Genomic DNA, 115,343 nt, shown 5'->3' on the forward strand with positions numbered 1-115,343 from the left:
GCCAGCACGGGCCCGCACGGTGCTGGATCCGCTCGGCGTGGTGCTGGTCATTGCGCCGTGGAACTACCCCATCCAACTACTTTTGGCCCCCATGGTCGGAGCCCTCGCGGCCGGGAACACCGTTGTGGGCAAGCCCAGCGAGATGGCACCTGCCAGCTCGGCGGCGCTGGCCCGCTGGGTCCCGGAGTATCTTGACGGCGCCGTGAGCATTGTGGAGGGCGGTGTGGCCGAAACCACCGAACTGTTGGAGGAGCGCTTCGACCACATTTTTTACACCGGTAATTCTCGTGTTGGACGGATCGTCATGGCCGCCGCAGCCAAGCACCTGACACCGGTGACGCTGGAACTGGGCGGAAAATCGCCGGTCTACATTGACGAGTCAGTGGACATGATTGCCGCGGCACGCCGCATTGCCTGGGGCAAGTTCATGAACGCCGGGCAGACCTGCGTGGCGCCCGATTATGTTTTGGGCACTGACGCCGCACTGGCCAAACTTGCCAAGGAACTTCCGCTGGCCATCGAGGACCTCTACGGTACCGAGCCTGCACATAGCCTGGCCTACGGGCGGATAATCAATGACCAGGCCTTTGCCCGTATTGCCGGGTTGCTGGCAGAAGACTTAGCGGAGCACTCCGGCTCCGCCCTTGTCAGTGGCGGGCGTACGGATGCGCCCACCCGCTACATCGCCCCCACAGTGCTCCATGTGGATGCTGATGCCAAGCTTATGGAGGCGGAGATCTTCGGCCCGGTGCTGCCGCTGCTCACCGTCAATTCGGCCGCAGAGGCCATCGCCTACATCAATGCGGGGGACAAGCCGCTGGCCCTGTACGTCTTTAGTGAGGACGACGGCGTACGGGCGCAGTTCCTGGGCCAAACCTCCTCGGGCGCACTGAACTTTGGTGTCCCCGTGGCGCACCTCTCGGTGCCCGGCCTGCCCTTTGGCGGTGTGGGGGAGAGCGGCATGGGGGGCTACCACGGGCAGCACTCGGTGGCGACGTTCTCACATCACAAGGCGGTGTTGGAAAAGACATTGTTCCCGGACACGCTCGCGCTGATCTACCCGCCGTTTGGTGCGGTGAAAAAGCAGCTCATCAAACGCTTTGTGGCACCGGCCAAGAAGTTCCGGAAGCAGTAACGGCGCCTACAATGCCGAGCCAGCGCCGGATGGGCTCGCCATCACGGCGTGAGGACTCACGGTGTCCGGTCCACATGGCTGATATCCGTGACCTCTGCCAGGATGCTGGCCAGTTTGTCCACAAACACCTCGACGCGGGCCGTGCGATTCTCATTGATGAGCAGGGCAAAGATATTGCGGGCCAACCGGATTTCAGGCACGTCCAGGACTACCACGTTCTCGGGCCGGGCGGCCAGAGCCAGTTCCGGGACCAGTGCTGCGCCCAGCCCCACTCCCACCAGTTGCAGGCTGGCATTGAAATCGTCGCTGTAGGCGGCCACGCGCGGATGCAGGTTGCAGCTGGCGAAGAGCCGCTCTATCACGGCGGCGTCACTGGTCCCGGGATGGTGCATGATCCAGGGCATGTCTGAGAGGTGGGCAGCGTCCATGGTGGAGCCCGGGCGAATGCCCCAGGACGCGGGAAGGACAACACGAAAATTATCGTCGCCAATCCACTGCCGGTTCAGGCTGTGCGGCCACGCCAGCCCTGACTGACCTACCTGATACACCAGGGCCACATCCAGCTCTCCGCCCGTGCGCAAGCCGCCAATGGTCTGCTGCGGTTCCCCCACGGAGACGTGGAGATTAATTCCCAGCTCCGGCCACTGTGAGGAGCCAAATAAGCGCGGCAGGACATAGGTGGCCAGCGAGGGAAAGATGCCCAGCCGCAATTCCTGGCTTGTCCCCTCAGCCGTGCGTGCGCTCGCAGCCAACAAGGCATCTATATCGGTCAGCACCTTGGTGGCATGGCGGCACATGACCAAGGCGGCTTCCGTAGGCAGGATGCTGCGTGCTGAGCGGTGAAATAAATCGACTCCGGAATCACGCTCCAGAGCTGACATCTGCTGTGAAACAGCCGACGCCGTGTACCCCAGCGCGGTGGCTGCGGCGGCAAAGGATCCGCGGCGAACAACTTCTAAAAGGGTGCGCAGGTGCAGGGGATTGATCACAGGATGGCTCTTTCTGCCGGAGCGGCTGATTCCTAAGCAAGCATAAGCAAGCATAGACGGGCTGTGGTGGTGCACATGGGCCAGCCGCCCCGGCACGACACGCCGAAATTATGAGACACGCCGCACGTTTAGTGTGCACCCAGGCTGTCCACAGCCTGTGGACAGCTCGGTTTAAACGTTGAGTTCACGGGCTTTTAATTCTCCTAGGCTGTGGACGAGCGGTGCATAATAATGACATACTTGTAATACATCATGTAGGGGTCGGTGCTGGAGACTCGCACTACATGTAGTATCTATTACAGAATTCAAGCGGTTCTGAAAAGGGCCGCTGAAACAGCTCTAAAAAGCTGGCGAGGCCGTTGCGTGACCCGTAGCCCCCACCGACAGCGAGCATGCCGACAGAGGCAGCCACAGGCAGAAACAGACAAAGGGGAACTTCGATCATGACCGTCACGGTTTACACCAAACCATCTTGCGTCCAGTGCAACGCAACATACCGGGCGTTGGATAAAAAGGGCATCACGTACCAGAGCGTAGACATCTCCACTGATCCGGCTGCTCTGGAACACGTACTCAGCCTTGGTTACCAGCAGGCGCCCGTGGTGATCACTGATGGCGACCACTGGTCAGGGTTCCGTCCGGATAAGATTTCCGAACTTGCCGCAGCCGTCCAGGCAAACGCCGCGAGCGTAGCGTAAGTCAGGAAGTGGGCCTTTTGGGCCCGCACGAAACACATAATTTCATGTGCGGATAACGCACACATGTGGGGCTGGCCCGTCAAACGGCTGGCCCTACAACCGCAAGTAAGCAGTTGGAAAGCGAAAGCCATGTCAGCCGTTGCAGCAGAAGCCGCAGTAACAGCGATACCTTCTCGAAACACCAGCAGCCGGCTGATATATTTTTCCTCCTCCTCCGATAACACCCACCGATTCATGGTGAAGCTGGGGATGGACGCGGCACGGCTGCCGATCTACACCAAAGAAGAAACGCTTCTGGCACAAGTTCCCTTTGTCCTGATCTTGCCCACTTATGGCGGGGAAAATCGGAGCGGGGCAGTGCCGAAGCAGGTCATCAAGTTCCTTAACGTGGAACAAAACCGGAAGTTGATTCGCGGTGTCGTAGGCGCCGGGAACACCAACTTCGGGGAAACCTATTGCCTGGCCGGTGACATTGTCGCCGAGAAGTGCAAAGTACAGCATTTATACCGTTTTGAACTGATGGGTACGTCTGAGGACGTTGCCCGCGTTCGCGAAGGATTGGAAGAATTTTGGACACGATTGTCTCAGACCAAGGCACTGGCGTGAAGGCCTCCAAGGAGATGCCCGCAGCATGGGAGGGCTTGGGTTACCACGAGCTCAACGCCATGCTCAACCTGTACAACTCCAAGGGTGAAATCCAGTTCGACGCCGACCGTGCGGCCGCCCGTCAGTATTTCCTCCAGCATGTAAACAACAACACCGTTTTCTTCCATGACCTGGAAGAAAAGCTGGAATACCTCGTGAAGAATGAGTACTACGAGCGCGAGACGCTGGACCAGTACTCCATGAACTTCACCCGCGAGCTCTTCCAGCGGGCGTACAAGAAGAAGTTCCGCTTTGAGACCTTCCTGGGCGCGTTCAAGTTTTACACCTCCTACACGCTGAAGACTTTTGACGGTAACCGCTTCCTGGAGCGCTACGAAGACCGTGTGTGCATGGTTGCCCTGCACCTGGCCCGCGGCAATGAGGAACTCGCCAACAGCATTGTCGATGAAATCATGGACGGCCGCTTCCAGCCCGCTACCCCCACCTTCCTCAATGCCGGCAAGGCACAGCGCGGCGAGCTTGTCTCCTGCTTCCTGCTCCGCATCGAAGACAACATGGAGTCCATCGGCCGCTCCATTAACTCCGCTCTGCAGCTCTCCAAGCGCGGCGGCGGCGTGGCATTTGCCCTGACTAACATCCGTGAAGTTGGTGCCCCGATCAAGCAGATCGAGAACCAGTCCTCCGGCGTCATCCCCGTCATGAAGCTCCTCGAAGACAGCTTCTCCTACGCCAACCAGCTTGGCGCACGCCAGGGCGCAGGCGCCGTGTACCTGCACGCCCACCACCCGGACATCAACCGCTTCCTTGACACCAAGCGTGAGAACGCTGATGAGAAGGTCCGCATCAAGACCTTGTCTTTGGGTGTTGTCATCCCCGACATCACCTTTGAGCTGGCCAAGCGCGACGAGGACATGTACCTGTTCTCCCCGTACGATGTTGAAAAGGTGTACGGCATGCCGTTCTCCGACATCTCTGTTACTGAGAAGTACTACGAGATGGTTGACGACGCCCGGATCAAGAAGACCAAGATCAAGGCCCGCGAGTTCTTCCAAACTCTCGCCGAGATCCAGTTCGAATCCGGCTACCCGTACATCATGTTTGAGGACACGGTGAACCGCGAAAACCCCATCGAGGGCAAGATCATCATGAGCAACCTCTGCTCTGAGATCCTTCAGGTTTCCGCACCCACCACGTACAACGATGACCTCTCCTACGCCGAGACTGGCAAGGACATCTCCTGCAACCTGGGTTCACTAAACATTGCCAAGGCCATGGATTCCCCCGATTTCGGTGCCACGATTGAGACGGCCATCCGTACCTTGACCGCTGTCTCTGACATGTCAAACATCACCAGTGTCCCCTCCATTGCCAAGGGCAACCGCCAGTCGCGCGCCATTGGCTTGGGCCAGATGAACCTGCACGGCTACCTTGCCCGTGAGCGCGTCCATTACGGATCCGTTGAGGGCCTGGACTTCACCAACATTTACTTCTACACGGTGGTGTACCACTGCATCCGTGCTTCAAACCTGTTGGCCATTGAGAATAACTCCACGTTCATCAACTTCGAGAACTCCAAGTACGCCTCGGGTGAGTTCTTCGACAAGTACACGGACCAGGAATGGCTGCCGCAGACCGCCCGCGTTGCGGAGCTTTTTGAAGGCATGCACATCCCCACACAGGAAGACTGGCGTGCGCTGAAGGCTTCCGTTATGGAGCACGGGATCTACAACCAGAACCTGCAGGCTGTCCCGCCCACAGGCTCCATCAGCTACATCAATAACTCCACTTCCTCGATCCACCCGATCGCCTCCATGATCGAGATTCGCAAGGAAGGCAAGCTGGGCCGCGTGTACTACCCGGCTCCCTACCTGACCAACGACAACGTTGAGTTCTACAAGGACGCGTACGAGATCGGCTTCGAGAAGATCATCGACACCTACGCCGCTGCCACGCAGCACGTGGACCAGGGCCTGTCCCTGACGTTGTTCTTCAAGGACACCGCCACCACGCGTGACATCAACAAGGCCCAGATTTACGCCTGGCGTAAGGGCATCAAGACCATCTACTACATCCGTCTGCGCCAGCTCGCGCTGGAAGGAACGGAAGTGGAAGGTTGCGTCTCGTGCCAGCTTTAGCACTACGGAACTAAAGTGCACGACGGCGGGGGCGGCCCCGCCGTCGTGCCTTTGGCTTAAGATTGATTTGGCTCATGGAGCCACCAGAATTTAGTGAAGAGGAAAAGCTATGACACCGGAGAAGCTGAAGTTGGCGAGCCACGTAACGGCCATCAACTGGAACCGCATCGAGGACGATAAGGACGTGGAAGTCTGGAACCGCCTGTGCAACAACTTCTGGCTGCCGGAGAAGGTGCCGCTGTCCAATGACATTCAGTCGTGGGCCACACTGACCCCGGAAGAGCAGCTGCTAACCATGCGCGTCTTCACCGGTTTGACCTTGCTGGACACCCTGCAGGGCACTGTGGGCGCCGTGTCATTGATCCCGGATGCCATCACCCCGCACGAGGAAGCCGTCTACACGAACATTGCGTTCATGGAATCGGTCCATGCCAAGAGCTACTCCTCGATTTTCTCCACCCTGTGCTCCACGAAGGAGATTGACGAGGCGTTCCGCTGGTCGGTGGAGAACGTGAACCTGCAGAAGAAGGCTCAAATCATTGAGTCTTACTACTACGGCGACGATCCTCTCAAGCGCAAGATTGCCTCCACCTTGCTTGAGTCCTTCCTGTTTTACTCGGGCTTCTACCTGCCCATGTACTGGTCCTCACGGGCCAAGCTGACAAACACGGCAGACATGATCCGCCTGATCATTCGTGATGAGGCCGTGCATGGCTACTACATCGGCTACAAGTACCAGAAGGGCTTGGAAGGGGTTCCCGAGGAGCGCAAGGAAGAGTTGAAGGCCTGGACCTTTGAGCTTCTCTTTGAGCTGTACGAGAATGAGGTCCAGTACACGCATGACCTTTACGATTCCGTTGGCCTGGCCGAGGACGTCAAGAAGTTCCTTCATTACAACGCCAACAAGGCGCTGATGAACCTAGGTTACGAGGCCATGTTCCCGGCCGCGGTCACTGACGTGAACCCGGCCATCCTCTCGGCGCTCTCGCCCAACGCGGATGAGAACCATGACTTCTTCTCCGGTTCCGGTTCCTCCTACGTCATAGGCAAGGCTGTCAACACCGAAGACGACGACTGGGACTTCTAGTACCCTTCTAAAATCACTGCGCGCAAGCGGGCCCCTCCTGGGGCCCACTTGCGCGCATTCTTTTTATCCACTCAATAGCGTAATATTCTTCGGGCTCGTTTATGCTGGTGATTCACTGATAGGCCAATGCTGGAACGTATAAGGGAAAAAGACGCTATGAGCCAGGTAAATCAGCTGGGCAAACCAACTGGAGCTTTCATTGGGGCGTCCTGGATCGCTTTGGGGCTGGGCATGGCCGTGTACTTTATTGGCCTTTGGAACGCCAAGATGGAGCTTAACGAGAAGGGTTTCTACTTGACGGTGTTCTTGTTTGGGCTCTTCGCTGCCGTCTCGCTCCAAAAAGCTGTGCGGGACAAGGCCGAGGAAATCCCCGTCACCTCCATCTATTTGGGCATCGCCTGGTTTGCGTTGCTGGCCTCATTGCTCTTGTTGGCGATTGGCTTGTGGAACGCTGAGCTGCTGCTCTCGGAGAAGGGCTTCTACGGCATTGGCTTCGCCATGAGTTTGTTCGCTGTGGTGGCAGTGCAGAAGAACATCAGAGATCTTGCTGCACACAAGGCTGTCTACCCCGATCAGCACCAAGCGGCCAAGCCCGGGTATCTTGGCGGCCCAGAGCTGTAGAAAAGCTCCAAGGCCACGCTCCGGGCGCTTTGCCTGCGCACTTGATGGCCCGCACACTTGATACCGTGGAAGTCATGGATGATCAAAAGGCCAACGGCCTCCAGGACACCGCGGCGGCCCGATTCATCCGGGAGGCCGCGGCAGTTGCTCCTCCGGGTCACCTGGGGCGCAACCGTGACCCCGGCGATGCTTGGGTTGAAGGAGAAGCTGGCAAATTCTGGGGCCGCTTCGGTTCTGCCGGTCTTTTGGTGTTCGACGCCGGACGTGGAGTCCTGCTCCAACACCGGGCCCTCTGGTCTCACCATGGCGGCACGTGGGGGCTTCCCGGAGGAGCTCTTCACCAGGGTGAAGCTGCCGTGGATGGTGCCCTACGTGAGGCGTGGGAAGAAGCAGGCGTCCCCTCATCCAAGGTGGAGTTGATATTCACCTCGGTCTACGACGTTGGGTACTGGAGTTACACCACCGTTGCGGTCAACGCCGTGGAACCTTTCGAAGCCGTCATTAGTGACCCCGAAAGCCTGGCTCTGGAATGGGTGCCGCTCCATGAGGTCGCAGCCCGCCAGCTGCACCCGGGGTTCGGGGCGGCGTGGCCGGCGCTGCGGCGTCGTCTAGAGAATTGAGACCGATCAAGAATCGCCCCGACCCAAGCGAGGCGTGAACTGTGTTAAGTCCAGAGCACGGTGGCTGGTAAGCGGAGCACTGACGGGGCGTCTTGGCTGCCAGCTATCCGGCGTTCAAGCAGCCCGAAGGCTGTTTCTCCGATGAGAAGGCCGTCAACCTGAACCATGGGCTGGGTGGGGTAGCCGACGACCTCGAGTTCATCGCCAGAGGTGCAGGAGTCCTTCCCCGCGCGCTGTTCCGAATCTCGAAGCGTAATGTGCATGCCGAGGGCCAGATCCCGAGCATAGGGAATCACGACGCTGACGCCCGTCTCGCGCACCGACTCAGCGATGGCGAAGCCGTCCTCCAGTGACGGGGGATAGGGGCCCAGTATCTCAAGCTTTGCCGCGCAACTGGCTGCGGTTGCGGACATTTTCGCGATCCGCTGGGCGTTTTGCCAAGAATTCTCGGGGCCACCAACATAGGCAATATGTTGATGCCCGTTCTCTACCAGGCCCACCACAAGCTCAGCGAACGCGCTGGCCGAATCAACACTGACGGATTCGAACCCGGCCAATTCACGGTCAATCATTACCATGGGGACTCGGCTGCTGAGGGACGCCAGAACCTCATCGGCGGTATGCGGGGCAACGAGCAGGATCCCGTCAACCTCTTGTGAGAGACGTTGGTAACGGGCGATGTCCTCGGGGTTGGTGAGGGGATTGATGTTGATGGTGACTTGAAGCCCGGCCGTTTGTGCCGCTTCCTGGGCGCCGGCAACAATGGGCACGAAGAACACGTTGGAGATGGTTGGCAGCACGAGTGCAATGATTCCGGTACGGCCACGGGCTAGGCCCTGGGCCGTACGGTTGGGTACAAAGCCCAGTTGCTGTGCCGCTGCCACAACCCGTTGAAGGGTTGCTGGGGCCACGAGCTCGGGACGTGCCAGGGCGCGGGAAGCGGTTGATTTAGAGACGCCGGCCAGCACAGCAACGTCGTTGAGCGTTTTCATAATAGGACCCTCGTGGCAGGACTTTCATAATGTGGCATTCCCCTGACAGTAGTCGAAGAAAATGATTTGCTTCAATTTGTAATGAAACCGGTTGTGGGACCGGTTGCGGGTACTATGTCCTGAGGTGCTTTTACAGAACCACCGCTTCCAACCTTCCCCTGAGACAAGGACTCCCATGCGCGGAAACAGGATTGTGTTCCTGATCGTGCCCGGACTGATTGTGCTTCTTGGCGGTTTCCTCATACCTGCCGTGGTGATGCTTGTTTCACCGCCACGGACGGAATTCGGCGACATCCTGGCACGTCTGGGCACCATGCTTACCAACAGCTATGACCTGGCGATCATTGGACGTACCGTTGTCCTGGGTCTGATTGTCATGATCATTTCCGTTGTGATTGGATTTCCGATTGCCTACTTGCTGGCGCGCTCCACATCGCGCTGGGTCGGCATGCTGCTGGCGTTGGCCATCTTCCCGCTCCTGCTTTCGAACGTTGTTCGTACCTTTGGCTGGCTTGTGGTGCTGGGCAAGGAAGGCGCCATCGGTCAGCTACTGACCTCCTTGCACATTGTGGATGAGGCGCCGCAGTTGCTCTACACACCTCTTGCCATAGTTTTGGGTCTGCTCCAGCTCTTCCTGCCGTTGGCCATCATTTCCTGCTACTCAGCTGTGGCCCAGGTGAACCCCGCCCTGGATGAAGCTGCCCGTGGTCTTGGCGCCAACCGGACCCAAACATTCTGGACAGTAGTAGTGCCACTGTCCTGGCCCGGCATTGTTGTAGCCTGCACCTTGGTCTTCGCCGGGTCCGTCACCGCCTACACCACCCCCTATTTGCTGGGTGGATCACGGCAGCGGATGCTCTCAACCCAGCTCTACAACTATGCGAACGGAACCATTGATTGGGCGGCCGCCAGCGCCACCGCCATCATCATGACAGTGCTGGTTTTCGGTGTTTCGGCCATCTCCACCCTCATGGGACGGAAGGCACGGACCTCATGAACAATCGTCACCCCATAGCCGCGTCACTGGCCGTCCTTGGCTACATCGTCATGATCGTGCCGTTGTTCTTCGTTGTTATCACAGCATTCACCGACGGCTCTACGCTGAAGTTCCCACCTAGCGGATTCTCTTTGCGCTGGTTCGAAGCAGCGTTCAAGTACCAGCCATTCATGACATCGCTGGTATCCAGCCTTGAATTGGCGGTCCTTGCGGCGCTCTTCTCGCTTCTGCTGGGTGTGCCCGTTGCCTTGGCCATCAGCCGTGGAAAGATTCCCGGAAAAGGATTGCTGGAGGGATTGTTCCTCTCGCCGCTGATTGTGCCCGAGTTGGTGGTTGGTCTTGCCCTCTACCAGCAGTTGATGATTGGCCTTGGCCTGAACAACTTCACCACTTTGCTGATTGGTCACACCGTTTTGCTCTTCCCTTATGCGGTTCGAGTCACTGGCGCGTCGCTGGCACTCATGGACCCGCATCTTGAAGAAGCCGCACGTGGCCTGGGAGCCTCACCCCTGCGCACATTCTTCACCGTGACATTTCCGCTCCTGCGTCCCGGGCTGTTTTCCGCGGGGCTGCTGAGTTTTGTCACCTCATTCAACAATGTTCCGCTCTCACTACTTTTGCAGAATCGTGACTTCCGTACCCTGCCTGTGACGATGCTGGACTACGTCCAGCAAAACTATGACCCGATCGTGGCCGCAATGAGCGTGCTGATACTACTTGGAACCATCTTGATTGCCGTAGTGGCTGAGCGAACCGTTGGATTCGCCAAGATTTTTGGAGGCATCAACTAATGAGTAATGCAGCAGAATTTCAAAACGTCCGGGTCAGCTTCGACGACTTCGTGGCCGTGGACGGCATTGACCTGAGTATTCCAGCGGGTAAGTTCACCACACTTCTAGGCCCCAGTGGTTGCGGAAAGACCACGTCCTTGCGGATGCTGGCCGGCTACCAGTGCCTGGACAGCGGAAAGATCCTGATCGACGGCGAAGACAGCACAAACACGCCGCCGGAAAAGCGCAATCTTGGCATGGTGTTCCAGTCCTATGCGCTGTTCCCGCACATGAGTATTTCCGAGAATGTTGAGTACGGCCTGAAGCTGCGCCGCGTGGAGAAATCCGAGCGCCGCCGTCGTGCTGCTGAGGCTTTGGAGATGGTGGGACTGGCGTCTCAGGCCGCCAAGCGTCCCAAGCAGCTCTCAGGAGGTCAGCAGCAGCGGGTGGCGATTGCCCGTGCTGTGGCTATCCGGCCCAAGCTCCTGCTTCTGGATGAACCTCTGTCCAACCTTGATGCCCGGCTGCGTATTCAGATGCGCAGCGAACTGCGCAGAATCCAGCGCGAAACCGGTCTCAGTGTTGTTCTGGTGACACATGATCAGGACGAAGCACTGGAAATGAGCGACCAGATGGTTGTCATGAGCCAGGGCAGGGTCCAGCAACAAGGCGCCCCAACGGAAGTTTTCCCGCGTCCGGCGAACCGATTCGTCGCCGAATTCATGGGCTATGAAAACTTCATCAGCACTTCCGACGGTAAGCAGCTGACGATCCGCCCCGAACATCTGGCGTTGGTGGAGGAGGCCGGGGCGGCAGGCGAGGGCATGCTGCTGGATGCCTCACTGACCGGCATTGCCTACCGCGGCGTGGACTGCCTGCTCACGGTGCAGACTTCATCGCTCTCCGGCGAGCCCACCACCCTGATTGCCAACGTGCGCGCCGAGCAAGCCTCAGGCCTGAGCGCCGGCGATCAGATTAAATTCTTTGCCCCGTCACACAACTTGGTAACGCTCGCCAACTAGGCGCTGCGTTTGCTACTTCATCCCTCTGAAAGGAAACTTCATGACCATCACGTTCACCAGGCGCGCACTGGCTGTCGGCAGTGTGCTCGCAGCCACGGCGCTTGCCGTCTCAGCCTGCAGTTCCACTGAAACGCCCCAGAATTCCAGCGACACAATAGTTGTCAGCACCTTCCCCTTCGGCGTCGATCAGATGACCGAGGCAATCTTCGATCCATTTACCAAGGCCACCGGCATCAAGGTCAAGGTTGATACGGGCTCGAATGCGGACCGCCTGTCCCGCTTGCAGCTCGAGGGTGACAAGTCCGGAATCGACGTCATGATGATCTCCGATACTTTCGCTGCCTTGGGAGACAAGGACGGCCTCTTCCAGAAGGTTGATGCGGCCAAGATTCCAGAATTGGCCAACATTGCAGAGTTTGCCAAGGATGATTCCTACACCGGGCCGGCATACTCTTACCAGCTCAACGGGGTGCTTTTCAACAAAGACAAGGTTTCTGCCAAGGAAGCTGCCTCGTGGGATCTTTTCAGCGACGCCTCCTTGAAGGGACGCCTTGCGCTTCCCAACTATGCCGTCACCTCCGGTCCGCTGACAGTTGCCGGTGTTGCGCAGACCTTCGGCAAGGGTGCCACAGACGTTGATACGGCGTTCACGAAGATGCATGCATGGTCACCGAACATCCTGCAGTTCTACAGCTCCACCACTGAATTTACGAACCTGCTCACGCAGGGTGAAATTTATGCCGGTGTGGCGTTGAACGGATTTGCCACTCCGCTGGTCAAGAGCGATGACCAGTTCGCCTGGACCGCACCGGAGAAGGGCCGCTTCATGGCGACCAACCGTGCCATGATTCCCACAGGCGCCACAAACGTTGATGGCGCCAACAAGTTCATCAACTTCCTGCTCTCACAGGCAACGCAGCAATCAAGCGCCGAAATTGTGGGCGATCTGCCGGTGAACTTGAGCGCCAAACTGCCCCAGGACTTGAGCGCCGTTGTTGGGGATATTGCCAAAGACCCCAGTGCCCACGGGTACAAGACCATCAGCCCGGCTGACTTCCTGCCCAATCGCAACGAATGGACAGAGCGCTTCAACCGCGAGGTTATTGGCCAGTGAGCCGGGGCGAAGCTGCCGTAACGGCAACCACACTAGATCTGGATAGTTACCTATTGCAGTTGCCCAAGGTGGATCTTCACTGTCACCTCTTGGGCACCGTGCAAGCTAAAACCTTTGGTGAGCTGGCGCGCCGCGCCGGCCTGGAACTTCCTGAGTCACCCGAGACCATCTTTGCATCAATCAATTCTTTTCCTCCGGACCCGGAGCTTTATCGCAACACTCGTATCCCGATGCCTACCGGTTTGAGCGATATCGAGCCGGAAAACTCATACTCCTTGTTCAAGGTTTCCGAATGGGTTCGTGAAGTGGTGCGCACCGAAGAAGACCTCACACGTATTACGTATGAGGCATTCGAGGAAGCCCACAAATACGGGACCTGGCACCTGGAAATGTCCTTTGATGAGCTTCCGGAACACTTTGTTGAAATTGGTTACGACCGCTACGTCGACGCCATGGCGCAGGGAATCCGCAAGGCCGAGAAGGACTTCGGAATGACGGGCTGCTTACTGGCCGCGATCGACCGCAGCCGCTCGGGCGAGGAAGCCTTGGCGTGGGTTCAGACCGTAACCGGGTATCCGCATGAGTACGTGGCGGGCATTGGCCTGGATAACTTGGAAAACTCCGGCGCACCCGAGAAGTTCGTGGCTGCTTATGCCTTGGCGGGACAATTTGGGTTGAAGAAGACTGCTCACACATCAGAGCATGTACCTTCAGCCCAGAACGCCATCACGTGCATCGAGGATCTGCAGTGCGATCGACTGGATCACGGCTACTTCATCCTAGAAGATGACGATGTCATTGCCCAGGTAAAGGAATCCGGGATCGCGTTGTCCTGTGCCTCCACTACGAGCCGCCGTTCATGGCGTCCCTGGCGAACAGATTCCATCCTTGCCATGCTCGACGCCGGACTGAACGTGCTGGTGGCCTCCGACGATCCGGGCATGTTCCCCACAACGTTGGTCAACGAGTACAGGATTCTTGCCGAGCGCGGAGTGAGCAAGCAAAAGCTCACCGAGATGGCCCGGGCAGGTTTCGAAGCCAGCTGGCTCAGCGAGCCCGAAAAGGCTGCTGTGCTTGTCCGTTTTGACGAGCACGTTGCCGGTCTCAACGCCTAAAGGAAAATCTGGAAGGGCCGCCGCTGGTTTAACGACTGGTGGCGGTCCTTTTCTTTAATGTGCCGGAGCCGCTGCGGGCTTGAACTCTAGGGGTGCTCCAGCAGTGCCACGAGAAAGTCCGCGTCCGGTGTCAAGGTGTGCAGTTGCCAGGTGGCGAAACGGCCCGCCACAGACAGCCCCGAATCCTGCACATCGAGGAAGAAATTATCAAAGTCATAGCCCCGTCCCGCCCCGAAGCCCACCAGGGCGCGGCCACCCGGCGCCAGGTGTTCGCGGAAGCGGGTGAGTACGGATCGGGCAGTGCCGGGGGCCAGGAACGGCATGACATTGCCGGCGCATACGATCACATCGAATTTTTCCCCGGGCACGGAGAGGGCGGCGAGATCGCCCAGCCTCCAATCAACGTCAGGGTAGTCAGTGCGTGCGGCCTCGATGAGTTCACCGTCAATATCCACGCCGAGCACCTGGTGCCCGAGCCGGGCTAGCTCCCCACCCACGCGGCCCGTGCCGCATCCTGCATCCAGGATCCGGGCTGAGCGGCCCGCAAGTGCGTCAACCAGTCTGCTCTCGCCATCCAGGTCAACCCCGTCTGCGCGCATTCCCGCGAAACGGGCAATAAACCAGGCCGAATGGCCGGGATTTTCCCGCTTCTTTGCTTCCCATAAATTCTCGCTGTCCATGAACCAAGGCTACAACCGTCTGGGTCATGCCTCTGCCTATGCCTCTGCGTCTCTACGTTGGCTCGTTGAGGCGGCCGGGCGGCTCCCGCCAGCCTGCCTACTCCAGCCCCAGGATCGCCACGGTCCGCTCGCGCATGTCCATCTTGCGCACCTTTCCGGTGACCGTCATGGGGAACTCATCCACCACCAGCACATAGCGGGGCACCTTGTGCCGGGACAGATTCCCCTTGCAGTAGGCGGCCACGGCGGCCGCATCCAAGGGCACAGTACCGGGCTTCATGAGCAGCCACGCGCACAGTTCCTCGCCGTACTCCGGATCCGGCACCCCAATGACCTGCACGTCGGCAATGTCCGGGTGGTGGTACAGGAACTCCTCAATCTCGCGCGGGTAGAGGTTTTCGCCGCCGCGGATCACCATATCCTTGATGCGGCCCACTATGTTGACGTAGCCGTCGGGGTACATCACGGCAAGGTCCCCGGTGTGCATCCACTGCTCGGCGTCAACGGCGGACGCAGTCTTCTCCGAATCGTTCCAGTAGCCGAGCATGACCGAATAGCCGCGGGTGCAGAACTCACCTGGCGTTCCGCGCGGGACGCTCTCCCCGGTGGCGGGGTCCACGATCTTGACCTCAAGGTGAGGGTGCACCCGGCCCACTGTCTCGGTTCGGTGGGCCACGTCGTCGTCCATGAGGGTCTGCATGGATACGGGGGAGGTCTCCGTCATGCCGTACGCAATGGAGACTGCTGACATGTTCATCTGCGTCATGGTGGACTTCATGACCTCCACGGGGCAGGGCGAGCCGGCCATGATCCCGGTGCGCAGTGAGGAAAGGTCGTAACTGGCAAAGTTGGGTAGGTTCAGTTCGGCGATGAACATGGTGGGCACCCCGTAGAGTGCGGTGCAGCGCTCCTGCTGCACTGCGGCCAAGGTTGCTGCGGCGTCAAAGGCCGGGGCCGGAATGACGATCGCGGCCCCGTGCGTGGTGGAGCCCAGATTACCCATGACCATGCCGAAGCAGTGGTAGAAGGGCACAGGCACACACAATCTATCCGCCTCCGTGAAGCCGATGGTCTCCGTCACGAAATAGCCGTTGTTGAGGATATTACGGTGGCTGAGCGTGGCGCCCTTAGGGTAGCCGGTGGTGCCGGAGGTGTACTGGATGTTGATGGGGTCGGTGGGCTCAAGTTCAGCCATGGCACGTTCGACAGCGTTACTTGGCTGGGATTGACCGCCCGCCACCAGCGTGTTCCAGGACGGCGTGCCAATGTAGACGGCGGCCTTCAAACCGGGACACTCCGGGGTGATCTGCTCGATCATGGCCTGATATTCAGAACCCTTGAAGTGTGGCAGGGCAACAATCATGGACATGCCGGACTGCAAGATGGCATACCGCAGCTCGTGGACCCGGTAGGACGGGTTGACGTTAACTAAGATGGCGCCGATCTTCGCCGTGGCATATTGCAAGATCACCCATTCGGGGACGTTGGGGGCCCAGATACCCACCCTGTGGCCCTTGGCTACTCCTGCGGTGAGCAATCCGCGGGCCAGGGCATCGACGTCGTCGTTCAGCTGCCCATAAGTCCACCGCCGCCCCGAGGGTTTATCGATCAAGGCATCGCGCTGAGCGAAGCGTGCGGCCGTAGCCTGGAAGTTAGCGCCGATGGTGCCTTCCAGAAGCGGAATGTTGGTGCTGCCGGTGGTGTGCGAGAGCTGAACATCGTAGGTCATGTGATGATGCTAATACTCCACCGGGTTAATGTGCACTAACTCACACTTTATGATGTGTGGCGTTTCATGCCCTCGTGAGCCGTGTTTGAGCGGGCAGATCCCTGCTTGAGCGGACTTAGCGAAGCGCTTGGCTATGAGATAAGCTAGGGGTAATAGCGCAGGATTCTGTAGCTATATTATTTGCACTTAGAGGGGTAGCCCACGCTCATGATGGACAGCATCATTTCACTTCCGTTCGTCTGGGCTTTCCTGATTCTCTTTTGCATCGTTATGTTGCGTTCCAATGCCACCTACTGGGCTGGCCGGGGTCTTGCCGCCGGGGGCCGCAAGACGAAAATGCAAAAATACATGGATTCTTCGGCCGTACTGCGGGCAGAGAAACTTATTGCCCGCTGGGGTGCACCTGCTGTGAGTGTCAGCTTCTTGACCATCGGTGTTCAAACCGCTGTGAACATGTCTGCTGGATTGGGCCGGATGCCCCTGCGCCGCTACATTCCAGCCACAATAGTGGGGTCCATTGCCTGGGCATGTATTTACGCCACTATTGGCATCGCAGCCTTCGAGGCAGCTTTGGCAGCGGCCGCCGGTTCGCCCTGGGCACTGGTTTTGCTGGTCCTCACCGTGGGTGTCCTGATTCTGGGAGTGCACCTGTTCCGGGTTTCACGGAACCGCAAACTGGATCAGAGCGCCCTGGATGACTGTCCCGTCATGGGTGCGGAAATTTCCGGCACAGCCGGCGCTCAAGCCTAATCATCGTGATGCTCTCACCGCGTCCGTGACGCGCTTGATGCCCGCCGTCATTTTCTGAAGCTACCCGCCCGAACGGTAGAATCGTTGCCATGGTGGACCTCATAACACTCACAGCGCTCGAAGCTAGCTCGTACTACAACCATCTCGGTGGGGACCGCTACGAGTCCACTGTTCACGCGCAAGGCGCTTGGAACCCTCACGAGCAGCACATGGCTCCGGTTGCTGGCCTCATGGTTCAGGCACTCGAGCAGTTTCAGCACCGAGATGACATGCGCTTGGCGCGGATTAACTTTGACATCCTCGGGTTGATTCCTGCTGGCGAATTTAGCCTCAAAACCACCTTGCTGCGTCCGGGAAAGACCATTGAACTTCTCCAGACGGAGTTGTTGGCCCAAGGCCGGCCAGCTGTACGCGCAACAGCGTGGCGGCTGCAAAAAAATGACACCACCGCTATTGAATTTTATGAGGATGAACCGTTGGGCAGCCTCGAGGACTCCGTGCCCTGGGACGGCATGGGCCGCTGGCCGGGCGGTTTCATTCAGACCCTTGAGGGCAGGTCCTTGCCGGAGCACCGCGCCGGTCATGGACGGGCGTGGCTGCACAGCCCCTACACCATGCTCGACGGCGGAGAGCACGCCTCCGCGCTGGTGCGTCTTATAGGTTTGGTTGACAGTGCCAACGGTGTGGCAGCACGCATGGAGCCGGAACCCGGCGGTTGGATGTACCCCAACGTTGACCTTTCCATCCACCTGTACCGGGATCCGGTGGGCGAATGGTTGGGTCTGGCCACCCACGTCACCATTGGATCTGACGGTATTGGTCTAACCTCCTCGGTGCTCCATGATGTCAACGGACCTTTTGGGCGCTCCGAACAGATCTTGACCGTGCGACCCATCCCGCACGCGCAGTGAGTGATCTCCTAGCACCAGCACTGGAAATCCACCGGCAGTTGACCAGCGGTGGCGCCGAGGCCGACCTCAACCGTGCCTTGGATCTGCTGGGGGAGGTTAAACGTGGAAGTAGGGAAGCAATGGTGCGCTTCTACCGCCCCGAACCCACAGTGGCTTTTGGGCAGCGTGACACCAAACTGCCAGGATTTCTCGCCGCCGAAGAAGCATCCCGCGTTAACGGCTTTGTGCCTGCCGTACGCCGTGCAGGAGGCAGAGCCGCCGCCTATCACCAAGGAACATTGATTGTTGATCATATCCAGCGCGAGAAAGACTCCATTGCCGGTGCCAAAGGCCGGTTTGCTTTCTTTGGCGAACTCTTCACCGAGGCATTGCGGGCATTAGGTGTGGACGCGGCTGTTGGTGAGATTCCCGGAGAATACTGCCCCGGGGAGTTCAGCGTTTACGGCCGTGGGGCCCAGCACAACATCAAGCTGGTGGGTACGGCGCAACGCGTTGTCGCAGGAGCCTGGTTATTCAGCTCCGTCATTGTGGTGGAAAACTCCCCACCCATCCGTGCAGTGCTAACAGACACCTATGCGGCTTTGGAGCTCGATTGGGAGCCAGCCACGGCCGGCGCCGCCGAAGATCTGATCCCCACAATCACTGTTGAGGACGTAGAAGCGTCCGTGCTGGCCGCCTACGCTCAGCACACGGAGCTCATTCAGGCCTGAATCGCTCGGTGCTGAGCCCAGACGCACATCGATCCGTGAGATATGGTCGCTATGAATGACTCATAGGGACCATATCTCACGGATCGATGATTTGGTGCTCTGTTCTACTCCTTGATGGCCAGAATTCCCGGCGCCTCGGCATCAACAGTGGTGGAGTCGCCGTGTCCGGTGTTGACCACAGTCTCGCCCGGCAGGGTCATGAGACGTTCAGTAATTGATTTCACTATTGTGGGGAAATCGCTGTACGAGCGTCCTGTTGCCCCAGGGCCGCCATTGAACAAGGTATCGCCGGAGAACACTGTGCCTAGTTCCGCGGCGTAAAAGCAGGTGGAGCCGGGGGAGTGGCCGGGTGTGTGAATCGCCGTCAGTGCAGTGCCTGCAATCTCAAAGCCGTCGCCATCAGCGATGGTTCCGTCCGGCGTCGTCCCTGGATAAATGTCTTCCCACAGCATTTGGTCTGCGGGGTTCATGAGCACCGGTGCCGCCACCAAAGTGGCGAACTCGCGAGCGTGGCGGATGTGATCATCGTGGCCGTGCGTGAGCAGAACGGCCTTGACGGCTCTGCCCCCCACCGCGGTGGCAATGGCGGCGGCGTTGTGGGCTGGATCGATCACATAAACCTCTGCGTCATCACCCACTATCCACACGTTGTTATCAACATCCCAGGTGCCGCCGTCGAGTGAAAAAGTTCCCGAGGTTACCAGGTGTTCGATCCGTGCACTCATCAGAATACCACCACAGAGCGCAGCACTGAGCCTTCGCCCATCTTGGCAAACGCTGCCTCGATGTCCGCAATGCCAATGCGTTCGGTGACAAAGGCATCCAGATCCAGCTTGCCCTGCTTGTACAGTTCAACGAGCATGGGGAAATCACGCGAGGGCAGGCAATCCCCGTACCAGGAGGACTTCAGGGAACCACCGCGACCAAACACGTCCAGCAGAGGCAGTTCCACGGTCATCTCGGGCGTGGGTACACCCACCAGCACCACGGTTCCAGCCAAATCGCGGGCGTAGAAAGCCTGCTTGTAGGTTTCGGGACGCCCCACGGCGTCAATGACCACATCTGCCCCGAACCCGCCGGTGTGATTCTGGATGGCGGTTACGGCGTCTTCCACCGAGGAGTCCACCGTATGAGTGGCGCCGAAGGCCAAGGCTGCCGCCAACTTCTTAGGATCGCGGTCCACGGCGATCACGGTGGTGGCACCTGCCAGAGCGGCTCCTGCAATCGCGGCGGAACCAACCCCGCCACAACCAATTACGGCCACGGTGTCGCCACGCTTGACACCACCGGTGTTAATGGCTGCGCCAATACCTGCCATGACGCCGCAGCCCAGCAAGCCCACGGCGGCGGGATCCACATCGGGATCTACCTTGGTGCACTGGCCCGCGGCCACGAGAGTCTTTTCAATGAACGCACCAATCCCCAGAGCGGGGGAGAGCTCAGTGCCATCCTCGAGTGTCATTTTCTGGGTGGCATTGGCCGTGTTGAAGCAGTATTGGGCTTGGCCCTTGGCGCAGGCGCGGCAGTTCCCGCACACAGCACGCCAGTTCAGGATCACCCTGTCACCCGGAACAACATTAGTGACACCTTCACCTACGGCACTGACAACGCCGGTGGCTTCATGGCCCAGCAAGAACGGGAAATCGTCGCTGATGCCGCCCTGTTTGTAGTGCAGATCCGTGTGGCAGACACCGCTTGTCAAGATGTCAACGAGAGCCTCTCCCGGGCCGGGATCCGGTACCAGAATGGTTTCCAAGGTGACGGGGGCGTCCTTGTGAAGGACCACTGCGCCCTTGACTTTGTGAACGGTTTTGTTAATCAAAAGAACTCCTTAAATAGCCGTGTCCCTGCCGGGAACACCCAATGGGGTTCCTGACAGGTTACACGCTTTGATACTGCGGAAGAGGCTGGGGAGGGCTGTGCCCCAGCCGCCAGGTCTTAGACGCCCAATTTTTCCTTGACATCCTTGAGGGAGGGGTTGGTGGCAGCTGTGCCATCGGGGTACAAAACCGTAGGGACGGTCTGGTTTCCACCGTTGAGGCTCTCCACCAGTTCGGCAGTGCCGGGAACATCCTCAATGTTGATTTCCGTGTAACCGATCCCTGAAGCGTCCAGCATCTTCTTCAGGCGTTTGCAGTATCCGCACCAAGTGGTGGAAAACATGGTGATGGTGCCAGCGTCGGGGGTGAAGTCCACGGTGGGTGCTCCTTGGTGGTTGGGAGAAAGCGTGCGGTTGCTACTGGTGATAACGCTACCGGGCATGGGAGATATTCCACGATTGATGTGCCACCATGGATGACATGTGTGGACGTTATGTGATGGCCAGGGCCGTTGGTGATCTGGTGGCAGAGTTGGAAGCAGAAGCTGAGGCGTCGCTGGAAGTGCGAGCCTCGTGGAATGTTGCCCCCACCACCGATGTGCCGATCGTATTGGAACGGCTCATAGACGGCACGCTTCACCGGCAGGTGCACATAGCGAAGTGGGGGCTGGTGCCGGGGTGGGCCAAAGATCCCAGCGTCGGGGTGCGAGCCTTCAACGCCCGCAGTGAAACTGTTTTGGACAAGCCCACCTTCCGGGCGGCCATGAAGTCAAAGCGGTGCGGTGTCCCCGTGCAGGGCTATTTCGAATGGAAAAAGTCCCCGGATGGGAAAACCAAGCAGCCCTATTTTGTGCACACCCCCGACGGCGCGCTCATCACCTTTGCCGGGCTGTATGAGTGGTGGAAGGATCCGGACAAGGAAAATGGTGCGCCAGATCAGTGGCTGCTCTCTTGCACCATCTTGACCATGGCATCCCCTCCCAGCGGCGAATTGGCCACCTTACATGACCGTCTCCCCGTCCCGTTGGGGCGGGAAGCCCTGGCCGAATGGCTGGACCCGGAAAGCCCTGCGGTGGCTCCGCTACTGGAAAGTGCCCTTGCACAAGCGTGGGAGCTGGCCGGAACGTGGGTGCTTGATCCGGTCAGTGCCGCCGTGGGCAATGTGCGCAACAACGGACCCGAACTGATTGCACCCATCACGGCCTAATCTCACATCCCGCCCACTGCCCGTTACGCCATTGCCCCCGGCCCCTTACTTAACGCAGGGAATGGTGCCGCCCTGCAGCGCGCCCGTCCAATCGGAGTAAGTGGCGGTAGTGTTGGCTGCAGCTTTTGCGGCTGCTGCCTTGTCCGCAGCGGAGGTCCCGGAGGTGGCAGCTGCTTTGGGAGCCGGTGGCAGCAGTTCCTGCACCGTGGTCTGGACCTGGCCAACGTTGACAGTATTAATGGATTCCCCGTTGGGTGCAGTGCCAAAGCCCGTGATGGGTAGCGTGGTGAAGGAGATATGGCCCGCCGTGATGGCAGTGGCCTGCTGTGCCAGTTCAATGAGGTTCAGGCCCTTGTCCACCACGATGTTGGTGCTGACGGCCGTCAGCACTGCCTCCATTTTTCCGATGTTGGTGAAGGTACCGGCCTGCTTGAGCTGGTGGATCACCGAAACAATGAACGCCTGCTGCCGGCGTTCACGGTCAAGATCGAAAAAAGGCGTAGTTGGGATTGCTGGTATCCCGGCGCTGGCGCACGAACGCCATGGCCTGGCTGGCATCGATCTGTTGCACTCCGGCCTTGAAGTTCGCGCCGGAATACGTGCCCGCCGTGGCTTGGCGCACGCACACGGTGATGGGGGCGATTGCCTGGGCCACTTCGTAAAACCCTGCCATTGTCACTTCCACAAAGTGGTCAATGTGCACGCTGCCCAGGAATTGGCTCACCGTATCGATTTCGGCGGTGCGCCCTGCATCCCGCGCCTGCTGGTAGGTGGCGTTGTCATTGGATTGCCCTGCGTTCCGCAACGTGGTCTGTTCGGCGGCGAGGCCATCCCCGTAGGCTTCTTTGATCTTGCCGTAGGTGCCGGACTCTGCCGGAATGCCGGCAAGCTCAACGTAGTCGTCACGGGGGATGGAGATGGCAGTGGCCTTGGCGCCGTCGGCCGGGATGTGAATGAGCATCAGGACATTGGCGTTGTAGCCGCCAACGCTCTGGCCGCCGGCGTCGAGAGCGTTGTAGAGGGCGGGCGAGAGCGGTTTGCCCTGCTCGTCAAGTCTTGAGTCGAGGCCCATGACGAGTATGTTCGTATCTTTGCTGAGTTTGGGAACCAGATGCGCGGCGGTGAGTGCGTCCGAGCGCGCAATATGGTTGTTGGCGTTGATGACATTGAAGGCCACAAAGCCGACGGCCACCACCCCCGTCACCACGGAAATCACCAACCGGCGCCGGCGCTTGTGCTTGGCACCGGGCCTGGCCAAGTGCCTCTCCGGGCTCTGTATCTCCGGGCTCATGGTCACGCTCCTTGCTGCACCCCCACCGCAAAATCGCCGACCCGTCATGATGATCGGGCACTGAAACCATCTTCACATTGCCCACGGACAAATAGGGGTGAAAAGGCTCAATTGCCGGGGAAGTCCCACCATGTTCCCAGCGTGAGAAAGGAGCCTTGGCCACTCCAGAGGGTAAACCGGCTCGCTGCAGCGCAGGCAACTCAGCTGGCACAATCAGTGGTGCTGGCGGGTCAGACCGTGACGTGACCGGTGCTGTCAACCGCCCAGGTGGGGTTGAAAGCGACCTCCCAATGGAAGCCATCCGGGTCAGAGAAGTATCCGCTGTACCCACCCCAAGGCTGGTGGGCGGCTGGATGTTCGATGCCGGCACCGGCCTCCCGTGCCTGCGCCAAGACCGCATCCACCTTAGCCACGCTGGCAACGTTGTGGCTCAGACTGATGGGAGGGACGCCGTGGGATGGGGTAACGCCCAGCTCGGTGGCCATGGCTGCGCGGTCCCATAGGGGCTTTAGTCGTCGTCTTCTTCCGGTGACCAGCGGTGGAAGTCCAAGGAGAGGTACAAGGCTAAGGCGGCCGAGTTGGTGGATTCCACGCGCAAAGCGACGTCACGCTTGCCGTTGTTGAACAAGGTGTCCAAGGTGGCCAGCACCAGGTCCTCAGCCAAACCCCGGCGGCGGTGCTCGCGGTCCGTAATCAGTTCAATGATGAAGGGGGCATCAGGCATGGCGTCGCCAAGAGCGCGCTCAACAACCAGGACGGCGGCAACGATCTTGCCGTTCTCGTCCAAGGCAACGTGGGAGGCGTCAGGGAGGAGGGTGCCGTACTTTCCAACAAACGCATTCTTCATATCAGCTATGGCGGCATCCAGAGTCTCCCCGGCAATGCCTGCGTCGTAGGCGGTGAAGTACAGTTCGCCGAGACGGGGCAGGTCAGAATCGACAATGGTGCGGGAGGCAGTTTTGAGTTCCCGTTCCAGCGGCGTGGTTCTAGCGATGAGGGTGACCATGTCAGTCATGGAACGCTCCTTTAAGTTGTTGTGACACCTGTGATAAGACCCAGCCTGCAGCTATAAGGCCATGCTAGACGCATGAGGTGTCCCCAGTCATCCAGATAATGGTTTGCGCTCCTGGTAGGTGCCCGTTCGGGTGCTTCTTCCCAATTGGCGGATGTATGCCGCGTGAAATTGAGCGTACACTTAAATCTAGTCGAATATATGTACTAATAATTTATTTCCCCCTGAACAGCTCTCATGATTATCCGTTCTGGTGGAGATTGGAGCGCGCACATGGGCACCTTTACGGACGCCGTCACAATGGAATGCTCCCCGGAGGGGGAGCCGCTGCGGTTGTGGTGGCGCGGGCTCCTTCATGAGGTCATTGCCCCGCCCATGAACTGGTATCAGCGCCGGCCCTGGTGGACGGACCAGAGAAGCCTAAGGCCTGGGGAAGGTGTGGGGTATGTGGACGTCCAGATATGGCGTTTGCAGGTACTGCGGGAAGACGAAGCAGAAAGCCTGACAATGGATGTGGTGCTGTACCGGCCCAGTCTGCGATGGCGTGTCATGAAAGTTCACGCCCGGGTTCCCCTCGCGGCCAAGGAGGCGCAGGAGCTGGTATCCCCGGAGTGCGCGAACGCGGAAGTGCTGCCCGTGGAAGTAGCTGGCACGGAGGAGTGGTTTGGTGCGTAACTTTATCCACTTGCACGCAGCCACGGCCTTTAGCGCACACTTTGGGGTCTCGTGGCCGGAGGAGATGGCCCAAGCCGCAGCAGCTGACGGTGCTGATGCGCTCGCCATCACTGACCGGGACGGCCTCTATGGGGCTGTTAAGCATGTTAAGGCGTGCATGGCCGCCGGGATCGACCCGATTATTGGGGTTGATGTGGCTGTCCGTGAAGAGGTTGGAGATGTTATTGAGGTCACCGGCAGGGTGGTGGTGCTGGCCCATGGCGGGGCCTCCGCACGCCCCGGGGCCGGTTATGGCGCACTGTGCCGGCTGATTTCAACAGCGCACAGTGCGCCCAAGGGCCCGGTAGGCCTGACCCTGACACAACTGGCGCAAGGTGTTCTGGACCCAGAGTCCGGGCGGCCCGTGCTGAGCGTTTTGCTGGGTCCGTATTCCCCCGTGGGTAAGGCCATGGAGAGCCGCAAATATTTGCTTCCCCGCAGCAAGTTCAAGCAGTGGAAAGAGGCCATGCCGGCTGGTTCTCTTGTGGCGGAAATCACCAGCCATTTGAATGCCCCGGGTGATCCGCTGAGCACAACCCACGCTGTGCGCATGGTGAAATTGGCGCAGGAATTTGATGTTCCAGCGGTCTTGAGTAACGCCGTCCGCTATGTCAATCAAGAAGATGGGCCCATCGCCGATGTGCTTGACGCCGCCAAGAGCATCGCCTCCCTGGCGGCGTTGAACACCCTGCAGCCCACAGGGCAGGCATGGCTGAAAAGTGCCGCCCAGATGGGAGAAATAGCACGGGACATTGTCTCCCAGGGCGGTTACGGCAGCGCGGGGCTGGCCCGGCTATGGGCCAACACGGCACAGCTGGCGGATAAATGCCGCCTTGATCCGTCAACAGATTTGGGCTGGAAACAGCCGCACACCCCGGAAAGCGAGGTGCTTGGGCTGACGCAAACTGCCGGCCGGGAATTGCAGCAGCGCACGGAATCGGCGCTTGTGCAACGGTTTGCCGGGCTTTCCGGCGGCAAGCTCGAAAAGGTCAAGGACAGGTTGGCGGTGGAGTTGGGCACCATCTCCGAGCTGGGCTTTGAAACGTACTTTCTCACCGTGGCTGAAGTATCGGACATGATCGCCGGCATGGGTGTGCGCCGGGCCGCACGAGGTTCCGGTGCGTCGTCGTTGGTTAACTACCTGCTGGGCATCAGCGCTGTGGACCCCATCGCCAACAACCTTCTCTTTGAACGGTTCCTCTCCAACGACAGGTCCACCCTGCCCGACATTGACTTGGATGTGGAAAGTGCGCAACGGCACAACGTGTACAAACGCATCTTTGAGCGTTTCGGGTCGAAGCGGGTGACTTTGATGAGCATGCAAAACAGTTACCGGGCCCGTGGCGCCGTCAGAGATGCCGGACTTGCCTTGGGGTTGGATAAGGCGGACATCGATCAGATTGCCAAACAGCTGTGGCGGATCCCGGCAGGCTCCTTGAGGGAGGCCCTGGCGCAGAAACCCGAATTACGTGATTTAGCGGCCCAGGTGCACCAGTCCCTTCAAGCCCCGTCCCAGACTGAACTGGAGGGGATCCAGGGTGCGGCCCAGGCGCCGGCGCTGAACCTCTTGGTGGATGTCACAGAACGGCTTGATAGCCTGCCCCGGCATATCTCCATGCATCCGTGCGGAGTGATCTTGGGGGATTCAACCCTGCTGGGCCGCACCCCCGTCCAACCCAGCGGCATGGGGCTGCCCATGAGCCAGTTCGATAAGCACGACATGGACGCCATGGGCATGCTCAAACTCGATGTCCTGGGTGTGCGCATGCAAAGTGCCATGGCCCATGCGGTGCAGGAGATCATCCGCTTGCACCCTTCACGGGAGGAAGTGGCCGCCCAGGGCGGGCATGACCTCGCCGCGCCCTTCCTGGGGGAGGGCGGAGCCATTGACCTTGACGCCATACCTCTCGACGACGAACCCACCTTTGAGCTGATTCGCAGCACCCACACGCTGGGATGTTTTCAGATTGAATCTCCGGGGCAGCGTGAACTGGTAGGGAAAATGGCCCCCACCGAGTTCAGCGACCTTGTCATTGACATCTCCCTCTTCCGGCCAGGGCCCATGAAATCCAACATGGTCAAACCATTTTTGGAAAGCCGCTCCGGATTCGCACAACCGCATTATGCCCACCCGGACCTCATCCCGGTGCTGGCGGAAACACACGGGGTAACCGTCTTTCATGAGCAAGTGCTGCGCACCCTGGCCATCATGACGGGCTGCACCCTGTCCCGGGCTGACGAATTCCGGCGCGGACTGGGCAAAGCGATGGTGGAACCCGTGGTGGAAAAGTATTTTAGGGACAAAGCCGCCCACAAGGGCTACAGCCCTGCCGTGATCGAAGAAGTGTGGGCCACCTTATCCGCCTTCGGAAGCTTCGGCTTCTGCAAAGCCCACGGAGCAGCGTTCGCCGTCCCTACCTACCAATCGGCGTGGCTGAAGGCGCACCACCCCGCCGAGTTCATGGCGGGGCTATGGGAACATGACCCCGGAATGTATCCGCGCCGTCTGCTCGTGGCAGAAGCCCGGCGCATGGGCATTCCCATTCTTCCCCTGGACATTAACGCCAGCGCCGGTGAGTACCATGCCGAACGCACTGATAGCGGAGAGATTGGGGTGCGGCTCAGTTTGGCCGGGGTATACGGGCTCTCTGCCACGGAGTTGAAACGTATCGTGGCGGGTCAGCCGTACGGCTCACTGGCGGAGCTGCGAGATAAAGCAAAACTCAGCCGGCCCACCTTGAAACGGTTGGCCCAGCTGGGCGCACTTGACCCGTTGCACAATCAGGCAAAGGACCGCACCGGAAGTACCGCCAATCGTGCCGATCTAGTGGCCCATGTCAACAGCCTGCCCGCCCATAAGAGCAACAAGGCCAATGACCCCATCCATGGGCAATTCGCCCTGCCCATGGATGATGTGGAACTGGGCGCGCTCGCCGTCGGGCATCCAGAAAGCAGTCTGGCTGAGATAGTGAGCACAGAGCTGGATCTGCTCTCCATGGATGTCAGTGGCCATCTCATGGACAGTTATGCACCCCTTCTTGACCGGTTGGGGGTGAGCCGGGCGGATCAACTCCTTGGCCTGCGCAATAACACTGAGGTTTTGGTGGCCGGGGTGCGGGTGGCCACCCAAACCCCGCCCATGAGGGGTGGCAAACGGGTGGTGTTCATCAGTGTTGACGACGGCACCGGCTGCGTTGACACCACGTTCTTCACGCAAGCGCAGCAAAAATCCGGGCCGCTGCTCTTTGGTACTCGCATGCTGCTGATCCGCGGACTGACCCGGCGCACCGGGCCCCGCGGGATCACGGTGCAGGCGCTGGAGGCTTGGGACCTGCAGGACACTGCCCGCCTGCCCACACCGCCCGGGTTGGTTGGGGCGCCAGCAAACCGATAACATCAAGGAGGCTCACAGCAACCCCCGTATGTTGCTTGGATATGGAGCCGCACATAACAAACAAGGAGTTAGACGTGCCAGTGGATTCACAAATCACCATCAAGGTCGACGGCGAGACGACTACGGTGGCCACAGGCACCACCGGTGCGGAGCTGTTCTTTGAACGCCGCGACGTTGTTGTCATGCGCATGGACGGCACCTTGAAGGACCTCTCCGCCGTACTGGCCGAGGGCGCCTCCGTGGAGTCAGTCACCATTGATTCCCCCGACGGACTGGACGTGCTGCGCCACTCCACCGCGCACGTCATGGCCCAGGCCGTGCAGCAGCTGCGCCCCGATGCCAAGCTCGGCATTGGCCCTTACATCACCGACGGCTTTTACTTCGACTTTGATGTGGCCGAGCCCTTCACGCCGGAAGATCTGAAGACGCTTGAGAAGATGATGCTCAAGATCGTCAACCAAAACCAGAAGTTCGCACGCCGGGTGGTCTCCGAGGATGAAGCCCGCGTGGCCATGGCCAATGAGCCGTACAAGCTGGAACTGCTCGGCAAGGCTTCCGACGCCGATGCCGCTGGTGAAGGTGTCAACGTAGAAGTCGGTGCCGGGGACATCACCATTTACTCCAACATTGACCGCAAGAGCGGCGAAGAGGTGTGGTGTGATCTGTGCCGCGGCCCGCACCTGCAAAACACGAAGTTGATCTCCAACGCCTTCGCACTGACGCGCACCTCCGCCGCCTACTGGCTGGGCAACCAGAACAACCAGCAGCTCCAGCGCATTTACGGAACGGCCTGGCCCACCAAGGAAGCCCTCAAGGCCTACCAGGAACGCATTGCCGAGGCCGAGCGCCGCGACCACCGCAAGCTCGGTGTGGAGCTTGATTTGTTCTCCTTCCCCGATGAGTTGGGCTCGGGCCTGCCCGTGTTCCACCCCAAGGGCGGGATCATCCGCAAGGAGATGGAAGACTACTCGCGCAAGCGCCATGTTGAAGCCGGGTATGACTTCGTCTACACCCCTCACATCACCAAGGGCCACTTGTACGAGGTTTCCGGACACCTTGACTGGTACAAGGACGGCATGTTCCCGGCCATGCATGTGGATGCTGAACTCAATGAGGACGGCACAGTGCGCAAGCCCGGCCAGGACTACTACCTCAAGCCCATGAACTGCCCCATGCACAACTTGATCTTCCGCTCCCGCGGGCGCTCCTACCGTGAGCTGCCGCTGCGCCTGTTCGAATTCGGTTCGGTGTACCGCTACGAAAAGTCCGGTGTGGTGCACGGGCTGACCCGTGTGCGTGGCATGACACAGGACGACGCCCACATCTACTGCACCAAGGAGCAGATGAAAGATGAGCTCACCGAAACCCTAAACTTTGTGCTCTCACTGCTCAAGGACTATGGGCTAGATGACTTCTACCTGGAACTCTCCACAAAGAACCCGGAAAAGTTTGTTGGTGACGATGCTATCTGGGAAGAAGCCACCAACACCCTGGCCGAGGTTGCTGCGGCCTCCGGGCTGGAACTAGTAGCCGATCCCGGTGGGGCCGCGTTCTACGGTCCCAAAATTTCGGTCCAGGCCAAGGATGCGCTGGGCCGCACCTGGCAGATGTCCACTATTCAGCTGGACTTCAACCTGCCGGAGCGTTTCGAGCTGGAATACCAGGCTGCCGATGGCACCCGCCAGCGCCCCGTCATGATCCACCGCGCCCTGTTCGGGTCTGTGGAACGCTTCATGGGCGTGCTGACCGAGCACTACGCCGGCGCTTTCCCGGCTTGGCTTTCCCCGGTGCAAGTTGTTGCCATCCCTGTGGCTGAGGCGTTCAATGACTACATGTTTGACGTGGTCGCGCAGCTTAAAGCGGCCGGCATCCGTGCCGAGGTGGACATCTCCAGCGATCGCTTCCCCAAGAAAATCCGTACGGCCAGCAAGGATAAGGTACCGTTTGTGCTGATCGCTGGCGGGGACGACGCTGACGCAAACGCTGTGTCCTTCCGTTTCCGCGACGGCAGCCAGGACAACGGCGTACCTGTTCAAGAAGCAGTGCGCCGCATTGTTGAGGCTGTTCGGAACCGCACGGCGTGAGCAGCCTTGGTGGGGAGTCCGATCCCGTTGCAATAGATGATTTCGAACTCCCAGGGGTTCCGGACGCCTTCCAACGGCTGTGGACGCCCCACCGGCTGGCCTATGTCAAGGGCGGGCAGGAGCAGGTTACAGGCAAGCACAACTGCCCGTTCTGCGAGGCTCCCGGGCGCAGTGATGAAGAGTCCCTCATTGTCCACCGCGGCAAGCTGGTGTTTGTGGTGCTGAACCTCTACCCGTACAACCCGGGGCATCTACTGGTCTGCCCTTACCGGCACGTGCCGGACTACACGGACCTAACGGTGGAGGAAAGCGCAGAATTTGCTGCGCTGACACAACAAGCCATGCGGGTTCTGAGGCACGTGGCCAACCCTTCCGGATTCAACCTGGGCATGAACCAGGGAGTCACCGGGGGTGCCGGCATAGCGGCCCATCTGCACCAGCACGTGGTGCCTCGGTGGGGTGGTGATGGCAATTTCATGCCCATTATTGCCGGAACCAAGGCCATCACTCAAACTCTAGGCGATGTCCGCCAACAGGTTGCTGAGGCCTGGAACAACGCTGAACAGGGGAAGTGATGCTAAACAAGTACGCGCGTGCTCTTTTTGCCGCCATCTTCACCCCGGTCGCAACACTTCTGGTGCGGCTGAAGGTTTCACCCGATGCCGTCACCATCATCGGCACCTTAGGCGTTGCCGGCGGCGCCCTGATCGGGTACCCGCTGGGGGAACTGTTCTGGGGCACCGTGGTCATTACAGTGTTTGTCTTCTCTGACATTGTGGACGGGCTCATGGCCAGGATGCTGGGCCGCTCGGGCAAATGGGGTGCCTTTTTGGACTCCACCCTTGACCGGGTGGGAGACGGAGCAGTGTTTGCCGGTATTGTCATCTGGTTTTACACAGGTGGCAACAACCACTTCATTGCCGCGATGGCGCTGACGTGCCTGGTGCTGGGCTCCATTGTCTCCTACGCCAAGGCACGCGCCGAAGGTCTGGGCATGACCGCTAATGTTGGCATTGCTGAACGCTCCGACAGGCTCGTGGTGGTGCTCGTGGCGACCGGCCTGGTAGGGCTGGGAATACCCGAAGCCGTGCTCGCCGTGGTGCTTGTCCTGTTGGCCATTGCCAGCCTGGTGACCGTGTTCCAGAGGATTGGGACGGTGCGCCGCCAAGCGTTGGCGGGCAGTAACGCAGAGGGACAGTAACACTAGTTTTTATCCCCTCTGGGGCTCGGAATAGAATGATCGCACCCGTGAAACATGTCACGTTTGACGGGTGCGAGAAAATTTTCCGTTCCTTCCCAGAGGGGTTTTTTGTGTCTACACCCGAGGTAACACCCGTGACCGGCAGCAGCCGGGTAAAGCGCGGCATGGCCGACATGCTCAAGGGCGGCGTCATTATGGACGTGGTCAACGTTGAGCAGGCAAAGATCGCCGAAGATGCCGGCGCCGTGGCCGTCATGGCCCTGGAACGCGTCCCGGCAGATATTCGTGCCCAGGGCGGGGTCTCCCGCGCCAGTGATCCGGACATGATTGATGCCATCATTGCCGCAGTGTCCATCCCCGTCATGGCCAAGGCCCGCATTGGCCACTTCGTGGAGGCCCAGGTACTGGAGTCCCTCGGAGTGGACTTTGTGGATGAATCTGAGGTCCTGACCCCAGCCGACTACGAGCACCACATCGACAAATGGAACTTCAAGGTTCCTTTTGTCTGCGGAGCCACCAACTTAGGTGAAGCACTGCGGCGCATCAACGAGGGTGCGGCCATGATCCGCTCCAAGGGTGAGGCCGGCACCGGAGATGTCTCCAACGCCACGGGTCACATGCGCAAAATCCGCACCCAGATCGCCCAGCTGGCTGCCTTGCCTGCCGACGAACTGTACGTGGCGGCGAAGGAACTCCAAGCCCCGTATGAACTCGTCAAGGAAGTTGCCGCCTCCGGCAAACTCCCCGTAGTTCTGTTCACCGCTGGCGGCATCGCCACCCCGGCCGACGCCGCCATGATGATGCAGCTCGGCGCTGATGGCGTGTTCGTCGGTTCCGGCATCTTCAAGTCCGGCAACCCGGCTCAGCGTGCCGCCGCCGTGGTCAAGGCCACCACGTTCTATGACGATCCGTCCGTGATCGCCAACGTCTCCCGCGGTCTGGGCGAAGCCATGGTGGGCATCAACGTGGCCGACCTCCCCGAGCCGCACCGCCTCTCTGAGCGCGGCTGGTAACAGCCAGTTGCTTTGACGCGGAGGCTGGCGGCGCCGGGGGACGAAAGTTCCCCGGCGCCGCTGCCTTAAATACCGCCGCTGCCTTAATGACCGCCGCTGCCCCACTAACCCCCAACGCTCGGTTAGATCCGGGCCTTTTTTCCTGAACGCTACCTCACCTGACCGGAGGATAACACCCATGACCAGGCACTTCACCGGCTTGATCGCCTATCCCATCACACCCTTGACGCACGACGACGAACCCGACATGGGTGCCTTGGCGCACCTCGTGCACAATGCCGCGCGGGCAGGCGTTTCCGGCATTACCGTGCTTGCCACGTCAGGCGCGGGAGTGACGTTCGACCGGGGCGAGCGGAAGTCGGTGGTAGAGGCAGCAGTTCAGGCCGCCGAGGGTGCTGCCATGGCCGGGGATGCGCCTATTCCTGTCTACGCTGCCGTCAGTGCCGCCTCCACCCGTCAGGTGCGCCAGTTTTCCCAGGATGCTGAGCGGGCGGGAGCTGCCGGCCTGCTAGTGGCGCCCTTCTCCTACCTCCCGCTTTCTGATGGGGAAGTGCGGACGCTGTTTGCCGAAGTTGCCGACGCGACGGAGCTGCCACTGTGCTTCTACAACAAGCCCGTCCAGACCCAATACGACCTCACACCGGCAACCCTGACACATTTGGCCAACACGGCCCGTGTCGTGGCCGTGAAGGAAACCATGCGGCGCGAGCACATCGTGTCCCGGGTCAGTGTGCTTCGGGACGCCTCCGGTCCGGACTTTTCCCTCGGGCTCAGCTCGGATGTGCAACTGCTCGCTGACAGGCCCGACGTCGATGCCTGGCACACGGGCTTGGCTGCGCTCATGCCAGCTGATTATGCGCAGGTGTGGAGCCGGAGCCGAAATGGGCATGAGCAGGGGAGCGGCCTAGCCCTGTTACAGGCCGTGGCTTTGGCGCTCTCCGGAGTGCGACATTCGGTGGGGGCCCTGCATGCGCTGGCGGGGGAGTTGGGAGTGGCAACAGCGAATCCCCGGGGCCCGTTTGGGCTGCCAGGCAGCGCGGATGTGCAGCTGCTGCAGGCCGCACTTAGCTAGCCTGAAATTCACCAACTACTGCGATATCGAACCGAAAAATGGCGCCATTGGTGGGATAGCGTCATGAAGGCGGGAGATGCAGCCACCAGGTTTGGCCCTTGCCGATGAGTTCGAACCCGTACTTGCGGTAGAGGCGTTGACCATCAGGGGTGGCGTTGAGCAGCAGATGTTCAGCACCTGCGTTGAAGGCAGCCTCCGAGAGCGTATTCAACAGGGCCGTGCCCAGCCCGGTGCGGCGCTGCTCCGGTGCCACGATCATGTCAAAGATGCCCGCCAGATGCTTTGCGCCCTGATCCGGTGGCAGATACGCGTAGGAGCGCCCGGCCCACTCATCACCGCTGCGGGCCGTGGCCAGCCACACCTGATGTTCCACAAGGGCCGTCAGACTCACCCGCGGATCGGCTTCCTCGCTGGAGCTGGCAACAGTCTCCACGTCCAGCGCACGGGTCATCCACCATGGCTGCCAGCCGCGCTCAAAACGGTACTGCGGCAGAATGCCTTCACGCATGGCGGCATTCATCCAAATACCCACACTGGCGGCACCACGGCGTTCGGCCTCGGCCAGGGCCGGCGCCAAGCCCGCCTCGGTGATCTCGGAAGGGAACAGGCACAGCATTTCCCGGGTCTCGGGCAGCCACACCCAGTCCATGCGGTGCGTGGAAAACGCCCGTCCACCGGTGGCTTCGGCTAGTGCACGGAACCATGCGTGCTGTGTACGTTGACAATCTGCAAGTGTCACCATGTGCTTAGACCAACCCCCGTCGGGCAAGTAGAGGAGCGGTATCGGCAGCACGGCCAGCAAAGTCGGCGAAGGCGAGCAAAGGGTCAACAGAGAATCCGCGGCTCAACACGGTGCTGCGGAAATGCTCACCGTTGGTACGCGTCAGCCCGCCGTTGGACTTGAACCAGGCCACAGTGTCGGCGTCGAGCACCTCGGACCAAAGATAGGAGTAGTAGCCGGCCGCATAACCGCCAGCAAAGATGTGGTTGAAGTAGCCGGTCCGGTAGCGCGGCGGGACGGCGGGAATATCCACACCCGCTGCGGCAAGGGCCGCGGCTTCGAAGGCCAATGGATCTGCTACGGGGGTGCCGGGGGCGAGCTCGTGCCACGCCAGATCCAACAAGGTGGCGCCCAAGTATTCGGTGGTGGCAAAACCCTGACCCCACAAGGCTGCGGCCTGAAGCTTCTCCGCCGTCCCAACGGGTAGGGGTTCGCCCGTTCGGTGATGCTTGGCGTAGTTCGCCAGCACCTCTGGCCAGAGAATCCACATCTCATTGACCTGTGAGGGATACTCCACAAAGTCCCGGGGAACATTGGTCCCGGAAAACTTCGGGTAGCTGACAGCGGAGAACAAGCCGTGCAGGGCATGGCCGAACTCGTGGAAGCAGGTCACCACTTCATCGAAGGTCAACAGCGTAGGTTCACCGGCCGGGGGCTGGGGAATGTTGAGGTTGTTAACCACCACGGCATGAGTGTTCTCAAGGAAAGACTGCTCTACGAAGGAGTTCATCCAGGCCCCTCCACGTTTGGTTGCCCGGGTATAGAAATCGCCCAGGAAGAGACCCAGCACGGAGCCATCAGCATTGCTGACTTCCCAAATACGGACGTCAGGGTGGTAGCCGATGAGATCACTTCGGCGCCTAAAGGTAATTCCGTAGAGCTGGGTGGCCGCATAAAAGACGCCGTTTTCCAGCACCGAGTCAAGTTCAAACCAAGGGCGCAGTGCGGCCTGATCCACACCGTACTCATCGCGGCGGATCTGCTCGGAGTAAAAAGCCCAGTCCCAAGCCTCGATGGAGTGCCCGGCCGTGGCAGCCAGCTTCTCTGCCTCCAAACGGGCATTGCGTACAGCCGCTGCCGTAATAGGGGCCAGCATGCTGTGCACGGCGGCCAACGACGGTGCCGTCTGCGGTTCAATGGAACGCTCAGCTTCGCAAGAGAAGCCAAGCAGCGCAGCCTTTTCGGCCCGCAGCGAAGCCATAGTGGCGGCCAAACCCACAACGGCCGCATCGCCACCACCAGCATCGCCACCACCAGCATCGCCACCACTGCCACGGCCCACCGAGGCCAGATGCAGCTTCTGTCGGGTCTGCCGGTTAGTCAACACCTCCAGAGCCGGCTGTGCCGTGGGCAAGATCAGCGTCAGCAAATATCCCTCCGCATGACCGGCAGCCCGGGCCGCGGCAGCAGCCGTTGCCACGTCATCAGCACTGAGCCCATCGAGTTCGGCCACATCCTGAATGTGCAGGGCAGCCTGGTTCCCGGCCTGCATGACGAGTTGGGAAAACTTGGTACTGAGGGAGGAAAGCTGAGCATTGAGTTCCCGCAAGCGCTCCCGTGACTCCTCTGGAAGCGCCACACCTGCCCGCGTGAAGGCCTTGCGGTACTCAGCCAGTAAGCGCAGCGATTCAGCATCCAAGCCCTCAGCAGGCACCGCGAGCATCCGCTCATACAAGGCACCGTTCAGCAATACCGTATCCTCATGCTCGGCGAGCCGGGGGGCAACAATAGCCTCCAATGCCTGAATCTCCGCGGTCCCATGGGAGCTGGCAATGTTGAAAAACACGTTCACCACGCGCGTCAGGATCGCACCGCTACGCTCCATGGCCAGCACGGTGTTCTCAAAAGTTGCCGCGGCCGGGTCGGAGGTAATGGAGGCGATCTGAGCCAACTGTTCGCTAAAGCCAGCCTCGAACCCGGGCAGGTAATGCACCACGTCAATGGCGGCGAAGTCTGGCAGCTGACAATCGAGCCTGCTGGCCATCAAAAACGGGTTGGGTGAGTTTTCCTCGGTCATGCCTTAACTCTTTCATGGATTAACCCAAGGACGACGGCGAAACGAGAGTTTCGCCGTCGTCCCTGGGAGGGTGCCGCTAAAGGATGCGGTGGCTTACTTCTGGGTGAACACGAGGGACATGGGAGTGGTCTCGGTGGTCTGGCCCTGCGGGTTGTCACGGAAGATGTCTTCCAAGACGGCCTTTGTTAACTGTGTGTCATGGCCCAGTGCCACAACACCGAGATCATTGGCGTCCATGATGGCGGTACCGGCAAACGTTGCCGCGAATTCGGCCGGAACCGAGGCACGCACCAAAGCGCTCAGGCGGGCGGCCACGCCGTCGGGGTCAATCGGAGCGTACTTGACCGAGTGAGTAGAGGTACCCACCTGATAGCCGGCCGCGCCGTCGATCGCGTTGATGTTGTTGCCAACAACTTCGTAGAACACGCCCGACTTGCCCTGCAACTTGCCGATGACCGAGCGCGCCGAGGCGTACATGATCTTGGGCAGACCAACCTCATCAATGGCCAGCTGCATGGACCAGGGACTGGCCAAGCCAATGCCGCCGGGGTTGCGGGTCACGAACTTGGAGAAAATACGTGCCGCGTTAGAGACCTTGATATCCCACACCGGGATGGAGCGGCCCTGCGTCATGGCCACAATCTTTTCCGAGACAAACAAGTACCACGGCGTATCCGCGGTAGCCTCACCATGGTCCCCGCCAGCCGTGGGCAGCCCGTCAAAGTAACGCTTGACGTACTTCATGACCGCCGGGTCAAAGTCGGTTTCCTTGTAGAAAACCTCAGTGCGCAGCGGGTAACGGCGGAAGGTGCCGGCGCCGTTGGGGATGGTGATCTCCAGCTGCTTGTCCGCATTGGGAATGTAATCGCTCTTGCCCTCAATGCCCGCCTTGATCTCGGGCTCGTCAAAGAACTCACGCAGCCACAGCTCGGTGTTGATCAGGCGCCAGAACACCATGGTGGAACCGCCACTCTTGCCACTGAGGAGTTCCTCAAACGCATAAATGACGGCATCCTGGTTCCAGTAGGGGCGGTTACCGAAGGAAGTGGAGAGGAAGATCTCGTAGATCTTTTCCTTCATGTGCCCAAACCACTCCGCCTCCGGGGTGGTGAAGCCAATCTTATTGCGGCGGTTGCTGATCATTTCCGGCAGCAGCTCCCGGGTGGCGTCACGCAAAATGCGCTTGTTCCAGCCGCCCTTGATGATGGATTCGTCATCAAGGCTGAACAGGAACTTCACCACTTCCTTGTCCAGGAACGGCACACGGCCCTCCAAGGAGAAGCGCATGGTGTTCTTGTCCTCGTAGCGCAGCACAGCTGGCAAGGACTTGTGGAACAGGTCGTCAATGAGGCGCAGCTTCAAGTTATCCGGGATGTTGGAGAACTTCTCGGCCTTGTACTTGGCCGTGAACTTCTTGTTCAACAGCGCAGAAACGCCAACTTCCTTCTTGAAGCTGAGCATGCCCTGAATCCGGAACCGGGCCAGCCGGAACAAGATATCTGAGCTGGAAACCAGTTCCTTGGCCAACTTCGCGTTCTGACCCTTGCTCTTCAACTGGCGCAGGTACGCGAAGTAGTAAGGGATATAGCCGGCCATCATCTCATCGGCACCCTGGCCATCGAGCAGCACCGTGACATGCTTGGAGGCCTCGCGCATCACCTGGTACTGGGCGTAAGGGCCCGAGGAGATAATGGGCTCCTCCATGGTGCGCACAAAATCTTCCAGATCATCCACAAATTCACCCGGTTTGGGTAGAATCTTGTGGCTGATGACATTGCCCTCACAACGGGCCAGCACGGCGTCGGCGTACTTTTCCTCGTCGTTGATGGAGTTAGGGAAAATGGCTGAGAATGTTTGCTGCTTGGCTCCGAGGGAGTCCGTGGCAGCCGCGTTTTCCGCCATCAGCTTGTTGATGGTGACCACGACGGCGGACGAGTCTAGTCCGCCGGACAGGGCAGTGCCCACAGGTACTTCAGACTGAAGACGCAGGCGCACACCTTCGGTGAAGCGTTCCTTGTATTCGTCAATGACCGCCTGGGAGTACGGGGTCTCAATCTTGGCCAGTTCGGCCAGCTCTTCCTGGAAGCGCGTGTACTTGCTGATGGTGGCGGTTCCGGCCGGTCCGGCCTCGGAATCCACAGTGTTGAGCACCAGCTTCTCGCCAGGCATGAGCTTCTGCACGCCGGCGAAGAAGGTGCTGGATTCGTCGTCGTGAATCCGGAACTGCAGGTAGCGGAACAGGATCCGCTCATCCACTTCTGCAGCAATCTTGCCGGTGGCCAGCAGAGGCTTGATCTCGGAGCCGAACAGCAAGGTGGGCGCCTGCGGGGTACCGGCAGTGGCGAAGTACAACGGCTTGATGCCGAAGTGATCGCGCGCCAGAACCAGGCGGTTGTTGCGGCGGTCGTGGATGGCAAAGCCGAACATACCGTTGAACTTATCAAAGGCGTCATCGCCCCACTGTTCGTAGGCTTGGAGCACCACTTCGGTGTCCGAGTTGGTGGTGAAACTCCGGCCCAGGGCCTCCAGCTCGGCACGCAGGGCCAAGTAGTTGTAGACCTCGCCGTTGTAGACCAGCACCGTTTCACCGTCGGCGCTGAACATTGGCTCCTGGCCGTGGGCCACATCAATGATGGAGAGGCGACGGTGTGCCAGCCCTACGTTGCCTTGCGTATAAATGCCCTCGCCGTCGGGGCCTCGGTGCACCATGCACGCATTCATCTGCTGCAATAGGGATTCGTCTTCCCCATAACCGTAGTAACCGGCAATTCCGCACATACTTACTTACCTCATCTTTAGTACGTCAGTCCTGCCGACAATGCTACTTGCTTGCGGCACGCTCGCGGCCCACCGCGCTCGGCGAGTAACGGAAGTTATCTGTGTGAGATAGCGCCCACTTATGATGTAAGTGTGAATTTTAACTCCGCAATCACGCCCGGTAAGGGCCTCAAGATCGGTGTCCTGGCGCTTCAAGGTGACGTGCGTGAACATCTCAAGGCGTTGGCGGACTGTGGTGCCACTGCCGTCTCGGTGCGCCGCCCAAGTGAGCTGGCCGCCGTGGACGGTCTCATTATTCCCGGCGGCGAGTCCACCACCATGGACAAACTCAGCCGGATTTTTGGGCTGCGGGAGCCTTTGCGCGAACGCATCCAGGCTGGTCTGCCCGTCTATGGCAGCTGCGCCGGGATGATCCTCCTGGCCAATGAAATTGCGGATCCGGCCACCGATTTGGCCGGGAACCCGCAGCAAACCCTTGGCGGCCTGGATGTCACGGTGCGGCGCAATGCGTTCGGCCGTCAAGTGGACTCCTTTGAAACGGAGCTCGATTTCACGGCTTTGGCACCGGCAGGGCAGGCCGAAACACCCCTGCATGCGGTGTTCATCAGGGCTCCCTGGGTAGAGCGTGTTGGGGCTGGTGTGCAGGTGCTTGCGAGCGTGAAACTGCCAGAAGCCGGGCAAAACGATAGGATTGATTTTGAAGTTCGTGCTGTCGCCGTTCGTTCGCGGCATTTGCTGGCTACCTCCTTCCATCCGGAAGTGACAGGGGAGCGCCGCATCCATGAACTGTTTATTCGAATGATTAGAGGAGAAGCGTAACTATGTCAGGCCACTCCAAATGGGCAACAACCAAGCACAAGAAGGCCATTCTTGATAGCCGCCGCGCTAAATCGTTTGCCAAGCTCATCAAGAACATTGAAGTTGCTGCACGTGGCGGTGGGCCGGACCTCGCCGGTAACCCTGGCCTGGAATTGGCTGTCACCAAGGCCAAGAAGACTTCGGTACCTGCAGATAACATTGATCGCGCCATCAAGCGCGGAGCGGGCCTGCTCGGTGACGCCGTTGACTACCAGACCATCATGTATGAAGGGTACGGCCCGCAGGGCACGGCCATTTTGATCGAATGTCTCACAGATAACAAGAACCGGGCAGCCTCCGAGGTTCGCCTGGCCGTTGGCCGTAACGGCGGGAACATGGGGGACCCCGGCTCGGTGGCCTACATGTTCACCCGCAAGGGCATTGTGGGCTTGCCGAAGAACGGGCTCACCGAAGATGACCTGCTCATGGCCGTGCTGGAAGCCGGCGCCGAAGAGGTTAAGGATGAGGGCGAAAGCTTTGAAATCATCTCCGACCCCCAGGACCTGCCCGCCATCCGTGCCGCGTTGACTGAGGCCGGCATTGAGTACGAGAGCGATGAGGCAGGTTTTGTCCCATCCATGCAGGTTGAGCTCGACGTTGAGAATGCCCGCAAGTTCATGAAGCTCTACGAGGCGCTCGAAGACCTTGATGACGTCCAGAACATTTACTCCAATGCAGACATGAGCGCGGACGTTCTTGCGGCTCTCGAGGAGGACTAGGACCTGCGTGTCCTAGGAGTGGATCCGGGCTTGACCCGGTGCGGGCTCGGCGTTGTTGACGTCGCTGCCAGCCGCCAAGCCACCCTTGTAGGCGTGGGGGTGGTGGGCAGCTCGCATGAATTAAGCCTGGAAGCCCGGCTGCTGGTCATTGCGGAAGCGGTGGACCAGTGGCTGGACGCGTTTAAACCCGATGTCTTGGCCATTGAACGGGTCTTCGCCCAAACCAACCTCAGCACCGTGATGGGCGTGGCCCAAGTGTCAGGGGTTGTCATGGTTGCGGCCGCCCGGCGAGGAATCCCCGTAGCCATGCACACGCCGTCGGAGGTTAAAGCTGCGGTGACGGGCAATGGTCGCGCTGACAAAGCAAACGTCACCGCCATGGTCACCCGGCTGCTGCGACTGGACGAGCCGCCGCGCCCGGCTGATGCCGCGGATGCCCTGGCGTTGGCGATTGCCCATGCGTGGCGCAGCGGTGCCTCTTTTGCCAGCGGCAGCCAAAGTACGACGGCGGCCCAGCAGCTTTGGCGCGAAGCCGAACGGAAATCGAAGGTCACCAAGAACAAGGAAGCGCCGGGGGCAACCTGGCACTAGTTGCTAGTACGTATGTTCGATTACACTGGGCTTAAGCTAAAGCAGCCCAACCTTGGAATTTGTCAGGAGCAGTTGCAATGATCAGTTTTGTCCGCGGGCCGGTGGCTGCGCTTTCGCTGTCCCAGGTAGTCATTGACGTCAATGGCGTGGGCATGCTGGTGCATGCCACACCCAAGACCCTGGGGGCCTTGGTCCAAGGAGAGGAAGCGAGCCTCACAACAGCAATGATTGTGCGTGAGGACTCCATGACTCTCTATGGATTTGCCGACGTGGGCGAACGAGAGGTCTTTGACACGCTCCTGAGCGTTAGCGGCATTGGGCCGCGGCTGGCGCTAGCGATCCTAGCCGTCCTTGAGCCTGAAAGTATTCGCTTGGGAGTTGATGCCGGTGACGGCAAGGTCTTCACCAAGGTTCCCGGAGTAGGCCCCAAGGTTGCCGGACGTATTGTCCTTGAACTCAAGGGCAAACTAAAACCGACGGGGGAGGCTGTGTCCGCCACCGTGGCTGCTCCGGCCATGGAGTGGAAGGATCAAGTGGTGGCTGCCATGACCAGCCTGGGCTGGAATGAAAGGGACGCCCTCAAAGCCATCGATGCCGCCGTGACGGCAGAGCCCGAACTCGCTGAAGGCGCCAATGTGCCCGCCGTTCTCCGTGCCACGCTGCGCAGGCTCGGCCAGGACAACACTAGGGGCAAGGGCGGTGTGCGCTAAGAATGTCAGCCAACGAAGAGTCAATTCCGTTGTTGCCGGGGCAGATCAGCATCGGCAACAGCGGCTCAGGGGGGAGCAGCGGTTCAGCGGGGAGCGGTGGGTTAGCCCGCAACACCGCGAGTGAACTGGCCGGGCCCGTTGCTGAGCCCGAAGAGCGAGAGCTCGAAGCGGCCCTGCGGCCCAAGAACCTTGATGATTTTGTTGGCCAGGAGCGGGTCCGCAAGCAGCTGGGACTGGTGCTGGCAGCCTCCAAAATCCGGGGCCGCAGTGCTGATCACGTGCTGATGTCGGGCCCGCCCGGACTGGGTAAAACCACGTTGGCCATGATCGTCGCTGCAGAAATGAACGCTCCTTTGCGGATCAGCTCAGGTCCGGCCATTCAGCACGCTGGCGACCTCGCAGCCATTCTTTCCTCACTCACCGAGGGCGAGGTGCTGTTCCTGGATGAAATCCACCGCATGTCACGTCCAGCCGAGGAAATGCTGTACATGGCCATGGAGGACTTCCGGGTTGACATCATTGTTGGCAAGGGCGCCGGAGCCACTGCCATCCCGTTGGAACTGCCCTCCTTCACCTTGGTCGGTGCAACCACACGGGCCGGGCTGCTGCCTGGACCGTTGCGTGACCGTTTCGGTTTTACGGGCCATTTGGAGTTCTATTCGGTGGCGGAACTGGAGCTAGTGCTGCGCCGCTCCGCCGGCATGTTGGACCTGCGGCTCACCAGCGCAGGATTTTCGGAGATTGCCGGACGTTCCCGCGGCACTCCCCGCATTGCCAACAGGCTTCTGCGCCGGGTGCGGGACTGGGCTCTGGTTCACGGCATTGAATCCATTGACGCCCGCACGGCCTCTGCGGCCTTGGATATGTATGAAGTTGATGCCCGCGGGTTGGACCGGCTGGATAGATCCGTGCTGCAAGCGTTGGTCAACAAATTCAATGGTGGACCCGTGGGGCTATCCACCTTGGCCATTGCCGTAGGGGAGGAGCCGGAAACTGTGGAGACGGTGGCTGAACCCTTCCTGGTACGGGAAGGACTTTTGGGACGCACCCCACGTGGCCGCATAGCTCTGCCCGCCGCCTGGGAGCACCTCGGTTTGAAAATGCCGGGCAACGCGGTTGCCGCCGCTATGCTTCCCTTCGAAGAAGAGCCACGAGAAGGCTGAACGCCTACCTTGGCGTTGCCCGTGGGCCCAAAACGGTCCCGGCTGCGTGGTTCCCGGCCCATTTCGGGTTCGTGCGTGTAATTTCTGGCTATTGCGGGTGGTTTATCATCCTACGTTCAGCTTTACCCTCTACACTGGTATGACGTCCGGCACGTTTGCGCCGTAGCCGGGCCTGAAATTTTTTCCTAACGAATGGAACCTCAGCTGTGTCTCTCAGTAGTGTTTTGGCCAACAACTTCGCCCTCAGGGGGTTCTCATGGACCCGATGACACTAGTCTTGTTCGCCATGTTTGGCCTGCTCATCATCATGATGATGCGCAAGCAAAAGAAGACCAAGGCAGCCGCGGCAGAAAAGCGCTCAAAGCTGGCGCCCGGCGTTGAGATCATGACCAACTTTGGTCTCTTCGGCAAGGTCCTGGCCATTGATGAGGAAGAGAATCAGATCATCCTCGAGATTTCTCCCGGCACCACAGCCACTGTGCACAGCCAGACGGTTGCCAAGATCATTGAGCCCCAGGGCGCTGAAGACATCAGCGCTACCGTGCCCAACGATGCCTCATCGCTGACTTTGAACCTTGATAAGGCCCCTGATGCAGGGGAGTCCGTTGATGAAACCCTTGAGCGCTTGAACAAAGACAACAACAAAGACAACTAGCCTTATCCGGGTTGGCAGCTGCTGCGTCTACGTATGGTCCAGATGCAGCAGCATTGCCATGTTCACAATCCCGTGACCAATAGAAGGATCCCTTGATGGCACGAACAGGTCCGGCGTCCACGGCCCGCAGAACTCTTCTGTGGCTCGCGGCGCTCATTATTGCATGCACCCTGGCAGTAGGTGCTGGTGTGCTTTCTGGCGCCGCCACTTGGGCGCCAAAGCTTGGCCTAGACCTTGAAGGTGGCACCCAGATGATTCTGGCGCCCAAGGTTGAAGGAGCGGGCAGTATTACCTCTGAACAACTGGACCAAGCTGTGTCCATTATTCGTCAGCGTGTGGACGGTTCTGGTGTCTCCGAAGCCCAGATCTCCACTGAGGGCGGCAGTAACGTTGTTGTGAGCATGCCAGGCAAGCCTACCGACGAGGAACGCAACCTCATCAAGGCTTCGGCCAACATGAACTTCCGCCCCGTCATTGCGGCCACCCAGGTTCCTAGCGGTGCCGTTCCGGAAGCAGAGCGGACTCCGGCGGACAAGCTCCCCGTGCCGACTGCTGCGCCGTTGAACGCCAGCGATCCCAACTGGGTTGATGCTGCCCTCATGAAGGAATTTGAGGCTACCAGCTGCATTCCGCCGCTGACCGAGCGGCCCACAACGTCGGATCCAGCCAAGCCTTTGATCAGCTGTGAGCCGGACTCCGGCATCAAATACATCCTTGGGCCGGTGGAGATTCCGGGCAAGTGGATCAAAACCGCCTCCTATGGCCTGCAAGCTGGCGCACAGGGTGCCACCACCAATGAGTGGTCGGTGCAGCTGACCTTGGAAAAGCCTGAAGGTGCCGCAGCATTCAAGACCGTGACGCAACGCTTGCACACAAAGTACTTGGCCAACCCGGATGACCCGCAGGCCCGTTTTGCCATCGTCTTGGATGACAGTGTCATTTCAGCACCTTCATCCATGGCTGTTATCACCGACGGCCAGTCCTCCATCACCGGCAACTTCACCGAGACAAGTGCCAAGGCGCTGGCGGATCAGCTGAAGTTTGGTTCATTGCCGATCAGCTTTGAGATTCAAAGCGAAATCCAGATCTCCGCAACTCTTGGTCTGCAGCAGTTGGAAATGGGCCTTTTGGCAGGTTTGATTGGTCTTGGACTCGTTGTCATCTACTCCTTGTTCCAATACCGTGCACTGGGCTTTGTCACAATCTTCTCCCTAGTCATTGCCGGTGTTATCACGTACCTGGCCATCATTTTGCTGGGCTGGGCGGAAAACTACCGGCTCTCGCTGGCAGGTGTGGCGGGCATTATCGTGGCCATCGGTCAGACCGCTGACTCGTTCATCGTGTACTTTGAACGCGTCAGGGATGAATTGCGGGACGGACGGGGCCTGGTTGCGGCCGTGGAGAACGGTTGGGAACGTGCCAGGCGCACCATCCTTGCCTCCAAGGCCGTCAATATTTTGGCATCACTGGTGTTGTACTTCGTCTCCGTAGGCAGTGTGAAGGGCTTCGCCTTCACCCTTGGCCTCACGGCAGTAGCTGACCTCATTGTGGTCTTCATGTTCACCCACCCCACCCTGCAGTTGCTGGCACGTACCAAGTTCTTCGGGGAAGGCCACCACTTCTCAGGTCTTGACCCGAAGCAGCTTGGCGCCATTCCGCTATACCGCGGAGCCGGCCGCTTCCGCACACCCGAGGAAAGCGCAGCCGTTGCCAAGGGCAAGAATGTCCGTGCAGCAGGAGAGGCCGAACGTCGCCAAACCATCGCTGAGCGGCGGTTAGCTGCCAAGGAAGCCCAAATGGTTGGCAGCGGGGGCGCCGGAGCCGCCGAATCCGGTTCCAGCGACTCGAAGGAGAGCAAATAATGAAGAGTTTCGCCACTTTCGGCAATGAACTGTATACCGGTGAACGGTCCTACGAGTTCATTGGCAAGCGCAAGATTTGGTTCAGCATCGCCGGAGTCGCCATTCTGCTTTCCATTCTGATCCCACTGCTTGGCGGCGGTTTCAACTTTGGTATTGAGTTCCGTGGCGGTTCCCAGTTCACGGTTTCTGCTGTTGCCCACACGGATGTTGCCATTGGTGAAAAAGCTGTTGCCGAGGCCGTTCCTGGCACAGCAGCCGTGGTGACCAACATTGCTGGCGACACCATGCAGGTGCAAACCGACAGGCTAAGCGATGATCAGACCATCGCCGTCAAGGACGCCTTAAAGACCGCCTATGGTGTCACGGAGGACCACATTACTTCAACCTTTGTGGGCCCTAGCTGGGGACAGGATGTCTCACGCCAGGCAGTCATTGGTTTCATTGTGTTCGTACTCTTGGCCACCGTCTTGATGGCCCTGTACTTCCGCACCTGGCGGATGTCCATTGCGGCCATTGTTGGCATGCTGGTGGTTATGGTGGTCACGGCCGGTATCTACGGAGCCTCAGGATTTGAGGTGACACCGTCAGCCATCATCGGATTCCTCACCATTTTGAGCTATTCGCTCTATGACACAGTGGTGGTCTTTGACAAGATTCGAGAAAATACGGCGGACATTTCTAAATCCGTGCGCCGGACCTTTGCCGAGGAGGTTAACCTCGCGGTGAATCAGACCTTGGTGCGCTCTATCAACACCATGATGGTGGCAGTGTTGCCGGTTGGCTCCATCTTGTTCATTGGTGCACTGCTCCTGGGTGCAGGAACATTGCAGGATCTTTCACTGGCCCTGTTCATCGGAATTATTGTCAGTACCTTCTCCACCATCTTCGTGGCAGCTCCGTTGTACTCATGGCTTCGTGAGCGTGAACCGGAACTGGCCAAACAGGCCAAGAAAGTTCAGCAGCGCCGTGCCAACGAAGCTGTTGCAGTGACCGCTACCACCTAAGGTTCACAGCACTACCGCCTCCGGCATCCTCACAGGGCCGGGACCGAATGGTACGCCTTCGGTCCCGGCCCTGTTTTGGTCAACATTGCTCTGCGGGCACCTTAGAATGGGTTAATGCCCCGCCTTGGGGGCGCACAGAAGCTACATGTGTGAGGGAGGCAATGCGTTGAACGAAGAATCACCCTCGCATGAGCTGGTAACTGGTTCGGGCGAGCAAGCTGCGTCCGCCACGGAGGGTTCTGAACCTCGGCCAGCAAATAGTCGCTCCACTTTTCCTGGTCGCCGTGAACGCACCAGGTCCCGTCTGGCACGCCTGACCGGGTGGTCAGCGGAAAGCTACGCACCCATCCTGGAACCCTTGCTTCGCATTGTGCGTGCCAAGAATCCCAAGGAAGACCTCGATCTAATTCAGCGCGCCTTTTCGGTGGCAGAAAAATACCACGAGGGCCAAAAACGCAAAAGTGGCGACCCCTACATCACCCACCCCGTGGCTGTGGCAACCATCCTTGCGGAAATGGGTTTGAGCGGCAGCACCCTGGCTGCTGCGCTACTGCATGACACGGTTGAGGACACCCCCTATACGCTTGCCGAACTGGAGCGGGACTTCGGCAAGGAAATCACCTTATTGGTAGACGGCGTCACCAAATTGGACAAGGTGGACTACGGTGAGGCCGCTCAGGCTGAGACCTTGCGGAAAATGGTCATCGCCATGTCCAAGGACATCCGTGTTCTGGTCATTAAGCTCGCTGACAGGCTCCACAACGCCCGCACGTGGCGGTTTGTCTCAGCCCAGTCATCGAGTAAAAAGGCTCGGGAGACGCTGGACATTTTTGCCCCCCTGGCTCACCGCCTCGGCATGAACGCCATGAAGTGGGAATTGGAAGAACTTTCCTTCGCCGCCTTGTACCCGAAGGTGTATGAGGAAATTGTCCGGCTGGTGCAGGACCGCTCACCGGAGCGGGAGAAGCAGTTGAGTCTGATCCGCCGTGAACTCTTAGAAGTCTTGCGCGTGTCCAAGATCAAGGGTGAAATCAGCGGCCGGCCAAAACACTATTACTCCATTTACCAAAAAATGGTGGTCCGCAACAAAGACTTTGATGACATTAATGACCTGATCGGGGTCCGCGTCATCGTGGACACCGTGGGAGACTGCTACGCCATGTTAGGCGAGGTACACTCCCTCTGGACACCGCTGGTAGGGCGTTTCAAGGATTACATTGCGCTGCCCAAATTCAACATGTATCAATCCCTTCACACCACGGTGCTGGGTCCTGGCGGCAAACTGGTTGAGATTCAAATCCGCACCAGAGAAATGCACCAGCGTGCCGAGTATGGTGTGGCTGCGCACTGGATGTACAAAAGTGGCAGTAAGGTCCCGGCCGCCACCAATCAAGATGACATGACGTGGTTGCGCTCGCTCATGGACTGGCAGCGTGAAACAGCGGATCCGGGCGAGTTTATGGATTCGATGCGCTTTGAAATGAACGCAAAGGAAGTCTACGTCTTCACCCCCAAGGGCAAGGTTGTGGCGCTGCCGGCCGGGGCAACCCCGGTGGACTTCGCCTACTCTGTTCACACGGAAGTAGGGCACCGAACCATTGGTGCCCGGGTCAACGGCAAGCTGGTGCCCCTCAACAGTGAACTTTCCAACAGTGACACGGTGGAGATCTTCACCAACAAGGCCGAAGGTGCCGGACCCAGCCAAGACTGGCAAAACTTCGTCAAGAGCCCGCGGGCACGTAATAAGATCCGTCAGTGGTTCAGCAAGGAACGGCGAGACGAGTCCATTGAGAAGGGTAAGGAACTTCTCGCCAAGGCCATGCGCAAGCAAAACCTGCCGTTGCAGAAAATGATGACCCATGATTCCCTCATGGCCGTCACCGAGCACTTCCATTATCAAGACATTGCCGGACTCTACGCTGCGGTGGGTGATGGACACACCTCGGCACAGTCAGTTGTGGAGCGTCTGCGCGAGGCCATGGGCTTGGTTGATATTGAAGACGCGGCACCACCGGTTAAAAATCATGTCTCCAACACCCGTTCACGTGTCTCAAGCTCCGGTGTCATTGTGCACGGCGTTGATGATGTTTTGGTGAAGCTGGCCAGGTGTTGCACACCCGTTCCGCCGGATCCCATCTCAGGGTTTGTTACGAAGGGTTCGGGCATATCGGTACACCGGCAGGACTGCCCCAATCTCCTGCATCTGCAGAACGAGCCCGGGAAGCTGGTGGACGTTGACTGGGCGCCCACACAATCGGGTGTCTTCCTTGTGGAAATTCAGGTGGAGGCCCTGGACCGCAAGAGCCTGCTCTCGGATGTGACTAGGGTTTTATCTGAGTGTCATGTCAATATTTTGGCGGCCAGTGTCAACACCAGCACCAACCGTGTGGCGCTGTCCAAGTTCGCGTTCGAAATGGGTGACCCCAAGTACCTGGATCATGTGTTGAATACGGTGCGTCGCATTGACGGGGTGTTTGACGTCTACCGGGCCACCGGCTCGCACCGCCGTGCCTAGGGCCTTCTACAGTCCCAGACGTTGTTGGAACGGGGCCGTGAGGGCCTCCGCATCCAAGACGGTCCCGCCGCTGGTCTGATAGCTGCCATCAGTATGGAGAATACGCGCGAGGTCGGCACCCCTGTTCGCGCTGCTGCTGCCGCCGCGAGCAGCAGTCCGGCGTCCATGAGGCCGAGGCTGGGACACGTGAGGCCCAAGTATCAATGACTCCCTAGCCAGTGCCCCCGATAGCTGGCGGATGCCCCATCATGGCTTGCACAAGTTCCTGTGCCCTGATTTTCCCAGGGACGTGAGGTGCAGCTTGAATGGCGCAAAGGAGGCGCTCGAGTGAACAGTCCAACAAGGGTTGCTCCGCCATGGTTTGCAGCACGGTTCTGGCCAGCAACTCGGGGGCGCTTCGGGCCACGTCTACCGCAGTGCGCAGCGGGCGCGTGACGGGTGTACCACCTAACACCATCACCTCCTGTACAGCCAAACTGACCTGGCGAATGCTGGCGCCACTGCTCCGTGGCAAGGAGACGCTGTTGCCGTCATTGGCCACCAGCAGGGAGATCACCTCAGGCAGGGGTGCGCAGCCGTGCACCCATGCAGCGCTCAATTGTCCCAGCACCGCCCGGTGACTGAGGTGCGCCGGGACGGCAAGAGCCAGCGCGGCGGCACGGACAGTGGGGGTTTCGGGCAAGGAGGAGGGCCTAAAAATTTGGCCAAAGACGTGACAGATCACCCCATCCAGGGTCATGGCGGACAGTTCGGAGGCAGTGAACTGTGTACCCGGCGCCAGAAGCGGAACAGCCGTTGGGCCCTCTGGCGGAGTTGCGTGGCTTCTCATCATCCCAGCCTGCCCTGCTGGCGGGCGAAGAAAAAGGCCTCCGGGCCGGGTTGTGGACAACCCGGCCCGGAGGCCTGATAACTTAGCTCAACTAGTGGCAGAAGGTCTCTGTCGTGTTAACTGTTCAGGAGAAATCCTGGGCTGCCTTCTGGATTTGTTCCAGCCACAGCTCGCGGGCTGCCAGTGCCTCGGTGGCCTTGGCGACCTTGCGGGCATCCCCTGCCTTCTCGGCGCTGAGCAGATCTTCCTTCAAACCGGCAATGGTGGCTTCCAGCTGGCTCAGGGCGCTGCTGGTGCGGGCCTTGGCTTCAGGATCGCTACGGCGCCAGTTGTCGTCTTCAGCGGAACGCACGGCGTCCTCCACCTTGCGCAGACCTGCCTCCACACGCTGCATGTCGTTGCGCGGCACCTTGCCGGCTTCTTCCCAGCGGTCGCGGATGGATTGCAGGGACTTCTTCGCGGCGTTGAGGTCCTTGATGGGCAGCAGGGCGCCAGCTTCAACAAGGAGAGCTTCCTTGACGATCAGGTTGGCACCGAACTCTTCATCAAGAGCGTTGTTGGCGGACTGACGTGCAGCGAAGAACTTATCCTGTGCCCCGCGGAAGCGTGCCCACAGAGCGTCATCGTCCTTGCGGCTGGCCCGGGGGGAGCCCTTCCACTGGTCCATGAGGCGGCGGTATTCGCCGGCTGCATAGCCCCAATCGGTGGAGGTAGCGAGCTCCTCAGCCTCAGCAATCAGTGATTCCTTGGCGCTCTTGGCGGCGGCGTTGGTGTTATCCAGCTGCGAGAAGTAGGCGCGGCGGTGGCGATCGAACACGGTCCGGGCGCTGCGGAAACGCTTCCACAGGCCTTCTTCCGTGGCCCGGCCTAAACGCATCCCGTTCTTCTGCGCTGCTTTCCAAGACTCAAAGAGCTCGTTCATGCGTGCGCTGCTGATCTTCCACTGGATAGTGGTGGGGTCCTCGGCGGAAATGGTTTCTGCCTCAGCCACAATTGCTTCACGGGAGGCAAGCTCCACGGCACGGGCCGATTCGTGGGCGGTCCTCTCCGCAGCGGAGAGAGCCTTGATGTTCTCTTCCAGGGTTGCCAGACGGGCCAGTGCCGCGTTGACGTCCCCCACGGAGTTACGCTCACCGAGCTGTTCACGCACATGGCTGACAGTCTTGTTCATGTCTGTGGTGGGGGCCTTGGCCTCAACACGCTGTTCGAGCAAAGTGACCTGGGCCAGAATGTCATCAAACTTGCGCACAAAGTAGCTCAGCGCCTCGTCCTTGCTGGCTCCGGGGTACTGGCCAACCGGGAACTCTTCACCAGCGAGGAGCAAGAAGACGTGACCGTCTTCTTCGGCCCGGCCAAACTTGGCGGCCTCGATCAAGTTGATGGCAGGCGCAGCCGGTGCCGCAACGGGAGCAGGAACGGCGGCGGGCGCCGGAACTTTGGGACGGGCTGCAAAGGCGGCTGGTGAAGGCGCAGCAGCTGGAACGGAGGCCGGTGCCGGGGCGGCGGGGGTGGCCGCCGTCGTGCTTTCGACAGGGCTGCTCTCCGTTACGGGAGCCTCTGTTGTGGAGGCAAGTGTTTCGTCGGATTCTTGACTGTGTGTCACCGCTAAAAGTCTTTCGCTTGATGGAAACTATCAGGTACGCCAAACGTGCCTGACCAGAATCGCTGTGGTGCGTTTCCCTCATGTGCACGGTTGTGCCGCATCAGGGAAGGCCTGATAAAAATTAGTTGAGCTTGAACGAGTCTATCGTCACCTTGGTCTTGGGCGCACCGTCGGTTGCCCCGCCAGCTATCCCGTCCTTGGCGATGGCTGTGAGCACATCAAGGCCGCTGGTGACCTTTCCAACAATGGTGTAGCCGCCGTCGCCCTGAGGAAGATTAGTGTCCTCATAGGTGATGAAGAACTGCGTGCCGTTGGAGTACGTGGTGTTGGCGCGGGCCACAGCGATGGTCCCGGCCGGGTACACACCATCCGCAGGAGTGTTCTCCACAGGGCCCCACTGGTAGCTGGGATCGCCGGCACCATCACCCTTGAGTGAACCACACTGGATGAGCCCAAAGTCGGGTGCATTGGTCAGACGGTGGCAAGTTTTTCCCGTCATAAAGCCGGAGTCAGCCAACGATTTGAACACCGCCGCAGCTTGAGGAGCCTTGCTGCCATCCAATTCCACACCCATGGGCTTGCCGTTCAGCGTCAGCGTGCCAGTGAACGTCTTGCCCCGGGCAGTATCTGCCTTGGGCACGGTGGGGCTGTTCGTTTCCACCGGCGCAGCGTCAGTGGCAGCATCGGTGGGTTCCGTGGGGTTCGTGGTTGCCTGAGCCGAAGGAGTGCTGACGGGAGCCTGCGCACCTGCGCCGTCAACGCCGTCGTCCGTCTTGGGGGAAAAGGCCGTCAGTGCCAGCACCGTGGCCAGAACCAAGGAGGCGCCAATGGCAATAAAGGCAATGAGGTTATCTCGCTTGCGTCGTTGGAGCTGGTCCTTGTGCTGGGCCTGGTTCGCCTCCATACGTGCCACGCGAGCCTTTGCTTCACGGCTGGACTTGTTGCTGTTGGCCAACGGTGCCTCTTTCTTCAATGTCAGGGGTATGTGCACCCGGGCGTCCCGTATCCGGGTAAGTTTAGGGGTGGGCTGCCAAATCTTATAAAATGGCAGCCGGTGTCAGCTTACCCATGTCAGGCCCGCTCAGCAGCGAGCGTGACATGGCACTCGTGACACCGTGACGATTACCCGCCCGCCGGATCCTGCCCTTGAATCAGGGCCTGGCGCATGTTAGGAGAGCAACACCCATGGCACGCAACGCCTCCTTGTCCGGTTTTCCCGAGTGGCTTCCCGAGGAGCGGCTGGTGGAGGCGCATGTGCTGGACACCCTGCGCCGCACTTTTGAGCTGCACGGCTTCAGCTCGATTGAGACTCGCGCCGTGGAAACCGTGGGACACCTCCTGCGCAAAGGCGAAATCGACAAGGAAGTGTACGGGCTCTCCCGCCTGCAGGACGACGACGGAAACACCGCCGTTGCCTCCAAGGATGATCCCAACGCGCTGGCCCTGCACTTTGATTTGACGGTGCCCTTTGCCCGCTATGTTGTGGAAAACGCCGGCTACCTTTCCTTCCCGTTCCGCCGCTACCAGATCCAGAAGGTGTGGCGTGGTGAGCGTCCCCAAGAGGGCCGTGCCCGCGAGTTCACCCAAGCAGATATTGATGTAGTGGCCGACGGCGTACTGCCGTTCCGCTATGACGTGGAACTTGCGCTGGTGATTGCTGAAGCGCTCTCCGCGCTGCCCATCCCGGCCTTCAAATTGCGCATCAACAACCGCAAGCTTGCCGAGGGTTTCTACCGCGGCATTGGCCTCACCGATACAGCTGGAGTTTTGCGCAGCATCGACAAGCTGGAAAAGATCGGCGCTGACGCTGTTGCAACGTTGCTCAAAAATGAGCTTGGCGCCACTGATGAGCAAGCCGCCAAGGCCCTGGCATTGGCCTCGATCCGCACCGAGGACACCTCCTTTGTTGCCGCCGTCCGCGCCCTAGGCGTCACGGATGAGCTCATGGAAGAAGGCCTCGATGAGCTGGAACAGGTTATTGCTGCAGCAATCAAGAGCGCGCCCGGTTCCGTTGTGGCTGATCTTTCCATTGCCCGCGGCCTGGATTACTACACGGGAACTGTCTACGAGACGGTGCTGGTGGGCCACGAACAGCTTGGTTCCATCTGCTCCGGCGGGCGCTACGACGCCTTGGCCTCCAAGGGCAACCGCAAGTTCCCCGGAGTAGGCCTGTCCATTGGTGTCACCCGCCTGGTGGCACGCATCCTGAGCCAGGAGTTCGCGAAGGCTTCACGCAGCGTGCCCACCGCCGTCCTAGTCACCTTGAGTGATGAGGACAGCTGGGGCGAAGCCCAGGACGTGGCGGCAGCGCTGCGCGCCCGAGGCATCTCCACAGAGGTTGCCGCCAAGGCTGACAAATTTGGCAAACAAATCAAGTACGCCGACAAGCGAGGCATCCCCTACGTCTGGTTCACCGACGAGTCCGGGGAGCACCAGGTAAAGGACATCCGCTCCGGCGAGCAAGTGGTGGCCGATCCCGCAGTATGGATGCCACCGGTTGAGGATCTGACACCGCAGATCATCAAGGCCTAACCCTGAGATCCACGCACCACGCACCACCACCGCACCACCGCACCACCACCGCACCACCGATCCGTGAGAAATGGCTGCTATGGAGCGTCATAGCAGCCATTTCTCACGGGTCGATTTCCCTTGGAGCGCTCTACCGGGTCTAGGGTGTCGCGATCAACGGTAAACTTCATATCAAACTCTTTTGCGGGCCCACATTATGGGCCGTTCACCACCATTGAAAGGAATGCTGTGCTGCGCACACATGACCTGGGCTCCCTGCGGGCTGAACATATTGGCCAAACCGTCACCCTCTCGGGCTGGGTAGCCCGCCGCCGCGACCACGGCGGAGTGGCGTTCTTGGATTTGCGTGACGCCTCGGGCGTGGCCCAGATTGTAGTGCGGGAGGAAGAAATCTTCCATGCATTGCGCAACGAGTTCGTGTTGCAGATCACCGGCACGGTCTCCCGCCGCCCCGAAGGCAACGAAAACCCGGCCCTCGCCACCGGTGAGATTGAAGTCATGGCCGATGAGGTCGTGGTACTTAACGAAGCAGCGCCCCTGCCGTTCCAGGTCGATGAGCATGTTGAAGTTGGTGAGGAAGCGCGCCTGAAGCACCGTTACCTGGACCTGCGCCGCCCCGGCATGCAGCGCAACCTGCGCCTGCGCTCAGAGGCGAACCGTGTGGCCCGTAACTTGCTGCACGAGCAGGGCTACACCGAAATTGAGACACCCACACTGACGCGTTCCACCCCCGAAGGTGCCCGCGACTTTGTGGTGCCGGCACGTCTGGCCCCGGGTTCCTGGTATGCGCTGCCGCAGTCCCCACAGCTGTTCAAGCAGCTCCTGCAGGTGGGCGGCTTTGAAAAGTACTACCAGATTGCCCGCTGCTACCGCGATGAGGACTTCCGTGCGGACCGCCAGCCGGAATTCACCCAGCTGGACATCGAGGCCAGCTTCGTTGATCAGGACGACATCATCGCCCTGGGCGAGAAGATTGTTTCGGCACTGTGGAAGCTGATTGACGTTGAAATTCCGCTGCCTATTGCGCGCATGACCTACCGCGACGCCATGGCCCGTTATGGCTCCGACAAGCCTGATCTGCGCTTCGGCCTGGAACTGACTGACTTGACGGAGTTCTTCAAGGACACCGAATTCGGCGTCTTCAAGGCCCCTTACGTTGGTGCCGTTGTCATGCCCGGCGGGGCCTCACAGCCGCGCCGCCAGCTGGACGCCTGGCAGGAATGGGCCAAGCAGCGCGGTGCTAAGGGCCTGGCCTACGTCCTGTTCAAGGAAGAGGGCGAGCTGACCGGCCCCGTAGCCAAGAACCTGACCGACACCGAGCGTGCCGGCCTGGCCGAGGCCGTGGGTGCCAAGCCCGGTGACGCCATCTTCTTCGCCGCCGGCGAGGTTTCCCCCTCCCGCGCACTGCTGGGTGCCGCCCGTGTTGAGATCGGCCACCGTACAGGCCTGATCAACCCGGCCGATTGGGCGTTCGTTTGGATCGTTGACGCGCCCATGTTCGAGCCCGCCGCCGCCGCCGTAGCCTCCGGTGACGTCGCCGTTGGCGCCGGCAAGTGGACCGCCGTGCACCACGCGTTCACCTCGCCCAAGCCCGAGTTCCTGGACACCTTTGACACGGATCCGGAAAGCGCCTTGGCCTACGCTTACGACATTGTCTGCAACGGCAACGAGATCGGTGGCGGTTCCATCCGTATTCACCGCTCCGACGTGCAGAAGCGTGTCTTTGAAGTCATGGGTCTGAGCAACGAAGAAGCGGAAGAGAAGTTCGGCTTCCTACTGGAAGGCTTCAAGTTCGGTGCCCCGCCGCACGGTGGAATCGCCATTGGCTGGGACCGTGCCGTGTCCCTGCTGGCAGGTGTTGACTCCATCCGCGACGTCATTGCTTTCCCGAAGTCCGGTGGCGGCTACGACCCGCTGACCCAGGCCCCTGCGCCCATCACGGCACAGCAGCGCAAGGAAGCCGGCGTGGACTTCAAGCCCGAAGCAAGCGCCGGGGACAAGTAACCCCAGCAACCGCCAGAATGCCTGCCACCCCACTCGCGGGGTGGCAGGCATTCTTTTGCCTAAATGTGCGGCAAGAGTTCCGTGCCAGCACTCCGCTGCCGTGGAAACTTGGGGTCGAACCGATGATCCAACAGGAGCTTAGGAGCTTAGGAGCTCAGGAGGCGCAGGGACTTAGGAGGCGCGGGGAGAACTGGCTGCTGGCCAACAAGAAATGTCAGGAACTTGAGGTAGAAGGTCAGTGCAGTGAGCCTCGCTTGCACTGTGCGGGAGACCCGGGTGCCTAGATCCCCGGCTGGTCGCTGGCCGAGAGCCCCGGTTGGGCTGTCGGCCGGTTTGTTAGGTGACGGCGTTGATTTCTCAGCTGCAGGATTCGCACCGCTGCAGCAATCGCTACCAGTATCCCGCCTCCTACCGCGGCAATGAACAATGCCATGCCCAGGGAAAGCTCACCGGAGGCGCCAAAGAAATTCACAGTCACCCTTGCGTCGTTTTGCAGGATAAAGATGATGAGCACAACCAGCAGTAGCAATCCGGCGATGACAGCGGCCCACACCATGCCGGCTCGCGTTACTGGTGGGTTCTTGGGACTTTTGGTGGGAACCACCTTAGAGCTCTGGTTGGCTGTGGCCGGCGTAGGAATGGCGGCCGCCTCTGGCTCATGCTCCGGCACGATGGAACGCTCCGGATCGATGTATTGGGATGTGCCCTCTTCAGGAGGCAGCACTGGATCATTGGACATTTTCTAACCCCTAAATCCTGTGGTACCTCTCCGTGCAGGAGAGATACCTGACACAATACCCGTGCAGTGCGCCGGGGTCACCCTCAGGTGTCGGGTCCCAGGCTGCGGGCACTACTTGTGCACATCCGTAATGTGAATGCGAACGGAAGCAAAATCCGCCGCTGCACGCATCAACGCATCCATTTTCAGTTCCTGGACAGGAATAGGCGCCAGACGGGTAGTGTCCGCGTACCTACGCAGGGCCGGAACCGAGAGGACAGAGTCAACCAGTTGCCTGTCGCCGCCAGTGCCCAAGTATTCAAAGGCTGCCCCGGCAAAAAGGCGGCTGGCTTCCTGCGAGGCGCGTTCGATTACGGCAGCAGCCGGGTCAGTGCCACGAGACCGGCCAGAGGCACTGCCCACTTTGTGTGCCACCAATTTTCCCGCTTTGGCCACCCCAACAGCAAAACCGCCACGCCGGAGCAACAAAATGCCGTAGCTGCGCTCCTGGGCGGTCACGGACACCAGTCTTTCGAGAATGTTGGTACCGCGCCCGGGCCGTCCCTCGGCCGGCCAGGGTGCTGCCAACGTTGCGGTGGCGCCGTCGCGCATACGCAACATCACGCCGTCGTCAGTGTCTTGTAGGGAATCCTGTCCACCGTGCGCGCCGGAAAAGCGCTCCAGCCAACCCATCAGGCGGCTAGCGGGGACATAGGTGGTGCGTTGGGCAGGGTTCACGCTGCCAGACTACCGGGCGATAGCCTAGAGGGGTGAGTGACCTTTTTAGCGCGCTGCATGGCGACGATGACACGGACGACGACGATTCCCTCGCCTCGAGCGGGTCAGCGGGGGACGGATCGCGCCCACGCAGCCCCCTTGCCGTGCGCATGCGTCCGCGAAGCCTTGAAGAAGTTGTGGGCCAGAAGCACCTGCTGGGCCCCGGCTCACCACTGCAAATGTTGGCGGCTGGTGGCAGCGCTGGGGGAGCGGCAGGGCCCGCCTCCGTGATGTTGTGGGGGCCTCCCGGGACGGGAAAGACCACGCTGGCACACGTGATTGCCCGCGGACCGGGACGGAAGTTTGTGGAACTTTCCGCCATCACCGCCGGGGTTAAGGATGTGCGCCGGGTCATGGACCAGGCGCTGACCGACAGGGATCTGCACGGGCGCACCACTGTATTGTTCTTGGATGAAATTCACCGCTTCAATAAGGCGCAGCAGGATGCCCTGCTGCCTGGGGTGGAGAACCGGTGGGTCGTGTTGATTGCGGCCACTACCGAAAACCCGTCGTTCTCCGTGGTGGCGCCGCTGCTCTCACGTTCCATCTTGCTGACCCTGCAGCCTCTAACAAATGCGGACATCCAAGGCCTGTTGGAGCGGGCCATCATTGATCCGCGCGGTCTGGACTCTCTTGTGACCGTGACGGATGAGGCACTGGATCACCTGGTGCGGCTTGCGGCTGGCGATGCCCGCAGGGCGTTGACCACTTTGGAAGCCGCCGCAGGGGTGGCCCTCTCTGAAGACGCAGAGGGTGCTGGTGCAGGTGCTGGTGCGGGCGCTGGTGCTGAGCAGGGCCAAGACGCCCCGGTGGAGATTAACCTGGCCATTGCTGAGCGCGCCATAGATGCTGCAGCCGTGCGCTATGACAGGGCAGGGGATCAGCACTATGACATCATCAGCGCCTTCATTAAGTCCATCCGGGGTTCCGATGTAGACGCTGCGCTGCACTACCTGGCACGCATGCTGGAGGCAGGGGAGGACCCGCGTTTCATTGGCCGGCGCATCATGATCTCCGCCGCCGAAGATGTGGGCATGGCCGATCCAACAGCGCTACAAACGGCTGTTGCGGCAGCCCAAGCCGTGGCACTGATTGGTATGCCGGAGGCTCGGATCATCCTGGCCGAGGCTGTAGTGCATGTGGCTACCGCGCCGAAGTCCAACGCTGCCTATAACGGCATCAACGCCGCCATTGCCGATGTTCGAGCCGGTAGGGGCTCCACCGTTCCGGCGCCGCTGCGAGATGCCCACTATGCCGGATCGGCCGGGCTTGGCCACGGCAAGGGTTACATCTACTCCCACGATTCACCGCACTCCATTGCCACCCAGCAATACCCGCCGGATGACCTGGTGGGACGGAACTATTACACGCCTACAGCCAATGGGCACGAACGGGACCTGGGTCCACGCCTAGCCCGGCTGCGGGAGATTATTCGCGGAACAGAACCCAAGAAGGGGTGACGGCGCAGGATGAACCGGGCCTGCAGAGTTGGTGGCTCAGATTTGGCACCCTCCTCGGTAGTAGGCAGCGGCGCGCTGCTGCTCGAGTGCTTGCAAGTGGTAGAGTTGAACCCGCACTGGCAAGCTCTGGCTCCATGCACAACATCCAAGCACGCACTGGGCGGCATTTTGCCGCGTATTTGCTGTGCTAACAAGGATCTTGTTGTCCATGCCCAGGTGCTGTAGCGACGGGTTGCAATAGCCCCAGCTCTCCACAATGGAGGCCAGAGACAACACTTATTGCACCTATTGGAAGGACACAAGTGGCTAACAACACACGTGCCCGCCGTCAGGCCCGCCTTTCGCGGTCCCTCGGCATTGCTCTGACTCCCAAGGCAGCCAAGTACCTGGAACGCCGCCCGTACGGCCCCGGTGAGCATGGACGCGCCCGCAAGAAGCAGGACAGTGACTACGCTGTACGTCTGCGCGAAAAGCAGCGTCTGCGCGCCCAGTACGGCATCCGCGAAGCACAGATGACCCGTGCCTTCGAAGAAGCCAAGCACACCAAGGGCATGACCGGTGAGAACCTGGTTGAAATCTTGGAAAGCCGTTTGGATGCTTTGGTTCTGCGTGCAGGCTTCGCCCGCACCACGGCCCAGGCTCGCCAGCTGGTTGTTCACCGCCACATCATGGTTGACGGCGCCCGCGTGGACCGCCCGTCGTTCCGCGTTGCTGAGGGTCAGCTGATCCACGTGCACCCGCGCAGCCAGACCATGGTTCCCTTGCAGCTCGCTGCAGCCGGCGCCCACCGCGACGTGCTCCCCGCGGTCCCCGCGTACTTGGACGTCAAGCTGGAGAGCCTGCAGGCTCGCCTGGTGCGCCGCCCCAAGCGTGTTGAGGTTCCCGTAACCTGTGAAGAGCAGCTGGTTGTTGAATTCTACTCACGCTAAATTTTCTTAGCATGAAGTAGAGCTCGAATCCTTCGCAGCTTGAAACACATTGCAGCCCGTGGCAACCGCCGCGGGCTGTTTTGTGCCCGAATCACGATACTTTTGGACTAAGGTATTTTGGGGAAACATGTTGTATTCGGCCACGGCCGGACAATATTGGCCAACGAGCATGGAATTGAGGCGGCACACACATGAGTGGTGGCGACATTGCAGGATTGATCGCGGCAGGGGTCTTTGCCATCTTGGTGGCTTTACTGGCTGTGCCGATCCTTAAACTGGGCAAGGTGTTTGAAGAAATTCGCATCACCATTAAACAGATCGGCGACGGGACCACCCCGCTGATCGAAGAGGTCACGGCAACAGTTGCCACAACCAACACACAGTTGGGCAAGGTTGATTCAATCTCCAACAACGTCTCAGACGCAACCGCCAACATTTCAGCGCTGTCAGCACTCGTCGCAGCCACCATCGGCTCCCCGCTGATCAAAGTTGCCGCGTTCTCCTACGGCGTCCGTCAGGCCTTTTCCGGCCGCAGCAAGCCCTCACGCGCCCGGCGCGCCCGTTAACCGCGCCCGCAAAATATTGCCGTTATATAAGGACAAGCATCCATGAAGAAAATCTTTTGGCTGGGCGTGGGCATCACCATTGGTGTCATCGCAGCACGGAAAATTACGGCTGCTCGAGGCGCGCTGGGCCCCGAAGGGCTCAACCGGGCCGTGGGACGTGTGGGTGATGCGATTGCGGATTTCGCTGACACACTCCGTGAGAACATGAATGAACGTGAAAGTGATTTGCGGATAGCCTTAGGCGTTGACCAGGACCCATCCCTGACAACCCGCCGCTGAAGCAACGCACCACAGCGCCAGCACCACAGCGCCAGCGCCATGCGCCATCAAGGGCGCTGAATCAACGGCGCTGAACTAAAGCCGCTGAGCTGCACCTGCCAGCGACGTAAAGCTTTTTTGCCCTGTAGAACTATGAAGGAGCCACCAGGCTAATGAAATCGCACGACATCGCAAACCGCTGGGTAGAATTCTTTGCCAGCAAGCACCACACACCCGTGCCCTCTGCCTCCCTGGTGTCCTCCGACCCTTCCCTACTGTTCACAGTGGCCGGCATGGTCCCTTTCATCCCGTATCTGACCGCCCGCGAGGTCCCGCCGTTCAAGCGCGCCACAAGCGTGCAGAAATGCATCCGCACCGGAGACATTGACGAGGTTGGCAAGACGGTCCGCCACGGCACCTTCTTCCAAATGTGCGGCAACTTCTCCTTCGGTGACTACTTCAAGGAAACCGCCATCCCCTACGCCTGGGAACTGCTCACCAGTTCCTTGGACGACGGCGGCTACGGCCTCCCAGCGGAGCGTCTGTGGGTCACGGTGTACACCGAGGACGACGAGGCGTACGGTATCTGGCGCGATAAGGTGGGCGTCCCCGCTGACCGCATCCAGCGCATCGGCAAGGAAGACAACTACTGGTCCACCGGCCAGCCCGGCCCGGCCGGACCCTGCTCGGAGATCTTCTACGACCGTGGCGCAGAGTATGGCATTGACGGCGGCCCCATTGCGGATGAGACCCGTTACATTGAAATCTGGAACCTCGTGTTCATGCAGTACCAGATTGACAACGTCACCTCCAAGGTGGACTTCGATGTGGTGGGTGAACTGCCCAACAAGAACATTGACACAGGCCTGGGACTGGAACGTCTTGCCATGATTTTGCAGGGCGTGGAGAACATGTACGAGACCGATCAGGTCCGTCCCGTTCTGGACAAAGCCGCCGAAATTTCCGGCAAAAAGTACACCTCCACGGAGGACCCTGCCGACCCGCACCACACAGATGACGTGCGCATGCGTGTTGTTGCCGACCACATCCGCTCCTCCCTGATGTTGATTTCCGACGGCGTCACCCCCTCCAACGAGGGCCGCGGCTACGTGCTGCGCCGCCTGATCCGCCGTGCCGTGCGTGCCATGCGCCTCCTGGGCGTGGAAACAGCCGTCCTGCCGGAGCTGCTGCCCGTTTCACGGGACGCCATGAAGGGCGCCTACCCTGAGGTGGAAACCGACTTCGCGAGGATCGCACGCATTGCTTACGCGGAAGAGAAGTCCTTCCTGCGCACCATTGCCAGCGGCACGGCCCGTCTGGAGGAAGCCGTGAAGGTTTCCAAGGCAGCCAACCACCCGCTGTCCGGTGAAGAAGCCTTCGCTCTCCATGACACCTACGGTTTCCCCATTGACCTCACCTTGGAAATGGCCGGCGAAGCAGGCCTGGCCGTTGATGAGGCAGGGTTCCGCACACTCATGCTCGAACAGCGTGATCGCGCCCGTAAGGACGCCAAGTCCAAGAAGAGCGGCCACGCTGATCTCACGGTGTTCCATGAATTGCATGCCCAGGGCGAGACTGTTTTCACCGGCTATACCGAGTTGGAAGGCGAGGGCCGCATCCGCGCCATCCTGGCCAATGGTGCCGCCGTGGCGCACGCCTCCACGGGCGATGAAGTTTCGCTGGTCCTGGACGCCACTCCGTTCTACGCCGAGGCCGGCGGGCAGGCTGCTGATACGGGCCTGATCACCGGTGACGGCTTTGTGGTGGAAGTTCTTGATGTCCAGCGCCCCATCAAAGGCCTGAGCGTTCACAAGGCAATTGTGCGCGAAGGCGAACTGCCAGCAGACGCTTTGGTGCGTGCTGCCGTGGACCGCGAACGCCGCCACGCAGCAGAGCAGGCACACACGGGTACGCACATTGTGCACGCTGCCCTGCATCAGATCCTCGGCCCGGAAGCACTGCAGCGAGGCTCCTTCAACAAGGCCGGCTACCTGCGCTTCGACTTCGCCTGGGGTGAGGGCCTGAGCGCCGCGACCCGTTCTGAGATCGAGGAAGTTTCCAACATTGCCATTCGCAACAACTACCGTGTGGACACCAAAGTTATGGATTTGGACGCCGCTAAGGCGCTCGGAGCCATGGCCCTGTTCGGGGAAAACTACGGCTCCGAGGTCCGTGTTGTAGAGATCGACGGCGCCTGGTCACGTGAGCTGTGCGGCGGCACGCACGTGGATAGCACCTCCCGGATCGGTTCGCTGACCCTGTTGGGTGAGCAATCGGTAGGGTCCGGAAACCGCCGCGTCGAGGCCTTCGTTGGCATGGACGCGTTCCGTCACCTGGCCGCCGAGCGCGCCCTGGTCAGTGAATTGACGGACATGCTCAAGGTGCCCTCCAGCCTGCTCCAGGAACGCGTGGCCGCCACCTTGGCGAAACTCAAGACCGCGGAGAAGGAGCTGGAACGTCTCCGCAAGGAACAGCTCAGCGCAGCAGCAGCAAACTTGGTAGGAACTGCCGTGGACGCCAACGGCGTGCGCGTCATTGCCCACAATGCCGGCGAAGTTGGCAGCGCCGATGAGCTGCGCGTGCTGGCACTGGACCTGCGCGACCGTCTCGGCTCGGCGCCGTCGATCATTGCCGTAGCCGGAGCCAGCAATGGCCGGCCCATCATTTTGGTTCTCACCAATGAGGCCGCCCGCCAGGCCGGCATCAAGGCTGGGAACCTGGTCAAGATCGCCTCCGGTATTCTCGGCGGCGGCGGTGGCGGAAAGCCTGACATGGCTCAGGGTGGCGGCTCGGATGTGACTGCTATTCCCGCAGCACTGACTGCTGTCAGTGACGCAGTGAAGAACCGGACCTAGGGCCTCAGTGCTGGAGCTTAACTACCCGCAAGGGGTCAAACTTGGTGTGGACGTGGGCATGGTCCGGGTGGGGTTGGCCACGTGCGATCCCGAGGGTATCTTAGCCACGCCTGTGAAAACGCTCAGCCGTGACGCTAAGCGCAATAGTGATATCAAGGTGGTTCTCAAAGAGGCCGCCACCCGGTGCGTACGGCAGATTTTTGTTGGCCTGCCCCGCACCTTAAAGGGTGAGGAAAAGGCTTCGGCGGACATGGCTAGAAGCTATGCGCAGCAGCTGGCAAACTTGCTGGATGCTGCGGGAATGGATGTCCCGGTGCGGCTTGTGGATGAACGCCTGAGCACTGTCAGCGCCCACCAGTCACTGCATCAGGCTGGTATCAGTAGCCATGAACACCGTAAAGTGGTAGATCAAGTGGCGGCAGTTGAAATCCTGCAACATGCCATTGATATGCAAAAAGCGCGCAATGGTGATGTTGGAGAGATCGTGCGCGCCATCAAGTCGGGTGTTGTGGGGACTGCCGATTCATCTGAACACGAAGAGGGAACCACCATCACCAGTTTAAACACTGCGCCTCTTGAGCCCCGGGAGGCGCCATGAGTGATCTTTTTCGGGACCGCTCCCAGAGCTCCGGCGGACGCCGCAGCACCGAGCCCCACCACGCTGAGCCCTACCATGCCGAGCCCCAGAGTGACGGGCCCCAGTACGACGACGAGCACAGCGCCGCCGAAGGATATTGGCACGATAACGCTGAAGATGCTCTCTACACGGGTCATTCGGACTACGAACACTACGAAGAGTATGGGCAGCACGAATCTTCCGAGCCCGTAGCGCCGGAGGTGCTGGTGCTGCCTTCGCGCAGAACCAGCCGGGTCTCCAAGCGGGTCCGCAAGCGCCGTCGCAGCCTGGCCTTCCTGGTGGTCCTGGTGCTGTTTGGTGCTGTTGTTTACTTTGCGGTCCAGGCCGTTAAACCCATGCTGGGTGGATTTACGGTGCCGGACTACCCGGGCCCTGGCACGGGGACGGTACAGATTCTCATCCAGCCGGGCGCCAACGGGCGCACCGTGGCCAGCGAGCTCAAAAGCAGTGATGTGGTGGCGAGCGAGCAGGCGTTCCTGGATGCGCTTAAAGCTGCTGATGGCTCAGGTTCTTTGCAACCTGGAGAGTTCCAGATGAAGTCCCAGATGAAGGCCTCAGACGCGGTGGCTATTTTGCTGGCCAGTAGTGATGAGAAGGTCCACTACGCTGCCGTGGCACAAAACCTGCGTATCAACGAGGTTCTGGCGGTGCTCGCCAAGAGCACAGGGATTCCCGAAGGCGAGTTCACTGCCCTGTCCAAGGAGCCGAAGCTCTTTGGGCTCCCGGCCCAGGCTCTGAACCTTGAGGGTTACCTAGCACCGGGGGAGTATCGCTTCTCCATAGACCTTAACGCCCAGGAAATTCTGGCCCAAATGGTGGAGAACACCAAGAAGGAGCTGACGGAGACCGGAGTCACCGATCCTGATGAGCAGTTCCGGGTTCTAACCATTGCCAGCATCATTGAATTTGAGGGTACGCCGGATAACTATGCGCTGATTTCCGGTGCCATTGAAAATCGGCTCAACAACCCTGACGGGGAAACTGGTGGACGGATTGAATCCGATGCCACCGTGACCTATGGTCTGGGCACCAAGTCTTACCACTTCACGGCAGCGCAAAAGGCTGACAAGTCCAATCCGTACAACACGTATGCGAATCCGGGGCTGCCTATTGGCCCCATCGGTTCCCCGGGCGCCAAGGCCATTGTTGCTGCCGCTCACCCCAAAGCGAATCCGTATTATTTCTGGGTGACCGTGAACCTTAAAACCGGAGAGACTCTTTTTGCGAAGACCTATGCCGAACATCAGGCTAACGTGGCGAAGTTCTCCGCATGGTGCGCAGCCAATGAAGGTGAATGCAACCAGTGACAGATAAGCTTTTCGGTGCGGTCTTAGGACACCCCATTGGGCACTCACAGTCACCGGCCCTGCACAACGCCGCCTACACGGCGCTGGGAGCCCCCTTCAACTACGTTGCCCGCGATCTCCAGCTGCCGGAATTGGCCGGCTTCCTGGCACAGGTGCGTGCTGACGGGAACTGGTACGGTCTCTCCGTCACCATGCCGCTGAAGAACGAGGCGGCCATGCTGGTGGATGAGCTCACACCTGTTGCTGCTGCCGTTGGTGCCGTCAACACCATTGTTCCTAGGCGGGACGGCACCGGAGGCACCCGCCTTGTGGGGGACAACACCGACGTCGCCGGGATTGTCAACGCCCTGCGCCACGCAGGCGTGGGACAGCGGCCCCGGGCGGCCATCCTGGGCGGTGGAGGCACGGCAGTTTCGGCCATTGCCGCCCTGGGGCAACTCCACGCCACGGACATCACGCTCTTTGTGCGTAACGCTCACAAGGCTGCTGGGACCCTCCATGTAGCAGCAGCCCTGGGTGTCGGCGTGGTGCTTGAATCCTTTGATGCTGCCGCCGGGAAACTGGCCGGCTTTGATGCCATCATTTCCACGCTGCCACCGCACGGTGCGGACGGGCTCGCCGGAGAGTTTGCGGGCATAGGTGCAACTGTGCAGGACGGGGCGTTGTTGTTGGACGTGGCCTATGATCCGTGGCCCAGTGCCCTGGCGCAGGTTTGGCAGGCTGCCGGTGGCACAGTTGTGGCGGGCATCGAAATGCTTTTGTACCAAGGTGTGGAACAAGTCAAACTGTTTTCAGAGGCCGGAGGGTTAGGTACCTTGGACACAGTGCAAATCGGGGACGTCATCAATGTGATGTGCGACGCAATTGGCGTCCACAGGCGCGATTCCCATGAACAGAACATGGCAGGATAGAGAGTATGTTGCGTTGGTTGACCGCCGGAGAATCACATGGCCCGGCTCTCGTTGGAATTATTGAAGGCGTGCCCGCCGGTGTGGAGCTCACGAGCGCCCACATCCAGGACGCCCTGGCCAGGCGACGTCTGGGCTATGGCCGCGGCGCCCGCATGAAGTTTGAGCAGGACGTGGTGACCATTTTGGGCGGCGTCCGGCACGGCTTGACTCAGGGTGGCCCCGTTGCCATTCAGATTGCCAACTCGGAATGGCCCAAGTGGGAGTCGATCATGTCTGCGGACCCCGTGGATGCTGCCGAGTTGGAGGGGCAGGCCCGCAACGCACCCTTGACGCGTCCGCGCCCCGGCCACGCCGATTTCACCGGTATGCAGAAGTACGGATTCAGCGAGGCCCGCCCCGTGTTGGAGCGTGCCAGTGCCCGCGAAACCGCCACACGAGTAGCCCTCGGTGCAGTGGCCGCGCAGATGCTCGCCGCCGTAGGCGTTGAACTGGTCAGCCACACGGTGCAAATTGCCGGCGTTGCCTCACCCGAAAGTGCCGCGCTTCCGGTGCTCTCCGACGTGGCCGCACTGGATGCCGATCCGCTGCGCTGCTTTGACGTAGCCACCTCAGCCGCCATGGTTGCGGAAGTGGATGCGGCTCAGAAACAAGGCGAAACACTCGGCGGAGTTGTTGAGGTCCTGGCCTACAACCTGCCTCCCGGACTGGGCAGCTATGTGCACTGGGACCGCCGCCTGGACTCACGCCTGGCCGGTGCCCTCATGGGTATTCAGGCCATCAAGGGCGTGGAGGTTGGCGACGGGTTCGCCACCGCCGCACGCCGAGGCTCCGCCGCACACGATGAAATTGTGCGCGACGAATCCGGGCGCATCATCCGCACCTCCAACCGTGCCGGCGGCATTGAGGGTGGTATGAGCATTGGCGATGTGCTGCGTGTACGCGCGGCCATGAAGCCCATTGCCACCGTGCCGCGCGCCCTGAAGACCATTGACGTTGCCACCGGTGAGCCCGCAAAGGCGCACCATCAGCGCTCCGACGTCTGTGCCGTTCCGGCTGCCGGCGTAGTGGCGGAAGCCATGACCGCACTTGTGCTGGCAGAAGCACTCGTGGAGAAGTTCGGCGGCGATTCCATTGCGGAGACCAAGCGGAACATGGACAGCTACCTGGCGGCCATCCCCGCCAATCTGGATACCCAGGACCACTGATGGGCACGGGCAGGGATCCGGTGGGGGCGCCGGACTTCACGCCCCAACAGCCCATTGTCATGATCGGGCCCATGGCTGTTGGCAAGTCCGTGATTGGGGCCGAGCTGGCGCGCGTGCTGGGACTGGAGTTCATTGACTCCGACCACAAAATTGTGGCCAAGCACGGGGCCATTCCTCGGATTTTTGCCGGCAGGGGCGAGCACCACTTCCGTCAGCTCGAGGCGAAGGCCATTGCCGACGTCCTAGATAGCCCCAGCCCCAAAGCCGTGGTCTTGTCTCTGGGCGGTGGCGCCGTCCTGGACTCCGGAACCCAGCAATTGCTGGCCCGGACCACCGTTGTTTTCCTGCGTGCAGAACTGGACACCGTCCGGGAGCGCATCACCCGCAACACAGGCCGTCCCCTGCTGTCGGCGGACCCCGTTGCCGCCTGGGAACGCTTGGCCGCCGTGCGCGGTCCTGTGTACGCCCGGCTGGCCAACATCACCCTTGATGTGGCCAATTCCAATGTGCCGCAGCTTGTTGAGCGGCTGATCCGCCTGTTGGCAGCAGAATCCAGAGAAGAGAATTCCTAAACCATGAACACCGTGAACCCAGAGACTTCCACAGAAGCAGCCACCCCCAACACCGTCATCAAGGTTACCGGCGTCTTGCCGCAGGAGAATTACGAGGTGGTTGTGGGCCGGGGGCTGCTGGCGCAGCTTCCGGCACTCTTGGGTGAGCGAGTCAAAAAGGTCTTGGTTATCCACCCGAGGGCGTTGCGCCTGACGGGGGATACCGTCCGGGATGAACTCGAAGCTGCCGGCTTCACCGCCCTCACGGCAGAGATTCCCGATGCCGAAGAAGGCAAGCACATTCAGGTGGCTTCTTTCTGCTGGGAAGTTTTGGGCAAGAATGATTTCACCCGCTCCGACGCCATTGTTGCCGTAGGTGGTGGCGCCGTGACCGATGTGGGCGGATTTGTTGCCGCCACCTGGTTGCGCGGGGTTAAGCTCGTGAATATTCCCACCTCCCTGCTGGGCATGGTGGACGCCGCTGTTGGTGGCAAAACAGGGATCAACACGGCAGAGGGCAAGAACCTGGTGGGCGCATTCCACCCGCCGGCCGGCGTGCTCGTTGACCTGGATACCTTGGCCACTCTGCCCCCCAATGAACTGATCTCCGGGATGGCCGAGGTGATCAAGTGCGGCTTCATCGCCGATCCCGTGATACTGGATTTGATCGAGGCCAACCCGGAAGCCGTCAAGGACCCCGCCTCCGCTGTGCTGCGCGAACTCATTGAGCGTGCCATAGCTGTGAAGGCTGCCGTGGTTTCGGCAGATTTGAAGGAGAGCGGTCAGCGTGAAATCCTCAACTACGGACACACCCTAGGCCACGCCATTGAACTGGTTGAACGCTACTCCTGGCGCCACGGTGCCGCTGTGTCCGTCGGCATGATGTTCGCGGCAGAACTGGCCCGCAGTGTAGGCCGGCTCAGCGATGCCGATGCTGACCGGCACCGCACCATCTTGGATCTTTTGGGACTGCCGTTGAGCTACCGCAGGGACCGCTGGCAGGCACTGCTCGATGGTATGAAGCGGGATAAAAAGACTCGCGGGGACCTGCTGCGTTTTGTGGTTCTTGACGGCATTGGCCGGCCCGGGATCTTGGACGTGCCCGATCAGTCCCTGCTCTTTGCCGCCTACCAGGAAATAGCTTCCTAGCATGGGGTTAAAAGATTGGCCCTCAGCCGGATTCCCAGGAACAGCCGTCAACCCCGAGACGCTCCTGCCGGAGGTGGTGGATGAAGAGGCCTGCGAGTTGGCACTGGAAGAGTCAGGCGATGCCGCGGATAGGGTCTTTGTTCTGCTGGCTCGAGGGCTGACGGCCGAGGCAGCCGATGCTGCTGCCACCGCCCGGCTCAGCGATCCTGGATCATTGCGTTTGCAGGTCCTGGACGCTGATATTCTGCGGGCCAGCAAGCATTTTGACAGGGCCGAGAAGATCCTGCGGGCCGTTCTGCCAGAGGTGGCAGGAAAACCCATGGAAGCCTGGGTTTTTCAGCAGCTCGGCAAGGTGTATTTCAGCAACGGTGCCTTTGAAACGGCGGCGAAAACCTTCGCCACCGCCCTTGAACTGCGGGTGGTATCCGGCTCCGACGCCTCAGCAATATACTCGGCCACGGTGTCCCTGAAACGGGCCCTGGACCTGGCCGAACGCGAATAACGCCTTCACCGGGTGGATTCCAGGTCCGCGCATCCGGATAATCCATCGATCCGTGAGAAAAGGTCGCTTTGGCGGTTCTAAACGACCTTTTCTCACGGTTCGATGTTGTGTGGGCCGCCGTCGTGCTTGCCGGTGAGGTGTCCAGCCATGGTGGTAGAAATCATGCGGCGGCGCAAAGCAAGGTGCGGTAGTATGGTCAATGGATTTTTGAAAATACTTATACGCTAAGAGGCTACTGTGGCAACGACAAACGACATTAAGAACGGCACCGTTCTCAAACTTGAAGGACAGCTCTGGAACGTCATTGAGTTCCAGCACGTCAAGCCAGGCAAGGGCGGGGCGTTTGTCCGCACCAAGATGCGCAACATCCTCTCCGGCAAGGTGGTTGATAAGACCTTCAACGCTGGTTTGAAGATTGAAACCGCAACGGTTGACCGCTCAGACTTCCAGTACCTGTACCAGGACGGCGAAGACTACGTCTTCATGGATCTGGACAACTACGATCAGCTCACCGTGTCAGGCAAGACCATTGGTGACGCCACGAACTACATGCTCGAAAACATCAATGTGACCATCGCGTTGCACGAGGGCTCACCCCTCTACATTGAACTGCCGCCGAGCGTGCAGCTGCGTATCACCTACACCGAGCCCGGACTGCAGGGTGACCGCTCCTCCGCCGGTACCAAGCCCGCAACGGTTGAGACCGGTCTGGAAATTCAGGTTCCCTTGTTCGTTGAGAACAACACTCTCGTCAAGGTTGATACCCGTGACGGCAGCTACTTGGGACGTGTCAGCGAGTAGTGGCAAGCACTAAGGACAGCAACAAACCGAATTCGGCACGTAGCAAGGCCCGCCGCCGCGCCCTGGACATTTTGTTCGAGGCCGAGCAGCGTGAGGTCAGCGCCATGTCGGCTTTGACGGCACGGCGTGAAATTGCCGATCAGATCATCAACGTCTACACCGTTGACCTGGTTGAAGGCGTGACAGCAATGGCCGAGAGCATTGACGAATTCCTGGCGACCTACTCACAGGGCTGGACGCTTGAGCGCATGCCCGCCGTGGACCGGATTATCCTGCGCATCGGCACCTGGGAGCTGCTCTACAACGACGACGTCCCGGATGCAGTCGCCGTAAGCGAAGCCGTGGAATTGGCAAAAATTCTCTCAACTGATGAATCTCCCCAGTTCATCAACGGCCTGCTGGGACGTTTGCAGCAGATCAAGCCGACTCTGCTGGCCTAGAAGCCGCCTGGGGCCCACCCGCAACGAGAACTGACCGGCAGCCAAGAGCTGCGGGTCAGTTCTCGTTTAAGGCTGTTGCCAGGGCTGATGCTGGGATTGAAAATGCTGGGCTTGCATCTGTTGCGCTTGCATCTGTTGGGACGCCAAGTTTTGGGCCTGCCACACAGCCTGTGAATGGCGCCCTAGCAGTTCGCTACGCACGGCGGTGCTCCTGTTGAGCAATCCAAGTTCTAGTTCCTGGTTCGCGGCGAAGCGTGTTCTTGACCCTTTGCTGGCGCCCCGGGCATCAACTAGCAGTCGCTGCCGGGTGAATGCCAGGCGCGTGGCCAGGCGGATGAACTCCTTCATGATGGGTGCCGCCGCAAAGGTCCTAGCCCATGTTAAAGCGCGACGCCGGCCTGCACCTGTTGCGAGCATCGGCACCTCTTGTTGGGTGAACCAGCCAGACGGGACGTAATCGGATAGACGCCGGCGGGTGAGTTTCGCCTCAGAGCGGCGCAATAAGATGATGCCCACAATGCTCAGGATGAACAAGGGGACCTGAAGCACCACGTACACAATGATGAAGTTGCCGCCCAAAAAGGCTGAACCGTTCCAAAGCCCATGCAGGAGCATGGCCGGGACAAGGCCTACCACCCAGGCGCCCAGGACCATGAGGGTGCCACCGTTGCGGGCTGCATAGCCCACACAGACGCCCAGCATTGCGGTAAACATGACATGGGCAAAGGGGGACATGAGCCCTCGCAGGATGAAGATGCTGGCCAGGCCGCCCACGGCGCCGTCCGCATCTGAAAGCGCCTGGCCGAAATAGAGGATATTTTCCGTGAAGGCGAAGCCGGCAGCGATCATGCCCGCATAAACCACCCCGTCTATGGGACCGTCGAAGGTGCGCCGGCGCAGGAAAAAGAGCAACAGCAATCCGGCACCTTTGCAGAATTCCTCCACTAACGGTGCCTGAATTACGGCCCCCACCATATCCGCGTCCGCGGCAGGGTTGGGGCTCATGAGTAGGGGCTGGACCCAGCTACCCACAACAAGGGTGGTGACAACAGCCATCCCGGCACCCCAGCAGAAGCCCAGGATCAAGGCCGCGAGGGGCTCCGGTTCCCACCTGTCAATCCACATCAAGGCGGCAATACAGATAACCAAAGGGATCAGTGCCAACGCCCCGCAGATCAAAAAGACGTTGGCGCCAATGGAAATGGCGAAGAAGGCCAAGGTCACCAGTGTTACTAGAATCAGCACGCTGAGCAAAATGATGTTGGTCACTTTGACGCCCGTGCCCCGAGGCTTTCGTTTGGTTTGCACCGGGGCCGGATGCGCCCAATAGTCAGGCCGGTAGCTCAGTGCCGAGCCGGGCCCGGGCCCGGGCCCCTGCACCTGTGGCAGTGGTGCTTGGGCGTAGTGCGGTTGCGCCAGAGGCGCACCTGCGGCGGGATCTTGCCAGTGGCCAGGTTCAGTCATGTTCTCAAGCGTAGGGCCACCGCGTGCCCGCTCCAAGGTGCCGCGCTGGGCCAGCGCGTGGGCGTGGCGGTGCCTGTGGTAGTTTGAGTTGTACGCATTCAACCTTTTAATTCCGTCCTGTGAGGCGGGGAAAGGGGACGCGAGAAAATGACGAATTCCTCTGCAGAGTATGAGGCAGTTCAGCAAAACTCGGCACCGCTCACTGTGTCCCGTGTGGTTCTCAGCGCCGGAGATATTGAACGGGCGCTAACTCGTATCGCCTATGAAATTTTGGAATCCAACAAGGGCAGCGCCAATCTGTTGCTTTTAGGCATTCCGCGCCGCGGTTACCCACTCGCCCAGCGACTGGCCGCGAAACTGGCCGCCAGTGATCCAGGCATAGACCCCGCCGCCATTGTTGGCCAGCTCGATGTCACCATGTTCCGTGACGATCTCGCCCAGCATCCCACCCGCGCCCCGCAGCGCACCGAACTGCCCGTATCCGGTATTGACGGTAAAACAGTGGTCCTGGTTGACGATGTGCTGTATTCCGGGCGCACCATCCGTGCAGCCTTGGATGCGCTGGTTGATTTGGGCCGCCCCCGCGTGGTGCGCCTGGCCGTCCTGGTGGATCGAGGGCACCGCGAGCTGCCCATCCGTGCAGACCATGTTGGCAAAAACCTGCCCACATCCTCCACTGAAAAAGTGCGTGTGCGCTTGAGTGAAATTGATGGTGGCTCAGCCGCCGATGACCAGGTTGTTATCGAGGCTGGCGCATGAGGCACTTACTTTCCACCGAACAGCTCAGCCTCGAAAACGCCATCCAGATCCTGGACACAGCCCAGGAAATGAGTGCGGTGGGCGAGCGGGAAATCAAGAAGCTGCCCGCTCTGCGCGGACGCACCGTGGTGAACTTGTTCTTTGAGGACTCCACCCGCACCCGCATCTCCTTTGAAGCCGCAGCCAAGCGCCTCTCCGCAGACGTCATCAACTTCAGCGCCAAGGGATCCTCCGTCTCCAAGGGTGAATCCCTCAAGGACACCGCCCAGACCCTGGAAGCCATGAGCGCTGACGCCGTGGTCATCAGGCACTGGGCCTCCGGGGCGCCCGCTCAGCTGGCCAACTCTGGCTGGATTGATGCCGCGGTCATCAACGCCGGTGACGGTACCCACGCACACCCCACCCAGGCACTGCTGGACGCCTTCACCATGCGAGCCCACTGGGCTAAACTTGCCGGCACCTCCTCCGTGGGTGCGGACCTGAGCGGCATGCGCGTGATCATTGTTGGCGACGTGCTGCATTCCCGCGTGGCCCGCTCCAACGTGTGGCTGCTGCGTACCCTGGGCGCCCACGTGACCTTGGTGGCGCCACCCACCCTTCTGCCGGTCGGCATCGAGCACTGGCCCTGCGAGGTCAGTTATGACCTGGACGCGGCCCTGGAAAAGGGTGTTGACGCGGTCATGATGCTCCGGGTCCAGGCCGAACGCATGAACGCCTCCTTCTTCCCCTCCACCCGGGAGTATGCGCGCCGGTGGGGGTTCGACGACGCCAGACTGGCCAAGTTGGATGCCCTGAACCTCAAGGACACCATCATCATGCACCCCGGGCCCATGAACCGGGGCCTGGAAATTTCCTCGGCCGCCGCTGACTCGCCACGCTCCACCGTGCTGGCCCAGGTGCGCAACGGTGTCTCGGTGCGCATGGCCACCTTGTACCTCCTGCTATCCGGGGAAATGCGTCAGAGCCACGCCCCCTCACCTCTGCCCTCAGTAAAGGACCCTTCATGACTTCTTCTGGTTACTTGATTCGTTCAGCCTCCCTAATGGGCAAGGAAACCGCCGATATCCTGGTCCGAGACGGGGTTATCGCCGCGGTGGGCCAGGACCTGAGCGCCGAGATTGTGGGCCAGGCAACTGTTATTGACGCCACCAATCTGGTGGCACTGCCCGGCATGGTTGACCTGCACACCCACCTGCGCGAGCCCGGCCGTGAAGACGCCGAAACCGTGGAAACCGGCACCCGTGCCGCAGCCCTGGGCGGGTTCACCGCCGTGCACGCCATGGCCAACAGCTCACCCGTGGCTGACACCGCCGGCGTGGTGGAGCAGGTCTACACGCTGGGCCGTGAATCCGGCTGGGTGGATGTGCGCCCCGTGGGTGCCGTAACCGTGGGACTCGCCGGTGCGCAGCTCGCCGAGCTGGGGGCCATGGCCGATTCCCGCGCCCGCGTCCGGGTCTTCTCCGATGACGGCATCTGTGTCAGTGACCCCGTCCTGATGCGCCGTGCCCTGGAGTACGTCAAGGCGTTCGACGGCGTGATCGCCCAGCATGCGCAAGAACCCCGCCTCACCGAAGGCGCCCAGATGAACGAGGGCGAAGTCTCCGCTGACTTGGGCCTGGCCGGCTGGCCGGCAGTAGCCGAAGAATCCATCATTGCCCGTGACGTGCTGCTAGCCCAGCATGTGGGTTCACGCCTGCACGTGTGCCATGTGTCCACAGCCGGATCGGTGGAGATCATCCGCTGGGCCAAGGAACGCGGTATCTCTGTCACCGCTGAGGTCACCCCGCACCACCTGCTGCTGACCGAAGAACTGGTACGCAGCTACAACCCCGTCTACAAGGTCAACCCGCCGCTGCGCGCCGACGCCGACGTTCACGCACTGCGTGCCGCTCTGGCTGATGGCACCATTGACATTGTTGGCACCGATCACGCCCCGCACCCTAGCGAAGCCAAGGAATGCGAATGGGCCGCCGCAGCCATGGGTATGACGGGATTGGAAACAGCCCTGTCAGTGGTGCAGGAAACCATGATTGAAACGAACTTGATGACCTGGGCGGACTTTGCCCGCGTCACCTCCACCACACCGGCACAGATTGGCCAGCTGGCCGATCAGGGCCGTCCCTTGGAAGTGGGGGAGCCGGCCAACATTGTGCTTGTGGACCCCGCAGCGCGTTGGACTGTTGATCCCTCCGCCATGGCAACCAAGGGCCGCAACTCACCGTTCGCCGGCCTGCAACTGCCGGGCAAGGTCATTGCCACCTTCTTCAACGGACACCCCACAGTGTTAAATGGCGTGCTCAACACCCCCTACCGCCATGGAGCCAACTAGTGGATGAACGGATTCTTCCCGGCATCCTGACCCTACTGCTGGTTGTGGTGGTGTTCGCCCTCATGGGATGGGGCTGGCGGAACAAGCTCAAGCGGCAAAGTGATGTTGCTCAGCTTCCCGCGGTGCCCACCGATCTGGGTGAGGCAGTGATCAGTGTCCCCGGCATGTATGTGGTCACCACCTCGGGCGGGGACTGGCTTGACCGGCTGGCCGTTCACGGCTTGGGCATCCGGACCACCGCCGTGGTCCATGTTTACCCGTCAGGGATCCTGGTGGAGCGCACAGGGGCTCAAGAGATTTTCATCGCCGCGCAAAAACTTACCGAGGTTAGCACCGGCTCCGGCATGGCGGGTAAATTTGTGGAAAAGGATGGACTGGTTGTTATTGGCTGGTTGCTGGAGAATACCCAAGTAGACACGGGCTTTAGAACCACGGAAGCTGGCGCTAAACGCCCCTTGATTCACGCATTACAGGCACTGTTGCCTGAAGACAGCGATACAGAGCGCAACGGAAAGAACAATTGAGAATGAGGGAAACAACCATGCCTGTACAGGCACTTTTAGTCTTGGAAGATGGCCGCACTTTCCGTGGCAGCAGCTACGGCGCACAGGGGACAACCTTGGGCGAGGCTGTCTTCACCACTGGCATGACCGGATACCAGGAAACCCTGACGGACCCGTCCTACGCCCGCCAGCTGATTGTCCAGACCGCACCCCACATTGGCAACACCGGTGTGAATCAGGCAGATAATGAATCAGCCAAGATCTGGGCTGCCGGTTACATTGTCCGCGACGCCGCCCGCCGCCCCTCCAACTGGCGCAGCGAGGGCACCCTTGACGCGGAACTCATCTCCCAGGGCATTGTCGGCATCCAGGGTGTAGACACCCGGGCCATCACCCGCCACCTGCGCGAACGCGGTTCCATGAAGGCCGGCATCTTCTCAGGTGAAGCTGCAGCACGCTCCGAGGCCGAGATGCTCGCCGAGGTCAAGGCCCAGCCGTCCATGGCTGGCCTGCGCCTGGCCGAAGAGGTCAGCACTAAGGAAGCGTACGTCGTTGAGCCTGCCGATCACGGCTGGACCGGGGAAACCCTATTCACCATTGTGGCCCTGGACCTTGGCATGAAAGCCATGACCCCGGCTCGCTTCGCCGAGCGCGGTGTGCGCCTGCACGTGCTACCCGCCAGCACGTCCTTTGAGGATGCGATGGCGCTGAACCCGGACGGTGTGTTCATCTCCAACGGCCCAGGGGACCCCGCCACCGCTGATGCCCAGGTGGCCTTTGTGCGCGCTTTCTTGGACGCCGGGGTGCCCTACTTCGGCATCTGCTTCGGCAACCAGATCCTAGGCCGTGCCCTGGGCTTTGGCACGTACAAGCTGCGCTACGGACACCGCGGCATGAACCAGCCCGTCATGGACCGCAGCACCGGCAAGGTGGAAATCACCAGCCAGAACCATGGCTTTGCCGTGGACGCCCCGCTGGAGGGACCCACACAGGCCCCCGAGGAGCGCTTTGGCCGCGTTGAGGTCAGCCACATCAGCCTCAACGATCAAGTGGTTGAAGGTCTCTCCTGCCGCGACATCCCCGCCTTCTCGGTGCAGTACCACCCCGAAGCGGCAGCCGGCCCGCATGACGCCGCGTACCTGTTTGACAGGTTCATCAATCTCATGACCAATTACCAGGGTGCACAGAGCCAGAGTGCAGCCAGCCAGAGCACACAGAGCCAGGAAGATAAGTAATGCCAAAGAGGGAAGATCTTAAATCAGTTTTGGTCATTGGCTCCGGCCCGATCGTGATTGGCCAGGCTGCCGAGTTTGATTACTCCGGCACCCAGGCGCTGCGTGTTTTGAAGGAAGAGGGCCTGCGGGTCATCCTCGTCAACTCCAACCCGGCCACCATCATGACCGATCCCGAGTTCGCGGACGCCACCTATGTTGAACCCATCACCCCCGAGGTGGTGGAGAAGATCATCGCCAAGGAACGCCCCGACGCCATCCTGCCCACCCTCGGTGGCCAGACCGCGTTGAACACGGCCATCGCCTTGGATAAGAATGGTGTTCTGGCCAAGTACAACGTGGAGCTGATCGGTGCGAACATCGCCGCTATTGAACTCGGCGAGGACCGCGAAAAGTTCAAGGGTGTGGTGGAGCGCTGCGGTGCCGAATCGGCACGCAGCCATATCATCCATACTCTGGATGAAGCCTTCGAGGCGGCCAAGGACCTTGGCTACCCCATGGTGGTCCGCCCCTCCTTCACCATGGGTGGGCTCGGCTCCGGCCTGGCCTACACGCCCAAGGACTTGGAGCGCATTGTGGGTCAAGGCCTGCAGTACAGCCCCACCACCGAGGTTCTGCTCGAAGAGTCCATCCTTGGCTGGAAGGAATACGAGCTGGAAATGATGCGCGACAAGAACGATAACGTCGTTGTTGTTTGCTCCATTGAAAACTTTGACCCGGTAGGCGTCCACACGGGTGACTCCATCACCGTGGCCCCGGCCATGACGCTGACGGACCGCGAATACCAGAATCTGCGCGACATCTCCATTGCGGTGATCCGCGAGGTTGGCGTGGACACCGGTGGCTGTAACATTCAGTTCGCGATCGAGCCTGACACAGGGCGAGTGGTGGTCATTGAGATGAACCCGCGCGTTTCACGCTCCTCGGCACTGGCTTCGAAGGCAACCGGCTTCGCTATCGCCAAGATCGCTACCAAGCTGTCCTTGGGCTACACCCTGGATGAGATCCCCAACGACATCACCCAGAAGACCCCGGCCTCCTTCGAGCCCGCGCTGGATTACGTGGTTGTCAAGGTACCCCGCTTCGCGTTTGAGAAGTTCCCGGCAGCGGACCCCACCCTGACCACCACCATGAAGAGCGTTGGCGAAGCCATGGCCATGGGCCGCAACTTCACCGAAGCCCTGCAGAAGGCGCTGCGCTCATTGGAACAGAAGGGTGCAAGCCTGGAATTCCACAGCGTCAACGCCCTGGACGTGCCGGAACTCATCGAAGCGTCCAAGCGTCCCACCACGGAGCGTCTTGGCCAGGTTCAACGTGCCCTGCTCGGCGGTGCCACGGTGGAGCAAATGTATGAGGCAACCGGCATTGACCCTTGGTTCCTTGATCAGCTGGTGCTGCTCAATGAAGTCTCGGTAACCATCCGCAAGTCCACAGCCTTGAGCCCGGAAATGCTCAAGCTGGCCAAGCGCCACGGCTTCTCTGACGCCCAGATCGGTGCCTTGACCAATAACTCCGAGGCAGTGGTTCGTGGCGTCCGCCAAGCATTGAACATCCGCCCTGTCTACAAGACGGTGGATACCTGCGCCGCGGAATTCGCCGCGTACACCCCGTACCATTACTCCACCTATGACGAGGAGGATGAGATTGCGCTCCATGAAAAGCCCTCCGTCATCATCCTCGGCTCAGGGCCCAACCGTATTGGCCAGGGCATCGAGTTTGACTACTCCTGCGTGCACGCCTCCATGGCGTTGCGCAAGGCCGGCTACGAGACCGTCATGGTCAACTGCAACCCGGAAACCGTCTCCACTGACTATGACGTCTCCACCCGCCTGTACTTTGAGCCGTTGACACTCGAGGACGTGCTGGAAATCATCGCGGCTGAAGAGCGCACCGGCGGCGTGATGGGTGTCTTTGTTCAGCTGGGCGGGCAGACGCCCCTGAAGCTGGCACAGGAACTGGCCGACGCCGGTGTGCCCATCTTGGGTACCTCCCCGGAAGCCATCGATCTGGCCGAGCACCGCGGCATGTTCTCCCGCGTCCTGGATGAGGCCGGCTTGATCGCCCCGAAGAATGGCACGGCCGTGTCCTTCAACGATGCCAAGAAGATTGCCGATGAGATTGGCTACCCCGTGCTGGTCCGTCCCTCCTACGTCCTGGGCGGCCGCGGCATGGAGATTGTCTATGACGAGGCCAACCTGTCCCGCTACATCAAGAACGCTACCGAGATCACCGAGGCGCACCCGGTCCTAATCGACAGGTTCTTAGAAGACGCCATTGAGATTGACGTGGACGCCCTCTTTGACGGCAAGGACATGTACCTTGGCGGCATCATGGAACACATTGAAGAGGCCGGCATTCACTCCGGTGACTCCGCCTGCGTGCTGCCTCCCATCACCTTGGGCAAGGACGTCCAGGAGCGGGTCCGTGCGGCCACCCGCGCCATCGCCGAAGGCGTTGGTGTGCGTGGTTTGATCAACATCCAGTTCGCCCTGGCTGCGGACATCCTCTACGTGCTTGAAGCCAACCCGCGGGCCTCCCGCACCGTACCGTTTGTCTCCAAGGCAACCGGTGTGCAGATGGCCAAGGCAGCTGCCTTGATTGGTGTGGGTGTCTCCATTGCCCACCTGCGCAGCGTCCACCACATCCTGCCCGAGGTGGGAGATGGCGGGAACTTACCTGACAACGCCCCGGTTGCTGTGAAGGAAGCTGTGCTGCCCTTCAACCGTTTCCGCACTGTTGAAGGCCACGTTGTTGACTCCCTGCTGGGGCCGGAAATGCGTTCCACGGGTGAAGTCATGGGCATTGACAAGCACTTTGATACTGCCTTCGCCAAGAGCCAGGCAGCTGCCAACGGCGCCCTGCCGGTGGACGGAACGGTGTTCGTCTCGGTGGCCAACCGTGACAAGCGCTCCATCATCATGGCCGTCAAGCGCCTCGTTGACCTGGGCTACAAGATTGTGGCCACAGGCGGCACCGCAGATGTCCTGCGCCGCAACGGCATCGCCTCCACCACTGTTCGCAAGATCAGCCAGGAGAGCGGTGGTTCGGATGATCAGAGCATTGTGGATCTCATCAACAACGGTGAGATTGACATGATCTTCAACACACCCTCAGGCGGCCAGGCTCGCGGGGATGGTTACGAGATCCGTGCGGCGGCAGTTTCCAACGGCCGCCCCTGCATCACCACGGTGGCTGAATTCAACGTGGCTGTTCAGGCCATGGAAGCATTGCGCTCCTACGAATGGGACGTCACCAGCTTGCAGGAGCACGCAGTGGTCCTGGCAGCAGGCCAGGCAGCGCAGAATGCCAAGTAGTATCCCCAGCGGCTCCCTCGGAGCCGGGGGGCCCCGCAGCGGGCCCCCCGCCGCAGAGGGCCCAGACGGCGGCCGGGTCTCGTTCGGCGCACGCCTCGCCGCCGCCATGGAGGCCCGCGGTGCCCTGTGTGTGGGGATTGACCCCCACCCGGGCCTGCTGGCCGCATGGGGCCTGGCGGATGATGTCCAGGGCCTGCGCACCTTTTCCCAGACAGTGCTGGAGGCCGTGGCTGCGCTGGCGGCAGCCATCAAGCCGCAGGTGGCGCTCTATGAGCGCCACGGCTCGGCCGGGTTGGCAGTCCTTGAGGAGTTGCTGGCCGCGTCCGCGCAAGCGGAGGTGCTCACTATTGCTGATGCCAAGCGCGGGGACATTGGTTCCACCATGGCCGGCTATGCCGATGCCTGGCTGCGTGAGGGCTCAGCGCTGGCGGCAGATTCGGTGACGCTGAGCCCCTACCTGGGCTTTGAATCCCTGCGGCCGGCACTGGATCTGGCAGCAGCCAACGGCCGGGGTGTTTTTGTCCTGGCACTGACCTCCAACCCGGAGGGCGCGTCCGTCCAGCATGTCGGTGGCAGCGAGTCCGTGGCCAAACGCATTGTGCAGGCGGCCGCGCAAGAGAATCAGCGCTACGCGGCGGCTGCTCTCGGCTCGGTAGGGCTTGTGGTGGGTGCCACCGTAGGCAATGCGCTGCGCGAGCTGGACATTGACCTAGCCGCTGTCAACGGCCCTATTCTGGCTCCGGGGCTTGGCGCCCAAGGAGCCACTGGGGCGGATATGCGGGCTACGTTTGGGTCCGCATACCCTGCGGTTCTGGGTACCTCCAGCAGAGGCATCTTGGCAGCAGGGCCGGACATTGCCGCCCTGCGGGCTGCTACGGTGGAAACACTAGCCAGCCTGAAGTAGTCCCGAATGTGGTGGGGATGCCTCGCCGCAGATTGATTTGCTTCCCCGGTGCGGATAGGTTCGAAATAAATACCGTGTTCGCCATCCGCATCGGGGACAGCCATCATCAGGGAGCTTTTTCGTGAATTTGCCGCACCTCTCGCAGGAACAACGCGCAGACGCGCGGGTTAAGGCCGTTGCTGCCCGGGCGGTCAGGTCCCAGGCGAAGCAGGATTTGAAAACAGGACAGCTCAGTGTGGGCGCTTTGCTTTCCGCGGCGCTCGATGAGCCAGCCCTGGACAGGCTCAGAGTCAGTGATTTATTGGAAGCCCTCCCGGGCATTGGAAAGGTACGTGCAACTGTGATCATGAGCGAGCTGGGGATTGCCCCAACCCGCAGGGTGCGTGGGCTGGGCGTGCATCAGCGCCGCGCCCTCATTGACTACTTGGGAAAGAAGTCATGAGCGGGTTCAACGTACCGTCCGAACTCACCCACCGGAGCAAGCCACGCAGTGGTGTCACTGTCTTGGCGGGTCCCACCGCTGTTGGCAAGGGCACCGTGTCCACGTTCATCCGGGACAACTACCCGGATGTGTGGCTCTCAGTTTCCGCCACCACCCGTGTGGCCCGCCCCGGCGAGGAAGAAGGGATTCACTACTTCTTCAAGTCAGCAGAGGAATTCGATTCACTGGTGGCAAAGGGTGACTTGCTGGAGTGGGCCACTGTCCATGGTGTGAACCGGTACGGTACCTTGCGCAGCACCGTGGCGGCGGCCGTGGCTGCCGGAAAGTCAGTGCTGCTGGAGATTGATTTGCAGGGTGCGCGCCAAGTTAAAAAAGCCATGCCGGAGGCTGATTTCGTGTTCCTGGCACCGCCTAGTTGGGATGAATTAGTGCGCCGTTTAGTGGGACGCGGCACAGAAACGCTTGAAGAACAGCACCGCCGCCTAGAAACCGCTAAACTGGAACTTGCTGCCGCGCCGGAATTTGATTACGTCATTGTCAATGACCAGGTAAGCCGGGCTGCAGCCGCGCTTGTTGAACTGATGGGGCTCACCCCCCATCACACTGCTTGAGCCGGCATTTGTTGGAACGCAACAATGCTGGAACTGCAAGACACCCTTTCGATTTTTTGGAGAAGTAATTGACTACACAACCCGAAGGCATCATCAATCCCTCGATCGATTCGCTGCTTGAAGCTGCGGATTCGAAGTACGGACTGGTCATCTTTGGTGCCAAGCGCGCACGCCAGATCAACGCCTACTACGCTCAGCTGCACGAGGGCCTTTTCGAATATGTTGGCCCGCTGGTTGACACCAAGCTCAATGAAAAGTCCCTCTCCATCGCTTTCCGTGAAATCGACGAGGGCCTGCTGGTTTCCACTCCCGTCGAGACTGTCTAAAGCGCGTTTGAGCCACGGTGTCTAAGCTGAACATTGTTTTGGGGGTAGGTGGCGGTATCGCCGCTTACAAGGCGGCCCTGTTGTTGCGCCTCTTCACGGAGGCGGGGCATCAGGTCACGGTCATTCCTACCGACTCGTCCACCAATTTTGTTGGTGCCGCTACATGGGAGGCCCTGAGCGGGCGGCCCGTGACCAACAATGTCTTTGACGCCGTGGACCAGGTCAACCACGTGAGGATCGGCCATGAGGCCGATTTGATCGTGGTGGCTCCGGCCACCGCCGATCTTTTGGCCAAGGCCGCCAGTGGGCAGGCCAATGACTTGCTCACCACCACCTTGCTCATGGCTCGAGGCCCGGTGCTTTTTGCCCCCGCCATGCACACAGAAATGTGGGCCCATGCGGCAACGGTGGCCAATGTGGCTACGTTGCGATCTCGTGGCGTGCACGTCCTGGACCCCGCAGTTGGCCGCTTGACGGGCGCCGACTCGGGTCCGGGCCGGCTGCCGGAGCCGGAAGACATCTTTACTGCCGCCCTGAGTCTGGTTGAGCATTCCGCCAAACGCCACGCCGCGTCCCCGGCACCCGCTGCATCCGCAGCTTCTGCGGGGGAAGCGTTGGGGACCGAACCTGCAGCTTCTGCGGGGGAACAAGCGGGCGCCGAACCCGGTGAGCTGGCGGGCCGCCATGTTCTGATCACCGCTGGTGGCACCCGAGAACCACTTGATCCCGTGCGTTACTTGGGCAACAAGTCCTCAGGTAAGCAGGGAGTGGCCTTGGCCGAAGCCGCCCTAGCGGCAGGAGCACAGGTCACCTTGATCCACGCGCCCTTGGACGTTGCTCCTCCGGCAACCGCCCGGCTCCAGCCAATCGAGACTGCCCTTGAACTGCGGGCGGCAACCCTGGCAGCGGCGGCCACCGCCGACGTGATCATCATGGCCGCTGCCGTGGCTGATTTCCGTCCGGCCACTATTTCTACCGGAAAAATCAAAAAACGCGACCATGGTGAGGATCCCGTCATCACCTTGGTCCGCAACCCGGACATTCTGGTTGAATTGGTGGCCCACCGTTCCGCGCAAAACCAGCAGCAGCTCATTGTTGGGTTTGCCGCCGAAACTGGTGACGACGAGGCTGATGCACGCACTTATGCGCAGGCTAAATTGCGCCGCAAGGGCTGCGATCTTTTGGTGGTCAACGAGGTTGGTCCCGGCGAAAGCGGCAGCGAGCGGGTCTTTGGCCAGGATAACAACCACGTTGAGATCTTGTCCCTGGACGGTTCCAGCCCTGTGCAATCGGCGGGCAGCAAGCGCCAGGTGGCTGACGTCGTCGTGCATCTTATTGCACAGAAGCTAGGCAAGAACTCGCAAGAACTCGCAAGAACTAGGAAGAATTAGCAAGTATTAGCCGCGCGCCGGCACATACTATAGATGACAAACCGTGTCTCGCAGCAATGGGTGGCGCGCTATCCCCAGTAAAGTAGAGACGTGACTTCAGTAAACCCCCTGCGCCTATTTACCTCCGAATCCGTGACGGCAGGTCATCCGGATAAGATCTGCGACCAGATCAGTGATGCCATACTTGACGCGCTGCTGGCCGAAGACCCGGATTCCCGTGTTGCCGTGGAAACCATGGCCACTACGGGTCTGGTCCATGTGGCCGGCGAGGTGACAACTAACGCCTATGTGGAAATTCCGCAGATTGTACGCAACACCATCCTGGACATTGGCTATGACTCTTCAGCCAATGGTTTTGACGGCGCACGCTGTGGCGTTTCGGTCTCCATTGGCCAGCAGTCCCAGGACATTTCCGATGGCGTGTTTAACGCCTTGGAGGTCCGCGAGGGTACTGCCGTCGACAAATATGACACCCAGGGTGCCGGCGATCAGGGCCTCATGTTCGGCTACGCGAGCAACGAGACCGCCTCTTACATGCCCACCCCCATTTTTTTGGCGCACCGCCTCTCGGAGCGCCTGACCAATGTGCGCAAGTCCGGGCTGCTTGAATACCTGCGACCCGATGGCAAAACCCAGGTGACCATTGGGTACGACGGCGAAAAGCCCGTATCAGTGGACACCGTTGTCATCTCCAGCCAGCATGCCGAAGGCACTTCCTTGGAGAAGTTGCGCGCGGATCTGGCGGAATTTGTCATTGCCCCCGTGATGGACGCGTCAGGCCTGGATGTTTCCTCCGTCAAGACATACCTGAACCCGGCGGGCCCGTTTGTTGTGGGCGGACCCGTAGGTGATGCCGGCCTGACGGGCCGGAAGATCATTGTGGATACGTACGGTGGCATGGCCCGTCACGGTGGCGGCGCCTTCTCCGGCAAGGACCCGTCAAAGGTTGACCGGTCAGCTGCCTACGCCATGCGGTGGGTTGCCAAGAACGTTGTTGCCGCCGGGCTAGCTGCGCGCGCTGAAATCCAGGTAGGTTACGCCATTGGTGTGGCCCGCCCCGTGGGCGTGTACGTGGAGACGTTCGGCACCGAGACGGTGGATCCACGCCGCATCGAAGACGCCATTGCGGCCATCTTCGATCTGCGCCCCATGGCCATCATCGACAGCCTTGACTTGAAACGCCCCATCTACGCCAAGACGGCCGCACACGGCCACTTTGGCCGTGACGATCCCGACTTCACGTGGGAGAACCTTGACCGCGTGGATGCGCTCAAGGCGTACTTTAACGCCTAACGGCTTTAGCTATCCACGTTTGCTTATCCACAGCCGAGCACGGCCCGCCGACACTTTGTCAGTGGGCTGTGCTTAGCTTGTTTTAGGGGCCGGTTTTACGCGGCCCGAACCGCACCACGCACCCTGGGAGGACGTCATGGATGAACCGCTGAACCATGAGGGGCCGGCCGAAGGCGTGCAGTTGAGCCTTCTCAGTGGCTTTGTCGCGAAGCAGCGTGTGGCAGATCCGCACAGCGGAGTGGTGCTGGCCCGCGAGTTGCCTGTTGCCCACGTAGTCATTGATTCCCCGCTGCCACACCTTGACAGGGTGTTCGACTACTCCGTGCCGCTTGAACTCGACGCCCAGGCACAGCCGGGTGTGCGTGTGCGGGTCAAGTTTTCTGGCCAGGACCTCAACGGTTTCCTGGTAGCCCGGGCAGCCGAATCTGAAAGCGAACGGCTGGTGCCGCTGACACGGGTGTATTCCCCCGTGCAGGTCCTGACCCCCGCCGTGCTCCGGGCGGCCCACAAGGTGGCTGCCCGTTACTGCGGAACCGTAGCGGACGTGCTGCGTGTGGCCGTGCCGCCCCGGGTGGCAAGCCTTGAAAAGGTGTATCTGAAAAAGGCTGCGGAGCTGGCGGAAGCGGAATCTGCAGGAGAAGCCCCTGCCCCAGCAGGGCCGCCCGCCAAGCCGGGATACCCCCTTTTTGCCGATTACCAGAACGCCGAAGAGTTCCTGACCCGGCTGGCAATGGGGGAGAACCCCAAGGCCGTGCTGGGTTCCCTCGCCGGCTTCGGGCCGCATTCCTGGCAGCGCCAGCTGGCCCAGATTGTTGCCTACTGCGCGCAGTCAGGTCGTGGCGCCATCGTGGTTGTTCCCGATCTGCGGGACCTGGAGCTATTGGAGCAGGCCTTTGCCGACGTCCTAGCGGAGGGCAGCTTTGTGAAGCTCACCGCGGATGACGGCCCTAACCTGCGCTATGCCAACTTTCTTCGTGTCCTTGCCGGGGATGTGCGGATTGTGATTGGTACCCGTTCAGCCGCCTATGCCCCCGTCACCAACCTTGGGCTGGTTGTGTGCTGGGATGACGGCGATGAACTCCATATTGAACGCCGCGCGCCCTATCAGCACAGCCGTGACGTCCTGCTGTTGCGCTCCGAGGTAGAGGACACGGCTGTCCTCATGGCAGGGCACAGCCGTAGCAGCGAGTCCCAGCGCCTCGTAGCCACCGGTTGGGCACAGGAGATCGTTGCATCCCGCCCGGCCGTGCGAAAGGCCACTGCCAGGGTCATCAGCACTTCCGATTCTTTTGAACAGGAACGGGACCCGGCCGCAGCGTTGGCCAGGCTGCCGCACAGGGCTTGGGCAGCGGCGAAGGATGCCCTGAAATTTGGGCCTGTCCTTGTTCAAGTTGCCCGCACCGGCTACGCGCCGGGGCTGGCCTGCCAGCGGTGCCGGGAGGTTGCACGGTGCAGGCACTGCACGGGGCCGCTGATGCAGTCCAGGGCGCCAGGATCCACCCTAACCATGGTCACCTGCAAATGGTGCGGTACGGCCGAGACTGCCTTTAGCTGTCCCACCTGTGGGTTCAATTTGTTGCGTGCTATTTCCGTGGGTGCTTTGCGGACCGCGGAGGAGCTGGGGCGGGCCTTCCCGTCGGTCCCTGTCATTTCCTCCTCAGGAGAGAACATCAAGACAACGGTGCCGGACCGGGCCGCCATCGTTGTGGCAACTATTGGGGCTGAGCCTGTTGCTCCGCACGGCTATTCGGCGGCTCTGCTGCTCGACGGCGATTCCATGCTCCGGCGCGAATCGCTTCGTGCCGGCGAGGAGACTCTGCGGCGGTGGCTGAACGCTGCGGCACTGGTCCGGCCCGCGCAGGAAGGCGGCGTGGTTGTCGTCACTGCTGAGGAGTCTGTTGAAGTGGCGGCTCTAGTTAGGTGGGATCCGGCCGGCCATGCCGAGCGGGAGTTTGCGCTGCGGCACGAGTTGGGTCTGCCGCCGGCCATGCGCCTGGCGTCCCTGACGGGAAGCGAGGCCGATGTTGCGGCGTTCGTGGCTGACCTGGATTTGCCACAGGCTGTCCGCACCATTGGCCCGGCTCCTCTTGCGTTCGGTGCCCCAGGGGCTGGCGGTGCTGCTGGCGGCGCCGCCGGTGCAGCAGGAACTGCCGCTGACCAGGCCCCGGACTACAGGACTATTCTGTTGTTTCCCTACAGCATGGCTGGCAGCGTCACCGCTGCCATGCGTTCACTGAAAGCCGCCAATGCTGCCCGGCGGGTTGGCTCTCCTGTGCAGGTTCGCTGCGACGGTTTGGACGTCTTGTAGCCCACCCGTGCGCAGGCGAACAAGGCTAAACTGAGCTCCATCTGGGCCCACTGTTGGCGCGGTTCTGGGAGCTGCTGATGCCAGAATTGGGCCGCAGAATTGACTATCCTCCCGAGAAAGTTCGGTCAAAACATGAGGGAATGGCTCTGGCAGCACAGGAGGGCAGTCATTGCGCTGCTGATCGCACTGATGGCTGTGGGATCACTTCTGATCTACAGAACCAGTGGAAATGGGTGGTCAATAGGGATCTTCTCAACCTTGTTTAATCTCCTGGGCTGGTGGCACTGCCGCATGTCAGCCGCACCAAATCCTCTTCCAAGAGGTCATGTCCGGCTCGGAAGTCCCCTTGGGGCAGCAGAAAATATTGGATGTACTGAGTGTTTCCGGCCCTCCACAGCGTGTCTCTGTTGGCAAGTCGGGGCATGTGCCTGCGGGGTTGATGGTGCTGACGCTATCCCTGCCGGATAGCACCGTAGAGATCGCCGCCGAACCTTCGGTTCTAGAAAAGCTACAACAACAAGTGCTCCGAGGCGGCCCACCCTCAGGTCGGCGCGGATAAAGCCCTCCAGGCTCTCGGCCTTAGCCCGTATGCCCTGAATTTTTCGGGAACTTGCTCCTGCCAAAGGTTGCATCGAGCAGTTGCTGGGTACGGCGTTTAACATCGTTCTCACGCAGTCCCAAAGCAGTCACAATAGTTTCAAGGTGATCGATTTCTGCCACGTAGCCAGCGTCCAGACGTCCTGAGAGCGGCCGGGAAGCGAGATCCTCGGAAATGCGCCAGGCCATGGCCAAGGTGCGCTCGTAGATGCGCTGGTCGGATTCAGCGACCGTTCCAGGAGTCTTGGAGTCTGTTGGAGAGGCGCCAAGGCCGGCAACCGCGTTGAGTCGGGAGTCGTCCAGGCCTAGGGCCAAGGCGTCGAGTTCATCACGTAGGCGGCGCAACGTCCGGGCGTTGCGTCCGAAGAGTCCCAGCCGCATCGAAACGCTGCCGCCGTAGCGGATCACGAGGAGCAGGGTAATGCTGGATAGTCCAAGGCTTAGAGTCAGCAGCACGAAGAGCCAGAAGCCATTGATTTCAGGTTCACTATAGTTGTTGCTTTCCAGCCCTAGGGACAGCTCTTTGACGGCGGAGATCACTTGGTTTTCCGCATGGTCGGAAACAAAGTAGCTGCCGTATTCCCAGTCGAAGGTGCTAAGGTGGGAACGTCCGCCTAAGTTTACCGCGCCAGAGATGATGGCGGGGATCGTTACGTATTCCGAGTTCACACGCCACACGGGAATGATTGTATGGTCACTGCGGAGCTCAGCAGTTGCCGGATCAAGAAGCCCCGGGAACTCACTCTTGAGCCTCCACAACGCATCAACGAGGACTTGCGGTTCATAGAATTCGCTGGTCAGTGTGTCACGAACGTACGGACCGGTTGGCCAGTTCAAGTAGTCTTCGGCGCTGCGCACTACTACGGTGACATCAACATCCTCAGTGAAGTGGTTCGGAAGATAGCGGCGAATCTCACCCTGATCAATGCCGCCCAGATCCCCGTCGAAGTGGAGCGAGCGCAGTGGCTTGCTCCCAGAAGCCTCCTCGCTGGGAGCATGGGGTCTTTGGGCTACCACCACACTACTGACGGTGACCGAGAGAATCGTCAGTGCAATGCCTGCCAGCACCAACCATAGTTTGCTGCCCGGACCAGGCAGCAGCGTCCACCAGCTAAAATCGGGCAGCGCCAAGGGGTCTTCATCTGTTCCCGGCAGAGGACCAAAGCGTGAGTGGGCGGCCGCGTTAGCCTGATCGAGTGTAGTGAGCAGCACTTCTGATCCAGAGAGTCCCATGCCCACGCGAAGCGCCGAGAGGTTCTCATGGTGTCCTCGTCCACCGGGAAGCATATGGCGGTGGCGTAAGGAACGGTTGATGGCCTGCGCTGTGCGTTGAAGATCGGCCTCCGCTCTGGTCCACGCGGTGAGCGTCGAAGCGCTGCCGTGGCCACCTGCCGCCACGGCAAGCAACGCATTGAGTGCCTTCCTAAAATTTTGTACCCGCCGTGTTGTTACTGTCCCGGGAGGCCGAGCATCAAGACGTGCCAGCAGTTCACGGCCGGCAAAGGACACAGGCGCGGCTAAACGGTCCAGCACACCTTGGCCGCCAGCAAGCTCACCCAGTACTGACCCGGCCCCCATGAGAGCATCCGCCTGTGCGGTTATCTTCGCAGCTTTGCTTTCAAAAATTTCCACCAGCTTCGACGCTTCTGGTTTTAGTGCGGTACTGGCGGTGTAAACGGCCTCCATGACGGCGTCTTCCGAGCGGGCCAGGGCCAGCGAAGCATTGCGGATACTCGTCCAAGTTGACGTGTACCCTGCTGTCCGCAGTTTCTCCGGCGTGCTGGCGTAGGTCACCTCGAGTCCTTCGAGTTCAAGAACCACGCCAGCCAACTTGCGTTGGGCGCCGGAAAGCCGCTGATATAGCCGTTCATGGCGGCGTCGGCGGGATAACGAGTGAGTGAGAGTCACAACCGTCAGCCCTAGCCCAATGACAGTCCCCGCCCACCAGAACAGAGGCGGGAGTAAGGGGCCCTCATCGAGCAAGTCTGCAGATCGAAGCGCTGCCGCCGCTACGGATTGGGGGCCATGGCCAAGCCCAACGTTGTCCAAATACGTCTGGGTGATGTCACGGGCGTGGCTTACCCGCTGGCCGTGTTCTCCTTCAGGCTGATAAACGCCGGCGCCCAGGAAGCCCTGTTCACCTGAAAAGGTGGTGGTATCGCTGTCAATGGCCGTACTCAGAATGACATCGGCACCCGGATCGCTCCGGCCTGTTTTCTCATCGGAGCTGAGCAGCCGGTCTGTAACCAGAATACGGATGGGGCGCCACGTGGCAACCGGGCCGCCCAGAACCTTAGTGACGCTTTCTTGGGAAATATTGAACGGATGGGCACCCTCCACCACAATCTCAAGATGCTCACCGGGGGTGGCTGTGACGCTTTGGATTCCCAGAAAGGCGAAGCTGCCCGTGGTCAGCCCCAGTAAAAGGGCAAGCCAGGGGAAACAGAATCGGGGCTTGGCCCGAGCCTGGATTAATCGCGTACTCATGAGGTGGCGCGTAGCTCCTGCGCAATGGCTATCAGCTCGCGGGCGGAGGCATCCCAGCTGAAGGTGCCCGCCTGGGCCACGGACGCCGTCGAACATGCCGCCCAGATACCCGGGGCGTCCAGCGCGCGGACGGCCTGGGCAAACTCCGTTGGTGAATCGGCTGGCACATACCGTGCAGCCTCCCCGCCCACCTCCCGAAAAATAGGGGTGTCCGCAACAATCACGGGAGTCCCCAACGCCATGGCCTCCACGAGCGGCAGCCCGTAACCCTCCGCCTTGCTCAGTGTGACCAGCGCGGTAGTACGCAGCAGCAACTCGTCATACTCGGCGTCACTCACGCCATTGTGGAATACCACGGTAGCCCCGGCAGGGATCAGCTTCACAAGTTCGGCCCGGCGTTCAGGGGTGATCCGGCTCAGCAGGTTCAAAGTGAAATCTGGCAGCTCGGCCATGCCGCGAATGAGCGTTTCTACGTTCTTGTATGGCATGAAGGAACCCATGTAAGCCAGCGACTTCTCCGGAACCACAGCAGGGTCCCGCGGGGTCCTCTCACCCTGGGGTGCGTTGCCAATGATCCGGATGGGCCGCTTGGTGAGCTGGTGTTTGCGCATCAGGGCCAGCGTGGTCTTACTGATGGTGGCCACCACGTTGGCCCGGTTCAAGAGCATCCGCTGCGGCCAATAAGCCTTGTGGTACAGCCGCCACAGCACCCGCACCGGGGCGGGAAGGAAGCCGGGAGGGGCCGGGTGCTCGTAATAAATCAGATCGTGCAAGGTCAGTACCAGCGGATACTTTCGCCCCCAGCTGCCCATGGTCTGCATGGGGCAGAACACCAGATCCGCCCCCAGCTTGTTCACCTGGCGGGCCACAAAGAGTTCTCTCGGGGAGAGGGGTGAGCTGATTTTCACCCACGGCAGATCCGGCAGCAATGCCAGCTGACGCTCGTCGTGAATGAGCATGGTGACGTCGGCAAAGGGGGCCACGGCGGCCATGAGGGATGCGCCGTAACGGCTGATCCCATCATGGTGATCCATCCGGGTAAAACGCGCATCCATGACGATTCTTGGCTTGCTGGCGGGGGCCGGGGTGATGGCCGCATTCGTGGTGCTCAAGGGGCTGGATGCCTTTCAAGGAAATCGGTGATGGCGGCTGCTGCCGGTTCGGGTGTTTCGTAGTGGATCAAATGCCCCACCCCAGCAATGACCACCAGCTCGCCATCGGGGAGGCGTTCTATGAGTTTGTGCTGATGGGGCAGGGGGGCAATTTCATCGAGTTCCCCGGCAATCAGGAGGGTAGGCAGCGTCAGTAACGCGGCCACCTCACGGACCGTGCCACCGGCGGACGCCTGAAAAGCCTCCAGGAGCATGTCCCGGTTGGCGAAACCGCTGAAGTAGGCGTGGTGCTGGCCATGGATGAAAGTCAGCAACTCCTTGTCCCGCGTCTTGGCCATGGTCACACTCATGAGATGGACAATGACTTTGCTGCGCAGCAGGGCGTTGCCCAGGGCATCGGGGAGTTTCGCCGCGGCCCAGTAATAGAACACCGCCAGTTTGGTCATGATTCCTTTGGGGCCCTCCAAGGCGGGGGAGGCAATAGGGTTGACCAAAATCAGGGGGTACACCCGGCCCGGGTTGGCCGCCACAAAGTGGCTCACCACAATGGATCCGAAAGAATGGCCTAACAACACGGTCTCGGGCCCCAGCTCCAGTTGATCAAGGAAGCCGCCCAGGAATGCACTGTAGCCGGGGATGTCATGGCCGCCACCGGAGGCGAACGCCGGTGAGCGTCCAAAGCCGGGCAGATCAGCCATGATGATCCTGGCGTGGGGCAATAGCTCCACAACACGCTCCAGCCCATGATGGTCACCTCGGAAGCCATGGACCATCACAATGGTCCGGACAGGAGAAGCGGCAGAGGCAGGGACAGGGGCAGGCGCAGCCACAGCATCGGTCGTAGCGGCCGGGACAGCCGCAACGTCGGCGGCAATCGCAGGGGAGCCAACCGCCGCGTACTCCCAATAATGTACGGAGGTGCCGGCGATCTCCACCACGTGTGTCCTTTCCCGCCCGGCCAGGTCAATTACAAGACGTGCGGCTGGCGCCGTCGTACTGATCTTGGCGGACATCTCAGTTCACGTCCTTTGGATTGGAACCGGAACGGCGCTCCCTATCCAATCCGTCAATGATGCTCATCTGCTCCGGGGACAAAGCAAAGTCAAAAACGTGAAGATTCTGAGCCATGCGTACGCCGGAACTGGCCTTGGGGATCACCAAATGACCGGACTGGACATGCCACCGCAACACAATTTGGGCCACAGTGCGCCCGTGCGTTCCCGCAAGTTCCACCAGCACCGGATCGGAAAGAATGGTGCCCCGGGCCAGCGGACTCCACGCCTGGGTGGCAATACCCAGCTCGGCATGAAGCGCTCGCAGGCGTGTCTGGGTCAGCCAGGGATGGAGTTCAATCTGGTTGACGGCGGGGACCACCTCGCAGGAATCCAAGAGCTGCTCCAGATGTTCCGGCTCGAAGTTGCTCACGCCAATGGCACGCACACGCCCCTCGCCATACAGGGTTTCCAGCGCCTTGTAGGTAGGGATGAAGAGTTCCCGTTCGGGGCATGGCCAGTGGATCAAGAACATGTCCAGCACGTCAAGGCCAAGCCGCTCCATGCTGGCATCGAAGGCGGCCAGTGTGGCGTCGTAGCCGTGCTCTGTATTCCACACCTTGGAGGTCACGAACAGTTCTGCACGGGCAGTACCGCCATCCACGGCGTTGCGGATGGCCTGGCCTACGCCCTCCTCATTGCCGTAGAGCGCGGCCGTGTCTACAGCCCTGTAACCGGTATCGAGGGCGGTGGAGACCAAATCCGCGCACTCCTGGGCCGGAACCTTATAGACGCCGTAGCCGAGCTGGTCAATGTCTACACCGTTGTTGAGCGTGTGTTTGGGGGAGCGTTGCATATCCACGACTTTACCCAGTCCATGCCTCGGCACGGTATTGGGGCGCGGCCTACAAGCCATCCAGGCCGTTGAGGAAGCCAAAAATGGGATCGTTGGAGGGGCTGGACAATTCCACCAATTCCCGGGCCGTGGATTCATCCAGGATCAAATCAGTGACCAAACCGGCTGCGAGGGCCCCGCGCAGTCCCGTAATTTTCTTCGCGCCAGAGACCACACAAATACGACGCCGGACCTTGCGCAGGCTTTCCAAGTCAGGTCCGCTGGAGCGAGAGTTGAGGACAATGCCGTCATCGGATCCATCGGAGCGGAAGAACACTGTTGCCACATCTCCGGCTACGCCGCTGGCTTCTAGCGCGTCCAGGTCGGTGGAATCCAGATAGCCGCCGGAGTAGACGTGGCTGGGGATTTCGGCATCCATGGAGCCCACGCCGAAGATGGCAATGGTCATGCGGTCCTGCAGGTCAAGGATGCGCCGTACGCTGCGTTCTTGCCACATCATGTTTTTGGTCTCTGCATGGTCAAAGAAGGCAGGGACCGGGAATTGTTCCACTTTGGCACCATAGGCTGTGCCGAAACGACGGACGATTTCCGAGGCGTAAGTGATGCCGGAGGTTTGGGTGTTTCCGGCGCCGTTGAGTTGGACAATGGTGCTGCCGTGCGTGGTTTTGCGGGTCAGATGGCGGCTGACGGTACTGACAGTAGATCCCCACGCCACCCCAATCACGGCATTGGAATCGACCAATGGGCCAATGGTGCGAGCTGCTTGCATGCTGACCCGCTCCAAGACTTCAACCTCACCGAGCATGTCTGAAACGGGAACAACATGGACTTCCACCCGGTAGCGCTTGCGAATAGCGCGTTCTAGTTCCGGAGCACGGTCCGAGGGAGTCTTGATTTGGATCTGCACCAGTCCGCTGTCACGGGCTGTGGAGAGCAGCCGGGACACCGTGGAGCGGGAGGTTCGCAGCTCCCTGGCAATGGCATCCATGGTTTGGTCCTGCAAGTAGTACATTTGTGCAGCTCGGAGGGTGTCCTGCTGTTTTATCCGCTTGGAACTCACGGTTCACACACCCTTTCTGCACGTTTGTGCAGGTCTGTTGACTATATTGTTCATTTGCTCCAACAATAAGGGTACGAGGCGCGTAGAGCGCAATTAAACTGGACTCGAAAGAGGTCGATGTGGGACACCACGGCAACGCTGGCAAGAACAATGCACCCGAAGAAACGCAAGCAGTTGTGCGTGCCCAGGTTGAGGCTCTGAAGCAGCGTCCGCGTGCCAGTGTCCTGATCATTGGCGGCGGGATCAACGGTGTGGGCACCTTCCGGGATCTAGCCCTTCAAGGTATTGATGTGGCGCTCGTGGAACGCGGCGATTACTGCCAGGGAGCCTCCGGCGCGTCCTCACACATGATCCACGGCGGCATCAGGTACTTAGAAAACGGCGAATTCCGTCTGGTCAAGGAATCCGTGGTGGAGCGCAATGGTCTGCTCAAGATTGCACCTCACTACGTCAAGCCGCTGCAGACCACCATCCCCATCTTCAGCACCTTCTCTGGAATTCTTAGTGCCCCCATCCGCTTCCTGACTCACAAGCAGGGCAAGCCCCAAGAGCGCGGCGCTTTCCTGATCAAGGCTGGCCTGACACTGTATGACGCGTTCTCCCGTGACGGTGGCACGGTACCCCGCCACGATTTCAAGGGCCGCAAGAAGGCTCTGGCCGAGCTGCCCCAGCTGCATTCGGGCATCAAGTACGCGGCAACTTACTACGACGCTTCCGTGCACAACCCGGAACGGCTAACTTTGGATGTCCTGCAGGATGGCGAAAAGGCCGGGCTTCCCGTCTCCGGTGCAGCCGCGGCCACGGCTGCCGAGGCCAAGGCCCGCGCCACCAACTACCTGGCCGTCACAGCTGTTGCTGAGGACGGCGTGGAGCTCACCGATCAGCTCACCGGCGAAAAGTTCACCTTCACTGCCGATGTTGTGGTCAACACCACGGGTGCCTGGGTGGATATGACCAACACCGACATGGGCTCACCCACCCGCTTCATGGGTGGCACCAAGGGCTCACATATTGTCCTTGACCACCCCGGTCTGCTGGCGGCCTGCAACGGCCGTGAAATCTTCTTTGAACACACTGACGGCCGGATTGTGCTGATCTACCCCATGGGAGACAGAGTCCTGGTGGGCACCACAGACGTCAACGCTGATATGACGGCGGATGCCGTGTGCACGGAAGATGAAATTGACTACTTCTTCGATCTCATTGGACACGTCTTCCCCAACGTCCTGGTCACGCGCGAGGAGATTGTTTACAGCTTCGCCGGGGTCCGCCCGCTGCCGCGCCACGATGAAACGGCGCCCGGGTTTGTTTCCCGTGACTACCGTATTGAGCGGGCCGAGCACAGTATCGGCGGCAAAACAGTGCCGGTGCTGAGCCTGGTTGGTGGCAAGTGGACTACGTTCCGGGCCTTGGCAGAGCACATGAGCAATGACGTTCTGGCCATTCTTGGTGCACCGCGAAAGCGGTCCACCGCCAAGCTGCCCATTGGTGGCGGCGTGAATTTCCCGGATAGCACCGCCGGAGTGGAAGCCTGGATTTTGGCCCACACCAGCGACTCGGTGACGGCCGCACGGGCAGGAGTTCTTCTGACCCGTTACGGAACGCGCGCTGAAGAAGTTCTGGCGTACCTCGGGGAAGGGATTGATACCGTCTTCAATTCCACCGACGAGCTCAGTGACCGGGAAGTTGCGTTCATGGTGGAGCACGAACAAATTGGGCACCTCATCGACGTTATGATCCGCCGCACCTCCCTGGCCTTCCGGGGCTTGGTTACCAGTGAACTGTTGGCCGAGACGGCAGCAGCGCTGGCTGGACCGTTGGGATGGAATGCAGCAAAGGTGGCGGAAGAAATCAGCCACAGCGTCGATGTGTTGGCACGCTTCCACGGCGTCCACGTACAAAGCTTGATTGCCTAAGCCCCAGGGGGGCAAAGGGGGCTCAAGAGGAGCAACCAATAAAGGTTGATCTTTTCATGTAAAAACTAGCCATTTGGAGTCAAAGATGTCTCTTGGAATTGTGTTCGCATCCGAGGTGATGGGAACGATGATGCTCACCCTGTTGGGTTGTGGTGTTGTTGCAAACGTTGCCCTGAAGGGAACCAAAGGCAATGCCGGCGGGTTTCTTTTAGTTAACTGGGGCTGGGGCCTGGCAGTCTTTGCCGGTGTCTTCGTCGCTGCCAAATCGGGCGCCCACCTCAACCCTGCAGTAACAGTCGGAATCCTAGCCAACGGTAAGGCTGAATATGCTCCCGATGTGGCCGTGAACTTCGGCTCCACCATGACGTACTTTGGTGGCGAGATGGTGGGTGCGTTTATAGGTGCCGTTGTGTGTTGGGTGGCCTACAAGCAACACTTCGATGGTGAGCCGGATGCTGCCACGAAGCTGGGTGTGTTCTCAACCGGTCCGGCCATCCGCAGCTACGGCTGGAACGTAGCCACCGAAGTCATCGGCACCTTTGTTCTTGTCTTTGTCATCTTGCACTTCGCCAACGGTCCGGCCGAACTCGGGGCACTGCCCGTGGCCCTGCTTGTTGTTGGTATCGGTGCATCCCTTGGTGGGCCTACCGGCTACGCCATCAACCCTGCCCGTGACCTGGGGCCGCGTATTGCCCACGCCTTGCTGCCCATCAAGGGCAAGGGTTCCAGTGACTGGTCCTACGCCTGGGTTCCCGTGGTGGGCCCGCTCCTTGGTGGCGCCTTGGGTGGTGCCGCTGCACAGTGGCTGCCGCTGGTAGTAACTGCCTAAGTACCTGCTGTTTGTTCTTCACATGAATCACGAGCAAAGGAAACAAAGATGTCTCAGTATGTAATTGCCATTGATCAGGGCACCACCAGCAGCCGTGCCATCGTTTTTGACCATGACGGGAACATCGTCTCTACTGGTCAGCTAGAACATGAGCAGATCTTCCCGAAGGCGGGCTGGGTTGAGCACAACGCCACCGAGATCTGGAACAACACCCGCGAGGTCATTGGTACCGCTCTTGCCCAGGCCAACCTGACCCGGCACGATATTGTTGGCGTGGGCATCACGAACCAGCGCGAAACGGCGGTTGTCTGGGACAAGAACACCGGCGTCCCGGTTTACAACGCCATCGTGTGGCAGGACACCCGCACGCAGAGCATCGTTGATGAACTGGCTGCTGACGGCGGCGTGGAGCGCTTCAAGCAAAAGGTGGGCCTGCCCCTGGCCACCTACTTCTCCGGCACCAAAATCAAATGGATCCTTGACAACGTTGACGGCGCCCGCGCCAAGGCGGAAGCTGGGGATCTGCTATTTGGCAACACGGACAGCTGGGTCACCTGGAACCTGACCGGCGGTGTTGACGGTGGAGTGCACATCACCGACGTCACCAACGCCTCCCGCACCATGTTCATGGATCTGGAAACCCTGGCCTGGGATGACGAGATTTTGGCTGTCTTTGGTGTGCCGAAATCCATGATGCCGGCCATCAAGTCCTCTTCCGAGGTCTACGGGCACGTGCACGGCAGCCAGCTGCTGCGTGAAGTTCCCGTGGCCGGAATCCTCGGTGACCAGCAGGCAGCCACGTTCGGCCAGGCCGCGTTTGAAGCAGGTGAGGCCAAGAACACCTACGGCACCGGTTGCTTCCTGATCTTCAATACGGGCGAGGAAATTGTTCACTCGAAGAACGGGCTGCTCACCACGCTTGGCTACAAGCTAGGCGACGCAGCCCCGCATTACGCTCTGGAAGGCTCCATTGCCGTCACCGGTTCCCTCATCCAGTGGCTGCGCGATAACATCGGCATGATCAAGTCAGCACCAGAGGTGGAAGAGCTCGCCGCTTCGGTAGAGAACAACGGTGGCGTATACATTGTCCCAGCCTTCTCCGGCTTGTTCGCCCCGTACTGGCGTCCCGATGCCCGTGGCGCCATTGTGGGCCTGACCCGCTTTGTGAACAAGAGCCACATTGCCCGGGCTGCACTGGAAGCCACCGCTTTCCAGACCCGCGAAGTCTTGGACGCCGTCAACGCGGATTCCGGCGTTGACTTGACGGAATTGAAGGTCGACGGCGGCATGGTTGCCAATGATGCCCTCATGCAGTTCCAGGCGGACATCCTTGGCGTACCCGTGATCCGCCCCAAGGTCACCGAGACCACGGCGCTCGGCGCAGCTTACGCGGCAGGTCTGGCAGTGGGCTTCTGGAAGGGCTTGGGCGAGCTTTCGGCGAACTGGTCTGAGGACAAGCGCTGGGAGCCCAACATGGACGCCGCTGAGCGTGACCGTCAGATGCGTTTGTGGAAGAAGGCCGTCACCAAGTCCATGGACTGGGTTGACGAGGACGTGCTGTAACAGCACTGCCAAACAGCAGTGAAGTACGACGGCGGGAGCCCACCTTTATCCCAAAGGCGGCCTCCCGCCGTCGTACTTTTTGTGCGCTAAAGTAGAGACGTGCATAAATTTCTCCTCCTTAGCTAGCCGCAACCAGAAAATTCTCGTTGCGGTGAGCCCCTTGCTATGTCGAGGGGCTTTTGTGTGTAAGGAGTGAGGTGCAAGAAGCCAATGATGAATGAAAAGGCAGGGTACGTGAGCGTGCAGTCCCAGACTGAAGAGAACAGCGAAGAGGGCGTCTACAGTTTCGCCTCAATAGAGGCCAAATGGCCTGCCGTGTGGGATGAACTCAATGTTTTCGCCCCGCTTGACGACGGTTCCAAGGAACGCCGCTACGTCCTTGACATGTTCCCGTACCCCTCGGGCGACTTGCACATGGGCCACGCTGAAGCGTTCGCCATGGGTGATGTGGTGTCCCGCTACTGGCGCCAGCTCGGTTATGACGTGCTGCACCCGATCGGCTGGGATTCCTTCGGGTTGCCCGCAGAGAACGCCGCCATCAAGCGCAACGCCCACCCCAGCGAGTGGACGTACACCAACATTGACACGCAGGCGGAATCTTTCAAGCGCTACGCCATCTCCGTGGACTGGTCGCGCCGCCTGCAGACCTCTGACCCCGAGTACTACCGGTGGACGCAGTGGCTGTTCAAGCGCTTCTATGAGCGTGGCCTGGCCTACCGGAAGAACTCTCCCGTTAATTGGTGCCCCACGGACCAGACCGTGCTCGCCAACGAGCAGGTTGTCAACGGTGCCTGTGAGCGTTGCGGCTCGGTTGTTACCAAGAAGTCACTGAACCAGTGGTACTTCAAGATCACCGACTACGCGGACCGCCTACTCGATGACATGGATGCGTTGAAGGGCCTCTGGCCGGACCGCGTGCTGGCCATGCAGAAGAACTGGATTGGCCGCTCTGAGGGTGCTCATGTCACCTTTGTGATCGAAGCCGCTGGCGAGGAAAAGCCGGCGCAGGAGCTGACGGTCTTCACCACCCGACCCGACACCCTGTACGGGGCCACGTTCTTTGTTGTGGCAGCCGATGCCCCGTTAGCCGTGGATCTGGTCACTGCCCAGCACGCCGAGGCGCTCAGCGATTACCGCGAGCAGACCAAGGCGCTCAGCGACATTGAACGCCAGTCAACCGAACGCCCCAAATCGGGTGTGTTCACGGGCCGCTACGCCATCAACCCCTTGACCGGTGAGAAGCTGCCCGTCTGGGCCGCCGATTACGTCCTGGCGGACTACGGCACAGGTGCCATCATGGCCGTCCCCGCCCATGACCAGCGTGACCTGGACTTCGCCAAGGCGTTCGACCTGCCAGTCCGTGCAGTCCTGGACACCGGAGGCGAGGACCCCGCCGAGACCGGCATCGCCACCACCGGCGAAGGAACCCTGATCAACTCCGGCGAGCTCAACGGCCTGTCCAAGACCGAAGGCATCCCGGCCGCCATCGAAATCCTGGAGAAGCTGGGCACGGGCGAGAAGTTCGTCAACTTCCGCCTGCGTGACTGGCTGCTGTCCCGCCAGCGCTTCTGGGGCACCCCCATCCCGATCATTCACTGCGCCGATTGCGGCGAAGTCCCGGTGCCGGATGACCAGCTGCCCGTGCGCCTGCCGGAGAACCTGCGCGGCGAGGACCTGTCCCCGAAGGGCACCTCCCCGCTGGCTGCTGCAGCCGAATGGGTCAATGTGGCCTGCCCTTCATGTGGTGGCGCCGCCAAGCGTGACACCGACACCATGGACACCTTTGTGGATTCCTCCTGGTACTTCCTGCGCTTCGTTTCCCCGCAGTTCACCGAGGGCCCGTTCGATCCGGCCAAGGTCAACGAGTGGATGCCGGTAGGTCAGTACGTGGGCGGTGTGGAGCACGCCATCTTGCACCTGCTGTACGCCCGCTTCTTTACCAAGGTCATCCACGACATGGGCATGCTCGAGGCCACCGAGCCCTTCAGCGCCCTGCTGAACCAGGGCCAGGTCCTCAACGGCGGCAAGGCCATGAGCAAGTCCCTGGGTAACGGTGTGGACCTGGGCCAGCAGCTGGATAAGTACGGGGTGGACGCCGTTCGCCTCACCATGATCTTTGCCGGCCCTCCCGAGGACGACGTCGACTGGGCGGATGTTTCCCCGTCCGGCTCGGCCAAGTTTCTGGCCCGTGCATGGCGCCTGGCCCGCGATGTGGACAGTGCGCCCGGCGCCCCCGGTATTGGTGGCGACGCTGCGTTGCGGTCATTGACCCACCACACCATCCATGACGCGAAGGCGCTCTTGGAAGGGCACAAGTTCAACGTTGTGGTGGCTAAGTTGATGGAGCTGGTCAACGCCACCCGAAAGGTCATCGACTCCGGCGCCGGTGCAAGCGATCCGGCAGTACGTGAAGCCGCTGAAGCCGTGGCCATTGTGCTGAGCCTGTTCGCACCGTACACGGCCGAGGACATGTGGGAGACACTAGGGCATCCGGCTTCCGTTGCCAACGCCGGATTCCCTGCGGTGGATGAGGCACTCTTGGTGGCACAGAGCGTGACGGCTATTGTGCAGATCAAGGGCAAGGTCAAGGACCGCCTCGAAGTGTCCCCGGACATCACCGAGGATGAGCTGCGCGAACTCGCACTGACCTCGGAAGTTATCAAAAAGGCTCTGGATGGGGCCAGCATCCGCACAGTTATTGTGCGGGCGCCTAAGCTGGTCAATATTGTTCCTGCCTAGATTTTTGCTGCCTAGATTTTTGCTGCCTAGACGCGACACGCTGTAACCAACGGAAGAATCCGTGCGAAAGTGTCCTGGCCCTGACCGGGGGCAGGACACTTTTGTGTTGTGGTTGGGTAGCTTTGGCACTACTGAGCCGAAAAGACTGAGTCCGGCACCACTGAGCTAAAGAGGGGGAGGGCACCGTGAATGAAGCATCAGCAGCACGTGCCTGGCTACGGACACAGGTAGGGCGGATTCGACCTAAATCCACCGAGATCGCTGCTGTGCCAGCTGGTTCGGCTGCCCCTCCTGCTCCTACGGTAGCCATCGTCACAGACTCTGCGGCTGCCTTACCGCCGGAATGGATTGCCCGGATTGGCTGCGCCGGACTCCTGACGGTGGTGCCCATCCCCGTCATCATTGGTGAGAACGTCTTTTCCGATGATGATGCGGAACTGGAGGCCCACATGTCACTGGCGCTTGCTTCCGGTACGTCTGTCAAGACCTCACGGCCCTCACCTGGGCAGTTTGAACGAGCCTACAAGGCGGCTGCGCAGGCAGGTTTTACGAACCTTGTCTCCTTGCATATGTCCGCCAAACTCTCGGGAACTTTTGAGGCCGCAGCGTTGGCTGCGGACCGCTCACCCATCCCCGTTTACGTGGTGGACTCCGCAACAGTGGGCATGGGCCAGGGCAGGGGCGTGCAGGCTGCCGTGGAGTCGGCGCTACGAGGTGAGGAGGCTCCAGCCATCATTGCTGGTGCCAAGGCGGCTTTTTCTGCCACGGAGATATATTTTTATGTTCCCAGTTTGGAGCAATTGCGCAGGGGCGGACGGATTAGCTTGGCCTCCTCATGGCTGGGGACAGTGCTGGATATCAAACCGATTCTCGGGATCAAGGACGGGGCCATTGTCCCGCTGGAAAAGATACGGACGGCGGCTAAGGCCATTGCTCGGCTGGAGGCACTTGCTGCAGCGGATATTGCAGCACGCGGTGCCGCCGGAACCCAGATCAGCGTGCACCACTTCGGGAACGAGGCGCAGGCCAGCACACTTAGCGAGTCCTTGGAGCGTGGCTCGCCGGGCTTGGACGATGCCACGCTGACCCGCCTACCGGCTGTTTTGGCAGCCCACGCCGGCTTGGGCGTACTTGTAGTGGTTGTTGCTGGTGCCAAGATTCCTCCACAGCCTGACACTAAGCCGTAGCCCGTCACAGACGCCTCAAACTGCCGTACCTACGGCATCTGCTGGGCCTACTGTGGGTCCATGAAAGAGCACAGCACCACATTCCACCGCGAACAGGTCAGGCAAGCTCATCGCGGTGCAGCGTGGACTGGCGACGAGGCCCCCAACGGCCCCAGTGTCGGGGCTCGTTGGCAAAAGCCAAGGTGGATCGTTTCTGTGCGCTCCCTCGTGGTGGTGCTGGCCATGGTGGCTGCCGTGCTGGGGGTCCTGTGGATCGAGTCAGCGAGCGTTCAGAATGCTTCTGCCCAGCTGGCTGCCGAGACAGCCGGGAAAGTGGCCGTGCCACCATTGGCTGCGGAGGCGGGAACAGTGCCGTCGGGTCCTGGTAGTCCGGGCCCTCCCGGTCAGGCAAGCCGTCCGGCAAGCACCGCCAGCGCAGTGAAGTCCATCCCTGACGGCAGTGCCGGTGCAGCCTCCAACGGAACTCGGGATCCCGGAAGTAGTGTACCGGGGAGTGTTGAGCCGGGAACATTGGTGGTTCATGTGGCCGGGGCTGTAAAACACCCGGGAGTATTTCTGCTGCGCCCCGGCAGCAGAGTCTTTGAGGCGGTAGATGCGGCCGGAGGAGCGCTGCCGGCAGCGGAACTCTCAGCACTGAATTTAGCTGCCCCGCTGGCGGACGGTTTGCAAGTGTTTGTGCCCACCAAGGAACAGGCAGCCAGAATGCTGACAGCTCCGGGAGCGGTGCTGCAACCGGGCCCGCCGCAAGGGGTAGAGGGTAGTAGCGGTGGGGGAGCAGCGGGACTGCTCAATCTCAACACTGCCACGGCCGGAGAACTGGACACTTTGCCGGGAGTTGGCCCAGTTCTGGCCGAACGAATAGTTGCGTGGCGTACCGAGCATGGTCCCTTTGCCACGGTTGACGGGCTCGATGCCGTGGCAGGGATTGGCGCAAAGCTGTTGGCGGGTCTAAGAGATTTGGTGAGCGTCTCATGAGGGTTCGTGAACCGCGCTGGGCCCGCTTCGCAAAAGCCGCAGTGGGGGAGATGGCACCAACTCCTCCGCAGCCTCTGCGAGCCCGCGTGATGCTGCGCCTGAGCGATCTTCAGCGCCGCATTGCCGACGCCCAGGCGGCGCGGGCCCAGGAGAGGGGCCGCAGGAGAGCCGATATCAGGCTCCTACCCGCCGTCCTTGGCAGCTGCGCTGCGGCAGCAGCAGCCACAACTCTGCCCAAGGAAATAGTGGGTGCTTGCGTGCTCCTACTCACCACGCTCTTGTTCGCGGCGGTCCTGAAGTCAGTTCTTGTGCCCATGAGTATCCGTGCCATAAAGCTGCGGAACCTCTCCCTCTCCCGATCCTGCTCCCATTCCCGCACCCGCTCCGGAAGCAACTCCCGAACCCTCACTCTGAGGTATTCGCGATGGACGGCACTGTTCGCCAGGGCGGGGCCCACCATGGCTCTGACGGCCATCTGCGTTTTGGCCGTTCTGGGCTCGGCGTCCTTGCGCACCGGGGGTGCGGGCACGTCCCCCCTGCATCAGGTCATAGCGCGTGGTGGGGACTTTGTACTCACCCTGCAGCTTGAGAGCGCACCGAGGCTTTTGGCTGCAGGGAACGGGCCACCCAGGGTTGCCTTTGATGCGTTGGTTATCAGCATCCGTGCCGGGGGAGAAGTTTTCACAGGCACAGTGCCGGTCCGGGTTGTGGCTGGGTCCTCGTGGGCCGTGCTCATGGACGGAGACCGTGCGGTCACGGCCGGCACCATCAGCACAACGCACGGCAGTGGCACGGTTGCCGGGTTCTTACGCACCACCACTGCTCCCCAAGAGGTGATCGCCGCCGCAGGCGGTCCGGGTATGGCAGTCACCAAGATCAGGAACTCGTGGATTGCCGCCGTCCAGAACGTGTGGACGGGGCGCTCGGAGGATACCGCAGGACTCCTGCCGGGGATGGTCATGGGGGATCGCGGCGGAATGGGTAGCGGCCTAGAAGAGGCCATGAAAACTGTTGGCCTGACCCACCTGACAGCTGTCAGTGGAGCCAACTGCACATTGGTGCTGGCCAGCATCATGCTGGGGCTGCGCTCCCTGCGTATCCCGCCCAGTGTCGCCTTTGCGCTGTCAGGAGCAGGGCTGCTTGGTTTCGTCATGGTGGTAGGGCCGGACCCGAGCGTGCTGCGGGCTGCTGTCATGGGATCCATCGGGGCCATGGCTGTTCTGGGTGGGCGGCCCAAGCGGGTGGGTGCGCTACTTTGCGTGACCATCGTGGCCTTACTGGTGGCCAACCCCTGGCTCGTCGCGGATTACGCGTTCATTCTCTCGGTTCTGGCCACGCTTGGGCTGCACCTGATTGGCCAGCGCTGTGTGCGCTGGCTTGGCGCCATGCTGCCGCTGTGGCTCGCACAGGCAATTGCCATTCCTTTGGCGGCCCAGTTGTTTTGCGCACCCGTGATTGTTCTGTTGCAGGCCCGTTTGACGCCCTACACCATCCCGGCGAACATGCTTGCGGCACCTGTGGTGGCACTTGTGACCACTGTGGGGACGCTGGGGATGGTGATGGCGGCACTTATCCCGCCTGTTGCGGCGCTGTGTGCTGCGGTCAGCGGGGCCGGGGCCTGGTGGGTGGCAATGGTGGCCCGCACCATGGCTGCCCTGCCAGCGTCAAGCGTGCCCTGGCCCGCAGGGTTCGAAGGATTCATGCTGATGTCAGTATTGAACGGGGCAGTACTTGCTGCACTTTTTGCCGTAGTGGAGAAGGAACGTGCCATCGCCTTGGCAGGGCGGTTGCGCGCATTGCTGCCAGCGCGCTGGCGTGGACACGAATTTGGGGTCACTGTGGGGCTGGTCATGGCGGCGACTGCCTGGTGGAGTGCGGCGGTACTTCTCTCATGAGTGGGGCTTGGATGCAGAGATTCGGCCAGGGGCAATGGTACGGGTTGGGATTCAAGGATAGGGGTGGCACAGTAGAGGCTGTGGATAATGCATGGACAGGAACAAAACGGACAGGAACAAGGCAATGAGCCCGGCCCCAAGATCTTCCCAGCGGCCTTCCGGCGGTGCCGACTGGCGCGATGTTCCCTTGGCTCCCGTGGTGCTTCTCTTTGGCCCCGAGGACTTCATTGCGAGTAGGGCCTTGGATAGTATTCGTGGGAAACTGCGCTCACAAGACCCGGCCACGGAACTGACAAGCCTTGATGCGAGCCAGTACAAGGCAGGTCAACTGGGGCTCGTTGCCAGCCCGTCCCTTTTTAGCGAACCCAAGCTCATTGAAGTGTCCGGTCTGGCCACCATGAATGATGACTTCCTCCAGGACGCGCTGGCGTATCTGTTGGATCCGGCCCCTGAAGTGACACTCGTGCTGATCCACAATGGCGGTACCCGCGGGAAAAAACTCCTTGATGCTATGAAGGCGCTCGGTGTGCCTCGCATTGAGTGCCTGCCGTTGAAGAAGGATGCCGAAAAGACACAATTTGTTAGCGCGGAATTTACTCTGAACAAGCGGCGGATTGATGCACAGGCGATCCGCGCCTTGGTCGCGGCCGTGGGCGCCAACTTGTCGGAACTTGCGGCAGCCTGCTCCCAGCTGATCGCAGATACCACGGGCATGGTCAGCACCGACGATGTTGATAAATACTACGGAGGCCGTGTCGAGGCCACTGCCTTCCGGGTGGCCGATGCGGCCCTCGCAGGAAACGGGCCCGTAGCGTTATCTACCCTCAGGCATGCCCTCGCAACGGGCGTGGATCCGGTGCCACTGGTAGGGGCCCTGGCCATGAAGGTGCGCCAGATTGCCAAAGTATTTTCGCTGCGCGGAAGCTCTGCCCAGCTGGCCCGTGACCTCGGCATGAGCCCTTGGCAGGTGGACGCTGCACGCCGCGATGCCGGGCACTGGAGCGGGCCTGCGCTCGTGACCGCCATCAAGGTTCTGGCTGAAACTGACGCCCAGGTGAAGGGTGAGGCGAAAGATCCTGTGTATGCCGTCGAGCGGGCTGTCATAGTGATTGCCACCGCCGCGCGCCGCTAGCTAGCTGAGCCCTGTGCCAGAGGTCAGTGCCTGTTGTCATTGCCTTGCGTTCTTCGGGCCAGCTCGCGTCTGAAGGTATGCGGGCTCGCTCCTGGACGCGGCTTCTGCCAAGAAGATCAGCGCACCCATCGGTGACACACCCGGTCGGGCACAGTGTGATCATCGCCCTGACATAGACTGACCACCCATATTCAGCCTCGTGAGTGATCCGTGATCATCCGTTGTGTCTGGCCAATTCACAAGGTCCATATTCATGCCGATATCCGGTGCAGCTGAGACTTCTTGTACGTACTATCGCTGCACAATTCGCTTCCATACAGGACCGGTGAGAGGGACTATGTGTTCTTCTGCCTTTATGGTGATTTTGGTTAGCCGCCACTGCCACAATGCAGCCAGTTAGGCGAGCATTCCAGGAATCCTAGACGTTCGGCCATGGGCTGTGCACTGGCTTGACGGTCATCGGCGTGGGTGCAAAAACCGGAATATGGACAGGTCGAGTTTGAGGGTGCAAGCGGTCATCCTATTGTGGCTCTTCGGGCTGGCGTTTATGGCCGGCATGGTCCTTAACCTGTTCGTCGTGCTACCAACAACTCATCTAGGCTCCGGCGGGGAGTATTTCCCCAGTTCCTGGAGAAGCCTCCTTTGGTCTTTGGGCGGCGGCGCTGGCGATGGCCCAGCGGAATTGCCGCAGTTTTTACTCTGGCAGCCTTCTTCAACGGACTCAGTTTCGCAGACTACGGCGAGGATTTCAGCTCGTTGATCATGGCTTCATGCTGGTTGATCGCTGTGGCCCTGGTGGTCTTCTCGCTAGCCCGGACGCGGCCCCAACCCGCCATCGACCCCCGGCGAAAGCGCCACCACGGTTAATGCTCTCGAAGCCCTCAACGAGTGGCTTTATGATGAGTACACATCCGGCTTAGGCATGGAGTATAGACGCCCGTTCAAGGTGCGGTTTTCGGTGGTTACAGTAGTCGTCCAGTGCCCGCGAGGGGTTTGCGGGTGCCTACTCGCTCTTGGCTTCGGTGAGAGTGAGCCGCGCTGCTCTGATCATGCACTATCCGAATGCGCTGGTGACGCAGGCACTTCCGACACCGAAGATGCCCCAGACTGTGGTCCATGGTGTTTGTGTTGAAGTCAACACAGGCCCGGCTAGTGCGAGCGTGAGCATGAGCATGAACGATCAGAGATACTAATCGATGGTGCGCCCGAACAGTAACGCCATGAAGAAGATGTGCAGAGCAACGATGCTGGCAACGATCGGCAAAATCCACTGAGCTAGTCCAAGGACCGATAGCAAGAGCATCGCAGTGCTGACTAAGATGAGCCCCCACGGCTGTGGCGAGGAGGTATGGTGACCAGGCGAGTGCCACCGCGAAGAAAACGGAACCTGGCAGTGGCCAGGCAAAGAGCGCCCAAATCACGTAAACGGGAGTGAATAGAATCCAGGCATAGGGATGAGTCCGGCTACAACTCAAGGGGCGCACCCTGTGCTCAAAAAAAGAACTGTGCTTAAAAAAGGTAGGACCCCCACCAAAGTGGGGGTCCTACCTTTGAGTTGCGAAGCGGGTCAGCTTCTCTTAGAGGGCGTTAACCTTCTTGGAGATGGCTGACTTGCGGTTGGCAGCGTTGTTGGCGTGCAAAACGCCCTTGCTGACAGCCTTATCCAGCTTACGGCCGGCATTCACCAGTGCGGCTGTTGCGCCATCCTTGTCGCCTGCGGCCACAGCCGTGTTTACTGCACGGACAGCGGTCTTGACGCCTGAACGAACAGCGAGGTTGCGCTGACGCGACTTCTCGTTGGTCAGGATGCGCTTCTTCTGAGACTTGATATTAGCCACGTTGTATAACTCTCTTTTGATACGTAAATTCGGTCGTAGAGGGCGTAGCTTGACCGTTGACAGCGGCGTGGGGATGCTCGAATTATGGTGAACGTCTGGCCAAGCTGTTGCATCCGCCGACCTGCACGGATACACACAATCAAAAAGTTTATCAGATGGCGGGCCTAGTTTGGGGCGCCTATTTCCAACCGTGTCGCTGGCGCAGACCGGTAGCTACGGCAGCAAAACGTTTTTTATCGAGAATTGAGCCTTCGCGGCGCATGTCACTGGCGGAGATTTGAAGCACCCGGTCCAGTTTCACTTCACTCTCTCGGCCCTGTTTGTCCCAAGTACCGGTGCCAATATCGATGTAGTCGTTGTCCCCGCGGTGGTCATCGCTGTGGTCCTTGCTGGTCATCATCAGAGCCAGCAAGCGTTTGCCGTTCCGCCCCACAATGAGCACAGGCCTATCCTTGCCCTGGCTGTGGTCTTCCTCATACGGCACCCAAGTCCACACAATTTCGCCCGGGTCCGCCTCGCCGTCGGGCTTGGGAGCGTAGCTAACGGTTGCCGTGCCGCGGAAGTCCCCGGGATAGGGTGCGCTCAGGGTGTTGGTGGGCCCGCTCGACGCCGGGCGGGCAGCCGGGCGGGAGGCTGGCCGTGTTGCTGGGCGCGAGCGCGTCTTATCGGAGGGTTTAGTGGAGGGTGGGGACGCCTCCCCTGAGCCGAAGAGTGAGCCTGCCAGGGAGCGGAGGAACTTGAAAATGCGGTCGGAAGTCGATGCCATGATTTCTAGGGTAGCTAATATGGGCCACTTCTAGGTGGCTTCCACGCGGCGGGTTCTCTTGTGGCGGGGTAAACGTGGGAGACTTGGTGGCAATGAGTGTGCGGCGTGTACTACGCCGGCGCAACCCCTGCATGGTTCGGCGCATCAGCCGCAATCCCTGCGTCCAGGCAACAGTAAGGAACCCTAGTGTCACCCATGGCCCGCACTGCCCCGGTGCCCGCCGCCACCGATCCGGCGATCATCAGGAACTTCTGCATCATCGCGCACATCGACCATGGTAAATCAACCCTGGCCGATAGGATGCTCCAGCTCACTGGAGTGGTTCAGCAGCGTGATATGAAGGCGCAATATCTTGACCGCATGGACATTGAGCGCGAACGCGGCATCACGATCAAGTCCCAGGCCGTGCGCATTCCGTGGGAAGTTGACGGTACCTCGTACTGCCTGAACATGATTGACACCCCGGGCCACGTGGACTTCACCTACGAGGTTTCCCGTTCCCTCGCAGCCTGTGAAGGTGCCATCTTGCTGGTGGACGCTGCCCAAGGCATTGAAGCGCAGACTCTGGCTAACCTGTACCTGGCCATGGAGAACAACCTCACCATCATCCCGGTGCTGAACAAGATTGACCTGCCGGCCGCGCAGCCTGAGAAGTATGCCGCTGAGCTGGCCAACCTCATCGGTGGCAAGCCGGAAGATGTTTTGATGGTCTCCGGCAAAACAGGTGTTGGTGTTGAGGAACTCCTTGACCAGATTGTCCGCGACCTCCCGGCGCCCCAAGGCGATCCCAATGCCCCTGCCCGTGCCATGATCTTCGACTCCGTGTACGACACTTACCGCGGCGTAGTCACCTATGTCCGTGTTATTGACGGCAGCTTGAGCCCGCGCGAAAAAATCCAGATGATGTCCACGCGCGCCACCCATGAGCTTTTGGAAATTGGTGTCAGCTCACCCGAGCCCAAGCCGTCCAAGGGCCTGGGTGTTGGTGAAGTGGGCTACCTAATTACGGGTGTGAAGGATGTGCGCCTGTCCAAGGTGGGCGATACCGTCACCACCTTCCACAAGCCGGCCACGGAAGCGTTGGCTGGTTATCATGACGCCAAGCCCATGGTGTTCTCGGGTCTGTACCCGCTGGATGGTACCGACTATCCCGTGCTGCGTGACGCACTGGAAAAGCTGATGCTCAATGACGCGGCTCTGGTCTACGAGCCCGAAACTTCGGCCGCACTGGGCTTCGGCTTCCGTGTGGGCTTCCTAGGTTTGCTGCACTTGGAAATCACTCGTGAGCGTCTGGAACGCGAACACAACCTTGATTTGATCTCCACGGCCCCCAACGTGGAGTACGAGGTCACGCTCGAGGACAAGAAGGTTGTCCACGTGACTAACCCCAGCGAATACCCCACGGGTAAGATCGCCGAGGTCCGCGAACCCATGGTTGCCGCAACCATCTTGGCTCCTACCGAATTTGTTGGCGCCATCATGGAACTGTGCCAGACCCGGCGCGGCATTCTCGGCGGCATGGACTACCTCTCCGAGGACCGGGTGGAGATCCGTTACCGCCTGCCCTTGGCCGAGATTGTGTTCGATTTCTTTGACATCCTCAAGTCCAAGACCCGCGGCTATGGCTCGTTGGACTGGAAGGCAGACGGCGATCAGGTTGCCGATCTTGTCAAGGTCGACATCATGCTTCAGGGTGAGCAAGTGGACGCTTTCAGCGCCATCACCCACCGCGACAAGTCATACGCCTACGGTGTCATGATGACAGGCAAGCTGCGCGAACTTATTCCGCGCCAGCAGTTTGAGGTGCCCATCCAGGCCGCCATTGGTGCCCGCATCATCGCCCGCGAAAACATCCGCGCCATCCGCAAGGACGTTTTGGCCAAGTGTTACGGCGGCGATATTTCGCGTAAGCGCAAGCTGCTCGAAAAGCAGAAGGAAGGCAAGAAGCGCATGAAGATGGTGGGCCGTGTGGAGGTTCCCCAGGAAGCCTTCATCGCTGCACTGTCCTCCGAAGAGCCGGTAAAGGACAAGTCAAAGAAGTGACCCCCAGCGTTTTGCCCCTCGGGGACCCGGCCCCGGCCGATGGCGTCCTGCCCGCGCAGGCCGCCATCGGTGCAGCAGATCGCAAGTTCAGCCTGTACGTGCACATCCCTTTCTGTGCCGTGCGCTGTGGCTACTGCGATTTCAACACTTACACGGCAACCGAATTAGGTGGCGGGGCCTCCCAGGATGCCTACGCCGAAACCGCTGTGCGTGAGGTGGAGTTTGCGGCCCAGGCCATGAGTGCCTCCGGGCTTCCGGAACGCAAGCTGAGCACTGTCTTCTTTGGTGGTGGAACGCCCACCCTGTTAGCTGCCGGCGATCTCACCCGCATCTTGGCTGCCGCCGTGGCCCGCTGGGGACTGGAGGACGGCGCCGAGGTCACCACCGAGGCTAACCCTGATTCGGTCACCCGGGAATCCCTACAGCAACTATTCGACGGCGGATTCACCCGCGTGTCCTTCGGCATGCAGTCCGCGGTCCCGCACGTCTTGAAGGTGCTGGACCGCACGCACAACCCGGAGAGGGTGCCACAGGCGGTTGCCTGGGCGCGTGAGGTTGGCCTGCGGGTCAGTGTGGACTTGATCTACGGCACGCCAGGGGAGAGCTTCGCGGACTGGGAAACATCCGTTCGCACAGCGTTGAGCTACGAGCCGGATCACATCTCCGCATACTCGCTCATTGTGGAGGAGGGAACCAAACTGGCCGCCCAGATCCGCCGCGGCCAGGTCCCGAACATTGACGACGACGATCACGCCGCGAAATACGAACTAGCAGACCGGCTCTTTCAAGAAGCTGGCCTGTCCTGGTATGAGGTCAGCAACTGGTCGCGGACCCCCCAGGACGCCTGCCAGCACAACCTTGCATACTGGCGTGGAGATGACTGGTGGGGGATTGGCCCCGGAGCGCACTCCCATGTTGGTGGGGTGCGCTGGTGGAATGTCAAACACCCCACGGCGTACGCGAATCGGCTTGATAAGGGTGAATCCCCGGCCGCCGGGCGTGAAACTCTTGATGCGCAAACCCGAGAGCTGGAACGGATCATGCTGGTGTCCAGGTTGTCCGAAGGGCTGGCTGTGGACACACTCTCGCCCACGGCACGCAAAGCCATTGCCGGGCTCATCGCACAGGAACTGGTGGACCCGCTCAAGGTTTTCGCCGGCACTTTGGTGCTCACGCTCAAGGGCAGGCTCCTGGGCGATGCCGTGACACGGGCGCTCTTAGACTAACCGTGGCTAAGGCCGGCTAAAGCCACTTCCGGTCTAGCTACCCGTGCAATCTGGTGCTGTTTTTCAGTTACTTGATCAGTTACTTGATCAGCCGCGGGTTGAGCGGGTAGCGGTAGGGCTGGCCACTGTTGACACGTACGGCGCCGATGATGGAGAACACCGTCAGGAAGGCCCAGATCAGCAGCGCCAGCAGGGAAAAGATGGTCCCGCTTCCTGGGCTGATCGCGTGGGCAATGATAGCCACAATGTTCAGCAGGACAGCCAAAGCTGTCGGGATCAAGGTGAAGTTCAGGGCTTCCTTGGACTCCTGTGCTGTAAATCGGCCGCGGGCAGCCAAGAATTTATAGATCAGCAGCGAAGGTACACACCCAAGAATTCCGCCACAGTGGGACATGAAAGCCCACTGCTTATCTTCGGAGGGGGTGAGGGGCTGCTGGGGTGCAACATTGCTCTGGTTAACCGGGTGGTTCACAATCTCAGGCCTTTCAGCATGCGCAACTACGGGCATGGTGGATTATTGCCCTCACTCTAGGATACGGGTGCCGTCAAAAAATCAATGACCTCTTCGACCCGGCCCAGCAGGGACGGCTCCAGATCTGAGTACGAACCCACCCGTGACAGCAATCTCGCCCAGCCCAGTCCAATGTCCTCAGCGGTAGTGTGGGGCCAGCCGAAGGCCTTCAGGATGCCCAGCTTCCACTCCATTGTTCTAGGCACTACAGGCCATGCCGGGATGCCCAGAGTAGCAGGCTTGATAGCCTGCCAGACATCTACATATGGGTGTCCCACCACCAGCACGTTCTTGGATACCCCGGGCTTCTTCATGAGATTGCCCACAATGCGTGTTTCTTTGGAACCGGGCACCAAATGGTCCACCAAAATGCCCAACCTGCGCTGGGGTCCCGGGCCAAAATCGGCCACCGCGGCGGCCAGGTCATCGATCCCTCGGAGAGGTTCTACTACGATCCCCTCCACCCGCAGATCGTCTCCCCAGACCTTCTCCACCAGTTCGGCGTCGTGCTTGCCCTCCACCCAAATCCGACTGGCCTTGGCCACCTTGGCGCGGTCCCCCATAACTTTGACGGAGCCAGATGCGGTACGCAGGGCCTTCTTGGGTGCGGCTGTGGTGGGTGCGATGAGCTCAATCGGCTCACCCTCGTACAGAAAGCCAAATCCCAGCGGGAAGGCGCGGATCTTTTCGCGCCTGTCGGCGAGTTCCACAATGTGCATGCCGCCGGACTTTTCCAGACGGACCACCGCGCCCACCCAGCCTGTTTGCACGTCCTCTACAACAAGGCCGGAACGGGCTTCAACCTTGCGCAGGATTCGGGGCGGCGGGGCACTGAGGTCCTGGGGACCCCACTGATGGTGGGACACGTCACTGAAATGCATGCAAAAACCTGACTCTTGACGCTCAGGGCAACGCTCATGGCGAACGCTGCAGGATGAAAAGCCATGCTATCGCGTGCCGGGGCCGCTCTTGAGGCGGCACACTTACGCGGTTCATAGTGCGCGTCTGCGGAGCGTGTCGAGAACGTGGCGGGAACCGGTGGGCCATGGGGGTGCCGTGGAAAGGTATTAGACTTAGCACTTGGTTGGGTAGAGTGCTAAAAGTTGTTTTCTAAAAGATGTTCTGACATTCCCGCCTTGTCAAGAGTCCAAGGGGATATGGGTGCAGAGCGTAAGGCTGAAAGGAGGTGCCGGGCATGAGTGAACCACGTAAGTTGGAAGTTCTGCGGGCCATTGTCGAAGACTATGTGCATTCACGGGAACCCGTCGGCTCCAAAGCACTCGTGGAACGGCACCATCTGGGAGTTTCCAGTGCCACTATCCGCAATGACATGGCCGCGCTGGAAGAAGAAGGGCTGATCACGGCCCCGCACACCAGTTCCGGGCGCATCCCCACTGACAAGGGCTACCGGCTCTTCGTGAATCAGTTGGCCTCCGTTAAGCCACTTTCAGCCGCTGAACGCCGAGCCATCTCTGTGTTGTTAGATGGGCCCACCGATCTGGATGACGTCCTCGAGAGGACAGTGCGGACCCTGGCCCAGCTGACCAACCAAGTGGCGGTTGTCCAGT

Annotated in this window: 101 protein-coding genes (2 of these 101 running past the window's edge); 72 read left to right on the top strand and 29 right to left on the bottom strand. The window is 60.4% G+C overall.

Annotated features, from left to right (window positions below):
• A protein-coding gene (locus RY113_RS04225) for an aldehyde dehydrogenase family protein (RefSeq protein WP_315913656.1) crosses the window boundary here: on the top strand, positions 1-1,135 show its 3' portion. Its footprint begins 278 nt before the window's first position; the window shows 1,135 of its 1,413 coding nt (coding positions 279-1,413); its start codon lies off the left edge, out of view; the stop codon is at positions 1,133-1,135.
• 56 nt (positions 1,136-1,191) lie between these two features.
• Here the strand turns inward: RY113_RS04225 and RY113_RS04230 are convergent, their stop codons facing one another.
• Entirely contained in the window at positions 1,192-2,124 is a 933-nt protein-coding gene (locus tag RY113_RS04230; protein ID WP_110106361.1) for a LysR family transcriptional regulator, read from the bottom strand.
• Between the two features lie 443 nt (positions 2,125-2,567).
• Here RY113_RS04230 and nrdH point away from each other — a divergent pair, with 443 nt between their 5' ends.
• The 6 genes from nrdH to RY113_RS04260 all read left to right on the top strand — a co-directional run bounded on the left by nrdH (position 2,568) and on the right by RY113_RS04260 (position 7,891).
• Positions 2,568-2,822: a glutaredoxin-like protein NrdH gene (gene nrdH, locus RY113_RS04235; RefSeq protein ID WP_110106362.1), complete on the top strand. Its 255-nt coding sequence runs from the start codon at positions 2,568-2,570 to the stop codon at positions 2,820-2,822.
• A gap of 129 nt (positions 2,823-2,951) precedes the next feature.
• Complete coding sequence (gene nrdI, locus RY113_RS04240; RefSeq protein WP_110106363.1) at positions 2,952-3,428, top strand: class Ib ribonucleoside-diphosphate reductase assembly flavoprotein NrdI; 477 nt, start codon at positions 2,952-2,954, stop codon at positions 3,426-3,428.
• Positions 3,429-3,442: 14 nt separating this feature from the next.
• Entirely contained in the window at positions 3,443-5,563 is a 2,121-nt protein-coding gene (nrdE, locus tag RY113_RS04245) for a class 1b ribonucleoside-diphosphate reductase subunit alpha (RefSeq protein ID WP_315913812.1), read from the top strand.
• Positions 5,564-5,672: 109 nt separating this feature from the next.
• The gene (gene nrdF, locus RY113_RS04250) at positions 5,673-6,650 is read left to right on the top strand and encodes a class 1b ribonucleoside-diphosphate reductase subunit beta (protein ID WP_110106364.1); all 978 of its coding nucleotides are present in this window, start codon (positions 5,673-5,675) and stop codon (positions 6,648-6,650) included.
• A gap of 156 nt (positions 6,651-6,806) precedes the next feature.
• Positions 6,807-7,271, top strand: coding sequence for an inner membrane protein YiaA (gene yiaA / locus RY113_RS04255; RefSeq protein WP_110106365.1), 465 nt, complete (start codon positions 6,807-6,809; stop codon positions 7,269-7,271).
• 44 nt (positions 7,272-7,315) lie between these two features.
• On the top strand, positions 7,316-7,891 hold the full coding sequence (locus tag RY113_RS04260) for an NUDIX hydrolase (RefSeq protein ID WP_315913657.1): 576 nt from the start codon (positions 7,316-7,318) through the stop codon (positions 7,889-7,891).
• Positions 7,892-7,935: 44 nt separating this feature from the next.
• Here the strand turns inward: RY113_RS04260 and RY113_RS04265 are convergent, their stop codons facing one another.
• Complete coding sequence (locus tag RY113_RS04265) at positions 7,936-8,883, bottom strand: LacI family DNA-binding transcriptional regulator (protein WP_315913658.1); 948 nt, start codon at positions 8,881-8,883, stop codon at positions 7,936-7,938.
• Between the two features lie 175 nt (positions 8,884-9,058).
• Here RY113_RS04265 and RY113_RS04270 point away from each other — a divergent pair, with 175 nt between their 5' ends.
• From RY113_RS04270 to RY113_RS04290, 5 genes are read left to right on the top strand one after another with little or no spacing between them, the layout of a single operon-like run.
• Positions 9,059-9,880 (top strand): ABC transporter permease, encoded by an 822-nt coding sequence (locus tag RY113_RS04270; protein ID WP_315913659.1) that lies wholly within the window; start codon positions 9,059-9,061, stop codon positions 9,878-9,880.
• Positions 9,877-10,671 (top strand): ABC transporter permease, encoded by a 795-nt coding sequence (locus tag RY113_RS04275; RefSeq protein ID WP_315913660.1) that lies wholly within the window; start codon positions 9,877-9,879, stop codon positions 10,669-10,671. Before RY113_RS04270 ends, RY113_RS04275 begins: the two co-directional genes overlap by 4 nt.
• Positions 10,671-11,672 carry an ABC transporter ATP-binding protein gene (locus RY113_RS04280; RefSeq protein WP_315913661.1) on the top strand — a complete coding sequence of 334 codons (1,002 nt, stop codon included), beginning with the start codon at positions 10,671-10,673 and terminating at the stop codon, positions 11,670-11,672. Before RY113_RS04275 ends, RY113_RS04280 begins: the two co-directional genes overlap by 1 nt.
• A 40-nt stretch (positions 11,673-11,712) precedes the next feature.
• Positions 11,713-12,786: an extracellular solute-binding protein gene (locus RY113_RS04285; protein WP_315913662.1), complete on the top strand. Its 1,074-nt coding sequence runs from the start codon at positions 11,713-11,715 to the stop codon at positions 12,784-12,786.
• A complete protein-coding gene (locus RY113_RS04290; RefSeq protein ID WP_245932189.1) occupies positions 12,783-13,901 on the top strand; it encodes a hypothetical protein in 1,119 nt (372 codons plus the stop codon). The genes RY113_RS04285 and RY113_RS04290 overlap by 4 nt, the downstream gene beginning before the upstream one ends.
• 86 nt (positions 13,902-13,987) lie before the next feature.
• Here the strand turns inward: RY113_RS04290 and RY113_RS04295 are convergent, their stop codons facing one another.
• Complete coding sequence (locus tag RY113_RS04295) at positions 13,988-14,581, bottom strand: methyltransferase domain-containing protein (RefSeq protein ID WP_315913663.1); 594 nt, start codon at positions 14,579-14,581, stop codon at positions 13,988-13,990.
• 97 nt (positions 14,582-14,678) lie between these two features.
• Positions 14,679-16,310, bottom strand: a complete 1,632-nt coding sequence (locus tag RY113_RS04300; RefSeq protein ID WP_315913664.1) for an AMP-binding protein — start codon at positions 16,308-16,310, stop codon at positions 14,679-14,681.
• A 207-nt stretch (positions 16,311-16,517) separates the two neighbouring features.
• Here RY113_RS04300 and RY113_RS04305 point away from each other — a divergent pair, with 207 nt between their 5' ends.
• The 3 genes from RY113_RS04305 (at position 16,518) to RY113_RS04315 (ending at position 18,681) form a co-directional block, all read left to right on the top strand.
• Positions 16,518-17,060, top strand: a complete 543-nt coding sequence (locus RY113_RS04305; RefSeq protein ID WP_245932190.1) for a DedA family protein — start codon at positions 16,518-16,520, stop codon at positions 17,058-17,060.
• Positions 17,061-17,149: 89 nt separating this feature from the next.
• The gene (locus RY113_RS04310) at positions 17,150-17,971 is read left to right on the top strand and encodes a thioesterase family protein (protein ID WP_110106373.1); all 822 of its coding nucleotides are present in this window, start codon (positions 17,150-17,152) and stop codon (positions 17,969-17,971) included.
• Complete coding sequence (locus RY113_RS04315) at positions 17,968-18,681, top strand: lipoyl protein ligase domain-containing protein (RefSeq protein ID WP_110106374.1); 714 nt, start codon at positions 17,968-17,970, stop codon at positions 18,679-18,681. The genes RY113_RS04310 and RY113_RS04315 overlap by 4 nt, the downstream gene beginning before the upstream one ends.
• Before the next feature lie 104 nt (positions 18,682-18,785).
• Here the strand turns inward: RY113_RS04315 and RY113_RS04320 are convergent, their stop codons facing one another.
• From RY113_RS04320 to RY113_RS04330, 3 genes are all read right to left on the bottom strand, one after another.
• Positions 18,786-19,406, bottom strand: coding sequence for an MBL fold metallo-hydrolase (locus RY113_RS04320; RefSeq protein WP_315913665.1), 621 nt, complete (start codon positions 19,404-19,406; stop codon positions 18,786-18,788).
• Positions 19,406-20,503, bottom strand: a complete 1,098-nt coding sequence (locus RY113_RS04325) for an S-(hydroxymethyl)mycothiol dehydrogenase (RefSeq protein ID WP_315913666.1) — start codon at positions 20,501-20,503, stop codon at positions 19,406-19,408. The genes RY113_RS04320 and RY113_RS04325 overlap by 1 nt, the downstream gene beginning before the upstream one ends.
• Positions 20,504-20,619: 116 nt before the next feature.
• Entirely contained in the window at positions 20,620-20,877 is a 258-nt protein-coding gene (locus RY113_RS04330; protein WP_110106510.1) for a mycoredoxin, read from the bottom strand.
• Between the two features lie 104 nt (positions 20,878-20,981).
• Between RY113_RS04330 and RY113_RS04335 the strand changes: the two genes are divergently transcribed.
• Positions 20,982-21,707: an SOS response-associated peptidase gene (locus RY113_RS04335; RefSeq protein WP_315913813.1), complete on the top strand. Its 726-nt coding sequence runs from the start codon at positions 20,982-20,984 to the stop codon at positions 21,705-21,707.
• A 45-nt stretch (positions 21,708-21,752) separates the two neighbouring features.
• Here RY113_RS04335 and RY113_RS04340 read toward each other — a convergent pair whose 3' ends face one another.
• The 4 genes from RY113_RS04340 to RY113_RS04355 all read right to left on the bottom strand — a co-directional run bounded on the left by RY113_RS04340 (position 21,753) and on the right by RY113_RS04355 (position 24,013).
• Positions 21,753-22,154: a hypothetical protein gene (locus RY113_RS04340; RefSeq protein ID WP_315913667.1), complete on the bottom strand. Its 402-nt coding sequence runs from the start codon at positions 22,152-22,154 to the stop codon at positions 21,753-21,755.
• A gap of 34 nt (positions 22,155-22,188) precedes the next feature.
• The gene (locus RY113_RS04345; protein ID WP_315913668.1) at positions 22,189-22,998 is read right to left on the bottom strand and encodes an LCP family protein; all 810 of its coding nucleotides are present in this window, start codon (positions 22,996-22,998) and stop codon (positions 22,189-22,191) included.
• A 230-nt stretch (positions 22,999-23,228) separates the two neighbouring features.
• The gene (locus RY113_RS04350; protein WP_315913669.1) at positions 23,229-23,483 is read right to left on the bottom strand and encodes a VOC family protein; all 255 of its coding nucleotides are present in this window, start codon (positions 23,481-23,483) and stop codon (positions 23,229-23,231) included.
• Between the two features lie 23 nt (positions 23,484-23,506).
• Positions 23,507-24,013, bottom strand: a complete 507-nt coding sequence (locus RY113_RS04355; RefSeq protein WP_110106379.1) for a GNAT family N-acetyltransferase — start codon at positions 24,011-24,013, stop codon at positions 23,507-23,509.
• A gap of 270 nt (positions 24,014-24,283) precedes the next feature.
• Here RY113_RS04355 and RY113_RS04360 point away from each other — a divergent pair, with 270 nt between their 5' ends.
• The 7 genes from RY113_RS04360 (at position 24,284) to RY113_RS04390 (ending at position 33,488) form a co-directional block, all read left to right on the top strand.
• A complete protein-coding gene (locus tag RY113_RS04360; protein WP_110106380.1) occupies positions 24,284-24,685 on the top strand; it encodes a hypothetical protein in 402 nt (133 codons plus the stop codon).
• On the top strand, positions 24,678-28,118 hold the full coding sequence (locus RY113_RS04365; protein ID WP_315913670.1) for a DNA polymerase III subunit alpha: 3,441 nt from the start codon (positions 24,678-24,680) through the stop codon (positions 28,116-28,118). The genes RY113_RS04360 and RY113_RS04365 overlap by 8 nt, the downstream gene beginning before the upstream one ends.
• Positions 28,119-28,192: 74 nt before the next feature.
• Positions 28,193-30,202 (top strand): threonine--tRNA ligase, encoded by a 2,010-nt coding sequence (thrS, locus tag RY113_RS04370; RefSeq protein WP_315913671.1) that lies wholly within the window; start codon positions 28,193-28,195, stop codon positions 30,200-30,202.
• Positions 30,199-30,777, top strand: a complete 579-nt coding sequence (locus tag RY113_RS04375; RefSeq protein WP_110106383.1) for an HIT domain-containing protein — start codon at positions 30,199-30,201, stop codon at positions 30,775-30,777. The genes thrS and RY113_RS04375 overlap by 4 nt, the downstream gene beginning before the upstream one ends.
• Positions 30,777-31,403, top strand: coding sequence for a phosphatidylinositol phosphate synthase (pgsA, locus tag RY113_RS04380; protein WP_315913814.1), 627 nt, complete (start codon positions 30,777-30,779; stop codon positions 31,401-31,403). The genes RY113_RS04375 and pgsA overlap by 1 nt, the downstream gene beginning before the upstream one ends.
• 110 nt (positions 31,404-31,513) lie before the next feature.
• Positions 31,514-32,416, top strand: coding sequence for a pyridoxal 5'-phosphate synthase lyase subunit PdxS (gene pdxS / locus RY113_RS04385; protein ID WP_110106512.1), 903 nt, complete (start codon positions 31,514-31,516; stop codon positions 32,414-32,416).
• Positions 32,417-32,594: 178 nt separating this feature from the next.
• On the top strand, positions 32,595-33,488 hold the full coding sequence (locus tag RY113_RS04390) for a dihydrodipicolinate synthase family protein (protein WP_315913672.1): 894 nt from the start codon (positions 32,595-32,597) through the stop codon (positions 33,486-33,488).
• A 61-nt stretch (positions 33,489-33,549) separates the two neighbouring features.
• On the opposite strand, the gene RY113_RS04395 is transcribed toward RY113_RS04390, so the two are convergent.
• The 3 genes from RY113_RS04395 to asnB form a co-directional block, all read right to left on the bottom strand.
• Positions 33,550-34,230: a GNAT family N-acetyltransferase gene (locus RY113_RS04395; RefSeq protein ID WP_315913673.1), complete on the bottom strand. Its 681-nt coding sequence runs from the start codon at positions 34,228-34,230 to the stop codon at positions 33,550-33,552.
• A 4-nt stretch (positions 34,231-34,234) separates the two neighbouring features.
• Complete coding sequence (locus RY113_RS04400; RefSeq protein WP_315913674.1) at positions 34,235-36,286, bottom strand: M3 family metallopeptidase; 2,052 nt, start codon at positions 36,284-36,286, stop codon at positions 34,235-34,237.
• Positions 36,287-36,379: 93 nt separating this feature from the next.
• A complete protein-coding gene (gene asnB / locus RY113_RS04405; RefSeq protein ID WP_315913675.1) occupies positions 36,380-39,064 on the bottom strand; it encodes an asparagine synthase (glutamine-hydrolyzing) in 2,685 nt (894 codons plus the stop codon).
• A gap of 132 nt (positions 39,065-39,196) precedes the next feature.
• On the opposite strand from asnB, the gene pdxT reads away from it, so the two are divergent.
• The 9 genes from pdxT (at position 39,197) to RY113_RS04450 (ending at position 49,141) form a co-directional block, all read left to right on the top strand.
• On the top strand, positions 39,197-39,883 hold the full coding sequence (gene pdxT, locus RY113_RS04410; RefSeq protein ID WP_396334209.1) for a pyridoxal 5'-phosphate synthase glutaminase subunit PdxT: 687 nt from the start codon (positions 39,197-39,199) through the stop codon (positions 39,881-39,883).
• A 2-nt stretch (positions 39,884-39,885) separates the two neighbouring features.
• Positions 39,886-40,641: a YebC/PmpR family DNA-binding transcriptional regulator gene (locus RY113_RS04415; protein WP_315913676.1), complete on the top strand. Its 756-nt coding sequence runs from the start codon at positions 39,886-39,888 to the stop codon at positions 40,639-40,641.
• Positions 40,642-40,644: 3 nt separating this feature from the next.
• Positions 40,645-41,232: a crossover junction endodeoxyribonuclease RuvC gene (gene ruvC / locus RY113_RS04420; protein ID WP_315913816.1), complete on the top strand. Its 588-nt coding sequence runs from the start codon at positions 40,645-40,647 to the stop codon at positions 41,230-41,232.
• 77 nt (positions 41,233-41,309) lie between these two features.
• Entirely contained in the window at positions 41,310-41,942 is a 633-nt protein-coding gene (gene ruvA / locus RY113_RS04425; protein WP_110106391.1) for a Holliday junction branch migration protein RuvA, read from the top strand.
• 2 nt (positions 41,943-41,944) lie between these two features.
• Positions 41,945-43,105, top strand: a complete 1,161-nt coding sequence (ruvB, locus tag RY113_RS04430) for a Holliday junction branch migration DNA helicase RuvB (protein WP_315913677.1) — start codon at positions 41,945-41,947, stop codon at positions 43,103-43,105.
• A 256-nt stretch (positions 43,106-43,361) separates the two neighbouring features.
• Positions 43,362-43,760, top strand: coding sequence for a preprotein translocase subunit YajC (yajC, locus tag RY113_RS04435; RefSeq protein ID WP_306457009.1), 399 nt, complete (start codon positions 43,362-43,364; stop codon positions 43,758-43,760).
• 95 nt (positions 43,761-43,855) lie between these two features.
• Complete coding sequence (secD, locus tag RY113_RS04440) at positions 43,856-45,622, top strand: protein translocase subunit SecD (RefSeq protein ID WP_110106393.1); 1,767 nt, start codon at positions 43,856-43,858, stop codon at positions 45,620-45,622.
• On the top strand, positions 45,622-46,626 hold the full coding sequence (gene secF / locus RY113_RS04445; protein WP_315913678.1) for a protein translocase subunit SecF: 1,005 nt from the start codon (positions 45,622-45,624) through the stop codon (positions 46,624-46,626). The genes secD and secF overlap by 1 nt, the downstream gene beginning before the upstream one ends.
• A 166-nt stretch (positions 46,627-46,792) precedes the next feature.
• Positions 46,793-49,141, top strand: a complete 2,349-nt coding sequence (locus RY113_RS04450; RefSeq protein ID WP_315913679.1) for a bifunctional (p)ppGpp synthetase/guanosine-3',5'-bis(diphosphate) 3'-pyrophosphohydrolase — start codon at positions 46,793-46,795, stop codon at positions 49,139-49,141.
• 211 nt (positions 49,142-49,352) lie between these two features.
• On the opposite strand, the gene RY113_RS04455 is transcribed toward RY113_RS04450, so the two are convergent.
• The 3 genes from RY113_RS04455 to RY113_RS04465 all read right to left on the bottom strand — a co-directional run bounded on the left by RY113_RS04455 (position 49,353) and on the right by RY113_RS04465 (position 52,528).
• Positions 49,353-49,973 carry a type IV toxin-antitoxin system AbiEi family antitoxin gene (locus tag RY113_RS04455; RefSeq protein ID WP_315913680.1) on the bottom strand — a complete coding sequence of 207 codons (621 nt, stop codon included), beginning with the start codon at positions 49,971-49,973 and terminating at the stop codon, positions 49,353-49,355.
• Between the two features lie 121 nt (positions 49,974-50,094).
• Complete coding sequence (locus tag RY113_RS04460; RefSeq protein WP_315913681.1) at positions 50,095-51,573, bottom strand: DUF349 domain-containing protein; 1,479 nt, start codon at positions 51,571-51,573, stop codon at positions 50,095-50,097.
• A gap of 121 nt (positions 51,574-51,694) precedes the next feature.
• On the bottom strand, positions 51,695-52,528 hold the full coding sequence (locus tag RY113_RS04465; protein ID WP_110106398.1) for a peptidylprolyl isomerase: 834 nt from the start codon (positions 52,526-52,528) through the stop codon (positions 51,695-51,697).
• A 230-nt stretch (positions 52,529-52,758) separates the two neighbouring features.
• Here RY113_RS04465 and hisS point away from each other — a divergent pair, with 230 nt between their 5' ends.
• Both hisS and aspS read left to right on the top strand, forming a co-directional pair.
• On the top strand, positions 52,759-54,105 hold the full coding sequence (hisS, locus tag RY113_RS04470; RefSeq protein ID WP_110106399.1) for a histidine--tRNA ligase: 1,347 nt from the start codon (positions 52,759-52,761) through the stop codon (positions 54,103-54,105).
• Positions 54,106-54,333: 228 nt separating this feature from the next.
• A complete protein-coding gene (gene aspS / locus RY113_RS04475) occupies positions 54,334-56,109 on the top strand; it encodes an aspartate--tRNA ligase (RefSeq protein ID WP_110106400.1) in 1,776 nt (591 codons plus the stop codon).
• Positions 56,110-56,389: 280 nt separating this feature from the next.
• Here the strand turns inward: aspS and RY113_RS04480 are convergent, their stop codons facing one another.
• Complete coding sequence (locus RY113_RS04480) at positions 56,390-56,848, bottom strand: LapA family protein (RefSeq protein WP_315913682.1); 459 nt, start codon at positions 56,846-56,848, stop codon at positions 56,390-56,392.
• Positions 56,849-56,959: 111 nt separating this feature from the next.
• Complete coding sequence (locus tag RY113_RS04485) at positions 56,960-57,565, bottom strand: acVLRF1 family peptidyl-tRNA hydrolase (RefSeq protein WP_315913683.1); 606 nt, start codon at positions 57,563-57,565, stop codon at positions 56,960-56,962.
• 32 nt (positions 57,566-57,597) lie between these two features.
• On the opposite strand from RY113_RS04485, the gene RY113_RS04490 reads away from it, so the two are divergent.
• The 14 genes from RY113_RS04490 (at position 57,598) to nusB (ending at position 71,175) form a co-directional block, all read left to right on the top strand.
• Positions 57,598-59,064: a replication-associated recombination protein A gene (locus RY113_RS04490; protein ID WP_315913684.1), complete on the top strand. Its 1,467-nt coding sequence runs from the start codon at positions 57,598-57,600 to the stop codon at positions 59,062-59,064.
• A gap of 302 nt (positions 59,065-59,366) precedes the next feature.
• Positions 59,367-59,993 (top strand): 30S ribosomal protein S4, encoded by a 627-nt coding sequence (gene rpsD / locus RY113_RS04495; protein ID WP_110106405.1) that lies wholly within the window; start codon positions 59,367-59,369, stop codon positions 59,991-59,993.
• A gap of 191 nt (positions 59,994-60,184) precedes the next feature.
• Complete coding sequence (locus RY113_RS04500) at positions 60,185-60,559, top strand: DUF948 domain-containing protein (protein ID WP_110106406.1); 375 nt, start codon at positions 60,185-60,187, stop codon at positions 60,557-60,559.
• A gap of 42 nt (positions 60,560-60,601) precedes the next feature.
• Positions 60,602-60,838 (top strand): hypothetical protein, encoded by a 237-nt coding sequence (locus RY113_RS04505; RefSeq protein WP_179442424.1) that lies wholly within the window; start codon positions 60,602-60,604, stop codon positions 60,836-60,838.
• 152 nt (positions 60,839-60,990) lie between these two features.
• Entirely contained in the window at positions 60,991-63,672 is a 2,682-nt protein-coding gene (alaS, locus tag RY113_RS04510; protein WP_315913685.1) for an alanine--tRNA ligase, read from the top strand.
• 7 nt (positions 63,673-63,679) lie between these two features.
• Positions 63,680-64,270, top strand: a complete 591-nt coding sequence (ruvX, locus tag RY113_RS04515) for a Holliday junction resolvase RuvX (protein WP_315913686.1) — start codon at positions 63,680-63,682, stop codon at positions 64,268-64,270.
• On the top strand, positions 64,267-65,616 hold the full coding sequence (gene mltG, locus RY113_RS04520) for an endolytic transglycosylase MltG (protein WP_315913687.1): 1,350 nt from the start codon (positions 64,267-64,269) through the stop codon (positions 65,614-65,616). Before ruvX ends, mltG begins: the two co-directional genes overlap by 4 nt.
• The gene (locus tag RY113_RS04525) at positions 65,604-66,527 is read left to right on the top strand and encodes a shikimate dehydrogenase (protein WP_396334210.1); all 924 of its coding nucleotides are present in this window, start codon (positions 65,604-65,606) and stop codon (positions 66,525-66,527) included. Before mltG ends, RY113_RS04525 begins: the two co-directional genes overlap by 13 nt.
• Positions 66,528-66,532: 5 nt before the next feature.
• Complete coding sequence (gene aroC, locus RY113_RS04530) at positions 66,533-67,732, top strand: chorismate synthase (protein ID WP_315913689.1); 1,200 nt, start codon at positions 66,533-66,535, stop codon at positions 67,730-67,732.
• Positions 67,732-68,304 (top strand): shikimate kinase, encoded by a 573-nt coding sequence (locus RY113_RS04535; RefSeq protein WP_110106411.1) that lies wholly within the window; start codon positions 67,732-67,734, stop codon positions 68,302-68,304. Before aroC ends, RY113_RS04535 begins: the two co-directional genes overlap by 1 nt.
• 3 nt (positions 68,305-68,307) lie before the next feature.
• Positions 68,308-69,432: a 3-dehydroquinate synthase gene (gene aroB / locus RY113_RS04540; protein ID WP_110106412.1), complete on the top strand. Its 1,125-nt coding sequence runs from the start codon at positions 68,308-68,310 to the stop codon at positions 69,430-69,432.
• A gap of 1 nt (position 69,433) precedes the next feature.
• Positions 69,434-69,934 (top strand): lipopolysaccharide assembly protein LapB, encoded by a 501-nt coding sequence (locus RY113_RS04545; protein WP_110106413.1) that lies wholly within the window; start codon positions 69,434-69,436, stop codon positions 69,932-69,934.
• A 237-nt stretch (positions 69,935-70,171) separates the two neighbouring features.
• A complete protein-coding gene (efp, locus tag RY113_RS04550; RefSeq protein WP_110106414.1) occupies positions 70,172-70,735 on the top strand; it encodes an elongation factor P in 564 nt (187 codons plus the stop codon).
• Complete coding sequence (gene nusB / locus RY113_RS04555; RefSeq protein WP_315913690.1) at positions 70,735-71,175, top strand: transcription antitermination factor NusB; 441 nt, start codon at positions 70,735-70,737, stop codon at positions 71,173-71,175. The genes efp and nusB overlap by 1 nt, the downstream gene beginning before the upstream one ends.
• Positions 71,176-71,241: 66 nt before the next feature.
• Here nusB and RY113_RS04560 read toward each other — a convergent pair whose 3' ends face one another.
• Positions 71,242-72,639, bottom strand: coding sequence for a PrsW family intramembrane metalloprotease (locus RY113_RS04560; protein ID WP_315913691.1), 1,398 nt, complete (start codon positions 72,637-72,639; stop codon positions 71,242-71,244).
• A gap of 147 nt (positions 72,640-72,786) precedes the next feature.
• On the opposite strand from RY113_RS04560, the gene pyrR reads away from it, so the two are divergent.
• The 13 genes from pyrR to RY113_RS04625 all read left to right on the top strand — a co-directional run bounded on the left by pyrR (position 72,787) and on the right by RY113_RS04625 (position 88,051).
• Complete coding sequence (pyrR, locus tag RY113_RS04565; RefSeq protein ID WP_110106417.1) at positions 72,787-73,398, top strand: bifunctional pyr operon transcriptional regulator/uracil phosphoribosyltransferase PyrR; 612 nt, start codon at positions 72,787-72,789, stop codon at positions 73,396-73,398.
• Positions 73,395-74,405: an aspartate carbamoyltransferase catalytic subunit gene (locus tag RY113_RS04570; protein ID WP_315913692.1), complete on the top strand. Its 1,011-nt coding sequence runs from the start codon at positions 73,395-73,397 to the stop codon at positions 74,403-74,405. Before pyrR ends, RY113_RS04570 begins: the two co-directional genes overlap by 4 nt.
• Entirely contained in the window at positions 74,402-75,727 is a 1,326-nt protein-coding gene (locus RY113_RS04575; RefSeq protein WP_315913693.1) for a dihydroorotase, read from the top strand. The genes RY113_RS04570 and RY113_RS04575 overlap by 4 nt, the downstream gene beginning before the upstream one ends.
• Complete coding sequence (locus RY113_RS04580) at positions 75,727-76,251, top strand: hypothetical protein (RefSeq protein WP_245932194.1); 525 nt, start codon at positions 75,727-75,729, stop codon at positions 76,249-76,251. Before RY113_RS04575 ends, RY113_RS04580 begins: the two co-directional genes overlap by 1 nt.
• Before the next feature lie 17 nt (positions 76,252-76,268).
• Positions 76,269-77,465 (top strand): glutamine-hydrolyzing carbamoyl-phosphate synthase small subunit, encoded by a 1,197-nt coding sequence (carA, locus tag RY113_RS04585; protein WP_245932195.1) that lies wholly within the window; start codon positions 76,269-76,271, stop codon positions 77,463-77,465.
• The gene (carB, locus tag RY113_RS04590; RefSeq protein ID WP_110106421.1) at positions 77,465-80,776 is read left to right on the top strand and encodes a carbamoyl-phosphate synthase large subunit; all 3,312 of its coding nucleotides are present in this window, start codon (positions 77,465-77,467) and stop codon (positions 80,774-80,776) included. Before carA ends, carB begins: the two co-directional genes overlap by 1 nt.
• The gene (pyrF, locus tag RY113_RS04595; protein WP_315913694.1) at positions 80,766-81,680 is read left to right on the top strand and encodes an orotidine-5'-phosphate decarboxylase; all 915 of its coding nucleotides are present in this window, start codon (positions 80,766-80,768) and stop codon (positions 81,678-81,680) included. Before carB ends, pyrF begins: the two co-directional genes overlap by 11 nt.
• Before the next feature lie 121 nt (positions 81,681-81,801).
• Complete coding sequence (gene mihF / locus RY113_RS04600; protein WP_110106423.1) at positions 81,802-82,122, top strand: integration host factor, actinobacterial type; 321 nt, start codon at positions 81,802-81,804, stop codon at positions 82,120-82,122.
• The gene (gene gmk, locus RY113_RS04605) at positions 82,119-82,733 is read left to right on the top strand and encodes a guanylate kinase (RefSeq protein WP_110106424.1); all 615 of its coding nucleotides are present in this window, start codon (positions 82,119-82,121) and stop codon (positions 82,731-82,733) included. The genes mihF and gmk overlap by 4 nt, the downstream gene beginning before the upstream one ends.
• Positions 82,734-82,801: 68 nt before the next feature.
• On the top strand, positions 82,802-83,059 hold the full coding sequence (gene rpoZ, locus RY113_RS04610) for a DNA-directed RNA polymerase subunit omega (protein WP_038462701.1): 258 nt from the start codon (positions 82,802-82,804) through the stop codon (positions 83,057-83,059).
• A 26-nt stretch (positions 83,060-83,085) separates the two neighbouring features.
• Entirely contained in the window at positions 83,086-84,450 is a 1,365-nt protein-coding gene (locus tag RY113_RS04615; protein WP_315913817.1) for a bifunctional phosphopantothenoylcysteine decarboxylase/phosphopantothenate synthase, read from the top strand.
• Between the two features lie 90 nt (positions 84,451-84,540).
• Positions 84,541-85,743 carry a methionine adenosyltransferase gene (gene metK, locus RY113_RS04620; RefSeq protein WP_315913695.1) on the top strand — a complete coding sequence of 401 codons (1,203 nt, stop codon included), beginning with the start codon at positions 84,541-84,543 and terminating at the stop codon, positions 85,741-85,743.
• A gap of 136 nt (positions 85,744-85,879) precedes the next feature.
• Complete coding sequence (locus RY113_RS04625) at positions 85,880-88,051, top strand: primosomal protein N' (protein WP_315913696.1); 2,172 nt, start codon at positions 85,880-85,882, stop codon at positions 88,049-88,051.
• 579 nt (positions 88,052-88,630) lie between these two features.
• On the opposite strand, the gene RY113_RS04630 is transcribed toward RY113_RS04625, so the two are convergent.
• Genes RY113_RS04630 through RY113_RS04650 form a run of 5 tightly spaced genes read right to left on the bottom strand, consistent with a single transcriptional unit; the run spans position 88,631 to position 95,107 of the window.
• A complete protein-coding gene (locus RY113_RS04630; RefSeq protein WP_315913697.1) occupies positions 88,631-91,135 on the bottom strand; it encodes a hypothetical protein in 2,505 nt (834 codons plus the stop codon).
• Complete coding sequence (locus RY113_RS04635; protein ID WP_110106519.1) at positions 91,132-92,190, bottom strand: glycosyltransferase family 1 protein; 1,059 nt, start codon at positions 92,188-92,190, stop codon at positions 91,132-91,134. The genes RY113_RS04630 and RY113_RS04635 overlap by 4 nt, the downstream gene beginning before the upstream one ends.
• A gap of 53 nt (positions 92,191-92,243) precedes the next feature.
• A complete protein-coding gene (locus RY113_RS04640; RefSeq protein ID WP_315913698.1) occupies positions 92,244-93,260 on the bottom strand; it encodes an alpha/beta hydrolase in 1,017 nt (338 codons plus the stop codon).
• A 1-nt stretch (position 93,261) separates the two neighbouring features.
• Positions 93,262-94,095 carry an aldo/keto reductase gene (locus tag RY113_RS04645; RefSeq protein WP_315913699.1) on the bottom strand — a complete coding sequence of 278 codons (834 nt, stop codon included), beginning with the start codon at positions 94,093-94,095 and terminating at the stop codon, positions 93,262-93,264.
• A gap of 49 nt (positions 94,096-94,144) precedes the next feature.
• Positions 94,145-95,107 carry a sugar-binding transcriptional regulator gene (locus RY113_RS04650; RefSeq protein ID WP_110106431.1) on the bottom strand — a complete coding sequence of 321 codons (963 nt, stop codon included), beginning with the start codon at positions 95,105-95,107 and terminating at the stop codon, positions 94,145-94,147.
• Positions 95,108-95,274: 167 nt separating this feature from the next.
• Here RY113_RS04650 and RY113_RS04655 point away from each other — a divergent pair, with 167 nt between their 5' ends.
• From RY113_RS04655 to holA, 8 genes are all read left to right on the top strand, one after another.
• Positions 95,275-97,071, top strand: coding sequence for a glycerol-3-phosphate dehydrogenase/oxidase (locus tag RY113_RS04655; protein WP_396334211.1), 1,797 nt, complete (start codon positions 95,275-95,277; stop codon positions 97,069-97,071).
• An 85-nt stretch (positions 97,072-97,156) separates the two neighbouring features.
• On the top strand, positions 97,157-97,900 hold the full coding sequence (locus tag RY113_RS04660; protein WP_110106433.1) for an MIP/aquaporin family protein: 744 nt from the start codon (positions 97,157-97,159) through the stop codon (positions 97,898-97,900).
• Positions 97,901-97,948: 48 nt separating this feature from the next.
• Entirely contained in the window at positions 97,949-99,463 is a 1,515-nt protein-coding gene (gene glpK / locus RY113_RS04665) for a glycerol kinase GlpK (RefSeq protein WP_110106434.1), read from the top strand.
• A 234-nt stretch (positions 99,464-99,697) separates the two neighbouring features.
• A complete protein-coding gene (gene leuS / locus RY113_RS04670) occupies positions 99,698-102,202 on the top strand; it encodes a leucine--tRNA ligase (protein ID WP_396334212.1) in 2,505 nt (834 codons plus the stop codon).
• Between the two features lie 185 nt (positions 102,203-102,387).
• The gene (locus tag RY113_RS04675) at positions 102,388-103,389 is read left to right on the top strand and encodes a DegV family protein (RefSeq protein ID WP_315913700.1); all 1,002 of its coding nucleotides are present in this window, start codon (positions 102,388-102,390) and stop codon (positions 103,387-103,389) included.
• Between the two features lie 60 nt (positions 103,390-103,449).
• Positions 103,450-104,364 (top strand): ComEA family DNA-binding protein, encoded by a 915-nt coding sequence (locus RY113_RS04680; RefSeq protein ID WP_110106436.1) that lies wholly within the window; start codon positions 103,450-103,452, stop codon positions 104,362-104,364.
• Positions 104,361-106,259: a ComEC/Rec2 family competence protein gene (locus RY113_RS04685; protein WP_315913701.1), complete on the top strand. Its 1,899-nt coding sequence runs from the start codon at positions 104,361-104,363 to the stop codon at positions 106,257-106,259. The genes RY113_RS04680 and RY113_RS04685 overlap by 4 nt, the downstream gene beginning before the upstream one ends.
• A 91-nt stretch (positions 106,260-106,350) precedes the next feature.
• Entirely contained in the window at positions 106,351-107,391 is a 1,041-nt protein-coding gene (holA, locus tag RY113_RS04690; RefSeq protein ID WP_396334213.1) for a DNA polymerase III subunit delta, read from the top strand.
• Between the two features lie 1,577 nt (positions 107,392-108,968).
• On the opposite strand, the gene rpsT is transcribed toward holA, so the two are convergent.
• Both rpsT and RY113_RS04700 read right to left on the bottom strand, forming a co-directional pair.
• The gene (gene rpsT, locus RY113_RS04695; protein ID WP_110106440.1) at positions 108,969-109,229 is read right to left on the bottom strand and encodes a 30S ribosomal protein S20; all 261 of its coding nucleotides are present in this window, start codon (positions 109,227-109,229) and stop codon (positions 108,969-108,971) included.
• Between the two features lie 178 nt (positions 109,230-109,407).
• Positions 109,408-109,995, bottom strand: coding sequence for a type II toxin-antitoxin system PemK/MazF family toxin (locus RY113_RS04700; protein ID WP_315913702.1), 588 nt, complete (start codon positions 109,993-109,995; stop codon positions 109,408-109,410).
• Positions 109,996-110,181: 186 nt separating this feature from the next.
• Here RY113_RS04700 and lepA point away from each other — a divergent pair, with 186 nt between their 5' ends.
• Entirely contained in the window at positions 110,182-112,038 is a 1,857-nt protein-coding gene (gene lepA, locus RY113_RS04705; protein WP_179442422.1) for a translation elongation factor 4, read from the top strand.
• Positions 112,035-113,264 carry a radical SAM family heme chaperone HemW gene (gene hemW, locus RY113_RS04710; protein WP_315913703.1) on the top strand — a complete coding sequence of 410 codons (1,230 nt, stop codon included), beginning with the start codon at positions 112,035-112,037 and terminating at the stop codon, positions 113,262-113,264. Before lepA ends, hemW begins: the two co-directional genes overlap by 4 nt.
• A 79-nt stretch (positions 113,265-113,343) precedes the next feature.
• Here hemW and RY113_RS04715 read toward each other — a convergent pair whose 3' ends face one another.
• Entirely contained in the window at positions 113,344-113,772 is a 429-nt protein-coding gene (locus tag RY113_RS04715; protein ID WP_110106443.1) for a DUF4870 domain-containing protein, read from the bottom strand.
• A gap of 20 nt (positions 113,773-113,792) precedes the next feature.
• Positions 113,793-114,641 carry a DUF3097 domain-containing protein gene (locus RY113_RS04720; RefSeq protein WP_110106522.1) on the bottom strand — a complete coding sequence of 283 codons (849 nt, stop codon included), beginning with the start codon at positions 114,639-114,641 and terminating at the stop codon, positions 113,793-113,795.
• 329 nt (positions 114,642-114,970) lie between these two features.
• Here RY113_RS04720 and hrcA point away from each other — a divergent pair, with 329 nt between their 5' ends.
• Positions 114,971-115,343: the 5' end (the start) of a heat-inducible transcriptional repressor HrcA gene (gene hrcA / locus RY113_RS04725; RefSeq protein WP_110106444.1), read on the top strand. 641 nt of this gene lie beyond the right edge of the window; 373 of the gene's 1,014 nt are visible here — the first part of the coding sequence; the start codon lies at positions 114,971-114,973; its stop codon lies off the right edge, out of view.

Source organism: Arthrobacter sp. lap29, assembly GCF_032458965.1.
Lineage (GTDB): Bacteria > Actinomycetota > Actinomycetes > Actinomycetales > Micrococcaceae > Specibacter > Specibacter psychrochitiniphilus.

Excerpts from the sequence above, each read along its gene's own strand:
- nrdH (WP_110106362.1), top strand. The coding sequence starts at position 2,568 with ATGACCGTCACGGTTTACACCAAACCATCTTGCGTCCAGTGCAACGCA.
- nrdI (WP_110106363.1), top strand. The coding sequence starts at position 2,952 with ATGTCAGCCGTTGCAGCAGAAGCCGCAGTAACAGCGATACCTTCTCGA.
- nrdE (WP_315913812.1), top strand. The coding sequence starts at position 3,443 with ATGCCCGCAGCATGGGAGGGCTTGGGTTACCACGAGCTCAACGCCATG.
- nrdF (WP_110106364.1), top strand. The coding sequence starts at position 5,673 with ATGACACCGGAGAAGCTGAAGTTGGCGAGCCACGTAACGGCCATCAAC.
- yiaA (WP_110106365.1), top strand. The coding sequence starts at position 6,807 with ATGAGCCAGGTAAATCAGCTGGGCAAACCAACTGGAGCTTTCATTGGG.
- RY113_RS04260 (WP_315913657.1), top strand. The coding sequence starts at position 7,316 with ATGGCCCGCACACTTGATACCGTGGAAGTCATGGATGATCAAAAGGCC.
- RY113_RS04265 (WP_315913658.1), bottom strand. The coding sequence starts at position 8,883 with ATGAAAACGCTCAACGACGTTGCTGTGCTGGCCGGCGTCTCTAAATCA.
- RY113_RS04270 (WP_315913659.1), top strand. The coding sequence starts at position 9,059 with ATGCGCGGAAACAGGATTGTGTTCCTGATCGTGCCCGGACTGATTGTG.
- RY113_RS04275 (WP_315913660.1), top strand. The coding sequence starts at position 9,877 with ATGAACAATCGTCACCCCATAGCCGCGTCACTGGCCGTCCTTGGCTAC.
- RY113_RS04280 (WP_315913661.1), top strand. The coding sequence starts at position 10,671 with ATGAGTAATGCAGCAGAATTTCAAAACGTCCGGGTCAGCTTCGACGAC.
- RY113_RS04285 (WP_315913662.1), top strand. The coding sequence starts at position 11,713 with ATGACCATCACGTTCACCAGGCGCGCACTGGCTGTCGGCAGTGTGCTC.
- RY113_RS04295 (WP_315913663.1), bottom strand. The coding sequence starts at position 14,581 with ATGGACAGCGAGAATTTATGGGAAGCAAAGAAGCGGGAAAATCCCGGC.
- RY113_RS04300 (WP_315913664.1), bottom strand. The coding sequence starts at position 16,310 with ATGACCTACGATGTTCAGCTCTCGCACACCACCGGCAGCACCAACATT.
- RY113_RS04305 (WP_245932190.1), top strand. The coding sequence starts at position 16,518 with ATGATGGACAGCATCATTTCACTTCCGTTCGTCTGGGCTTTCCTGATT.
- RY113_RS04310 (WP_110106373.1), top strand. The coding sequence starts at position 17,150 with ATGGTGGACCTCATAACACTCACAGCGCTCGAAGCTAGCTCGTACTAC.
- RY113_RS04320 (WP_315913665.1), bottom strand. The coding sequence starts at position 19,406 with ATGAGTGCACGGATCGAACACCTGGTAACCTCGGGAACTTTTTCACTC.
- RY113_RS04335 (WP_315913813.1), top strand. The coding sequence starts at position 20,982 with ATGTGTGGACGTTATGTGATGGCCAGGGCCGTTGGTGATCTGGTGGCA.
- RY113_RS04345 (WP_315913668.1), bottom strand. The coding sequence starts at position 22,998 with ATGAGCCCGGAGATACAGAGCCCGGAGAGGCACTTGGCCAGGCCCGGT.
- RY113_RS04350 (WP_315913669.1), bottom strand. The coding sequence starts at position 23,483 with ATGGCCACCGAGCTGGGCGTTACCCCATCCCACGGCGTCCCTCCCATC.
- RY113_RS04355 (WP_110106379.1), bottom strand. The coding sequence starts at position 24,013 with ATGACTGACATGGTCACCCTCATCGCTAGAACCACGCCGCTGGAACGG.
- RY113_RS04360 (WP_110106380.1), top strand. The coding sequence starts at position 24,284 with ATGGGCACCTTTACGGACGCCGTCACAATGGAATGCTCCCCGGAGGGG.
- pgsA (WP_315913814.1), top strand. The coding sequence starts at position 30,777 with ATGCTAAACAAGTACGCGCGTGCTCTTTTTGCCGCCATCTTCACCCCG.
- RY113_RS04390 (WP_315913672.1), top strand. The coding sequence starts at position 32,595 with ATGACCAGGCACTTCACCGGCTTGATCGCCTATCCCATCACACCCTTG.
- RY113_RS04395 (WP_315913673.1), bottom strand. The coding sequence starts at position 34,230 with ATGGTGACACTTGCAGATTGTCAACGTACACAGCACGCATGGTTCCGT.
- RY113_RS04400 (WP_315913674.1), bottom strand. The coding sequence starts at position 36,286 with ATGACCGAGGAAAACTCACCCAACCCGTTTTTGATGGCCAGCAGGCTC.
- asnB (WP_315913675.1), bottom strand. The coding sequence starts at position 39,064 with ATGTGCGGAATTGCCGGTTACTACGGTTATGGGGAAGACGAATCCCTA.
- RY113_RS04415 (WP_315913676.1), top strand. The coding sequence starts at position 39,886 with ATGTCAGGCCACTCCAAATGGGCAACAACCAAGCACAAGAAGGCCATT.
- ruvA (WP_110106391.1), top strand. The coding sequence starts at position 41,310 with ATGATCAGTTTTGTCCGCGGGCCGGTGGCTGCGCTTTCGCTGTCCCAG.
- ruvB (WP_315913677.1), top strand. The coding sequence starts at position 41,945 with ATGTCAGCCAACGAAGAGTCAATTCCGTTGTTGCCGGGGCAGATCAGC.
- yajC (WP_306457009.1), top strand. The coding sequence starts at position 43,362 with ATGGACCCGATGACACTAGTCTTGTTCGCCATGTTTGGCCTGCTCATC.
- secD (WP_110106393.1), top strand. The coding sequence starts at position 43,856 with ATGGCACGAACAGGTCCGGCGTCCACGGCCCGCAGAACTCTTCTGTGG.
- secF (WP_315913678.1), top strand. The coding sequence starts at position 45,622 with ATGAAGAGTTTCGCCACTTTCGGCAATGAACTGTATACCGGTGAACGG.
- RY113_RS04455 (WP_315913680.1), bottom strand. The coding sequence starts at position 49,973 with ATGATGAGAAGCCACGCAACTCCGCCAGAGGGCCCAACGGCTGTTCCG.
- hisS (WP_110106399.1), top strand. The coding sequence starts at position 52,759 with ATGGCACGCAACGCCTCCTTGTCCGGTTTTCCCGAGTGGCTTCCCGAG.
- RY113_RS04480 (WP_315913682.1), bottom strand. The coding sequence starts at position 56,848 with ATGTCCAATGATCCAGTGCTGCCTCCTGAAGAGGGCACATCCCAATAC.
- RY113_RS04500 (WP_110106406.1), top strand. The coding sequence starts at position 60,185 with ATGAGTGGTGGCGACATTGCAGGATTGATCGCGGCAGGGGTCTTTGCC.
- RY113_RS04505 (WP_179442424.1), top strand. The coding sequence starts at position 60,602 with ATGAAGAAAATCTTTTGGCTGGGCGTGGGCATCACCATTGGTGTCATC.
- alaS (WP_315913685.1), top strand. The coding sequence starts at position 60,991 with ATGAAATCGCACGACATCGCAAACCGCTGGGTAGAATTCTTTGCCAGC.
- mltG (WP_315913687.1), top strand. The coding sequence starts at position 64,267 with ATGAGTGATCTTTTTCGGGACCGCTCCCAGAGCTCCGGCGGACGCCGC.
- RY113_RS04525 (WP_396334210.1), top strand. The coding sequence starts at position 65,604 with ATGCAACCAGTGACAGATAAGCTTTTCGGTGCGGTCTTAGGACACCCC.
- aroC (WP_315913689.1), top strand. The coding sequence starts at position 66,533 with ATGTTGCGTTGGTTGACCGCCGGAGAATCACATGGCCCGGCTCTCGTT.
- RY113_RS04535 (WP_110106411.1), top strand. The coding sequence starts at position 67,732 with ATGGGCACGGGCAGGGATCCGGTGGGGGCGCCGGACTTCACGCCCCAA.
- aroB (WP_110106412.1), top strand. The coding sequence starts at position 68,308 with ATGAACACCGTGAACCCAGAGACTTCCACAGAAGCAGCCACCCCCAAC.
- RY113_RS04545 (WP_110106413.1), top strand. The coding sequence starts at position 69,434 with ATGGGGTTAAAAGATTGGCCCTCAGCCGGATTCCCAGGAACAGCCGTC.
- RY113_RS04560 (WP_315913691.1), bottom strand. The coding sequence starts at position 72,639 with ATGACTGAACCTGGCCACTGGCAAGATCCCGCCGCAGGTGCGCCTCTG.
- pyrR (WP_110106417.1), top strand. The coding sequence starts at position 72,787 with ATGACGAATTCCTCTGCAGAGTATGAGGCAGTTCAGCAAAACTCGGCA.
- RY113_RS04570 (WP_315913692.1), top strand. The coding sequence starts at position 73,395 with ATGAGGCACTTACTTTCCACCGAACAGCTCAGCCTCGAAAACGCCATC.
- RY113_RS04575 (WP_315913693.1), top strand. The coding sequence starts at position 74,402 with ATGACTTCTTCTGGTTACTTGATTCGTTCAGCCTCCCTAATGGGCAAG.
- carA (WP_245932195.1), top strand. The coding sequence starts at position 76,269 with ATGCCTGTACAGGCACTTTTAGTCTTGGAAGATGGCCGCACTTTCCGT.
- carB (WP_110106421.1), top strand. The coding sequence starts at position 77,465 with ATGCCAAAGAGGGAAGATCTTAAATCAGTTTTGGTCATTGGCTCCGGC.
- pyrF (WP_315913694.1), top strand. The coding sequence starts at position 80,766 with ATGCCAAGTAGTATCCCCAGCGGCTCCCTCGGAGCCGGGGGGCCCCGC.
- gmk (WP_110106424.1), top strand. The coding sequence starts at position 82,119 with ATGAGCGGGTTCAACGTACCGTCCGAACTCACCCACCGGAGCAAGCCA.
- RY113_RS04625 (WP_315913696.1), top strand. The coding sequence starts at position 85,880 with ATGGATGAACCGCTGAACCATGAGGGGCCGGCCGAAGGCGTGCAGTTG.
- RY113_RS04630 (WP_315913697.1), bottom strand. The coding sequence starts at position 91,135 with ATGAGTACGCGATTAATCCAGGCTCGGGCCAAGCCCCGATTCTGTTTC.
- RY113_RS04635 (WP_110106519.1), bottom strand. The coding sequence starts at position 92,190 with ATGGATGCGCGTTTTACCCGGATGGATCACCATGATGGGATCAGCCGT.
- RY113_RS04640 (WP_315913698.1), bottom strand. The coding sequence starts at position 93,260 with ATGTCCGCCAAGATCAGTACGACGGCGCCAGCCGCACGTCTTGTAATT.
- RY113_RS04645 (WP_315913699.1), bottom strand. The coding sequence starts at position 94,095 with ATGCAACGCTCCCCCAAACACACGCTCAACAACGGTGTAGACATTGAC.
- RY113_RS04650 (WP_110106431.1), bottom strand. The coding sequence starts at position 95,107 with ATGTACTACTTGCAGGACCAAACCATGGATGCCATTGCCAGGGAGCTG.
- RY113_RS04660 (WP_110106433.1), top strand. The coding sequence starts at position 97,157 with ATGTCTCTTGGAATTGTGTTCGCATCCGAGGTGATGGGAACGATGATG.
- glpK (WP_110106434.1), top strand. The coding sequence starts at position 97,949 with ATGTCTCAGTATGTAATTGCCATTGATCAGGGCACCACCAGCAGCCGT.
- RY113_RS04680 (WP_110106436.1), top strand. The coding sequence starts at position 103,450 with ATGAAAGAGCACAGCACCACATTCCACCGCGAACAGGTCAGGCAAGCT.
- RY113_RS04685 (WP_315913701.1), top strand. The coding sequence starts at position 104,361 with ATGAGGGTTCGTGAACCGCGCTGGGCCCGCTTCGCAAAAGCCGCAGTG.
- holA (WP_396334213.1), top strand. The coding sequence starts at position 106,351 with ATGGACAGGAACAAAACGGACAGGAACAAGGCAATGAGCCCGGCCCCA.
- RY113_RS04700 (WP_315913702.1), bottom strand. The coding sequence starts at position 109,995 with ATGGCATCGACTTCCGACCGCATTTTCAAGTTCCTCCGCTCCCTGGCA.
- RY113_RS04715 (WP_110106443.1), bottom strand. The coding sequence starts at position 113,772 with ATGCCCGTAGTTGCGCATGCTGAAAGGCCTGAGATTGTGAACCACCCG.